The following is a 90695-nucleotide window of genomic DNA, read 5'->3' as shown; positions in this document are numbered from 1 at the left end:
GGTAGAAATTTGTGGGCGGTACGCGGTCACTCAACCGAAAACTGTTGAATAACTGCTCTTGATATACTTTTTTGCCTTGCATATCATGAAATTAATCTTTTTTAGTAAATTGTGCAACAGGCACACCATATAACAAAAATAAGGGCTAAACGACAATCCCAAAAGTAGTCGAATAAAATTTCACAACGTAATTAACTGAAAACCAAGGTACTTTAACCCCTTACTTCTGTTATACAAAACAGTTATATGGCATTTTCTATATGATGATTCGATGAAAAAAATAATTATAATTCTGACTTTAATATTTTCTATTTCTTCATTTGCTCAAGAAAATGGACAAGAAGAAATTGTTTTTTCAAGAATTGGAAATTTAACTGACGAACAAATTAATTCGAGCGGTCCAGCAAAATTATTATTTACTAAAAAGTCAGAAATAAGTAACTTAGCAAAACAAGATATAGAAAATGGAAATCCATTTTTGCTTCTACAAGGAGGAATTGCACCAGTAATAATAGCTACTGATCCACAGTTTGAGGATAAGTATAAAATATATTTTTACGAATATGGTTGTACGGGTCCTGATCAAAGTTTAATAGAAGATTACAACAAAGAAATATTCAGTTATTTGACAGATCAGTATGGCAAAAAATGGATTAAAGAAGTTAGAGATGATGTTGTAGGATTAAATGAGTGGAAAAAATTAAAGAGATAAATTAAGATGAAAAAGCCTAAAATTATCGGATTATACTTACTAAGCGTAATCTGTATTTTCACATTTTTCTACCTTCATAATTCGGATTATTTATCATCATTGATTGAAAAAGCTGACAATTTTAGAATTCAGAACGGATTTTTTATCTTCTTAATTTCAGGATTAATAGAATATGGATTACTCCTAATAGGAATATTTATAATCGCAGTCTTAACATATTTATTAGTTCAAAAAAACGCCACATAACAACGGTTCATCGCCAATAAGCGGCAGCGTTAGAAAGAAAATAATTAACTTGACCAACAAACCAAATACTAAGCCGACAGTTCCGCGTCCCCTACTCCGCCAACTGGCGATAACCGAGACCGTCAGACTGTCTCAAAACCTAAGAATTTTGTATTTTTAGGATATGGAATACCAACAAGGACAAGACCGCGAACAGCTCAGCCTTTATTCGACCTGTTTGGATGATATGATCCCAGAGGATAACAGCGTACGACTCATTGATCAATTTGTAAACTTGCTCGATTTATCAAAAATGGGCTTTCAAACCATAGCTACTCAAGGGAGGCCGCCCTATGATCCGGCTGATCTGCTCAAGCTCTTTATCTATGGCTATATGAACCAGATGCGATCTTCCCGAAGATTGGAGAAAGAGGCTTATCGTAACATTGAAGTGATCTGGCTGATTAAAAACTTAAAACCCGATCACAATACCATTGCCCGGTTTAGAAAAGAAAACCCAAAAGCCATCCGAAAGGTGTTCCGGCAAAGTGTGGCCATCGCCCGTAACTTCAACCTGATCGGGGGAACACTTATTGCCGGGGATTCTACCAAGCTAAGGGCGCAAAACAGCAAAAAAAATAACTACAACAAAAAGAAAATACAGCGGCATTTAGAGTACATCGATAAAAAGCTCGAAGAGCATAACCAAGAACTGGCCAAGGCTGATGGCGATCAGAAAAAAACCGAAGAAATTAAAGAGCAAATTAAAGGGCGCAAACAGCAAAAAAACAAATACAAAGCGATACAAAAACAATTAGACAAGGATGCTTCTTCTGAAAACCCACAACGATCGACCTCTGATCCTGATAGCAGACATCAAATTGTAAGGGGAACCGTTACCGAGGTCTGCTACACCGCGCAAACTACCGTAGATGCCAAACATAAGTTACTGATCGATTATAAACTCACCAATCAGAATGATAAAAAAGCAATGGGCTTCATGCTCAGAAGGGCCAAGTCCATTTTACGATCAAACTCCTTTACTGCACTCTATGATAAAGGCTATCATACCGGGAGCGAGTTCCATATTGCCGATAGTCTAGGTATCAATACCCTGGTGGCCATCCCAGCCATTGGCCGTAAAAGCCAGGCTCCAGATCCCAAATACAATGCTGAAAATTTTGATTACAATACTGATGATGATACTTATACCTGCCCCCAGGGAAATACTTTATACAGCAATGGCTCCTGGTACAAAGCCCGAAACTATACGTTTAAACAATACAAGACCAAGGCCTGTAAGGAATGCCCGGTACGCAGCAAGTGTACCACGGCCAAAGCTAACGGTAAGATTATACAGCGCACCCAATTTACCCAGAACATCCAAGGCAACGCCAAGCGGGTCGAACAAAGCGGAGAGCTTTATAAAAAGAGGCAGGCGCTGGTCGAGCATCCCTACGGCACTATGAAGCGGCAATGGGGCTTTGATCATATCATGACCAAAAGGGGCATCAAAGCAGCTTCTGCAGATTTTGGACTCATCGCTCTGGCTTATAATTTAAGAAGATTATTCAATAGTAAAATCGCCTTACAGCAACTCATCGTAGCCCTGTTTTTAACCTTCAAGAAGTGTATACAAGCCTCTATAAGACGGAATAAAGCTTTTACCGAATGCACAACAAAAAATACTGATCAGAGTATAAATTTTGTTTTCAATCCTAATTTCAACTATTTTTAAAACCAAATATGGTAGTTTTGAGACAGACTGCCGTTGGCAACTATAATGAAAAAAATACTACTACTAACAATAATACTTTTTTTAAATCAAATTCTATTTTCTCAAATTGAAGAGAATACCTACGAATTAAACTCATTAAATAATCTACTAACAGAAGACGTTAAAAAAATTATCAGTCCAAACATTAATGAAAAGCAAACTGTTTTTTTGGGAGAATCTGTTCATTATAGTGGTTCTGATTTTATAGCCAAAACAGAATTTATAAAATATTTAGTTAGTGAACACGGTTTTAAGGATATTATCTTTGAAAGTGATTTTTTTGCTTTGTTATTTGACCATAATAAACGGAATTTATATACAATGTGGAGTAAATCTAAACAATGCGAAGAACTTTTTGATTTTTTGGAAAAAAACAAAGTTACCATCTGGGGTTTTGATAGTAGAATTCCTACTGCTTATTCTCATAAATATTTCACTATAAAATTATCAGAGTTTTTAAAAACAAATGATATCAAACTCGATCAAGAGTTTTCAAAACATGCAAAAACAATTATAAAAGATGAATATGAGGTAATCAATATAATATCAAAAGAAGAAATTGAATATATTAATGATTATCTCGATAAACTTTTATCAAATGAATTAATCAAGAAAAATCAAAAATGGGTTCAAATTCTTGAAAGTTTCAAAAGTTCTGTAAAGCTTTACACTGTTAAAGATAACAATTCAGATAACAACAGAATAAAGATTCGAGACAAACAAATGGCTGAAAATCTTGCTTTTTTAGTGAAAAAATATCCTGATAAAAAGTTTATTATTTGGTTAGCAAACGGACACATGTCAAAATCTAACTCTGAAATAATGAATGGACAAACTATGGGTCATCAATTTAGACAGTTAAATCCAAAAACTTCTTATCATATAGCTTTTGGCTCTATTGAATTACCTCCTACCAGAACTAAAGATGAAACTGAAAGAGCTTCGAGAAAAAATAAGTCCATTTTACACTACTTACCATCAATAAAGAAAAATTATTTTGTAGATTCAAAAAAAATAATTTCAACAAATAAAGAATTGAAAAATAAGAAGTTTGATGATTTATATATATTCAATTTAACTAAAAGGAAAACAAAATTGTTAAGCCATTTTGATGCCCTTGTATTTATAGCTAACGGTGAAGAAGTTGAATATTAAGAATAAATTACAGTTGCCAACAAAGAACTGAGGTAAAAACCAACTTTTTTTTACATTAAATTTGAGACATAATTAACCTGTACTAAAATCTATACGAATAGATCTTAGCTGTAATATTTACTTCTTTTTTTTTCTATCTATCCTTTTGCTAGAACAGATACATAGTTTTCATCGTAGGGTAATCCAGATTTAGCAATGGCAAAAGCCTGTTTCAACAGCTTATTGGCCACTGCAATCAACGCCAGTTTCTTACTCCTGTCTTCCTCTCTTTCGTGCCTCATTCGTCGGAGACAAGTGGCTACAATTCGCTCATAAATTGCCCTGCAACCCTTATTGTGTTTACAAGCGTTGAAAGCGCACAAAGAAATAATAGATTCCGAAGCTTTTATTACTTTGCCTTCCTCTCGCTCATTCTTTACTCGTCGGAGGCAAGACTTATTCTACTTCTGCCTCTAACACTACTGCCTGATTCCCGTATCGTTGGCGTGATCCCTACGTAACTACACAGCTGCGAAGCCTTCTCAAACTTGGTAAATCCATCTGTTATTACCACTAAAAATAAGGCGGTTTTCATTCCGATTCCAGGAATGCTCGTTAGCAAGGTTAGTTGCTGTTGCTGTTCTTGTTTGACAAGCTCCAGTAAGCGAGCTTCAATTCCCCTGACCTCTTTGTCTAGATGTTTGAGATCACGCTTTAAAGACCTATAAACATACCTAGAGGGAATACCTAGAACTTCCTCACCGTGAAGTTTATTCTTGGTAGCCGTACGCTTCTTTAGATAACTATCCATAAGTCGAAAAAGCTGAAGGCATTCTGCCTGTACATCGTTGAGTGCATTGTACAGCGGTACTTCATTAGACAAACCATAATGGCAAATAGCCTTGGCATCGCTCTTATCGGTCTTTATTTTTGATAATGCCATCCTCTCGCTGTCCTCGTCGGTGGCAAGTGAATGAAACGCTTCACTGATAAAGGATTGACTACTGCTACGCTCACCCCTTTATTGCAAAGAAACTGTGCAAATCGATAATGGTAATAGCCTGTAGCCTCCATCAATACTAAGCTATCCTTAGGTATATAACCTAAAAAAGAGACAAACCCAGACTCATCATTGCTAAACTGGCGATGACCACTTTTACTTCCATAAACATCAAAAACATCTTTACTGATATCGATTCCAAAAGTTTCTTTATATTTATCCATAAGAACTGATTTTATGAAAGAGCATACTACCGTGATCACAACAACTTGAAAACGAGGTCTAAAGCCTCAAAGAACTGAACGTGATTAAAGTAGTTAAAGAGAGGGGATTATCAATGTTGTCGAAGTCTAACGCTTCACCGTATATCATAACCTTAATCCTCTCTTTGTTCTTTCTGATTTATTGTTTAAATTTAATAAGAATCAAACTTAAGACGTATAACAAAAATAGCGGCTGAATAGACTTGCCGCACAAAAAAGTCTAATAAATTTATTAATTTCACAACGGAAAGGAAGTTGCATAAAATCCGCTACTTCTGTTATACAAATTCGTTAGCATTAATATAAACCAACCAGCAAACTAATGGAAAATGAATTTAAGAAAGTGATGTCTGAAAGGACAGACCAAGAATTAATAAAAATAGTAACCGTAGAAAGAGAAAGATATAATCCGACCGCAATAGAAGCTGCTGACTTGGAAATTGAAAAGCGGAATATTGACACCGCTGAATTTGAAAAAATAAAGGAAAAAGCAACAGTTGACAAAGAACAAAAACAAAAAGTTGACTCAAATGTTGTTGGTTCGGGAACTAGATTTATCAACTTCTTAATAGACTTTTTTGTTTGGCTAGTTTTAGCATCTCTAATAATCTTTATAATCGGACTTTTTGTTCCAGTCATAACAGAAAATCAAGGTATTTTAACTTTGCTTGTTTACATTTTATTTTTTGGTTCATTTATAGGTTATTACGCGATTATGGAAATCAAATTCCAAAAAACCGTTGGCAAATTTGTAACTAAAACCAAAGTCGTAACAATGAACGGAGAAAAACCAGAAAATGGTGAAATTATTGCACGGACTTTTTGCAGGCTAATTCCATTTGACCGACTTTCATTCTTGGTTGTTAAAAACGGAATTCACGATTTTTTATCTAAAACTAAAGTTGTAAAAGATACAGCGGAATAAAAATACTAATGCTAATCGAGTAGACGGCTCCGCCAGTAACTGACGGAGTGCGCCTCTCACACCACCGTACATACGGGTCTCGTATACGGCGGTTCATAATCCATCTTTTCACTCGCTCTTTACACCAATTGAAACTATTTCGTACTTTATGAATAGGCTACAGATTTTCTTGGGATTCGCTCACCCAATGAATGAAAAACAATGCTCCTATTCTAATTTCCGAAAGGATTATGTTCAGTCCTTTCCCATTTGTGAGACCTATGCAGTTTGCTGCACCTCGTTCCCTATGGGTACTATGACCTCTGCTGACTTCTCCACCTAGCCATCTCGTGATATTCCCGCGCGACATGCTGGCCCGTTCGCTAAAAATGTCTACAAGACATTTTCTTTACGCTCCGTCCTCCAGGTAAGGACATCTTTTTTCCCCTGATTCCTGCCGGATCTACTACTTCGGTATTCATTTCCAAAGAAACGTTTAGGACATCACAATGATGTGCTTGCTCATCCAACCTTATAGCCTCTTATCCGGTTCCTGTTCGTCAGTACCAAGATTTGTAGTCCCGATTCCTTCACTTCCCACCTTACGATAGACAAGCTTGCAGCTTACTAATGGTGCTTTGCAACTTTATAGAATGAGAGGACTCGTACGTGTAAGGGATCACTAATCTAAAACACGTTATAGTTCTCCTCTTTTTCTATATAAAGTTATTTAATACAAACTAAAGAAACACGTTAGCAACAACTTGAAAAAATTGCAAATATCATATTTTGTACATATATTTGTACTTAAATAAATATTAAATTATGCAAATCACAACTGTTTCTGACTTTAGAAAAGATATCAAAACATATTTGGACAGAGTTATCAAAAACTTTGAAACCTTAATAATTAACCGCGGAAAAGATTCTGGAATTGTTGTTATGTCACTAGAAGAATATAATTCTTTAATGGCTACAAATCACGAATTATCTTCCCGAAAAAATGAATTACGATTAGATTCTGCTATCGATAAACTAAAAAATGGAAAATCATTTTCAAAAGACTTAATCGAAGACTAATATGAAATATACATTTGTTGACGAATCTTGGGAAGATTATTTATATTGGCAAAAAACAGATAAGAAAAAACTTAAAAAAATAAACGAAATTTTAAAGGATATATCAAGAAATCCATTTGACGGAATCGGAAAACCAGAACCTTTAAAACATAAATACGCTGGATTTTGGTCAAGAAGAATTGACAGTGAACATAGATTGATTTATCAATATAAAGAGGGGGAAATTTTAATTGCAAAATGCAGATTTCATTATGACTAAAAAAGTACAGCTGCCAACAATGGTAACCGTTGCACAAGTCTAAATTTCTAAGAAAAGAGGATTATTCTGATTTTTAGAAATAGTTAAATTTTTGATTTATAAGGGTATGGTATTATTGAAATCTACTATTAATTTAAAATTTGATTAAAAAAGAGGTTGTGCAACAAGCACAATTCGTATAGCTAATTGTGGCTAAATGCTTTATCGATATTCGATATTTTTAGCTATATTTATGTTTAACGGACAAAACCAGATTAACCAAACCACAACTAGCCATATTATAAACCGTTTTACAACATGCACCAACTTTCCTGAAATAGGTAGACTAAAAATTAAACCATTAATTATAGTCACTTATGAAACACCAAAAACAACACTGGCGAAAAAAATCCTATCAAAAAGTAACTTTAGAGACTAAACTTTTAGTCGTTGACCAAATCCTTACAGGACACATATCAAACAAACAAGCTTCAAAAAAATACGATGTCCCTAGAACAACTATTACCTATTGGTTAAGAAAATACAATACCTTAGTGCAACAAAATAATGGTATGAGTAAAAACGATGAAATTAAAAAGTTAAAAGAAAAGATTGAAGAACTGGAGTTTTAAAAAGATTTTCAACAAGACATAATCGCTGATATGGAACTGATTACAGGTGTCGATATGTCAAAAAAGTCATTACCCAAAACATTAGCAAAAGAGATAGAGTTAAAAAAGAAAAAACGTATAAAAGAAAATGGCTCTATGGATGTTTTGGGATATCTAAACAAGCCTTCTACAAAAGAATCAAAGCTCAACAAAAACAAGAAATAGACCAGCAAAAGCTTATTAAAATGGTCAAAGACTACCGTAAAAAAGTAGGATCTAAAACGGGTGGAATCAAACTCTATACGGAACTAAAACAGAATTTCATAAACGCTGATATTAAGATCGGTAGAGATAAATTCTACCGGTTCCTTAGGCTAAACAATCTTTTGATCCCTAAAACTAAAAATTACATCACAACGACAAACTCAAACCATATATACAAAAAATATAAGAACCTTGTAAAAGACCACGTACCTACCCGACCGGAACAACTATGGGTAAGTGATATTACCTACATTAAAACTGAAAACGGACACAACTATCTTGCTTTAGTTACAGATGCCTATTCTAAGCAAATTATGGGCTACAACCTCGATAACCATATGAGAACATCACTTTGTAAAAAAGCACTTGATATGGCTATTAAAAACAGAAAATATCCTCATTTAAAACTCATTCACCACTCTGATAGAGGCTTCCAGTACTGCAATCCTAAATACACGCAGTTTGCAGAAGATAATAATATTACAATGAGTATGACAGAACAATATGATCCTTACGAAAATGCAGTTGCTGAACGCATTAACAGAACACTAAAACACGAATATGGCTTAAAACAAACTATTAAAAACACTGAATTAGCTCAGAAATTAACTCAACAAGCAGTATATATCTATAATAACCTTAGAACACATTTTAGCCTTGACTTAAGAAAACCTGCAGAAGTTCATCTTAATCCGAACATCCAATACAGATCTTATCGAAAAAATAATGTAAATTTACACCAACTACATATCTAAATATTAAAATATACCTATCAAAAAAGAGTCAACCTATATCAGTATAATACAAGAAAGGTATTACTGAAAAAGAGACTTTAGATTTTATAATAATTTACTTACTGTTTTTTCTAAGTTTATTAATTATGGAGTTCTCCCAGTTCATCAGTCTCGACTTTTATCGTAACTTTTTCCTACCAAATGGTAGTTTTAGCAATGATATTCCGGCATACATTTGAACTATAAAAATTCAACAAATTCTAGGAAAGCCCAGAAGAAATGAACAGAAAAACTTTTTACAATTTAATGGCAAGCCTAAAGGTATTATCCCTATTGGGGTGCCAAAAAAATCTATAGTAATGAAAAAGAAAATTTTAATTGCCGGTGCTACCGGGATGCTTGGTGGTAAAATCGCTGACTATCTTTTACAACAAGGAGCTGAAGTCATCGCCATTGTTAGGGAGTCCAGCGATAAAGAAAAAATTACCCCTTTAAAAAATAGTGGGGTAACCGTGATACCTCTTCAAATGGATGATCGCCTGGCGCTCCAAAAGGCGTGCGAAGGAGTTTCTTGCGTAATTTCAGCTGTAGCCGGTTTACGGGAAAGCATTGTCGATTTTCAATCGCGCCTGGTAGATGCGGCCATTGCAGCTAAGGTTCCCCAGTTTATCCCTTCCGATTTTTCAACAGATTTTACGCAAATGGATAGAGGTTTCAATCGAAACTTCGATCTCAGGAAAGAATTTAAGGTCTATTTGGATAAGCAACCTATAGAGTCGACTTCTATTTTTAACGGGGCTTTTGCCTACCTCTTAAACTACAACCTGCCGTTATTCAATGTAAAGGAAGGAAAAGTACTTTTTTACGGGGAAAAACAGGATTTTTCAATCGATTTTACGACGGTAGAAGATACCGCCCAATACACCGCCAAAGTAGCTTTGGACGATAAGACTCCCCGAAACCTGCATATTGCCAGTTTTAGTCCGAGTCCGAAAGATTTTGTAGCGCTCGGAAAACAATTTTTTGATAAAAATTTTGAACTGATCAATCGCGGATCCTTAGAGGATTTCGCTGCTGTAATCCAGGAAAAGAGAAAAGCCAATCCGCAGGGCGAACAGGAACTGTATGCCGATTGGCAACAAATGCAATACCTGCACAGTATGTTTTTGGTGCATCATTTAAAACTGGACAACAACCGCTATCCAGACCTTAAATGGACATCTATAGCCCAAGTAATTAAAAAGTAAAAATCTATGGAAAATCAAGCGCAATATTCGGATAAGGAATTGGTCAAACAATTACCGGGATTTACCAGCCATCTGATCACGGTAAATAACATTCAGTTACATTATGTAGCAGGAGGTACGGGGCAACCGCTTATTTGCCTTCCCGGCTGGCCGCAAACCTGGTATTCTTTTCATAAGGTAATGCCGGAACTGGCAAAAAAATACAGGGTGATTGTAGTAGATATTCGGGGAATGGGCAGCTCAGATAAACCCTTTAATGGCTACGACAAAAAAACGATGGCCAAGGATATTTTTGAACTGATCCAAAAACTGGGGATCAAAAAAGCACACGTATTGGGACACGATATTGGTGGGATGCTGGCTTCAAGTCTTGCTTTTAATTATCCGAAGGCTGTGGATAAACTTATCCTGATGGATGGCGCCCACCCGAGCGAAGCAATACGGGAAATGCGCCTGCTCCCTATGCCGGGAACTTTTGGAGATAAAATAAATGATAAAATGCCATTTTTATGGTGGATGGCTTTTAATCAGGTAAAGGAATTACCAGAACAGCTATTGGAAGGCCGGTTTAGGTACCTATTAGATTGGCTGTTTGCTTACGTAATGTTGGATGATGCTAAAATGAGTGATTTTGACCGGGAAGTTGCCGCCTACCATTATAATCGGCCTGAAAATATTAGGGCATCTAATGCCTGGTACCAGGCTTTTGAACAGGACATCAAGGATATGAATACCTACGGCACACTGCAAATGCCCGTTTTGGGGATGGCCAGCGAAAGCAGCTACGGGTTTATGAAGCAGGGATTGCCCTATATTGCAAAAAATGTAGAGGTGATTAAGGTAGAAGGTTCTGGGCACTATTTTAATGAAGAAAATCCGCAGGCCGTCATTGATGCCGTGCTTCATTTTCTAAACTAACGTATTGAAAAGGGAGTATAAAAAATACTCCCTTCTTCTTTAGGTAAAAGGAAGCAGTGCTAAAAGTTTCTGTATGTTCCCAAGCAAACTCGATAAATGATTAGTTCCATAATTTCTTAAATGACCCTGAGTTATAAGTAAGTCTATCGGCTTTAGCGTATTTTAAACTAAACTTAGCATCACAAAAGACAATTGATTTCCCTATTTTTGAATACTAGGCAGATAAAATATCCCTCGACGTATTAAAAATGGAATAAAGCGGTTTTCACCTTATGAAATCATTTACTGAATTTATACAATCAAAAGTTTTTATTACAGAGGAAATATTACAGGAAGTACTTTCAAAATTTCAGGAAAAAGAATATGCGCCGCATCAGGTGTTGCTTAAACGGGGACAGATTGCCAATCAATATTATTTTATCATTTCCGGAGGATTACGCTTTTTTTCGGATGAAAATGAAAATGAACATACGGCCTGGGCTTTTTTTGAAGGGGAATTCATTACGGAGATTAGTAGTTTGGCTCCTAGAAAACCTACCCGTTTTACTATTGAGACGATTGATACAACCAGTTTACTAGTAATAGAGCGAGCTGATATGGAAGAACTCTATGAGCGTTTTCCTATCTGGCAAAAATTTGGTCGTAAAATGTGGGAAGATATTTGTATTCAGCAAATTGAACAAAATGTAAATTATCAGACCTTAACTGCAGAAGGTATTTATTTAAAACTAATGGAAAACAGGGAATTTATTCAAAAAATGCCGGTAAAACAACTGGCCAGTATTTTGGGGATTACCCCTAATGCATTAAGCAGGATTAGGAGGAATATTAAATAATGAAATTTCCATTTCTCCAGTATGCTAACAAAGGATAAGTAGTTAGCTCTCAAATTTACTCACTTATACATTACTTTTTTATCGAAAAAAAGACATTAGCAAAACGAGAGTATACATTTAGCTACAAAATTGCGTATATCAACTACTTTTTAGCATTTAATCATCGATAAGTTTGCAATGCATAATAAATTTATAAAGATGAAAACAGTATTTAAAACAGAAATATAATTTAAAAATTAATAACTTCATCAAGTGCATCATCCGCATCTCGATGAATAAAATTAGCTTGATAATTCAAAGTAGTTTTTAAATCACTATGCCGATAGAGCTTTTGTAACATTAAAGGATGAATGCGGACACTCGCTATATTACCGAAGCTATGCCTAGCAATGTGGTTAGATAAATTTTTTTCAATCCTACATTCTTTGGCAATTTGTTTTAGGCATTTATTAAAGACCTTAGTAACACTTTTTGTTCGTATATAGATTTGTTCAGCATCATTAGTATCAGTATTTCTAAGGAACCGAAAGACATAACCTTTATTGAGTTTTTTCTATTTTTTATAAAGTTCTAAAAAAAAATTTGCCTTGGCAGGAATTTAAAGGCTGAGTGCTTTTTCATTTTTATTCATTATATAATAAAGTCGATTATCCTTAAAATCTGACCATTTTATTTTGACAACATCAGAAATACGAATCCCAGCAAAATAAAAAGAAAATAGCCATACATTATGAGTGTGCCAAATAGAACTATTTTCCTCCAACTTCAGTTTTTCTATTTTTTCAATCTCTTCTGTGCTTAGTCCTATCTTATTACCAGAACCAATTCTAATTTTCTCCTTATCACCGGCAAAGGGATAAAATTTTCGTTCAATAATTCCTTCCTTAATAGCTAAATTGAAAAGAGTTCTAATTAAAATAAGTTGATTAGTAATAGTTCTGGTTTTTTGCCCTAAATAAGAATGACAAAATGTTTTATATTTATTAATGAAAACTTCATCAATATCCCGGAACGCTAGAGCCTTACTATTTCTAAAATAAGCAACACCATCTAACCAGCTATATTTGTTAAGTCTAGCTTCACTAATTCGGTGCAAGCGGCGCTCATTGATTGACTTAATAATGGCTGATTTATTCTTATTCCTTTTTAGATTTAAAAATTCCTCGAGGTTATAAAGAATAGATAATTCAGCTTTAGCGACGGAAAATGTTCCTCCTTCATATTTTTCTATTATACGCTCTGCGGCTAGTTCAAAAAAGGATTTCTGTCCGTAGGTTCCTTTTAACTTTTGCTTTACCTGTTTCGGGCTAACCTGATCTTTAGATTCAAAAAATATGTCATTCACTTCACTCAATTTCTTCATTAAAAAATTGTTCAGCCTTTGTGAATTTGGATGACTCCTCTTCGCCTTTCCTGCATTTTTATCCCAATCCTTCTCGAAAACATATTATCCAAGCCACTTGTAATTGGTTTTGTAATTTTCACTAATTCTTAAAGCAAGAGGAATTCTACCATCCTTTCTCATCATATTCTTCCTTAAAACAATCTTGACATTGGCCATAATCTTTCATTAAAAATCTATATAAATAATCAATTTAAAAACTAGTACAGAATAATTTGATTTTAGCACTATTTGAATAAAACCATAAAATATGTAATTAACTAATAATCATATTGTTTAATATATTTTAGTTTGTTTTATATAGCTATTTGAATAGGTTCATAACCCGGAGGTCCCGAGTTCAAATCTGGATCTCGCTACAACAAAAAACCACTCTAAAATTTAGAGTGGTTTTTGTATATAAAAGATTTTATTTTAACACCCTATTCTCACTTTCTTTTCCCTCTTGAAAATCTAGGATATTCTGAAAAGTTACCTTTGCTATTTCTTGTAATGCTTCTTTCGTTAAAAAGCCTTGATGAGCGGTAATTAGCACATTTGGAAAAGAAATGAGTCGAGCAATATGATCGTCTTGAATAATATTTTCAGATAAATCTCTAAAGAATAAATGCTCTTCTTGCTCATAAACATCAATACCCAAATAGCCCAATTTCCCTTCTTTTAAAGCCTCAATTGCATCACCAGTATGAATTAATGCTCCCCTACTCGTATTGATAAGCATACAGCCTTTTTTAATACCACGTAAACTCGCAGCATCAATTAAATATTTGGTTTCTGGCGTTAAGGGGCAATGCAACGAAATAATATCAGATTTTTCTAATAATACGTCTAAATCTACATATTTTACTCCCATATCGCTCACCTTCTCATTCTCATATTTGTCGAAAGCTAGTATAGAATCTGTAAAACCTTTCATGATTTTACAGAAAGAAGCCCCAATTCTACCCGTTCCTATAACACCTATCGTTTTATTTTGAAGATTGAAGCCCTGAAGACGATCTAACGAAAAATTACCATCTCTAACGCGATTGTAAGCTTTATGTGTTTTTCTATTTAAAGTTAAGATAAGTGCTAGCGCATGTTCTGCAACCGCTTGAGGAGAGTAAGCCGGAACCCGATATACTTTTATATCTAATTGCTCAGCAGCTTTTAAATTAACGTTATTAAAACCAGCACAACGTAAGACAACCAACCTTACTCCTATTTCTTTTAAATGCTGAAGTGTTTCTTCATCTAAATGATCATTTACAAAAACGCAAATTCCGTCATAACCACGTGCTAAAGCAGCAGTATCTTTGGTTAAGGATGCATTAAAATATTTAAAACTGACTTCTTGTTGATGATTGTAGGGTTCAAAAAAGTCTTTATCGTAAGATTTAGTACTAAAAAAAGCAATTTTCATAATTTAAAATTCAAGAGTTGAATCAAAATTATAAAAATTGCTTGATGAAATTAATGATTTATCTCAGTTTCTCTATAATTGCTTGTAAAGAAATCGTTTCTTGTTCACCACTATTCATATGCTTTATCGTATATTTTTCAGCTTCTATTTCTTCAGTTCCCGCAAGTACCACATAAGGTATATTTCTTCTATTGGCGTGCGTCATTTGTTTTTTCATCTTAGCGCTATCTGGGTAAACTTCTGCATTAATGCCAGCATCACGCAAGGCTCTTACAGATTTCATTGCATAAAGGGCTTCTTTTTGCCCAAAATTGATAAAAATAAGCTTCGTATTTTCTTCTACCGTCTCAGGGAAGAGGTTTAACTCTTCTAACACCAAATAAATTCTATCTAGACCAAACGAAATACCAATACCGCTCATGTTTTTTAACCCAAAAATTCCGGTTAAATCATCATAGCGTCCGCCCCCGCCAATAGAGCCCATTTTTACTCCTTCTGGAGCTGAAATTTCAAATATAGCGCCGGTATAATAATTAAGTCCACGAGCTAAGGTTACATCTAAATCTAAGGTTGCGGTTTTTAGAGGCATTGCTTCAACCGCTTGTTGAATAAACTCTAATTCTTCAATTCCTTTTTTCCCTATTTCTGAAGTGGAAAGAATACTTTTTAATCCTTGTATTTTTGCTGAAAAATCTCCGTTTAACTGAAAAATAGGATCTATTTTCTGAATAGCTTCATCAGAAATTCCTTTTTCTCTCATTTCTTTTACCACACCATCTTTACCAATTTTATCAAGCTTATCAAGTGCTACCGTAAAATCAATTAGTTTATCACTTTCTTCAATAACTTCAGCAAAACCAGATAAAATTTTTCGGTTATTTATTTTTATAGTTACAACGTTAAGTTTTAATGAAGTAAAAACAGCATCGTACAATTGCAGAAATTCTACTTCTTGCCAAAGGCTGTCACTCCCAACCACATCTGCATCGCACTGAAAAAATTCTCTGAACCTTCCTTTTTGCGGACGATCTGCTCGCCATACGGGCTGAATTTGATAGCGTTTAAAAGGAAATTCTATTTCATTTTGATGTTGCACCACATAACGGGCAAAAGGAACGGTTAAATCGTAACGAAGTGCCTTTTCAGAGATTTTTGAAGTGATTTTCAGACTGTCTTTTTCAGTATACAAGTCATCTTTAACTTTACTTAAAAAATCACCACTATTCAAAATTTTAAAAATAAGTCGATCCCCTTCTTCTCCATATTTCCCCATTAAGGTAGAAGAATTTTCAAAGCTTGGCGTTTCTATAGGTTGAAAGCCAAAATGCTGAAATTGCTTTTTAATGGTTGAAATTATGTAATTTCTTCTATTTACTTCTGCTGGAGAGAAATCTCGGGTTCCCTTAGGGATACTTGGTTTTTGTGCCATAACTTTTTTAAAAAATGCTAAGATAACTAAAGAAAATACAAAAATAAGAAGCTTTTGTTTTCTCTTTAAAAGCGTTTTAATTTTTTAATCTTCTACTTCAATAAGCTTTTCAAAATACTGAAATAACTCTCCTTGAGTAATACTTGCACCTTGTTGCATTAAAGCGAAAATATCTTTATTTCTATCGTCTGTAATAACTTTTGTAGAGGTATAAATTTGTACCGCTTCATTTAGCAAGTTGTCTTGAAGCCAACGATACCCATCTTTTGTTCTTATATCTATGGTTTCATTTTCTACTTTTACACCGACTAATGTCATTTTTACCTCTCCTATTTTAAATAAAAATAATTGCTGTTTAGAAAAGTGTTCTAAAAACTTTGCTTGGTTTAATACACCTTCCCAAACTAAATCACTAAAAACATCGAGTTCATCTTCGGCTACAGAAGGCTTATTTTTTTTTATGTCTTGCCATTCTTCTGCAGTAATAGATTGTGTAGCTAAAAAATTAATAAATTCTTGATGAAGTTCTTCTAATTGTTCTTTTGTTAATCTGGTGTATTTCATAATTAGGTAAATTTTGGTTATAAAAAAACCTACCCAAATTGGGTAGGTTCTATATATGATCTAGCATTGATTATGCTTCTCCTACAACATCAAAAGTAAGGCTAGCAATAACTTCTCTATGAAAACGAAGTTTTGCTTCATATTGACCTAATCTCTTAATATTACCTCCAAAAATAGAGATATATTTTTTGTCAATATCTACACCTTCTTTAGCTAGTACTTCACTTAAATTAGCAGAAGTAATACTTCCGAATAATTTATCTCCAGCACCAGATTTAGCAGTAATTTTAAGGTCTAAACCATTAATTTTCTCTGCTTGCTTTTCAGCTTCTTCGATGTGCTTCTTTTCTTTGTATGATCTTTGCTTAAGCGTTTCTTGCAACATTTTCTTTGCTGAAGGAGTCGCTAATTCTGCAAAGCCGTGAGGGATTAAATAATTTCTCCCGTAACCATTTTTTACAGTTACGACATCATCTATAAATCCTAAATTATCTACGTCTTTCTTTAATATTAATTCCATAATGTCGTTTCTTTTATTTTAATAAATCACCAACGTATGGCATTAAGGCTAAATGACGCGCACGTTTAACTGCTACAGCAACTTTTCTTTGGTATTTTAAAGAAGTTCCTGTTAATCTACGTGGCAAAATTTTACCTTGATCGTTAACGAATGCCATTAAAAAATCAGGATCTTTGTAGTCTATGTACTTAATTCCAGATCTTTTGAAACGACAATATCTTTTCTTCTTAGAAGTTTCAATATTAAGCGGAGTTAAATATCTAATTTCTCCGTCTTTTTTTCCTTTCGCTTGTTGTTCTATAGATGACATAACTTACGCTTTTTCTTTGTTTCGTTTAACTCTTTTTTCTGCCCAAGCAACCGCGTGTTTATCTAATTTCACAGTTAGGTATCTCATCATACGTTCTTCACGTCTAAATAATAACTCTAACTCATCGATAACTTCACCTTCTACTTGGAACTCAAATAAGTGATAAAATCCACTTTTTTTGTGCTGAATTGGATACGCTAATTTTTTTAAGCCCCAATTCTCTTTGTTAACCATCTTAGCCCCTTTGGAATTAAGAAAATCTTCATATTTCTTAACTGTCTCCTTTACCTGCTCATCAGATAAAACGGGATTCAAGATGAAAACAGTTTCATAATGATTCATAATGTTAATGTTTAAATTAAATTGCGTGCAAAAATAAGACTTTTTTTGTTTCTAGCAATTATTATTTTAGTTTTAAATAAACTATCTTCAGCATTAGCGAGTTTTAGTTGCAATTCATCATAATTATACGTAAGATTGTTGTTCGTTTTTTATAAAATATAATGATTCATACCAAACTTAAATGTGTTGTCGTAGACGATTCTAGTTTACAAAGGTTATCTATTACAAAATTGGTAAAAGATCATCCTTCTTTAATTTTAGTGGCCGAGCATAATAATGCTTTAGACACTAAAAGAGAATTAGAAAATACGAAGGTTGATTTAATATTTCTAGATATTGAAATGCCTATTTTATCTGGATTTGATCTATTAGACAACCTAAAAGAAAAACCTCAGATTGTCTTTGTTACCGGCAAAACTCAGTACGCTTTTCAAGCTTTTAATTACAGCGCTATAGATTATTTACAAAAGCCTGTAACTAAAGATAGATTTAATGTAGCTGTACAAAAAGCGTTAGAGTTTCATCAAGTAAATATAGACAAACAAATCCCTGTAGATGAAAATTATATTTTTATAAAAAGTAATCTTAAAAAACATAAGCTGTTTTTAAATCAGGTAAAATATGTAGAAGCTTTTGGAGATTACGTAAAAGTAATTACAGATAACGAAACCTATACCGTACTTTCTACTATGAAAGGTTTTGCTGAAGAATTACCAAAATCACAGTTTTTAAGAGTTCATAAATCCTATATCGTTAATCTTTTCCGTATTAAAAATTATAGCAGCAAGCTTGTTTTTCTTGAAGGTATAGAAATCCCTTTAAGCCGAAACAGAAAAAAAGATTTAGAAGAAAGCTTAGAAGGTATTGAAGATTAATAAGGATCTACATTTATAATCACTCTTATTTTTCTGTAATTACCTATAGAATCATAACTTTTTAGCACCCGCTCTATATATTCTTTTGTTTTTTGAATTGAGTTTTTAGGAGGAATCTTAACAATAATATTCTTATAATATTCATTTCTTATTCTAGCTACCGGAGGGAATTCTGGTCCCAATACATGAGGATGAAATGCTTGCGATAAAGCTTTAGCTAACCAAGAAGATGCTTCATTTAATACATTATAATCTTTTCCTTTTAAAGTAAGCTTTATCAATCTATAATAAGGAGGGTATTTAAAATTATAACGATCTTCCATTTGCTCTTCGTACATTGCTGTATAATTATTAGAAGAAACCTGTTGAAGAATTTGATGGTAAGGGTTATAAGTTTGTATCAACACCTTTCCTCTATCTTTGGTTCTACCTGCTCTACCGGCAACCTGCAAAAGCAACTGAAAACTTCTTTCGTGAGCTCTAAAATCTGGGAAATTTAACAAACTATCTGCATTCATCACTCCCACCAAATCTACATTTCTAAAATCTAAACCTTTCGTAAGCATCTGGGTACCTACCAAAATATCTATTTGCCGCTGCTCAAAAGCATTTATAATTTTTTCATAACCATATTTTCCTCGCGTAGTATCTAAATCCATACGGCCAATGTTATGATCAGGAAATAATGAACTCAATTCAGTTTCTACCTGCTCTGTTCCAAAACCTTTAGTAGACAAATCTGTACTACCACAAGCTAAACATTGTTTTTGCATAGCCATATGATAACCGCAATAATGACAGCGTAAAGAATTATTATGCTGATGATAGGTAAGACTCACATCACAATTAGGACATTGTGGAGAATTACCACAAGTATTACACTCTAAAATAGGAGAAAACCCTCTCCTGTTCTGAAAAAGAATCACTTGTTTACCTTCGCCTAAGGTCACTCGCATTTCTTCTAATAAACGATCTGAAAAATGCCCCGTCATTTTCTTTTTCTTATGCTTATCTTTAATATCTACCAACTCTATTTCTGGCGGAAGCACATTACCATATCGTTTAGTTAACTCTACCAGCTCATATTTCTGTGAACTACTATTGTGATAACTTTCTAAACTAGGCGTAGCAGAACCTAGTAATAACTGACTTTTAAAAAAAGAGGCCAGCACTACCGCTGCATCTCTAGCTTGGTAACGAGGCGCAGGATCATATTGTTTAAACGTAGCCTCATGAGATTCATCTACAATCACTAAACCTAACTTCTGAAAAGGTAAGAAAATAGATGATCTTGCCCCAATTACAATTTTACCTTTCGTATTATTAAGCACATGGTTATAAACTTCTACTCGTTCATTTACAGAATATTTACTATGGTAAATTAAAACTTGATCTCCAAAATATTTTTGAAGCCTACCTATTAACTGAGTTGTTAGAGCTATTTCTGGCAATAAATACAACACTTGTTTATTTTGGGCTATACATTCTTGAATAAGTTTAATATAAATTTCTGTTTTACCAGAAGAAGTAATTCCATGTAAAAGTGTAACTTTATTATTTTTGAAATGAGAAGTTATCTCTTGATAAGCTTGCTGTTGTGATTGATTAAGTTCTATATTAAAATCTTTAACTTCTCCCTCAAAATTCACTCGGTCTTTTTGAAGATGATAACTCTTCAAAACACCTTTATCTAATAACGATTTTACCGTTGAAGCCGATGCAGAACTTTCTTTTGCTAATAGCTTTTTCTCTATTGGTTTCTTAAGCTTAGCTTCTAAAGAAAATAAGGTAAAAACAACCTCTCGTTGTTTAGGTGCGTTTTTAAGTTCTTCTAATAATTCATTTAATTTCGCTTCTTCTTTAAATTCTGAAGTTAATTTTACATACGTAATTAATTTAGGTTTATACTGTTTGTATAATTCTTGATTAACAACAATAGCCTGCTTCTTCACTAACCTATTAATAACTGGCAAGACGGCTTTCTTCTCTAAAATCTGCATTACCTCCTGAATTTTTAGCAAACTCTGATTTTGTAACGCTTCAACAATCAAAAACTCTTCATCATCTAATGTATGCTCATCAATAGATGAAGACTTGTCTAACTCAATAACAGTTTCACTTTCCAACAAAAAAGCACTCGGCAAAGCTGCTTTTAACACTTCACCTTCTGCACACATATAATAAGAAGCGATCCATGACCAAAATTTTAATTGATAAGAAGTTACTAACAGACTTTGATCTAACACTTCTTCAATTAATTTAGCTTCATATTGGGTAGGACGTTCTTCATGAATCTTCGCCACCACTCCTGTATAAACTTTAGATTTCCCAAAAGGCACCGCAACTCTCATTCCTACTTCAAGTACAGACACATCTTTATCTTCTACTTGATAAGTAAAATGTTTTGGTAAAGGAAGAGGTAAAATTACATTAGCAAATTTATGCATAAATAGAAGTAAAATATTTCTTATTGAACATAGAAAACAAATGTAAAATTTAATTTGTAAGCTTAGCCTATGGTTAAGATTTTTATAATAATTCTTTACCCTAATATATCTTTCTTAGCTTTAAATAAAAAATTATGATTAGAAAAGCAACAGCGGTTTGGAAAGGAAACCTAAAAGAAGGTAAAGGAAATTTATCTACAGAAAGTGGAATTTTAGATAAGACTCAATATTCTTATAAAACAAGATTTGAAAATGGTAAAGGAACAAATCCTGAAGAATTAATAGGTGCAGCTCATTCAGGATGTTTCACCATGCAACTTTCTGCTTTTTTAGCTGAACAAAATTTTCCGGCAGATCTATTAGAAACTAAAGCTGAAGTTACTTTTGAAGATGGTGCGGTAAGCAAATCTCATTTAATTTTAGTAGCCGAAGTACCTCATATTACTGAAGAAAAGTTTAATGAAATTGCAAACAAAGCCAAAGAGAGTTGCCCAATTTCAAAATTATTAAACACAGAAATTACATTAGACAGTACGTTAAAGTAAATCTTAAACAAAAAAAAGCGCTTGAATATTCAAGCGCTTTTTTTGTTATAATCGTTGCCATTGCATGGTTTTGTAGAAGAAACTTATATAGCCCCTCACATTTAAAAGATCTGGATTATCTTCATCTAACCAAATTTTAGATTTATAAACCTTACCATCGTCTGGATTGGTGATAGTACCATCTACATAACGATCACCATCTTTATGAAAATGTTTCATCAAAACAAGTCCATGAATTTTCATGTCTTTATCTTCTCCCTCGCATTTCACGCAAAGCCTATCGCGCTTATCTTCGTTAACAATCTTAATTACCTTACCATAGACTAATCCATCTTCAGCTTCGTAAATTTTTACAATAGAGCGAGTCTCCCCCGTTTCTTCATTTATAATTTTCCAATCATCTAAAATACTTTGACTTAAAAGTATGGTTGGAAATAATAAAAATAGCAGTAAAGTTTTTAAGTTTTTCATAAATATTAATCTAGACCTAACATTGCTTCTTTTAAGTCGTCATCTGCAGGTTTGTTAGAAAGCCAAATACCAAATAAGGCTTTTTTAAATTCCATTCCTTCAATAGTTCCTTTTTCCTTTCCGTTTTTATAAGATACTACTCCCTTTTCTGGTTGATATGTAATATCAAAAACATCTCCTTTATTGATTTCTTCCTTAAAAAAAGTAATAAATTTTTCAATCTTACTTTTTAAGGGAGCAGTATTTCCATTGGTAGAGTTTTCAAACCCCTCTTCTACCGCATCAATCATCTTTTTACTACTAATAAGGTTAGAAACAATATGTAATTTTACAGCCATTGCTTCTTCTGAATTTAATATTTTATTAGCATCAGATGATGCTGAAGAAAGGTATAATGCTCCTGCATATAAATCTATCCATAACTTTTCTCTTACTCCAGCTCCATTTAACGTTAAGTTATATTCACCAAAATTCTCTTGAACTGGAATCGTAATTCCTGCTACTTCTTTTTGTGCCTGCGTAAAACCGATTACACAAAATACCATTAAAACTAACAATACCTTTTTCATATTTCTAATTTTTAGACCTTTAAATTATTAAAAATTTTGTTTTAAACGGTTAATTGATGCATTTAATTCAAAACCAAGTAATAAGATATTTGCATTTAACCAGATGTAAACCATCATAATAAGCAAAGCACCTATCGATCCATAAAGCTTATTATAAGTGCTAAAATTTTCAATATAAATTGAAAACAAGAACGTAGTAAGCATTATTAAAAGAGTGGTAAAAAGTGCACCAACAGAAAAATACCTTGAATTTCTGCCTTCTTTGGTACCAAAATAATAAAGCGTTGCAACTGCATTATATATTAAAAGTATAAAAACTGTATACCTTCCCATCTTTGCCCAATATAAGTTATCAGAAAATATGCCAATCGCCTTTAAGTCTTCAATAATATATGTTAAATATACCAGAGAGATCACTGCAATAAGCAACATTAATGCTACAATTATAGAAGTCCCTAAGGCTACAATATATTGTTTAATAATAGATCTATTGATAGTGGTATGATAAGAAAACTCAAACCCTGTAAAAATAGCATTAATACCATTAGTCATTAAAAAAATAGACAGTAAAAATGTGAACGAAAGTAAACCAGCACGCGGTGTGTTTACAATATCTGCAAAAACTTCATTAAAAAAACTAGAAGTTTGTGGAGGCAAAAGCGTATCCATAAAAGCTAAAACCTCTAATTGAAAATCATCAATAAACCAGATGTATGGAATTAAATTTAGAGTGAAAAGCAAAAAAGGGAAAATAGCCATAAAAAAACTAAAAGCTATAGAACTTGCCCGTGTAGAAAATGTGCCTTTAATAATCCCAACCGAGTAAATTTCCCACAGATCATAAAGAGACAACCCCTCCAAACCCGGTAAAATAATTGCCTTTGCTTTTTTTACTAACCAGCCAACACCTGGAATTTTTTTTAATTTTTTCTCTACTTCTTCAGACATTTATATTGCCTTTAAACTCAAATCTAAATTATAAACCGAATGTGTTAATGCGCCACTAGATATAAAATCTACTCCGCATTCTGCGTATTTTCGAGCAGTTTCTAAGGTTATACCACCACTAGACTCGGTCTGACATTGCTCTCCAATCATGTGTACTGCTTTTTTGGTGTCTTCATAATTAAAGTTATCAATTAAAATACGATGCACCCCTGTGTTCTTTAAAATTTCTTGAATTTCTGTAAGGTTTCGCGCTTCTACAATAATTTTAAGATCAAGATTATTTTCTTTTAAATAAAGTTTTGTTTTATCAATAGCTTTGGTAATTCCGCCAGCAAAATCTATATGATTATCTTTTAGCATAATCATATCATACAAGGCAAACCTATGATTTTCTCCTCCTCCAATTTTCACAGCCCATTTTTCTAAAGCTCTTAAACCTGGTGTGGTTTTACGCGTATCTAAAATTTTTGTATTAGTACCTTTTAAGAGTTTTGCAAATTCATGCGTTTTTGTAGCGATAGCACTCATACGCTGCATAGCATTTAAAACCAAACGCTCTGCTTTTAAAATAGATTGACTATTACCTGATACATAAAATGCGATGTCTCCATTTACAATCTGCTCTCCATCATCAATTAATTTTTCAACTATTAAATTTTTATCTACATATTGAAAAACTTGATATGCAAAATTCACACCTGCTAAAATTCCGTTATCTTTTACTAGCAGTTTTGCTTTTCCTTTGGCGTATCCCGGAATGCAGGCTAATGAACTATGATCGCCATCACCTACGTCTTCTCGAATAGCATTTTTTATAATTAAATCTACTTCTTTTTGAAATTGTTCTTGACTAATCATAATATCAGGTTATTTTTGCTAATGTAACAAAGTAATTCCTAACTTAAAAAATGACTATAAAATTACTCGCTGTAGGAAAAACAGATCACAAAGATTTACAAAAACTTATAGACCAATACATTAAGCGACTCAAACACTATTGTAAGTTTGAAATTGAGATAATTCCTGATATAAAAAAAGTTAAAAATATGGATGAGAACCTTCAAAAACAAAAAGAAGGTGAACTCATTTTAGCTAAAACCCAAACTTCAGACCTGTTAGTTTTATTAGATGAAAACGGCAAAAATTTTTCTTCCCTAGACTTCTCTAATTGGTTACAAAAACAAATGAATACCGGTATGAAACAACTCATTTTTGTAATTGGCGGTCCTTATGGCTTTTCTGAAGAGGTTTATAAACGAGCAAATCAAAAAATTGCCTTATCTAAAATGACATTTTCTCACCAAATGGTACGTTTATTTTTTACAGAACAATTATACCGCGGATTCACAATTTTAAAAAACGAACCCTATCACCATCAATAAATCTAACCTATACACAAAACTATGCGACTCGTATTTGCTACTCATAATAAAAATAAATTTAAAGAAATTAAGAGCTTACTCCCTAATTTTATAGAACTACTATCCTTAGATGATATTGGTTGCACAGAAGATATAGAAGAAACCGGAAAAACTATAGATGAAAATGCCATCATCAAAGCAAAATATGTAAAAGAAAAATATAAATACAATTGCTTTGCAGATGATACCGGATTAGAAGTAGATGAATTAGGCGGAGAGCCAGGTGTTTATTCGGCTAGGTATGCAGGAGAACAAAAAGACGATCAAGCCAATATAAATAAATTATTAACTCAGCTCGAAGGAAAACAAAATCGAAAAGCAAGGTTTAAAACCGTTATAGCTTTAACCTTAAATAACAAAGAAACATTATTCACTGGAAATTGTGAAGGAGAAATTTTAAAAGATAAAAAAGGAGATCAAGGTTTTGGTTACGACCCTATTTTTAAACCTAAAGGTTATGAAAAAACTTTTGCTGAGATGAATTTAACAGAGAAAAGTACTATTAGTCACCGTGCTAAAGCATTTAACCAATTAAAAAATTACCTTTCAGAATAAATTATATTTAATAGTTAACTAATTATAGCATAAGCTGTAAAGGATTGATTACCTTTGCCCCTTATTTTATTTTTTATATGAACAAATTTGAACAATTAGGGCTTAATGCCGAAATCGTGAATGCTATAAATGATATGGGGTTTGAATCTCCTAGTGGCGTACAAGAGCAAGCGATACCAATTTTACTAGAAAAAGAAACCGATTTGGTGGCTTTAGCACAAACCGGTACAGGAAAAACCGCAGCATTTGGTTTTCCATTAATTCAAAAAATTAATGCAGTCAGTAAAAAAACACAAGGATTAATCTTATCTCCAACAAGAGAATTGTGTTTACAAATTACCAATGAGTTAAAAAACTATTCAAAATATATTCCTCAATTAAATACGGTTGCTATTTATGGAGGCTCTAGCATCACAGATCAAGAGCGTCAAATAAAAAGAGGGGCTCAAATTATTGTAGCTACTCCAGGCCGTATGAAAGATATGGTAGGACGAGGAATGATAGACATCTCTGAGATTAGCTACTGTGTTTTAGATGAAGCTGATGAGATGCTTAATATGGGATTCTTTGAAGATATTACTGCTATTTTATCTCACACTCCACAAGAGAAAAAAACTTGGCTTTTTAGCGCGACCATGCCAAAAGAGGTTGCCGTTATCGCTAAAAAATTCATGAAAAACCCTGAAGAGATTACTGTAGGGTCTAAAAATGAAGGTACTAAAAACGTTTCACACGAATATTATGTAAGTCCGGGTAGAGATCGCTACCAAGCTTTAAAACGTTTAGCCGATGCTAATCCAGATATTTTTTCTGTAATTTTCTGTAGAACAAAACGTGATACACAAAAAGTTGCTGAAAAATTAATAGAAGATGGGTATAGCGCAGGAGCAATCCACGGAGATTTAAGTCAAAACCAACGTGACTTAGTCATGAAAAGTTTTAGAGCTCGTCAAATACAAATGTTAGTTGCTACAGATGTAGCCGCACGTGGTATAGATGTAGATGATATTACTCACGTTATCAATTACCAATTACCAGATGAAATTGAAACTTATACTCACCGAAGCGGTCGTACAGGTCGTGCAGGAAAAAGTGGAGTTTCAATGGTGATTGTTAGTAAAAGTGAAGTTCGAAAAATTAAAAGTATCGAACGTATCATAAAACAATCTTTTGAACAAAAAGATATTCCTAGCGGAGAAGAAATTTGCCAAGTGCAGCTTTTTCACTTAGCTAACGACATTAAAGATACAAAGATCAATCATGAGATTGATCCATTTCTTCCGCAGTTAGAAGAAATACTTAAAGACTTTACCAAAGAAGAGTTAATTCAAAAATTCTTTTCTGTTGAATTTACACGTTTCTTTAATTATTATAAAAATGCTTCAGATTTAAACTCTAAAGTACAAAATGATAACTATAGTGATAACGGAGATTCTACAAGATTCTTTATTAACGTTGGAGCTAAAGATGGTTTTGATTGGATGTCTTTAAAAGATTTCTTAAAAGAACATTTAGACTTAGGCAGAGATGGCGTTTCTCGCGTAGATGTTAAAGATAGTTTCTCTTTCTTTAATACAGATACCGTAGAAAAAGATAAAGTAATCGCTGCTTTCGAAAATTACCAACACGAAGGTAGATCTGTTAACGTTGAAATTACCAAAGGTAATTCTGGCGGTGGCGGCGGAAGAAACCGTGGAGGCAGAAAAGGCGGCGGTGGTCGTGGAAGGAGAAATGATGATTTCTCAAGCAAAAATTCTGGTGGCGGAAGAAGGTCTTCTTCTAGAAGAAGCGGTTCTGACGGCAACAAAGGTGGCGGCGCTAGAAAATCTAATATCAAAAGTTCTATTAGTAGACGAAAAAATAAAAAATCTTAAGATTGATGTAATTTTTGATAAAATTGTTAGTCTATTGATTAAATTATTTTATTTTTCTTCTCAAGAAACAAACGATGCAAAAATTTTTCTTCCTTTTTTTATTTACTCTCTTTAGTTTCGTTACTGTAGCTCAAGAAACAGATTCTACCTTATATGTTAAAGGTAGAGTTTTAAATGCCGCAGACGACACTTCTATCGAAGATGTTAATATCGTTAATTTAAATGAAGTTATCGGTACGTCTACCAATGAGAAAGGAGAGTTTAAAATTAAAGCAAGCATTAATGATACCTTATTTTTCTCTTACCTCGGTTATAAATCTATCGAGGTAAGAGTTACTAATGACTGGAAAAAGTTTGGTGAAGTAAAAATTAAAATGACTGAAATAGGTATAGCCTTAGAAGAGGTCACTTTAAAACCATTAAAGCTTACCGGTTACCTAGAAATAGATGCCAAAAACATTCCTATCTACGAGAATCACAGGTACAGTATTTCTGGTTTAAATTATGGTTATGAAGCTGGTGATAGTCAACCTGGCGCATTTACCAGAGCTATGGAATCTATTTTCAACCCAGTAGATTTTCTCTATAATATTTTCGGAAAAAAACCGCGACAAATGAAAAAGTTGCGAAAGATGAAAGAAGATGATGAAATTAGAAACCTTCTAGCTAAAAAATTCAACAGAGAAACTCTTAGCGCATTACTTCAAGTTACTCGTGTAGATATCGATGAGATTTTACGTAATTGCAATTACTCAGATAGTTTTATAAAATCTGCTAACGACCTACAAATCTTAGACGCTATAAGCAACTGTTACGAAGAATACAAAGTACTTAAAAGAAAATAAAAAAACCTACTCCCTTCTATTTCATTTCCATTTTAAGAAACTTTATCAATAACTTATCATTATTTTCTTTGGTAAAACTTCTCTTTTTGTTTTTTTTGATAAAAAAAATGTCATGAAAAAGATAGTTTTTCTTCTATTTATTTGCGGAAGTATTGCATTTGCGCAAAAAAATCAACTTAAAGAAATAAAACACCTCTCCAAAAAACTTACCGAAATTAGTGGTATTGAAACCTTAAAGGGTTCTCCACTCATTTGGGGCATCAACGACTCTAGCAATCCAAACATCGTGTACGGATTTACACAAAAAGGAGAAATAAAAAGAGAGATTGAAATTGAAAACGCTGAAAATGTAGATTGGGAAGACCTTGCTAAAGATAACAAGGGAAATTTATATATTGGAGACACCGGTAATAATGATAACGACCGTGAAGATTTAGCGATTTATATTGTTGAAGATTTTATCAATCAGCACAAAAAAGCAACAGCTAAAAAAATTGAATTTTCATTTGAAGATCAAACCGATTTTCCCGCAGATGATGACAATATGAATTTTGGTTCTGAAGCGCTCATTTACAAAAATGGTAATTTATATATGTTTACTAAAAATAGAAGCGAGACCCCTGACGGAACAGTTAATGTCTATAAAATTCCTGCAGTTCCAGGAAAATACAAAGCAAAAAAAATAGGTTCTTATCAAACTTGTGAAGGTAAAAGAGAATGTTGGATCACCGCAGCAAGTATTAATGATGAAGAAAATGAAGTTATTCTTTTAAGCGAAGAACATGTTTGGAAACTCAATAATTTTGAAGAAGACGATTTCTTCGGAGGAAAAATCAAGCAATACGATATATCAGGTAAACGTACTCAAAAAGAAAGCATTTGCTATAAAAACCAAAATACTGTGTTTATAGCAGATGAAAAAGAAAGCAAAAAAAAGGGAAGATATCTTTATGAATTTTCTTTATAATAACGTTCTATAATTTCTTTACTACTTTTTATGCAACTAGTTGCCCAATGCATTCTAATATCATATTGTTCCTCTTGGCTTAGCTGCCAACCCACCTCACTTCGTTTTAACCGAGAAGTTAAATTTTGAAGAATAATAGCCGCAGAAACTGAAATATTTAAGCTTTCAGTAAAACCAGACATTGGTATTTTTAAAAAACCATCTGCTTTTTGCATAAGTTCTTCACTCAAGCCATCTTTTTCTGTACCAAAAAATATAGCCGAAGGTTTTTCTATATCAAAATCATCTAACACACAAGCATTGTTATGAGGAGTAGTAGCTATTATTTGATATCCTTTTCCTTTTAGTTTATCTACCGCATCTTTAACCGTATGGTAACGATTTACATCTACCCATTTTTGTGCTCCCATCGCAATTTCTCTATCAATCTTGCGCACATTTTTTTCTTCAGTAATGTGAACATTTTGCACCCCAAAAACATCACAGCTTCTAATCACAGCACTCGTATTATGCAATTGGTAAACATCTTCTGTAGCGACTGTAAAGTGATTGGTACGTTGAGCGATAACCTTATCGAACAATCCTTTTCTTCTAGGCGTTAAATAAGATTCTAAATAATCTAAAAGCTTCTGGTCTCTCATAATGCGAAAGTAGAATTTTTTAGTTAAAAAATTAAGTTTTAAATTAGTCATTCATCACAAAAATAAAGTTGAAATGAAAAATGTAGCGGTATTAACTGGAGCTGGAATAAGTGCAGAAAGTGGTATTAAAACTTTTCGTGATGATAACGGTTTATGGGAAGGCCATAATGTGATGGAAGTAGCTTCACCACAAGGTTGGAGAAATAATCAAGAACTTGTTTTAGATTTTTACAATAAACGAAGAAGACAATTAAAACAAGTAAAACCTAATGCTGCTCATTTAGCATTATGCAAATTAGAAAAAAAATACAATGTAAATATTATCACTCAAAACGTAGATGACTTACACGAACGTGCCGGAAGCGCTCAAGTTACGCACTTACACGGCGAACTTTTTAAAGTAAGAAGCACTTTTGATGAAAATTTAATCTTAGACTGGAAAGACGATTTAAAAACTGGCGATTTTTGTGAGCTTAATCATCAATTACGACCACATATTGTTTGGTTTGGAGAGCAAGTACCTATGTTAGATGTTGCTTTGGAGATTGTTGAAAAGGCAGACATTCTCATCATCATTGGTACATCAATGCAAGTCTATCCTGCAGCCAGTTTAATGCATTATGCACCAGAAAATACCCCTGTTTATTTTATAGATCCCAATCCGTCTATAAGTTCTTCAGAATGTATTGAAGTCATTGCAAAAAATGCTTCTATAGGTGTTCCCATACTGGTAGAAAAACTACTCAAAAATAAATAATACGTCAAATTACCTACATCTTAAACCACTTTTCTATTTCTGTATCTAATTCTTTTACAGGTATAGCTCCCAATCCGTTGATATAAGTATGCTCCCGTTGTCTTTTTTCTAAAACGATAAGTTTACCCACCAATTCATCGATTGTAAAGTGATCAGGAAAATTTTGCAATTCCTTTTCTAAAACTTTTTTACTAATCATGGCATTATTTTAAAGTTACACCAATATACATATTTTACATATCAATCTTATATTCCATATAAAGATTTAATTGTTGAAATAAGTTCTGCATTCTGTTTTATAGGTGGCGCTTAAGCTTTATCTTTATCGCTTTAATTTTTTAACGTAAACCCTATGAATCCGCTTCAGGCCATTTCACCCATAGACGGCAGATATGCTTCTAAAACTAAAAATTTAATACCCTATTTTAGTGAAGAAGCATTAATTAAATACCGTGTAAAAGTAGAAATAGAATATTTTATTGCACTTTGTGAGCTACCTTTACCGCAACTACAAAAAGTAGACGCATCTTATTTCCCAAAACTTCGAAAAATTTATGAAGATTTTTCTACCGAAGATGCACAAGCCGTGAAAGAGATAGAGTCTGTCACCAATCACGATGTGAAAGCGGTTGAATACTTTATCAAAAAAGAAATGGACAATTTAGGTTTAAATGAATCTAAAGAATTTATACATTTTGGGCTTACTTCTCAAGATATTAATAACACTTCTGTTCCGTTAAGTTTAAAAGACGCTATTGAGCAGGTTTATTACCCACTATTAAACGAGGTTTTAGATAAATTGAAAGAAATGGCTGAAGATTGGAAAGAAATTCCGCTTTTAGCCAGAACTCACGGGCAACCCGCATCCCCTACCCGTTTAGGAAAAGAAATAGATGTGTTTGTAACTCGTATTGAAGAACAAATTAAAACCTTAGTACAAACACCAACAGCAGCAAAATTTGGTGGCGCAACCGGAAATTACAATGCGCACAAAGTTGCTTACCCATCGATTGATTGGAAAGCTTTTGGAACTGATTTTGTAGAAGGTTTAGGAATGAAACATTCTTTCCCAACCACACAAATCGAGCATTACGATTATATGGCAGCGACTTTTGACGCCTTAAAACGCATCAATACCATTTTAATTGACTTAGACCGCGATGTATGGACCTATGTTTCTATGGATTATTTCAAGCAAAAAATAAAGAAAGGCGAAGTTGGTTCTTCTGCAATGCCACATAAAGTAAACCCGATTGACTTTGAAAATAGTGAAGGAAATTTAGGAGTTGCCAATGCATTATTTGAGCATTTAGCAGCAAAACTCCCGTTAAGCCGTCTACAGCGTGATTTAACTGATAGCACGGTTTTAAGAACGATTGGAATGCCAATGGGTCATACTTTAATTGCATTACAATCTACTTTAAAAGGATTGAATAAATTATTGCTAAATGAATACAAGCTGAATGAAGATCTAGAGAATAACTGGGCTGTTGTTGCTGAAGCGATACAAACTATTCTTCGTCGTGAAGCTTACCCAAATCCTTATGAAGCCCTAAAAGGTTTAACCAGAACTAACGAGAAAATCACCGCAAAAAGTATTGCAGATTTTATTGAAACACTTGATGTTTCCTCAGAAATTAAAAAGGAACTAAAAGTGATTACTCCACAAAATTATACTGGAATATAGTTTATAATCTTAAAGGCTTATTTGAAATGCTTTATCAATCATCTAGCTGAGTTAAGTTCAGCATGATGTTCTAAGCTTTTCAAATAGCCTTTTTTATTTTTAATGATGAAATATTACCAAGACGAAACTTTTAAAAATGTAGATTTTAAACTTCAACAAGAAATTGCTGAATTTGACAACTGTATTTTTAAGAACTGTCAGTTTCAAAATTTAAAACTTTCAGGGTTTAATTTTACAGATTGCGAGTTTTATAGTTGTGATTTTAGCTCAGCCAACCTCAACAATTGTAGTTTAAACGAATGTACCTTTGAAGAATGTAAACTTTTAGGTTTACGATTTGATGCTTGCAACCAATTTTTACTGGGAGTGAATTTTCATTATTGTCAGCTTAACTTTTCGTCTTTTTTTCAATGCAAACTAAAGAAAACCAGTTTTGATCACTGCAGTTTAAAAGAGGTAGATTTTACAGAAACTGATTTGGAAGCGAGTAGCTTTGACCATAGCATTTTAAACGGAGCTGTTTTTGACAGAAGTAATTTAACAAAATGTAATTTTATGACCGCTCAAAACTTCAGTATTAATCCAGAAGTAAATAATATAAAAGCAGCGCACTTTAGTAAAGATAACCTTAGCGGACTGCTTTTACATTATGGTATTAAAATTAAATAATTTGGATATTATTTTAACCTCTTCTAAATTTAGAGGTTTCTTCAAAAACGTGTTCTAAAATTGCTCTGTCTTCTTCAGAAAAATCGATTTCACGTCTTGACATTACTTTTTCTGCAACTTCAAAAGCTTTATTGGTTTTGTAAGTCGTAGTTCCACTACTGCCGCCCCAACTAAAACTAGGGACAAAATTTCTTGGGAAACCAGCACCAAAAATGTTAGCACTTACCCCTACTACCGTTCCAGTATTAAACATGGTATTAATTCCGCATTTAGAATGATCACCCATCATTAAACCACAAAACTGCAATCCGGTTTTGGCAAAACCTTCAGTTTCGTAGCACCACAGTCTTACTTCAGCATAATTATTTTTTAAATTCGAGTTATTGGTATCTGCCCCTAAATTACACCATTCGCCTAAAACAGAATTTCCTAAAAAGCCATCGTGCCCTTTATTAGAATATCCCATAAGAATAGAGTTACTTACTTCTCCACCAACTTTACTGTAAGGTCCCACGGTGGTTGGTCCATAAATTTTAGCCCCCATTTTTAAAGTAGCGTGTTCACAAAGAGCAAAAGGTCCGCGAATGCTACAAGATTCCATCACCTCAGCATCTTTACCGATATAAATTGGACCATTCGCTGCATTTAAACTCGCCATAGTTAACTTTGCACCTTCTTCTACAAAAATTCGTTCTTTATTCACGCAAAATACAGAACCTGGAATTTCTTTAGAAGTTTTATCTTTTGTCAACCAATAAAAATCACGCTCAATTGCTTCTCCGTTTTTAGAGAAAATATCCCAAGTGTTTTCTATATAAAGTGGTTCTTCTTCAAGATCAATAGCTTCAAAACTTTCTAAATCTATTTCTTCATCTTCTGCAGCTTTAAAAGCTACATAAGTATCTTGATGAACAAGCACCTGATTAGCTTGTAAATTTTCTAATTGATGTAATAAGCTTTCCGAAGGAAAATAAGCACCGTTAATCATTACATTTTCTTCCATCTCGACCATTGGCCATTTTTCAGAAAGGTAAGCTTCTGTAATTGTAGTGGTGGTCGTTTCTAATAAAAGCTCCCATTTTTCACGAATGGTTAATATTCCGACTCGAATATCGGCGACCGGACGTGTATAAGTAAAGGGTAATAATTTATTTCTAGCATCTCCATCAAAGAGTATGTAATTCATAATAGTAAGTTTTAATGACGAATTTAAAAAGTATAAAGAAAGTTTAGTACTTACAAGCCTGTTTTTTTCGAGTATCAAAAAGAGAAATAATTTTCCACCCTTTTTGGGTATATATTAACTGAAAAATATTCACCCCGCAGTGGCTTAACTCTTCATTTAAATAAAACTCATAAGGCACCCACACACTTGCCAAATAACCATCCGTTTTTATTTCAACTATTCCTAAACGTTCTTCAAAATTAACTTCTCGAGGAATATTTACAATATTGCTTATAAAATTATCATAAGTATCGGTATGGACAACCATTTTACCTTGATCATTTTTCACAATAGACTTAAGCTCTACCTCCTCGAATGCAAATGATTTTAACTTCACACTATCTTGTTGATTAAAAGCTTTAAAAAACTCTTTCACCATAGTGTTTGCACTTTCTTCTTTAGTCTGAGAAAATCCCGTAAAGGCAAAAGAAAACATTATAAAAAAGTATAAAAATCGCATGACGTTAATATTTTGATGTTCGCGTACGAATTTAGTACTTTTACTTCAACAAAAAACAAGAAAATGTCAGTTGCAAAAAAACAATATAAAAGAGTTACCGTAAAGTCATTGGTAGAAATGAAAGCCAACAACGAAAAAATCTCTATGCTTACGGCTTATGATTATACGATGGCAAGCATTGTAGATGGTGCTGGGATTGATACTATCTTAGTTGGAGATTCTGCTGCTAACACTATGGCAGGATATGAAACTACTTTACCCATGACATTAGACCATATGATTTACCATGCGTCGTCTGTAGTAAGAGCTATTAAAAGAGCTTTGGTTGTGGTAGATTTACCTTTTGGCACTTACCAAAGTGATCCTAAAGAAGCCTTACGTTCTGCCATAAGAATTATGAAAGAAAGTGGCGCTCACGCTTTAAAATTAGAAGGTGGTAAAGAAATAAAAGAATCGATTAAGCGTATTTTAAATGCAGGTATTCCTGTGATGGGACATTTAGGACTTACGCCGCAATCTATTTATAAATTTGGAACATACACGGTAAGAGCTAAAGAAGAAGAAGAAGCAGAAAAATTAAAAGCCGATGCTAAGATGCTTGAGAAAATAGGCTGCTTTGCGGTAGTTTTAGAAAAAGTTCCAGCAAAATTAGCAAAAGAAGTGGCAGAAAGCATTTCTATTCCTGTTATTGGAATTGGCGCAGGTAACGGCGTAGATGGTCAGGTACTTGTTGTTCATGATATGTTAGGAATGACTCATGAGTTTAATCCTCGTTTTTTAAGACGTTATCTCGATTTACATACCGAAATGACCAGCGCCTTTCAAGCTTATCATAAAGATGTAAAAGCAGGAGAATTTCCTAATGAAAACGAGCAATACTAAGACTATGAAAAATAACCTAACAAATATGATGGGGCTAGACTTCTATCTATCTTCAATTTCTGTAAAAAAATATAAAGAGGTAAAAGAACAAATTGAACCCTCTTCCATTAAAACCACACCGTTACTAAGTTGGGATATTTTTAGTGAGTCTGCTTCAGAACAAATCATAAAAATTAGAAAAGAAAGAGAATACCAATCTTTCTTAGCTTTTACAGAAAAGTATAGCTTTCAAAATAATTTTAATGAGATTTTCTCTGCTCACGATTTTGAAGCTTTAGTAATGACTAATTTAGAAAAACAAATTGTTTGGGTTTCTAAAGGTTTTAAAGAGATGACAGGTTACCATCAAAAATTTGCAACCACGCAAACACCTGCATTCTTACAAGGAAAGAAAACATCTGCTGCTGCAAAATCAAGAATAAGAAAGCGTATCTTGGCTAGACAAGCTTTTTCTGAAACGGTTATTAATTATAAAAAAGACAACACCCCATATACGTGTGAAATTCACGTTTATCCGTTATTTAATGAAACTACAACACATTTCTTAGCGCTTGAAAAACAAATTGCATGAATAAAGAAAAACGAATAGAAGATTCTAAAACCACCATTTTTAAAGCGGTTTTCCCAAACACGACTAACCATTATGATACCTTATTTGGGGGTACAGCCATGCAACTCATGGATGAAACTGCTTTTATCACCGCTACTCGCTTTAGCAGGCAACAAATGGTAACAGTAAGCAGTGATAAAATAGATTTTAAAAAGCCTATTCCCGCAGGCACAATTATAGAACTTACTGGTAAAGTAACTCATGTAGGAAGTACAAGTTTAAAAGTAATTGTAGAAATTTTTGTAGAAGAAATGTATTCTGAAAGTAGAGAAAAAGCCGTTTCAGGAGAATTTACTTTTGTAGCTATTGATGAAAACAAAAAGCCTATTAAAATAGCTTAAGCTTAATATATCAGATAGACTTTGAGCCTGAATTAATACTTCTTAGTTTCATTTTTTTTATCATAATTATTTCATTTCTAAACCTTAAAAAGTCATTAAATTAATTTGAATAAATTGAAAGGAACACATAGCCATAAAGACAATTTAAACGTTATTTACGAAGACAATCATTTAATTGTAATTAATAAGCGTGCAGGAGATATCGTGCAAGGTGATAAAACCGGAGATAAACCTTTAAGCGAAGTTGTAAAATCTTATTTAAAAGAAAAATACAATAAACCAGGAAACGTTTATTTAGGAGTGGTTCATCGTTTAGACCGACCTACCACTGGAATTGTGATTTTTTCTAAAACCTCTAAGGCGCTACCTAGGCTTAATAAGTTATTTGCTGAAAAGAAAACCGCGAAAACCTATTGGGCGTTAGTAAAAAATGAACCTCCTCAAAAAAAAGACACGCTCGTACATTACTTAAAACGAAACCAAAAGCAAAATAAATCTTATGCTCATAAGAATGAAGTTCCCGATAGCAAAAAAGCAATTCTTCATTATCAAGTGCTTAAAAAACTAGATAATTATTTTCTTTTAGAGATAGCTCTAGAAACCGGTAGACATCATCAAATTAGAAGTCAGCTGTCTGCTATTGGCTGCCCTATTAAAGGCGATTTAAAATATGGTTTTGACAGAAGTAATAAAGATGCAAGTATTAGTTTACATGCTAGAAAACTAAATTTAATTCATCCTGTACTTAAAGAAGAAATGAATTTTGAAGCCCCAGTACCCGAAGATCCACTTTGGAAAGTTTGTGAATAGAGTTTAATTTTCTGATATTATAAAATCTGGAAGTTTTTCTAAATGCTTCTTCGTTATTTTACCATTTAAAAACGCTTCTAATTCATAAAATTTTATGCGATTATTGGTTAACACTCCAATAGCACCAAAACCTACAGAAACAATTTCTTTTTCATCAGAAAGGGTAAATTTAAGATCACTTTGCTCCCAAGTTTTTGTATCTATATGGTAATGATATAGGTTTAAATTTCCTTTATTTATAATACCAATAGAAGAAATACCTAAAGGATCAAGCATTAATGTGATAATTTTTTCGTGAGGCGGAAGTTTAAAAGTAGTTATTTTGTCTTTTATTAATTGCCAATTACCATCACGCTCTCCGTAAAAATTAATGGTTCCGTCGTTAACAACACCTATAGTTCCTAAACTTAACGAAACCAACTGCTGGTACGCAGGTAATTCAAAATCTGGATATTTCAATTTTCCCCAACCCTGCTCTTTATCATAAGAATAAAATTGAATAACCTCTTTATTAATCACTCCAATACTTCCTAGTCCTATCGGAAGTAATCCCTCATTTTTAGGGATCTCAAACTCTGTTATAGAAATAGATTTCCATTGTTGATCTTTAATCTCGTAAAAATTAATTTCATTTTGATCAATGACACCTAACGTTCCCCATCTCAAACTCATTATTTTTTTTGACGAAGCAGAAGGTGGTAAAGATTTACATCCTGAGAAAGTAACAGAAAGTACCAAAATGGTTGTAATCAATTTTATAGACATAAACACTATTGATTTTTTTACAGATTTCAAATTAAGTCGTTTTTAATACTATAAAATATCAAATTGTAAAAAATTAATTTGCAGAAAGTTTTTCTATTTCTGCATTTACAAGTGGCTCCATCACTAAATATCCTTCTCGGTTAGGATGAACACCATCATTCGCATAAACAGGATTAATAGCTTTATCTTTCATCACCATGGCTTCATAATAATTTACGTAAGGTAAATTATGTGTTTCTGCATAAGTAGAAATTAAATTATTGAGCTGAATAATTTTTTCAATAGGATTAATAGTAGATTCCCAAGGAAATTTTGATGCTGGTAAAACTGAACATAAAATCACCTGAATATCATTTGCCTGAGCCAATTCTACCATAGATACAATATTTCCGAAGATATTTTCTACCGTGATTGGTCCTGTATTTTGAGCAATATCATTAATACCTGCTAAAATCACCACTGCTTTAGGCTTCAAATCGATCACATCTCTACGAAAACGCAATAACATTTGCGAAGAAGTTTGTCCACTAATTCCTCGATCGACATATAGATTATCTTTAAAAAATTCTGGATGCTTATCTTTCCAAAATTGTGTGATTGAATTACCCATAAAAACCACGTGATCCCGCATAGGTAGTTGATCTTTTAATGCTGAATTTTGGTCGTGATAAAATTTAAAATTAGCCAAGTCTTTCTTCTGTGCATTTGCCATAGTACAAATAACTACTAAAATGAATAAAATTTTATTTTTCATAAGGTTTTATTTGAAATTGAATAGCATCCCCTTGTTTTTTTTGAGCCAAAAGATTTATACTTTCTTCGGTTAATTGAAAAATTCTTGGATAGCCGCCTGTTGTTTGTGCATCTCGCATTAAGATCATAAGATTGCCTGCAGGAGTAAATTGAACCGTACCTGGCAACACAGGCTGTGTTACTATTGACTGAAGGTTATTTTGAATCTTTTCTTGTAATTGATAAGCCATTCGGCTATAATTTTTAGATATGCTAAACCTCTTCTCCTGAAGTTCTTTTTTCAATTCATCTGATAATAAATCATATTCTGGACCTGGGTAAACTTTTAGGAATACCGTATCATATTTTTCAGCTTCATAATTAATATGCGCAAAATCTTGCTGTTTAGTTTTGTTATACTCAGCAATATTAAGATGATCTCCTTGTTGCAACTGACTGTTTTTTGTAATTGGAAAATACATACTTCGACTTCCTAATTTCAATTCAGACTGAAAACCGCCATTTATAGCCAAATACAACCTTATTCCTTTTGTTATTTGCTTAATCTGAAGTATATCTCCAACACTAACTTCAAAAGGCCTTAAAAGCGATTTTTTTTGGGTATTTAAAATAGCAACTGCACCCAACCCCACTAAAACGACTAACATTTCTTTCTCAAAAATTATGGTAGGCCCTAACATTGTAATTTCCATCACCGCTTCATACTCGGTGTTTCCTACTAACAAATTAGCTATTTTAGCAGAATAACGATCCATCACGCCACTTTCTGGTACTCCATAACCTGCAACACCAATTCGTCCAAAATCTTGAATACTGGTAAATAATCCCGCTTGTACTATTTTAATACTCATAAACTTCTTTTTTAAGCAAAAAATTACCTCGTTTAATTTCTTGCTTAATGGTGTTATATTTTTCTAAACTTACCGCTTCAAATTTTAATTTATCGCCAGGTTGAAACGGAGATGGTTTTTCATTTTCAACATCAAAAATTGGGACTGGACAATTGCCAATAATTTGCCAACCTCCAGCAGAATTTTGAGGATAAACTCCAGTCTGTTTTTCACCGATTCCCACCGCACCTTTTTCAACCTTTAATCGGGGAGATTCTTTTCTAGAAATATATAGCTTTTCATCAAGTCCGCCCAAGTATAAAAATCCGGGTAAAAAACCAGTAAAATAAATGGTGTAATTAGATTGAGTATGTAACTGAATTATTTCTGAAATACTACGTTTATTTTGCTTGCTTACAATTGCTAGATCTAGTCCAAATTCTTCATCATAACATACTGGAAGAGTATATTGTTGTAAGTGTAATTTCTGCCCTTTAAAATTAGCTGAAACGATGGTTTCAAGTACTGAAAATTCACTATAGATATTATTTATATAAGATATATATTTAATTAATAATGAATTATATGTATTAATTACTTCAACCTTTACTTTAGTATAATAATTTTGAATTTCTTTCTTCAGATAAAGTAAAAAATACAGTAGATCTTCATCTATTTTTTCTTCCCAAGACAACAAAATTGCCTGTTCGCCTAAAGCTTGAATTTTAGGTTTTTTATACTCCATTAACTATGCTATTTTTATATTTTTTCTTTCTAAATTTTCTCGCAAATACCTTAATATTTCGACAGAATTTTGGGTGTCGCTATGTACACAAATAGTGTCAAATTTTGCTTCTAAAAACTTCTTATTTTGAAGCTGAATTTTACCTTCTGAAACCATTAAAAAAACATGATTAAAAACGCTGCTTTTATCGTGTAAAATAGCATTATTTTTTAACCTAGACACTAAACTAAAATCGGCTTCATAATTTCGGTCTGCGAAGCCTTCTTTCCAAGTGTTTAGTTTAGCTTTTGCTAAGCTTTCTACCGCTGAGTTTGGGGGTACAAATAGAATAAGTTCTTCATCTATTTCTTTAACCATTTTAATCACCAAGTTTGCCTTTTCTACATCTTTAACTATTTCATTGTAAAGAGCGCCATGGGGTTTTACATGATGTAACTTCCCTCCTAGCCTTTCAGTAATAGATTTAACTTGTAGAATTTGATCCCTAAGTGTATTTTCTAGCGCTTCTAAAGAGATGTTCATTGTTTTTCTACCAAAATTCTCTTGATCTAGATAAGAAGGATGAGCGCCAATATTAACTTTATTCTCAAGGGCGAGTTCAACTGCTTTTGTGATCGTTGCTTTAGTTCCAAAATGACCACCGCAAGCAATATTACATGAAGAAATTAATGGCATAAGAGCAGCATCAAAAGCTCCGCCCTCAGCCAAGTCACAATTTAAATCTATTCTATTCATAAATAATTAGTTATCTACGCTGACTTAATGCATAAATTGAAAAGGTTCCTAACCAATGTCCGCCCTCATAAGAATCTTCAAAAAGGTTTTTAATAGAATGAGAAACGTGCTGATTTCCTATGTTTTTTAAGTGCTTAAAATCATCTGGATATTTATTAGCAAGGTGATAAAAAACCCAAGCACGACTATAATTTAACCCATCTAAATGCACCAATTTACCATCGGTTCTATCAGAAACTTCTCCAGGTGTTAATTCAAAATTTTTATTTAAAAGCTGAGGCATAAAATCTTTTAGCCACAGTTTAAAAGTTTGTTCTGCCAAAACGCGTTGCATTAAATCTACTTCTGCTAAACAAGGAGATAAAAAATCAAAACCACTTGGTTCCCACCCCATCGGGCAATTATCATCACCTAAATAAAAATCTTTAGCACGAGAGGTGATTAAATTTTGTAGTTTTTCATGATTGGTAGTCTTAGCATAATCATAAGCAAAAGACATCCCAAAAGCCGTATTTTCATGCTCTCCAACACGAATTGGGTAATTGAGCTTTGGAAGAAACTCTATATAATTTACTACTATCTGGTTGGTTAAAGGTTGAAGGTTTTGTTCTAATGGCTTAGCCAATGAATCATCCCAAGTATGAAGCTCCTCTGAAAGTTTTAATAACCAAGCCCAGCCATAAGTACGCTCGAAAGACTTGTTTTCTTTCTTCTTAAAATATTTTAATTCTTGTTGAATATTTTCTTTAGAAAGGTGTGCTGTGAGTTGTTTTTTTATTTCTTCAGCTTTTTTTAAGTCAGGAAATCTTTTTAGTAAACTCACTAACGACCAATGTGCGTGCACAGAAGAATGCCAGTCAAAACAACCGTAAAACGCAGGGTGAAACTCTTGTGGTTCTTTTAAATCTTTTTTTGAAGTAAGTGTTTGTCCAGATTTATAGGGATATTTCACACTAATACATGCTAAGGGCAAGTCTACTAATTTATTAGCTTGACTCAAAGTTAATTCTAAATTCTCCATAGGAACCAACTCAGCCTTTATCTCTTCAACAATACTGGTATCTTCTTCATGAAGTTCATTTACAGGTTCAACATGACTCTCTTGCTTATTTTTACATGAAAATAAGGCGATCCCTAAACTTAAAAGTATAATTTTTTTCATAATTTTTCTATCCTAACCAGCCCTCACGATCTAAACTGCGATATTGAATGGCTTCACTGATGTGTTTTCCTGTTATTTGTTCAGAATTTTCTAAATCTGCAATCGTTCTAGAAACCTTTAGAATACGGTCATAAGCTCTTGCAGAAAGGTTTAAACGCTCCATTGCTGTTTTAAGTAATTTTTTTGAATTTTCATCAAGTTTACAAAATTCTCGTATTTGTTTAACACCCATCTGAGCATTATAATGTACATTTTTAAAATCGTTAAATCTTTGAGTCTGTAGCTGCCTAGCTTGAGTCACACGCTTTCTAATTACTACACTACTTTCTCCTTTTCGCTCTTCACTTAACTTATCAAAAGGTACTGGGGTAACCTCTATATGAATATCGATACGATCTAATAAGGGTCCGCTAATTTTGCTTAAATAACGTTGCATTTCTGCTGGAGAAGAAGTTACCGGTGCATCGGGATCATTAAAATAACCACCCGGACTAGGATTCATACTTGCCACCAACATAAAACTTGACGGATAAGTTACCGTAAACCTTGCTCTAGAAATAGTAACTTCTCGATCTTCTAAAGGTTGTCGCATCACTTCTAGTACAGAACGTTTAAATTCAGGAAGTTCATCTAAGAATAATACTCCGTTATGAGATAAAGAGATTTCTCCTGGTTGCGGATATTGACCTCCACCTACTAAAGCCACATCTGAAATGGTATGGTGCGGACTTCTAAATGGTCGTTCTGCCATTAAACCTCCCAAGTTAGAAGTTCTTCCTACGACACTATGTATTTTTGTAGTCTCTAAAGCTTCGTATAAAGTCATCGGTGGCAAAATACTTGGTAATCGTTTAGCAAGCATGGTTTTACCAGATCCTGGAGGACCTACAAGTATAATATTATGCCCTCCAGCAGCGGCAATTTCCATACAGCGTTTTATGGATTCTTGACCTTTAACATCGGCAAAATCAAATTCTGGATGTTCTAAGTTTTCATAAAACTGTTTACGAGTATCAATTACTGTAGGTGTTAAAGCTTCATCTTTATCGAAAAAATTAATAACTTCTGTAATATTTTCTACTCCATAAATCTCCAAACCTTTAACGATAGCAGCTTCTGTAGCATTTTGCTTAGGCAAGATAAATCCTTTATAACCTTCTTCTTGCGCTTTAATAGCAATTGGCAAAGCCCCTTTAATAGGCTGTAAGCTTCCGTCAAGAGATAGCTCCCCCATAATTAAATAGTCACCAATATTTTCAGCTTTAATTTGAGAAGATGCACTTAAAATACCCAGTGCTAAGGTTAAATCATAAGCAGAACCTTCTTTTCGTAAATCTGCTGGAGCCATGTTAATGGTAATTTTTTTACCTGGTAACTTAAATCCGTTATTCTGTAAAGCTGCAGCAATACGGTAACTACTTTCTCGAATAGCATTATCGGGTAAACCCACCAAGTGATAACCAATACCTTTATCGATATTGACTTCTACTGTGATGGTGGTGGCTTCTACCCCAAAAACCGCACTACCAAAAACCTTTACAAGCATTAAATTTGTTATTTTATTAAAAATAGAAATTTATTCTTTATCATTTAACTTCTTATAAAAGTATTATGAAAATTCATTTAAATTTAGCTGAATTAAATAGATCTATAACTATTATTTAAAATGACTAAAACTGCCTATAATTAGTAAAATTACAATTCATTAGTAACTCTTAAATTTAAGTCAAATTTAGAGTAATATGATATCCCATCAACTCACATTAATTAACTTTAATCGAAAAGGAAAATGACTTCTCAACAACATCCTGAAAAATACGATCTTATTTGTGTAGGTGGTGGTATTATGAGCGCAACGCTTTCATTAATGCTAAAATTAATTGATCCTTCCCTAAAAATTGGGATATTTGAACGCTTAGATAAAGTAGCTCAAGAAAGCTCTGAAGCTTGGAATAATAGCGGTACGGGGCATTCAGCATTCTGTGAGCTTAATTATACTCCTGAAAATAAAAATGGTGCTATAGATATTTCTAAAGCAATTCAAATTTTTGATCAATTTGAAAAATCTAAACAATTTTGGGCATATTTAATTGAAGAAAACTTACTTAAAAAACAAAAAGACTTCATACATAAAACACCACACCATAGTTGGGTAACTGGAAAAGAGAATGTAGAATTTCTCAAAAAACGTTACCAAGCCATGAGTAAAGAATTTGCTTTTCAAGAAATGGAATTTTCAGAAGATAATTCTACTTTAGAAAATTGGTTTCCGTTAATTATGAAAAATCGAGAACAACAAAAAGAGCCTATGGCGGCTACTCAAATGAAATTAGGAACAGAAGTGAATTTTGGAAATATTACAGAACAGTTCTTTACTATTTTAGAAGAAAAGTTTGATACTCCCGTTCACCGTAACCACGAAGTTTTAGATATAGATCCTGATCATCAAGACTGGCTCGTCGAAATAAAAGACACAGAAAAAAATATAAAAAAATATTATGATGCAGATCATGTATTTATTGGTGCCGGTGGAGGAGCCCTACCCTTATTACAAAAAGTTGAAATTGAAGAAAAAAAAGGTTACGGAGGTTTTCCAGTAAGTGGTCAATGGTTAGTTTGTAAAAACCCAGAAGTGATTAAACAACATCACGCAAAAGTGTACAGTAAAGCAGGACCAGATACACCACCAATGTCTACTCCGCATTTAGATACGCGTTTTATCAACGGAAAACAAGAACTAATGTTTGGACCTTTTGCTGGTTTTAATACAAAATTTTTAAAAGAAGGAAGCTATACCGATTTAATAAAATCTATTAAGCTAGATAATATTCCTTCAATGTTAGGCGCTTTTTGGCACAATTTACCGCTAACTGAATATTTGATTACGCAGGTAAGCAAAAGTCACGAAGACCGTATGGATGATTTGAGAACATTTGTAAAAGATGCAAAATCTGAAGATTGGAAATTAAAAGTAGCTGGACAACGTGTACAAATTATTAAAAAAGATGAAAAACAAGGGGGTACTTTAGAGTTTGGTACCGATGTGGTTCATGATAAAGGAGGAAGTATTACCGCGCTTTTAGGAGCTTCTCCCGGTGCTTCTACCGCAGTTCATATTATGATCGATGTCATAAAGTTAGCCTTTCCCGAATTACTTGAAGATGAAGAAAAAGTAAAAACACTTTCTAAAATGATTCCGTTTTGGAATAAAGATATTACGAAAAACCAACAAGAATTTAAAGAAGTTCAGACACATTGTATGAAAATTTTGAAAGTAGACTAAATTTCAAAATTTAATAAAAAATTAAAATGAAACCTTTATAAAAACAAATACATTTACATCGTTTACGATTTAATCTTAAAAGATTTATTATGACTTTATCAACTTCAACAACACAAAAAGTATTTAGAATAATTTTAGGTGGTTTTATGATTATGGCCAGTATTGGGCATTTAACTTTTCAACGCGAAGAATTTCAGGCTCAAGTACCAGATTGGATTCCAATTACCAAAGATATTATAGTAATAGGTTCTGGTATTTTAGAATTTGCTTTAGGGGCAGCTATGATTTTTCTGAAAAAATTTAGAATAGAAACAGGAATAGCTTTAGCCATATTTTATGTTTTGATCTTTCCTGGAAATATCGCTCAGTATGTAAATGAAATTAATGCTTTTGGATTAGATACAGACCGAAAAAGATTAATTCGGTTATTTTTTCAACCTATTTTAATTTTATGGGCACTTTGGTCTACAGGAGCTTTAAAATATTTGCTTAAAAAGAATAAATAAGTTTATAAAACAAAAAAAGCCAAGTTTAAGAACTTGGCTTTTTTTAAAAATAAATCTTCTCTAAATTTAAGAAAGATATGCTTTTAATAAACTTTTGGTGGAAGCATCTTGATCTTTAGAAAAATCTTTAGTTTCGATTTGTTCTAAAATACCGTTAGCTAATTGTTTACCAAGCTCTACCCCCCATTGATCGTAGCTAAAAATATTCCAAATAACACCTTGAACAAATAGTTTATGCTCATAAAGTGCTACTAAACTACCTAAACTTTCAGGCGTTAACTGGTCGATTAATAACGTATTTGTAGGTTTATTTCCTTCAAATACTTTAAATGGTTTTAAGGTTGAAGCTTTTTCGGCATCTGTTCCTTTTATCTCTTCTTCTACTTGCTCAAGCGTTTTCCCTTTTAGTAAAGCTTCGGTTTGAGCGAAAAAATTAGCCATTAATTTATCTTGGTGTTCTTGATTACCGTGTAATGATTTTTTAAACCCAATAAAATCACAAGGAATTAATTTTGTACCCTGGTGTATGAGCTGAAAAAATGCATGTTGAGAGTTGGTACCAGGTTCACCCCAAACAATTGTTCCTGTTTGGTAAGGTATTTTATTCCCATCGCGAGAAACACTTTTTCCGTTACTTTCCATAATACCTTGTTGTAAATAAGGTACTAATTTTTGCAAATACTGAGAATAAGGAATAATCGCTTCTGTTTCGGCATCAAAAAAGTTATTATACCAAATGCTTAAAAGTGCTAGTGTTACAGGAATATTGTCTTTAAAATCTGTTGTTTTAAAGTGCTCATCCATTTTTCCTGCTCCGTCTAATAAGCCTTGATAATTATCAAAACCTACGGCGCAAGCTATAGATAGGCCTACAGCACTCCAAAGTGAAAAACGACCACCAACCCAATTCCACATAGGAAAAATGTTTTGATCTGCAATTCCAAAGTCTTTTACACTTTCTAAGTTGGTAGAAACTGCTACGAAGTGTTTTGCAACCTCTTCTCTTGGAGCAGATTTCAAAAACCAATCTCTTATTGTGTTTGCATTTGTAATGGTTTCTTGAGTAGTAAAACTTTTAGAAACAATAATAAAAAGTGTGGTTTCTGGATCTAGATCTTTAATAGTTTCCATCACGTGATCTCCATCTATGTTAGAGATGAAGTGAACCCCTAAATGATTTCTGTAGTATTTTAATGAATCTACAATCATTTGTGGCCCTAAGTCACTACCACCAATCCCTATGTTTACCACATCGGTAATGGCTTTTCCGGTATAACCTTTCCACTCTCCTGAAATAACTTCTTGAGAGAATTTTTCAATTTTATGAAGGGTTTCTTTTACTTCTACTGGTTTTTCTTGACCACGAAGTGCTGTGTGTAGTACAGCTCGACCTTCAGTTTGATTAATTTTATCTCCGTTGAATTGCTTATCAATTGCATCTTTCAATTCAACTTCGTTTGCCAATTCTAGCAATAAATCTTTGGTTGTACTAGTGATTCTATTTTTAGAATAGTCTACGAAAAAGTTATTCCATTTCAATTGAAATTTTTCTGATCTAGACGCATCTTCGGCAAAAAGATGAACCATTTTCTGGTCTTTAATTTCCTGATAATGTTTTGCTAACTTTTCCCAGGCTTTAGTAGCGGTTGGATTTATTGTTTTAAGAGGCATTGTTTATTAATTTTTTTCTATAATGTTCTATTAAACCATCGATTGGTCTTCTTACAATGTTCCCCAGTTCTAAGCTGTAAGGTTTCATTGCGTCTGCAATAATTTCTGAAGAAAAATGCGCTATAGATCCTACAAAGTGAATAGGTACATTTTGAGATTCTCTAAAGCATAAGATACGATTTTCTATAAACTTTTTCATCCCTTCAGAGATCAATTTATAAAAATAGCCGTTTACTTCTTTACTTGTAAAGATAAATTCTGCAAAATGAGCAAGATAAGTATTAGGGTTATCTTCTTTATATAGGTTACGCTTAATCTCGTCTGCATCTAAGTTGAAACGCTCTTCAAATTCTTTAGCAAGTGCTATAGGCATGCGCTTATAGTAATAGTCTCTAATTAAGCGTTTTCCAAAGTAGTTTCCGCTAGCTTCATCCATAAGTACATAGCCTAAAGAATCTACCGCCATTCTTACACTTTCATCACCATCAAAAAAACAACTGTTAGAACCTGTACCTAAAATACAAACAATACCAGGTTCTGAGGTAACTGCGTAAGAAGCAGCAACCATATCTTCACGAACATCTACTTTAGCATTGGTAAAGTATTCACCAATTATTCTCGATAAGTTTTCTGTAGGTCGCTTAGTACCACAACCGGCACCATAAAAACCTACAAGGGTAACTTCATCTTTTACTCGGGCAAGATCATCATTATCCCGAAGTCGGCTTTCAAGAACTTCTGTCTTGAAAACCGCCGGGTTTAGTCCTTGTGTACGTGTTTTAAATACTTGTTCGCCGTTATCGTCTAAAAGTATCCAATCACATTTAGTTGAACCGCCATCTGCTATTAATAACATAGACGACTTATTTAAGTGAATTCACGTGTAAAGCTAAATCAACTAACTTAGTTGAATAACCATACTCGTTATCATACCAAGATACAAGTTTAAAAAAGTTATCGTTAAGAGCGATACTAGAACCTGCATCAAATACGCTAGTTTGGCCTTCACCAACGAAGTCTTGAGAAACTACATCTTCTTCTGTGTAACCTAAAATTCCTTTTAAATCACCTTCTGATGCTGCTTTTAATGCTTTCTTAACTTCAGCTAAAGAAGCACTTTTTTCTGTTCTTACGGTTAAATCTACTACAGATACATCTGGAGTTGGAACTCTAAAAGCCATTCCTGTAAGTTTTCCGTCTAATGCTGGAATTACTACACCTACTGCTTTTGCTGCTCCTGTAGAAGCTGGTATAATGTTAGAAATCGCACTACGTCCTAATCTAAAGTCTTTCTTGGATGGAGAATCTACTGTGAATTGAGTTGACGTACTTGCGTGAACAGTAGTCATTAAACCTTCTACAATACCAAATTCATCATCAATAACTTTAGCTAAAGGAGCTAAACAGTTAGTAGTACAAGATGCATTAGATACAATTTTATCTGCTGCAGTTGCTTTTGTATGGTTTACGCCCATTACAAACATTGGTACATCTTCTTTTGTTGGTGCAGAAATTACTACTTTCTTAGCTCCAGCATCTAAATGTCCTTTTGCAGTATCTTGAGTTTTGAAAATACCTGTACATTCTAAAACTACATCTACATTTAAAGCATCCCACTTAAGATCTGCAGGATTTTTTTCAGCAGAAACACGTATTTCATTTCCGTTTACCACAAGACTTCCGTCTTTAACTTCCACTTCACCGTTAAATTTACCGTGAGTTGAATCATATTTTAACATGTAAGCTAAGTGATCTACTTCTAATAAATCGTTAATACCTACAATATTAATATTAGGATTTTCGCTTGCTATTCTAAAAGCAATTCTACCAATACGTCCAAAACCATTGATAGCTACATTTACTTTACTCATAATATATTATTATTTAAATTGAAGTTATATCTGCTACCCTTCTTAAATCGATATCAATTTCATTTTCTCCTGAAATTGCTAAATCGAAAGGCACAAATGTTAATTTTTTATGTTTTATTCCTACCATCAAATCGCGCTTACCTTCTAGTAAAGCATCTACTGCTCCAATACCTAATCTACTGGCAAGCACACGATCGTAACAACTTGGAGAACCTCCTCGTTGAATATGACCTAAAACGGTAACTCTTACTTCGTAATCTTCTAAGTTGGTCTCAATAAATTCTGCCAACTCAAAAATATTTTTACCAATTTGGTCACCTTCAGCGACCACAATGATACTTGAAGTTTTTCCTGACTTTTTACTTCTTTTTAAAGATTCTAAAAGTCGATCAGTCCCTAAGTTTTCTTCTGGTATTAAAATCTCTTCTGCTCCTGCACCAATACCTGCATTTAATGCGATATCACCTGCATCTCTCCCCATGACTTCAACTAAAAATAATCGATTATGAGAATTGGCAGTATCTCTAATTTTATCGATAGCTTCTACTACCGTATTTAGTGCGGTATCGTAACCGATTGTGTAATCTGTACCACGAATATCATTATCGATAGTTCCTGGAATCCCCACTACTGGAAAATTATGTTCTTTGTTAAAAATAGAAGCTCCAGTAAAAGTACCATCACCGCCTATAACGACTAAAGCATCGATATCTTCTGATATTAAATTTTCGTATGCAGCAGTTCTACCTTCTGCGGTCATAAATTTTCTTGACCTTGCTGATTTTAAAAAAGTACCACCCCTGTTAATGATATTTCTTACAGACCTGGCGTTTAACTCTTCAAAGTCTTTTTCTATTAAACCTTGATAGCCTCTATAAATACCAGTACACTTTATCTTATGGTAGGCACAAGCACGAACTACGGCGCGTATCCCAGCGTTCATCCCCGGAGCATCACCTCCTGAAGTAAGAACACCAATATTCTTAATTTTCTGTTCCATATTCATCAAAAATATTTGAATTTTATCATAAAACCTAATAAACGATTCTTCTAAAACGTTTTCTGTTGATAACTACATTAAAAAAGCTCCAACAAATGGAGCTTTTTTTGTTAAATCATAATTTAACTTATTTTAAAATATGATATTCCCAAGGTTGCATGGTTATTTTTTCCTTTTTCTTAACTGTAAAGTTTTTGTTATTATTCATATAGTCTCTAAATTCGCCGTTAAAGTCAAAACTTACGTTTATCTGTTGATTGGTTACATTTGCGATATAAATAATAGATTGGTCGTCTTTTACTCTCTTAAACGCAATAGCTTTTTTAGGTAAAGAGTTTTGCAACAATTGATAATTTGCGGGATTTTTACCCCCACTTAATGCTAGATTTTTAGATTTAAGTTTTCCTAGTTTTTTATATACTGAAAACATTTTATTTGATTTCTGCTTAATAGTGTCTTTAGTAAAAAAACGAAGGCGTTTATTCATATCATATTCTTGACCTGAATAGATTAGTGGTATTCCTGGAGCTAAAAAACTCAACGCAGCAAAAGTTTCGACCCCTCCTTCTAACCTTTCTTTAACAGACCCATTCCAAGAATTTTCATCATGGTTAGAAGTAAAATTCATTAAAATATGATGGTCCTTATATTTATTTTGAACTTCTTCTATTTCCTCTTCCCAAGCTTCTGCCGTTAACTCTTTTTGAGCAATCTTATTCATGGTGTGATGCAAGTCCCATCCATAAACCATATCGAATAAATTATTATTCATTAATTCTGGCTCCCAAGCTTCTGCTAACATAAAAATGTTTTTCTCTTCTCTTAATTGAGGTATCGCTTGCTCCCAGAAGTTAATAGGTACATTATTGGCTACATCACAACGAAAACCATCTATATTTTCTTCTCTAATCCAGTATAGCATGTCGGCAATCATTTCTTTACGCATTTCTTGATTATCATAATTAAGATCGGCTACATCATCCCAACCCCAAGATTCTCCGGTTTCTGGATTAATGGGATCTATAACTTCTCCCTTTTCATTTTTCGTATAATAATCCGGATTTTCTTTTATCCAGACATGATCCCAACCTGTATGATTAGGTACCCAATCTAAAATCACATAAATATCATTTTCATGAGCGGTTTTCACTAATTCTCGAAAATCTTCTTTGCTACCAAATTCTGGGTTTACTTTTGTATAATCTGAAATGGCATAATAACTTCCTAAAATTTTTTCGCGTTCTTTTGGGTCTTCAATGTCTTCTGCAAACTTACCATTAGCAGATTTCTTTTTAACTTGAGAAATAGGATATATAGGCATTAACCATAGAATCTTAACTCCCATTTCTTTTAATTTAGGAATGTCTTTTGTAAACGCTTTAAAACTACCTTTGGGTGAATACTGGCGAATATTGGCTTCGTATATAACTGCATTATCTAGTATTTTATCTTGAAATGGTGAAATGCTATCTTTAGCCTCTGTTGTTTTTACTGCTGAATTTTCTTCAGGTGAAGCTTCTTTTTTATTGTCTTTACAGCTTATTAATAACGCCAACGTGCATACTAGGATAAAATATTTTTTCATTTAACTTTTAGTTTTTTATACTTTTAAGATTCTTGAAACCTTGCGGGAAATAGGTTACTTTCAATATCATCAAATGATTAGGTTGATGAGATGCTGAATTAAATTCAGCATGACGTTTTTATAATTGAATTACCATGGGTTTTTTACCGGCAATGCTTAGTTTTTCTTCTAGCTGAAGCTGTTTTCCGCTCAAGATGTCTTTTCCATTTGAAATTCTGCCTAGATTTTCTTGAAAACGGTTTAAGTCTAAAGTTTGCTCTTTTTCATTGTTATTTAATATCACCATTACTTTTTCATTTTCAAATTCACGGAAATAGACATACACATTATTTTCTGGTAAGTAATGTGTTAATTCCCCTTGATGAATGGCTTTAGAATTTTTTCTGAAATTCAAAAGTTTTTTTGTGAAGCTATGGAAGTTTTCTTGCAATTTGGTACGTTCTGATTTTTCAAAAGCATTTTGATTATCGCCTTCCCAACCACCGGGAAAATCTTGACGAATGTCGCCATCACCTTTACCTTTATCTCCTCGCATTCCAATTTCTGAACCGTAATATAATTGTGGTATCCCTCGAGTGGTTGCCATTAAAGTTAAGCCTAGTTGATAGCTGTTAAAATCTTGATTATAAATTTCATTAAATCTACCGGTATCGTGATTTTCTAGAAAAACTAATAGATTATTGGTATTTGGGTAAAGAAAATCGTTTACAAAATTACCATAGGCTTTTTGCATACCACTCCCCCAGCCTGCTGCTTCCTTAAACATACTACCAAGAGCGTCATGTAAAGTAAAATCCATCACGGAAGGACAATAGGAATTAAAATCTTGTAACGCCCCGATCTCGCTATCTTTTTGCCAGTATGAAATTTGTGCTTGATTATGCAACCAAACTTCACCTACGATATTAAAATTAGGATATTCATCCATAATGGCTTTGGTCCATTTAGAGATTCCTGCTTTATCATTATAACTATAAGTATCTACACGAAAACCATCTAAATCTGCAAACTCAATCCACCAGATGGCATTTTGGATTAAATAATTAAGTACTAATGGGTTACTTTGGTTTAAATCTGGCATAGTTTTTACAAACCAACCTTCTACACAATATTTTGTATCTATTGCTGAAGCGTGAGGATCGTATTGAGTTTCCATTCGATAATTAGAATTGGCATAACCTGGAAATTGATGAATCCAATCGTAAGTAGGTAAATCTTTGATCATCCAATGTTCGGCTCCCCAATGATTGGTCACATAATCCATAATTAATTTAAGATCACGATCGTGCATTTCTTTAGCTAAACGCTTATAATCTTCGTTACTCCCATAACGCGGATCGATTTTATATACATCACTCTGCGCGTAAGTATGGTAAGAATAAGCTTTGTCATTATCTTCTAATAATGGCGTACTCCAAATGGAGGTCGCGCCTAAATCTTTGATATAATCTAAATGATCGATAATTCCTTGAATATCACCACCGTGTCTTCCTCCGCTTTCACTTCGATTTAATTTATCCATTAAACCATCTACCGAATCATTATCTGGATTTCCATTAGCAAAACGATCGGGCATTAATAAATACATCACATCTGCACTAGAAAAACCTTCTCTTAAAGCTGAATTTTCTTTGCGTTCTTTCAACTCATATTCCTGCGTGAATTTTACACGTTTCTTTTTTGAAAAGTTGAAATGTAAAGTTTGCGGTTGAAGATTTTTGGTTTCAATTGTTATAAACAGATAATTAGGATTCTCGGTTTTTAAAACTCCGTTAATAACTACATCTTCTTCTGTTGAAACATTATATTCCGCAATATCTTTTCCGTAAAAAAGAATTTCAATTTCTGAAGTTTCCATACCTGCCCACCAAAATGGCGGCTCTATACGTTCTATTTGCGCATAAACTTCCGCAGAAAAAATATTCAGCAATAAGAATAAACTGAACACAACAGGAGCTTTTTGAAAAAATGAATTGGTTTTCATGAATTAGTTTTCATTATGGTTATAATTTTAGTCACAACCTCTGTAAATTATTAAATTGATGAGATGCAGAAACAAGTTCAGGATAACGTTGATCGTATAATTACTATTGTCACTTGGAGCGGAGTCGAGAGTTTTTCAATGAAATTAAAAATTTCTCAAATCCGCTCAAACTGACTTTAATATAGAAAAAATTATCTATTTCTTCTCGATAATGCTTATGGCAAAACCACCGCCAGGAGCAGAATCTAATTTTAATTTGGTTCTTCTGGTTACCGTTTTGGTAGTAATTTTATAAGCCTGCGGATTCGTTTTGTAATGCGCATCTTCTGCATCTGCATAAATTGTCGCCGTATATTTTTTTCCTTTTTCTAAGAAATCTAACTTGATTTTTGTAGTTCTCGGTGTTGTTCCATTTACATTTCCTACAAACCAATTATTGGTTCCTTTAGCTTTACGAGCTACAGTAATGTACTGACCCGGTTCTGCCTCTAGGTATTTACTTTCTTCCCAATCTATAGCTACATCTTTAATAAACTGAAATGCATCTGGGAATCTTTTGTAGTTTTCAATTAAATCTGCAGCCATTTGTAACGGACTGTACATCGTCACATATAAAGCTAATTGATTAGCTATTGTTGAATTTACATGTGAATTATTATCTGGATTCAATTTACTAATATCCATTTCGAAAATACCAGGCGTATAATCCATAGGACCACCTATTAAACGTGTAAAGGGTAAAATAGTAACGTGATTTGGTTTGTTACCTCCAAATGCCTGAAACTCGGTTCCTCTAGCAGATTCATTTGCTATTAAATTAGGATAAGTTCTTCTTAATCCTGTAGGTCGTACAGCTTCGTGTGCGTTTACCATCACTTTATAATCTGCCGCTTTTTTTACCGCATATAAAAAATGATTGATGGCCCACTGACCATAATGATGCTCTCCTCTTGGAATAATATTACCAACATAACCACTTTTCACTGCTGGATAATCATATTTATTCATAAATGCATAAGCACTATCCATATGGCGTTCGTAATTACGAATAGCTCCCGATGTTTCATGATGCATAATCATCTTCACATTTTTTGAGGCTGCGTAATCGTGAATTTCTTCCACATCAAAATCTGGATAAGGAGTAACGAAATCGAATACAAAATCTTTAGAATGGCCGTACCAATCTTCCCAACCTTGATTCCAACCTTCTACTAGAACTCCGTCAAAACCATGTTCTGAAGCAAAATCGATGTATTCTTTTACGTGTTCGGTGTTTGCGGCGTGTCTTCCGTTGGGTTTAGCTTTTGTGAAATCTGTTTCACCAACTTTAACTGAAGGAAGATCGTCTGTATAATTCCAAGCGCTTTTTCCTGTTATCATTTCCCACCAGACGCCTACATATTTCATTGGTTTAATGAAGGAAGTATCTTCTATGACATTGGGTTCATTTAAATTCAGCGTCATATTAGAAGCTAAAATATCGGTCGCATCGTCACTTACCATAATCGTTCTCCAAGGAGAAGTATTCGGAGCTTGCAAGAAACCTTTATTTCCTAGAACATCTGGAGTTAGCCAAGATTCAAAAACAAAGTTTTTTTCATTCAGATTTAAATTCATCAATGAATATTCCTTTAATGCTGCTTCGTGAAGATTGATAAATAAACCATCTTCAGTTTTCATCATTAAAGAAGTTTGCACTCCTGTTTTAGAAAATTGCTCTTGAGACTCGTTATGTGAAAGTGCTCCGTCAAATTTTGAGCTTATTTCAGATAATTTAGAAGTTGTATAATCGTATTCTTGAGAATCGTAATCTCCTGGAATCCAAAATGCGGTATGATCTCCTGTCATTGCAAATTGTGTATGTTCTTCTTTAATCACAAAATACACCAAGTTTTTTTGTTCTGGAAATTCATACCTAAATCCTAAACCTTCATTAAACATTCTAAAACGAATGATTATTTTACGGTCTTTTTCTGGCTGATTTAGAGTTACAGCTAATTCATTATAATGATTTCTAATTTCAGCTTGTTCTCCCCAAACTGGCTCCCAAGTATTATCGTAAGTAGAGGTGTTAGTATCTACAATTTTAAAACTATTCATTAAAGATAAATCATCATCTTTTAATTCTAAACCTAACTTACTCGGCTTAATAACTTCTTCGTTCTTGTAATATAATTGGTAAACTGGCGTTCCGTTTTCATCTAAAGAGAATTTCATTTTTAAATCTTGGTTGGGAGAGATTAACTCCTGAGCAAGTCCTGAAAAACTTAATAACCAGATCCCAATAAGGGCAAATGTATATTTCATGTTTTTGGTTTTTATTGAATTATATTTTTACTGCTGAATTAACTTCAACTTCTTTATCGTTTAAAGTTACCGTCATCGATCCATCGCCATCTAAAGTAAACTTGGTTTCTTCTTGGGTAACTTCGACTTTTAAAATTTGATTTCTAAAATTGATTTTGAAGGAATAGCCTTTCCATTCTTTTGGAAGCTGTGGTGTAAAAGAAAGTTTATCTTCGTGAACACGCATCCCTGCAAAACCTTCTACAATACTCATCCACGTTCCCGCCATACTAGTAATATGACAACCTTCTTCAACCTCTTTATTATAATCGTCTAAATCTAAACGAGAAGTTCTTAGATAGAATTGGTAAGCCTGCTCCATTCTTCCCAATTTAGCAGCCTGAATACTATGAACACATGGCGAAAGCGAAGACTCATGAACAGTAAATGGCTCATAAAAATCGAAATGCTTCTCTAATTCTTCTTTGCTGAAATCTTCTTCGAAAAAATAGAAACCTTGTAATGTATCAGCTTGCTTAATAAATGGCGATCTTAAAATTCGATCCCAACTCCAATACTGGTTAATAGGTCGTAATTGCTGATCTAAATCTGAAACTTTAGTTTGCTCTTTATCTAAGAAACCATCTTGTTGAAGATAAACTCCATGTTCTTCAGAATATGGAAAATACATATTGTCGGCAACCGCTTTCCATTTTTCTAATTCTTCTGAAGTAATATTTGTTTTAGCTGAAATACGTTCGTAATCAGAAGAAAATTCAGCTTTTATTTTTTCAATATTTTCTAAAGCATAATCAATACACCATTTAGCGATATAATTGGTATACCAGTTATTATTGACGTTATTTTCGTATTCATTAGGTCCAGTTACGCCAAGAATTACATATTTGCTTTTTTGAGTTGAAAAAGTCACTCTTTGTTGCCAAAAACGAGCGATAGCTATTAATACTTCTAAACCTTTCTCTGGAATGTACGAATAATCGCCAGTGAAACGATGGTAGTTATAAATGGCGTAAGCGATAGCTCCGTTACGGTGAATCTCTTCAAAAGTAATTTCCCATTCGTTGTGACTTTCTTCTCCGTTCATGGTTACCATTGGATAAAGCGCTGCACCATTAGTGAATCCTAATTTTTCTGCATTTTCTATAGCTTTATCTAATTGATTATAGCGATAAGCCAGTAAATTTTTAGCAATTCCTTGATCTTTGGTTGCCATATAAAAAGGAAGACAATATGCCTCGGTATCCCAATAAGTACTTCCTCCGTATTTTTCACCAGTAAATCCTTTTGGACCAATATTTAGTCGGGCATCTTTACCTGAATACGTCTGATTAAGCTGAAAAATATTGAAACGGATTCCTTGCTGGGCTTTTACATCGCCATCGATCGTAATGTCTGACATGTTCCAAACCTCTGCCCAAGCATTGGCTTGTTGTTGCAATAATTCTTCCACTGAAAATGTTTCTACTTCATTTAAAAGATTATGAGTAGCTTCTACGAGATTTTCATTAGAATGATTCATTCCCTTAACGTAACCTCCTAATTTTTTCAGCGTTACTTTTTCTTCTTTACTTACTGAAAAGTTGTAAGTAAACGTTAATTTCTGCGCTTCTTTTTCCGTAGAAAAATCTACATTTTGCAATTCATTATTCAGCAATAACTCGGTATGCATAAAAGTACATACGTGAAATTCTGTTTTTAATGTTTTTGAAGTGATAAAACCACGATTTTTTTCTGCTTGTACTTCTAAAGTTTCCCAAAATTGATCTTCCCAGTTGGTATCTTCATTGGTGATCCCGCTATCTAAATATGGAGAAAACTCTACCTCAACATCTGCATTTAATGGTTTAACCTCATAATTAATAACTCCTAATTCATCTTTTACTAAACTAAGAAAACGCGTAGCTTTTACTTCAACTTGAATATCATTAGGCATTGTTGCCACAAAAGAACGTTGATACCAACCTTCTTTCATATTAAGTTCCCGCTGAAAATTTTCTACTTTATTACACGTAAAAAGATCGAGTTGTTCTCCGTTAATTTTCACATCAATACCAATCCAATTTGGCGAGTTTAATACTTTTGCAAAATATTCTGGATACCCGTTTTTCCACCAGCCTACACGAGTTTTATCGGGATAATAAACACCGCCAATATAACTTCCTTGAAAGGTTGGACCAGAATAATATTCTTCAAAGTTATTACGTTGCCCCATGGCCCCGTTTCCTAAACTAAAAAGACTTTCTGAAGATTTAACACGGTCGATATCGAAACCTTTCTCAATAATAGACCAGTCTGCAGGTTGTATATAATCTTGATTCATTTGTTTAAATTCTTGCTAACTTGATTAAAAATTCGTCGCTTATCTCTGTGAAATCTTGAAAGGTATGATTGGCTTCGTGTAAAACCGTTTTTTCACCAATACCAATACTCGTCATTTGTGCATGATTAGCCGCTTGAATACCTGCAATCGAGTCTTCAAACACCACACAATCTTTTGGTTTTGCTCCTAGTTTTTCGGCCCCGACCAAGAAAACTTCTGGGTTTGGTTTGGCTTTGGTCACATTGGTACCATCGACTATCTCGTCGAAAAACGGAGTTAAATTTATTTTATCTAAAATCCTACGTGCATTTTTACTAGCAGAACCCAGCGCGATAGGAATATTATTATCTTTTAATAATTGTAATTTTTCTTTTACCTGCGGAAGAATTTCAGATTCATCCATTGCATCTACATAGGTGAGGTAATCTTTATTCTTTTTATCCATTAGTTGAACAAATTTTTTTTCTGAAACAGAAGTATTACCCCACTCTAGTATCTTTTTTAGGGAATTCACTCTACTTACTCCTTTTAATTGCTCGTTTTGTTCGTGATTAAAATCAATTCCAAGATCATTTGCTAAACGTTTCCAGGCTTGAAAATGAAATTTAGCCGTGTCTACAATCACACCATCCAAATCGAAAATAAATGCTTTAGTGTTAATTTTCATCAATTATAAGTTTTTGTTTTGTTTTTACTCTTAGAGTGAGTAATCCTGATAAGATCATTACAAAGCCACCAACAATTAATGCATATACAGGTTCGTTATTAAATAATTCTTTTACAATAAAGCCTAAGATCGTAGCAGCTACAATTTGTGGGAGCACAACAAAGAAATTAAAAACGCCCATATAATATCCCATTTTGGATGCTGGCAAGCTGTTAGAAAGCATAGCATAAGGAATAGACAAAATACTTGCCCAAGCCACTCCTACTCCTATCATTGCAAATAAAAGTTGAATTTTACTCGTTAAGAAATAAATAGAAATCAAGCTTATCCCTCCCACAAACAAGGCTAACATGTGTGTTATTTTATTGCTTGTTTTTTTCGCTATTAAAGGAAGTAAAAAGGCTACTGCAGCGGCAACACCATTATAAACGGTAAACATTACAGGAACCCAATCTGCTGCATCATTATATAATTTAGAAGTGGTATCTGTGGTATTAAAAATGTGACCTGTCACGGCTTGAGTAGTATAAATCCACATACTGAAAAGAGCAAACCAAGAAAAGAATTGAACCCAAGCCAATTGTTTCATTGCTTGAGGCATGTTTAACATATCGGTAACAATAATGGTATAACCGTTTCTAAAGTTTCTCTTTCTTAATAAGGCGACTGATATAAATAATAAACCAACTATGATTAACCCAATAAACAAAATATATAATTCTTTTGTTAGCTCATTAACATAAATGATATAAGAAATAATAGCCCCTACTAGAAACATGATAAAACCAACTCTTAATTGTTTGGCAATATTTTTAGATTTATCAACAACTTCTATCCTTTCTGGCTGCTTTTCTTTATCTCTAGCTTCTATGGCTGCAAGCTCTTCTGGAGAATATTCTTTTGAATTAAAAACCGTCCATAATACTGCCGAGATAAAAACAACGCCACCAACATAAAATGACCATTTTACAGAATCTGGAATGATACCTTCTGGTGCTGTATTTGAAATGCCAAAAACATTAGCAAATAAATAGGGCAATAAAGAACCTAAAACAGCTCCTAAACCTATAAAAAAACTTTGCATAGCAAAGCCTTGTGTGCGCTGCTCTTCGTCTAAATTGTCTCCAACAAAGGCTCGAAAAGGCTCCATAGAAATATTAATGGAAGCATCCATAATCCATAGTGTACCTGCTGCAATCCAAAGTGTAGGAGAATTGGGCATTAAAAATAGACAGATAGATGAAAGAATAGCTCCAATTAAAAAAAAAGGTTTCCTTCTTCCTAGTTTAGTCCATGTTTTATCAGAAAAATAACCAATAATAGGTTGTATTACTAACCCCGTAACTGGCGCAGCAATCCATAATATAGGTATGTTTTCTACACTCGCTCCAAGTGTTTCAAAAATTCTTGAGGTATTGGCATTTTGAAGTGCGAACCCAAATTGTATTCCTAAGAAACCGAAACTCATGTTCCAAATTTCCCAGAAACTTAGCTTGCGCTTTTGCATATCGTAACTTATTTATTAATAATACGATAAGCACTATGACTTATCATTACTTTAGGTGGAAAGTGAAAATATAAGTAATGATAATTATCGTACAAATATATAGAATATATATTAAATACAGAATGTAAATTTCTAAAACTTAAATTATCGATTTACAATGAATCTGTTTTTCTCTTCACTGAATCTCGAATAATTAAACTTGTATTTAATACAGTAGTTTGAAAGCTTTGCTCGTGAACTTTATCTTCTAATCTGTCAATTAGCAAACTAGCAGCCTTAGCCCCCATTTCTTCTCCGTGTTGGTTAACAGTAGAGAGACTTGGAATAAAACTTTTTGACACTACTCCGTCGGTAAAACCGATCACAGAAATATCATCTGGAATTTTTTTACCCAATTTAGTAAGTGCTTTAATAGCATTAACTGCAAACTTTTCATTTACCGCAAAAACAGCATCTATATCTTTATCACTAAAAAAAGCTTCAATTCTTTCTTCTGAATGATCTACATCCTCGATTTTTAAAATTAATTCTGGATTTATTGGTATATCGTTGGTTATTAACGCCTCTTGGTAACCTTCTGTTCTTAACTTACCAACACTCACATAGTCTACGGTAGAAATTAATGCTATTTTTTTACAAGATTGATCTATTAAATACTGAACAGCCTCAAACGCTCCATGCTTGTCACTTATAATAACTTTATCACAAATCACTTCATCAATCACACGATCAAACATAACCACAGGCATGCCTTGGCTAATCACTTCATTTATATGGTGATAATCCTCTTTTTGTTGTGTTTCTTTAGCCACAGACAAAATAAAACCATCTGTGCTCCCATTAGCTAGAAACTCTAAATTCAAAACCTCTTTATCAAAAGAATTATTAGATAAACATATTATAACATTGTAACCTTTTTCATTAGCTACGTGCTCAATCCCTTGAATTACGGTAGTGAAAAAATAATGCACAATTTCTGGAATAATAATACCTATTGTTTTTGTTTTTCTGTTTTTTAAGCTTAATGCAATATTATTAGGTTTATAATTATACAATTTAGCAAATGCTTTGACTTTATCTTTTGTATCAATACTAATCTCACGACTATCTTTTAAAGCTTTAGAAACAGTTGATACAGAGACATCTAACTCCTTTGCAATTTGCTTTAAGGTAATTTTCCTTTTCATAATTTATTAATATATACTCATTTTAATAGTTTAAAAATCTAATATTCTTAAAAATTAAATAGATTTTTTTTTAATATGTTAAATTTTAAGAAGTTTTCAACACGAAAACGTTAGAGTTGGTGTTTATTAAATTTCACTCCCTAGTTATCACATTAAATTTACATATTTTTAACATTGGAAAATGAAAATATAAGTTACAAACACAAATTTAAAACTATTATTCAATAATCTATGAGAACATTATACAAAGGGTTACTTTTATTACTATTTGCTGTTCCTGCAAACGTTTTAGCTCAGGATTCAGTTAGTGGTACTGTAACTGAAACTACTGGAATGCCTATTCCTGGTGTAAATATTATTATTAAAAACACCAATAAAGGTGCTGTAACAGATTTTGATGGGAATTATACAATTGAAAAGCTTCAAAAAAATGATACGCTTGTTTATTCCTATATTGGCTTTTCTACAAAAGAAATCGTTTTCGTAAATCAAGAAGTAATCGATGTTTCTCTAGAAACAGATTCATCAACTCTTGACGAAGTTGTTGTTGTCGGTTATGGATCTGCAGCTAAAAAAGATTTAACTGGAGCAGTTAATCAAATTACCACTGAAGATTTTAATAAAGGCCAAATGAATACCGCTAGCCAATTAATTACAGGTAAAGTTGCTGGTGTAAATGTAACCTCTGGAGGAGGTGCTCCAGGAGAAGGGAGCAGCATTACTATTAGAGGTTTGGGGTCTTTAAGCTTACAAAATAGTCCGCTATATGTAATTGATGGTCTTCCTATTTCAAACGATGCTGTGGGAGGTTCTAGAAATCCATTAGACTTTATTAACCCTAACGATATTGAAAGTATGACCGTGTTAAAAGACGCTTCTGCTACAGCTATCTATGGGTCTAGAGCTGCTAATGGTGTGATTATAATTACTACCAAAAAAGGAAAAGGTTTAGATTTTAAGTTTAATTATTCAACCGCTACCACTTTATATTCTCCATCTAATTATGTAGATGTTTTAAATGGAGATCAGTTTAGAACTTTAGTAAATGAAGTAGGAAATGAAGATGCTATATCTAGACTTGGATCTGCTAATACTAACTGGCAAGATTTAATATATAGAGACGCATTTGGGAAAGAACACAATTTTAGTACTACTGGAAATATTGGTGGTTTTATGCCCGTGAGAGCTTCTTTAGGTTACACAGATCAAGACGGTATATTACAAAATGATAATTTTACAAGAACAACGGGGTCGTTAAACTTAAAACCTAGTTTTTTTGAAGGTCATCTAAAGGTAGAATTAAACGGAAGAGGTATGTATACAGAAAATACTTTTGGCAATCGTGATGCTATTGGTAGCGCTGTAGACTTTGATCCTACACAAGCTGTCTATGCCCCTTCTTCTCCATACTCAAGATACTATACTTGGCTAACTTATAGCGAATCAGAAGATCGATATTCTCAATACAATTTAGCACCTACCAACCCAGTAGCTTTATTACAGGAAAAAGATGATACTGCTGAAGTAAGAAGATTTATTGGAAATGCTAAAGTTGATTATAAATTACATTTTTTTCCTGCTATCACAGCTACTATTAATGTTGGTTTAGATAAAACAAATAGCCACGGAAGAACATTTGTATCACAAGATATGCCATCATCCCAATTAGACTGGAATGGCTCTAACTCTAATTTCATTAATAGATCTACCAATAAACTTTTTGATTCTTATTTAACGTATACTAAAGATATTGAAGAGCACTCAATCACAGCAGTAGCGGGTTATTCTTATCAAAGTTTTGAAAATGATAATTATAGCTATGATAGTGAAGCTAAGAAAGAAGGAAACGAATATGAATTTATAGATAAATGGAAAAGTGTGTTGCTTTCTTACTTTGGTCGTTTAAACTATAATTTTGATGATCGTTATTTAGTAACGGCTTCTTTAAGAGCAGATGCTTCTTCTAAATTGAACCCAGATGATCAGTGGGGGTATTTCCCTTCAGCTGCTTTAGCTTGGAATATTAATAATGAAGATTTTTTTAAATCAGAAACCATTGATCAACTTAAATTAAGAGTTGGTTATGGTCAAATTGGTAACGTAAATGGGCTTACCGATTATAATTTCTTAACTCGCTATCAAAGAAGTAGAACTAACGCTAATTATCAATTTGGAAATACATTTTACCAAACTTATAGACCAGAGGGTATTAATGAGAATTTAAAATGGGAAATTGGTAAAACTTTAAATGTAGGCTTAGATTATGCACTATTTAATAATAGAATTTCCGGATCGGTTAACGCATATTTAAATAAAACAGAAGACTTAATTAGCTTCGTTACTGTATCACCGTTCACAAACTTCGCAAGTTCTATAAATAAGAATATTGGAGATATGGAAAACAAAGGAATAGAGTTTGAATTAAATTTAATTCCTATACAAACAGAGAATTTCACTTGGAGGGTAGGCTATAACGTTGCTTTTAACGATAATGAAATTACTAATTTACCAAGTGACATACCTGTGGGTGGTATTTCTGGAGGTACTGGTAACAATATTCAATTGCATAGAGAAGGAGAGTCTCCTTTTAGTTACTATGTCTATGAGCAAATCTATGATGAAGCCGGTAAACCAATTGAAGGAGCTTATGTTGATAGAAACGCCGATGGTGTAATTAATGATGATGATAAATATTTAGATGAAAATCCATACCCAGACATTACTATGGGTCTTAACACTAACCTTAACTATAAAAATTGGGATTTAGCAATTGTTTCTAGAGCGAGTTTAGGTAATTATAACTATAGTAATATGGCTTCTGCAAAATCATATCAAATCAAAGCTACAGAAAATGGTATTTTAAGTAACCTTCATGCAGATACTTTCAATTCAGGTTTTCAGAATATTACCAATACTAACCTAAAAAGTGACTACTATGTACAAGATGCTTCTTTCTTTAAATTAGACAATATCACTTTAGGTTATACTATCTCTAAAATTTTTAGTGAAGACAGTAACTTAAGAGTTTATGGTTCAGCTCAAAATATAGTAACTATTACAGATTATGATGGTCTTGATCCTGAAATTAACCAAGGTATAGATAATAACTTCTACCCTAGACCAAGATTATATACAATTGGATTTAACTTAAACTTTTAAAAAATGAAAATGAACTATATCAATAAACTAATATTAATTATACCGGCATTATTACTTATTTCATGCCACGATGATTTAGATCAAAAACCAATAGATCCAGATAGTTTTACAGAAACTGATGTTTTTGTAAATGCTACAGAAGCAAAAGGAGCGTTAGCCAAACTTTATGCTAGTTTAGCACTTACTGGACAACAGGGAGCTACAGGGCAACCCGATATAACAGGCATAGATGAAGGTACTTCTCAATATTCTAGAATGTTATTTAATTTAAATGAGTTAACTACAGATAATGCAGTAGTAGGATGGGGAGATCCTGGATTACCTAATCTTCATGCTCTAAGTTGGGGAGCTTCAAATGATTTTATAACAGCTATGTATTTTCGTTTAGGTCAAGAAGTTTCATTTTGTAACTCATTTATAGAAAATTCACAATCATTAACTGATGCTGAAGTTGAATTTTATATAGCAGAGGCTAGATTTTTAAGAGCTTTCACCTATTATAACCTAATTGATTTTTATGCAAATGTTCCACTTTCAACAAAAGTTTCTACTTCGCTTCCAGAACAAAGTACAAGAACAGAGTTGTTTAATTTTGTAGAAAGTGAACTTCTAGAAATTCAAGAAAGATTAAAAGAAAGCGGCACTAATGAATATGGCCGTGTAGATCGTGTAGCTGCTTGGGCATTGTTATCAAAATTATATCTCAACGCAGAAGTATGGACTGGAGAAAATCGTTATACCGATGCTGTAACGTATGCCAAAAAAACTATTAATTCAACCTATTCCATACATACTACAGATGCTAATGGTAACGGAAATGCTTATGATGATTTATTCTTAGCAGATAACGATGCAAACGGAGCGCAAGAAGAATTTATTTTTACCCTAAATTTTGATGGAAATAGTTCCAGAACCTACGGAGGAACTTCTTTTTTAATTCACGCTGCGATTGGTGGTTCTATGGACCCTTCTTTATATGGTATTAATGGCGGATGGGAAGGTTTAAGAACAACCAAGGCATTGGTTAATAAATTTGATTATGCTATAAGCAATTCAGAAAATGGAGATCCTATTGCTTGGGAAGATAATCGAGCTATGTTTTATACTCAAGATCAAAACTTAGAAATCAACACCATAGCTAATACATTTTCTGACGGTTATGCAGTTACCAAATTCACTAATATAGATTCTAATGGTGATGCCGGTAGTGATCAAGGTGGTGATTTTGCAGATACAGATTTACCCATAATTAGATTAGCAGAAATCTATCTAAATTATGCTGAAGCGGTATTAAGAGGAGGATCTGGCGGCGATCTACAAACGGCTACAGCTTACATCAACGAATTAAGAGAAAGAGCTTTTGGTGGTTCATCTAACGGAAATATAAGTAGTAGCGATTTAACATTAGATTTTATTATCGATGAAAGAGCCAGAGAACTCTACTGGGAAGGTCAACGAAGAACAGACTTAATAAGATACCAACTATTTACCACCAATACCTATCTATGGCCTTTTAAAGGAGATATTCAAAGTGGTACAGGCGTAGAAGCTTATAAAACTATTTTCCCTATCCCAAGTAATATCATTTTAACTAATGAAAACCTTACACAAAACACAGGTTATTAATTAACCAAAAAATTGAAGATCATGAAAAATTTTTATATCTATTTATTAATTAGCTGTCTGGGTTTTGTTTCTTGCTCAGATGATGATATTACAATTATCGATACTCAAGCAGAAAGTTTTGGTATTACAACTCCATCAGAAGATACATCTTTAATTTTATTACAAGAAAACGCTGAAGATGAGGCTCTAAATCTAGAATGGGAAGAAGCAAATTTTAAGGTAAACACTCCAATTAATTATCAAGTAGAACTCTCTACTGAATCAAATAACTTTTCAGAAGTTATTAAATTAGCAGAAGAACTAAAGAATACATCATTTCAATTAACTACAAGTGATTTTAACACTAAGCTAGCTGAAGTTGGTTTAGCACAAAACACTACAGAGACAATCTTAATTAGAATAAAATCTTATTTAGGAAGCTCTAATACAAATGCTGTTAAATTCTCTACTCCTGTTAGGTTAACAGTAACTACTTATGAACCATTTATAGACTTAAGTACTACTTGGGGAATCGTAGGTTCTGCTGCACCTAATGGTTGGGATGGTCCAGATGCTTCTTTTTGGAAAACCAATCAAAATGGTGTAGACAATCAAGAATACGTAGCCTATACAACATTAACAGACGGAGAAATTAAATTTAGAGAAAATAATGATTGGGCTAATAACTACGGAGGTAGTGATGGTCAATTAGTTGCTGGTGGAGATAATATTGCAGTTTCTGCAGGCACTTACAAGATTAATATTAATTTAAATGAATTAACCTATAACTTAGAAGAATATTCTTGGGGTATTGTAGGTTCTGCAACTCCAAACGGTTGGGATGGTCCAGATATTCAATTAAAATATGATGGTGTTAATAAAGTCTGGAGAGTTGAAAACATTAACCTTACAGATGGTGAAATTAAATTTAGATTTAACAATACTTGGGGTGGCGATTTTGGTGGCACAAATGGTGAACTTATTGAAGGTGGAGATAATATTACTGTTTCTGCGGGCACTTACACCATTATTGTAGACTTTAATAACAATACCTATTCTATTGAATAATTTCAAGTTAAGGCAAATAAATTAATACCCTTAACTATTTTATAAAACCCTGAATACACAAAATTGTTCTCATACAGTTATTCCTGCGTATTCAGGGTTTTTTACATTAAAAAACTTCTCATTATACTATCGATGAGGTAAACCAATAGCTAAACTTAAATACCTTTATTATGAAAAAATTCTTCATATTTGTTTTCATACTATTTTCTAATCTCTGCATTGCACAGCAACAAAATGTAAATTTTACAATTAATCCAACTCATTTCAACCCAGATGATCAAGTAACCCTTACTGTTACTAACATCGATTTATCCCAATGGGGCGTTTCAGATTTATACCTGTGGACTTGGTTTTACGATCTAAACGACCAAAATACACAAGACTCTCCAACTAACGGAACTTGGGGAAACTCTAACGATGCCCAGAAATTTACCGACAATGGTGACGGGACTTACTCATTCACGTTTATTCCACAAGATCTATATGGCAATTCTAACATCGGAAGTATAGGAATGTTAGCCAAAGCTAAAGATGGTTCAGGAGATAAGAAAACACAAGACCATATTACTGAAGTTGGTATTTTTCAATTCAATCTAAATAGTCCAACCAATAATGTGAGTATTTTAAATAGCGGAAGTACATTAACAATAGATGCTTCAACAGCAGTAAATGCTAATTTTGAGTTATTTGCAAATGGTACAAGTATACACACAAAACAATCAGCAATTGTATACCTATAATTATACACTAAATCAAGATACTAATTTTGAATTAATTGCCACAGACCCTTCTACATCGACTACCTTAACAGCAACTTTTCAAGCAATTATTACTCCAACCCCAACTCAAATTGCCATTCCTGCCGGGATGGAAGATGGGATAAATTTCAACCCTAATACTCCCAATACAGCAACTTTAGTATTATACGCTCCCAATAAAGATTTTGTACATGTGATAGGAAACTTTAATAATTGGAATATCGATAACGATTATTTAATGAATTACGATCCTGCTCAAGAAAAATATTGGATTACTATAAATAATTTAAACCAAACTGAAGACGATATTTTATTTCAATATTTAATCGATGCGCAAATTAATGTTGCAGACCCCTACTCTACTTTAATTTTATCTCCTTATGACGATACTTTTATAACAGACGATACTTTTGCTAATATTCCGTCATATCCAACAGGAATGACTACCGAAGCTATTTCTTGGATTAGAAAAAGTGCTCCATCATATATTTGGCAAAACACCAGTTTTACACCACCAGCAAAAGAAGATTTGATAATTTATGAATTACTAATTCGTGATTTTGATGATGTTCAAAACTTCAATGCAGTAAAAAACAAATTAGATTATCTTGAAAACCTAGGGATTAATGCTATCGAGTTGATGCCTGTTTCAGAATTTGATGGAAACTTAAGTTGGGGTTATAATCCTTCTTTTCATATGGCTTTAGATAAATATTATGGAAGCCCAGAAATGTTTAAAGAATTTATAGATGAATGTCATGCACGTGGTATCGCGGTAATTTTAGATGTAGTTTATAATCACGCCACAGGACAAAGTCCGCTTTACAGAATGTATAACAATTGCGATGGTTGTACTTCAGGTATAGTTGCTGCAGATAGCCCCTATTTTAATGTATCAGCTACTCATAGTTATGATGTATTTAATGATTTTAACCATCAATCTATAGCTACCCAAAACTACGTAAATAAAACTGCCAAATATTGGATTGAAGAATTTCATATTGATGGTTACCGTTGGGATTTAACTAAAGGTTTCACTCAAAATTGTAATGGTGATGAGGCATGTACCAATAGTTATCAAGCAGATCGTGTGCAAGTTTTAAAAGACTACGCCGATGTACAATGGGCTGTAGACTCAGATTTCATCATTATTTTTGAACATTTAGGAAATGGTACTTCTAGAAATGAAGAAATTGAATGGGCAAACTACCGTTTAGATGAAGGCAAAGGTATTATGTTCTGGAACATACAAAACTCTCCATATAACGAAGCCACCATGGGGTGGAACGCTAACTCAAATTTTGCAGACATTTCTTATGAAAATATCGGGCTTTCAACACCAAGAAACGTAGGCTTTATGGAAAGTCATGACGAAGAGCGTTTAATGTTTAAAAACTTAACTTACGGAAATGCCAATGGTTCTTACGATGCTACCAATCTTTCTACTGCTTTAGATCGTATGGAAACTGCTGGTGCTTTTTTCTTTACCGTTCCAGGTCCTAAAATGATCTGGCAGTTTGGAGAATTAGGCTATGACACTAGTATTTTTACTTGTACAGATGGTACCATTCCTAACGACGAAAGTTGTAAACTTTCTGAAAAACCAAGCGGTTGGAATTTTTTAAACGAAATAGATCGTACCGATTTATATGATGCCTATGCACAAATGATTGCCATAAAAAAAGCACATGAAATCTTTGCAACCGGAAGTATTGAAATGAGTGTTAACAATAATAACGGACTAAAATCCATTCACTTAGAAAATTCTAATGCTACTGGAAACGAAATTAAATATGTAACAATTACTGGTAATTTTGGAGTGACTACACAAACTATTAATCCAGAATTTCAAGAAACAGGAACTTGGTATAACTTAATGAATAATAATACTTACCAAGTGACTGATGTGAACGCTACTATTTCATTAGCTCCAGGTGAATATTTTATTTACGGTAATGAAGAAGCTAATTTAAATAATGAGATATTAAAAACTTCCAACCTTATTCTCTACCCTAACCCAACTAGCGAAAACATTTATTTATCTGAACAAGTAGAAAAAATAAAAATTTATGATCTTACTGGAAAGCAAATTCTGATAAAAAAGAACATTCGTCCTAACCAAGCGATTAATGTCTCACGTTTAACTCAAGGAATATATCTTCTTCAATTAGAACAAAACGGAAATAGAGTTCAAAAGAGATTAATAGTAAACTAAGTGCTAATGTTAATCAATAAAAAAGCTTCTCCCTTAATTTACTCTAATTTTTAGCTTTTAAAACTAAATTATTATGAACAAATTTTTATTAATAGGACTGCTTGTTGTTTATGTAAGTTGTAGTACTAATGCTTTTGAAAATTCATCAGTAAAAGAAAAAAATCAATCCCAAGCAACAGATTTATCATTGACTATAAACACAGGTTCTAAAGTTATGATGCAAGCTTTTTATTGGGATGTTCCTGCTGGCGGTACTTGGTGGAATACCATATCTACTAAATTAGAGTACTGGAGTAATGCCGGGATTGATGCTATTTGGTTACCACCTATATCGAAAGCTCAAAATGGTCCTTTTTCTATGAGTTATGACCCCTTCGATTATTTTGATTTTGGAGACTATGATCAAATGGGATCTACCGAGACCAGATTTGGAGCGAGACAAGAATTAGAATCCCTCATAAAAAATGCACATAACCATAATGTAGCTGTTATTGCTGATATTGTGATTAATCATAATAGTGGTGGCGATTTAGAAAGCAATATTTATACAGGTACAGATACTTATACAGATTTTAATCCCGCTTCAGGATTATTTCAGCGCTCTTCAACAGACTTTCATCCTAATGATAACCACTCTAACGATTCGGGTGTATTTGGTGGTTATCCAGATTTATGTCACGATAAAAGTTACGTACAAGATTGGTTATGGAAACAGCCTTATTCTGTCGCTAAGTATTATAAAAACACCTTAGGAGTTGATGGGTGGCGTTTCGATTATGTAAAAGGTTATAAACCTTGGGTAGTCAATGCCTGGATAGATGAAGTTAGTGGGTTTGCTGTTGGAGAATACTGGGATGCTAATGTAAACCTATTAGAGAACTGGACTCATAAAGCACAAGCTTCCGCTTTTGATTTTGCATGTTATTATAAAATGAAAGATGCTTTTGATGGAAATGATCTTACATATTTACAGGACGACATGTTATGGAAAAGAAATCCGATGCGAGCAGTAACTTTTGTGAGTAATCACGATACCAACGAAATTTTAGCTGGCAAAATACTTGCCTATGCTTACATTTTAACTCACGAAGGTTATCCTTGTATATTCTATCAAGATTATGAAGAATGGTTAGACAAAGATAAATTGAATAATTTAATATGGATACATAACAAAAAAGCTAGCGGGACGACCGATATTCTACATGTAGATCAAGATGAATATATTGCTCGAAGAAATGGTTCTCCAGGTTTAATAGTTTACCTTAACAATAGTAATAATTGGAAAGAACGTTGGGTCCAAACCAATTGGAACGGAACCCTAATCAAAGATTATACAGGAAATTCTAATTGGGAGCCATATACACAACCTAATGGTTGGATTAAAGTTCAAGCTCCTCCAAATTCTTATAGTATTTGGTCTCCTAAATAAAATTTATAATTTATAAAAAAAGAGAAGCTTATTATAATAAGCTTCTCTTTTTTATTTGTAATACTCAAAAAATTAAAAAGTATCAGCTTTCTTACGTTCGATATAATCTTCTATTAAAGTTTCTAATATATTTAAAGGTAATACACCATTGGTTAAAACAACTTCATGAAATTCTCGAATATCAAAATCTTCTCCTAAAGCTTTTTTAGCTTTAGCTCGTAAATTTAAAATTTTAATCATCCCGATTTTGTAAGAAGTGGCCTGTCCAGGCAATACAATATGCCTATCTACCATTTTAATACAATCACTTTCGGCATTTGGTGTATTGTCTTTATAGTATTGAATAGCTCGCTCTCGTGTCCATTTTTTAGCATGAATGCCCGTATCTACTACTAAACGGCAAGCTCTCCATAATTCTGCAGTTAACCGACCAAAATCTGAATAAGGGTCTTTATAGTATCCTATTTCTTTAGGTAAAAGCTCACTATACAACCCCCAACCTTCAATATAGGCTCCATAAAATAAATGTTTTCTAAACTCAGGAATACTATCTAATTCTTGGGCAATCGCAATTTGCATATGATGCCCAGGAATCCCCTCGTGATAAGCTAAAGCTTCCATTTGATATTTAGAAGCGGCTTTCATATCATATAAATTCACATAATAAGTACCTGGTCGAGAACCGTCTAGTGCTGGTCGTTGATAAAATGCTAAGCCCGTACTTTTCTCTCGAAATGCTTCTACGGGTTTTACCACCAATTTAGCGGTAGGTTTTGTAATAAAAAGTTCATCTAAATGAGAACGCATCTCATCAATAATTGATGTTGCTTTATTCAAATAAGCAGCTTTTCCTTCTTCATTTTGTTCGTAGTAAAACTGGGGATTTTCTTGCATAAATTTAAAAAAATCTTTTAAAGATCCTTTAAAATTAACCTGCTGCATAATCGCTTTCATTTCGTTATGAATGCGAGCGACTTCTTCTAACCCAATAGCATGTATTTTGTCTGCTGAATAGTTGGTCGTGGTATATCGATTTAAGCGATTTTGATAGTATTCTTTTCCTTTAGGAAACTTCCAAACTCCATGATCTGAAGTAGCTCGTTGATCTTCATCTTCTAAGGTGTTGATTAAATTTTGGTAAGCAGGTTTTACCTTTTCAAGCAAGACTAATTTTGCTTGAACTAATAATTCTTGCTTTCTTTTTTTAGGAATTGATAATTCTTCAATTTTATCTGAAAAATCTTGCAACAAGACGCTATTTTCTTTAGAATTACTAAAAGGTTTTCCAGTAATTACATTTTTAGCATCTTCTAAGACTTTCGTAAATACAAATTTTGGAGGTAAAATTCCGTTTTTCTCTCGTATTTGCATCGTATTAATCACATCTTCAAAAACTTTTTTTAATCCGTTTAATCTTTCAATATAAGCAATGGCATCAATTACAGAATCTACTTGGTGCTGATTAATAAGAAAAGCTGGCAAACTTGTATGGTAACCTCCCATCTGATTAATTGGGTAGTTATAAAATCTATACTGATAATCATCTATTTGATGCTGGAGTTCTCCTTTCATCAATTGATAGCTTAGTTGATCTGCAGCTGAAAGCGCATTGGTATTAATACTATCATTCATGTAAGCTAACCTTATTTTTGCTTTTTCTAAATCTTTAGGGTATTTAGTGTGTGAAAAATCATCCCATTTTCCATAATTAGTTTTTAAGCCTATTTGCGTTTGCATCATAGGAGAATCTGCTAAATCTTCTTCGTAGGTCTTTTTAAAAAATGTATGTAGCTGTTCGGCTTCTTGTTCTATTTCAGCTTTATTCATTTCACTTTTCTTAGGCTTATCTTTACAAGAAAGAAGAAGCCCAAAAACAGCTAAAATCAATATATCTTTCAACTTTAATTTCATCTAGTTTTATTTTTCTAACATCATAAATTCTATAGAAGAATCACCATAAACAGTATGTGTTTGCTTTTTATAATCTGTTTTTTCAGCTTCAAATATATTGGGCACAAAAGTTTGTGGATTTAAATTGATTAAAGGGAACCAAGTACTCTGCACCTGAATTTGAATTTTATGTCCTTTTTTAAAGGTATGATAAATGCCTTGTAATGTAAAATCGATAGCTGTTTTCTGATTAGGAATACTAGCTTCAGCTTTCTCAAAACTATTTCTAAATCTTGCTGGTAAAACTTCACTTCTCACCATCATGTGGTAATTAGACATTTTTAAATGATCTTGTACTTCTTCGGTATCTTGAGCATCTGCAGGATAAACATCGATCACTTTCACCACCCAATCGGCATCGGTTCCGGTGGTGGCAACATTTAATTTCGCTTCAATTTCTCCTGCCATCGTCATATCGTTTTCTAAAACTTCTGTTTCATAAACCAATACATCGGGTCTTCTTGCTGCAAAACGTTGATCGTCGGTCATGTATTTTCTAGGGGTAAATACAATTTTTATATCTTCTGAATACGGAACCGGTTTCTGAGGATCACTTATAAATTTATTTTCGTAAGCTTTATTAGGTAACGATTTTAGCTGTTGATGATCGCCTAAGTAATAAGTTTTCTTTTTTACTGCCTTCGGTGGCCATGCCTCAAAAGAAGTCCACTCGTGGCTTCCGGTATCAAACATCATCGCTTCTGATAATGGTGAATTCTTAGGTTTTCCTTCTTCTTTCAAAAAATAATTAAAGAACTTGGTCTCCACATCACGCTGATAATTTTCTGAAATATCGTCTCCAAAATAAACATTTCCTACCGCTTGACGTTTTTTACTTCCTGCCCAGTCTCCGTGACTCCAAGGCCCATAGACTATGGTATTGTAATTATTGCTATTTTCTTCAATAGCTTTGTAGCTCTGGAATGGACCGTATAAATCTTCAGCATCAAAAAAACCACCTACATACATCACGGCTGTTTTAATATTCGTTTCTTTTAAATGCTGAATGAGTCCGCGGTCTTGCCAAAACTTATCGTAACTAGGATGATCACTCAACTGATCCCAGAAAAAATTATCGAGATAGTATTCATCTAATTGGTTAATTGGTGTATGATCTAAAAAAAATTGGTATTGATCTTTACTAGGAAGTTTAGGAAAAGTATACCAAGACTCTGTGGTTGGTGCTTGGGTTTGATTTCCAAATAAGGCGGTTGCCATAAAGTAACTCAATAAATAAGCGCCATTATGATGAAAATCATCGAAAAAGAAATCAGAAATACTAGCTTGTGGTGAAGCTGCTTTTAAGGCAGGATGTCCCGATAATAACGAATAAGAAGTGTAAAAACCAGGATAAGAAATTCCCCAAGTACCTACATTACCGTTATTGTTTTCGACATTATTAATTAACCATTCGATGGTATCGTAAGTATCGCTGGCTTCGTCGATCTCTTTTCCTTTTTTATTTGGTATATAAGGTCGCATATTATCGTAATCGCCTTCACTCATCCAACGTCCACGAACATCTTGGTAAACGATAATATTACCTTCTTTCATTAAAAATTGATTAGGACCTATTTTAGAGCGAAACTCTTCTTTACCGTAAGGTTTAGAACTATATGGTGTTCTCTGCATTAATATAGGATATTTTTTCGAGGTGTCTTTTGGTGAGTATATGGTCGTATGTAATTTAATACCGTCACGCATTTCTATATCTACCGCTTGCTTGGTATAATGTTCTTTAACTTTATAATCGCTTTGCGCAACAATTTGAAGTGAAAAAAATGTGATTATTAGTAGGATTAAATTTTTTAAGTGGATGTTCATTCAATTTATTTTTAAAAATCGCTTAAATATAGTACAAATTCAATTCAGAAAAAATCTTCAGAATTACCAATAAATCAATAAAAAACTATATATCAACTATTTAAAAATAAATTTTAGTCCTTAATTTTTATAAAATATTAATTACTTTAGAAGTGTTTAAATCATTAATCAAAAAATACTATGAAAAAACATTTTTCACTTTACGCTATTCTATTTTTAATTTCTATTACTGTAATAAGTTGTGGTCAAAAAGTTACTCGTGTGAGTGAAGATACCGTAACCGATCTTAGTGGTAGATGGAACGATACCGATTCTCGATTAACTGCGGAAGAAATCACTAGCGAAATGATGGCTCACCCTTGGCATAATTCTTTTATCTCGCAAAATGGCGGTGAAGCTCCCGTACTTATTGTTGGCATGATTACTAATAAATCTCACGAACATATCGCTACAGAAACCTTTTCAAAAGATATTGAAAAAGCCATTATCAATAGTAGTAAAATGCGTCTAGTACAAGCCGGACCTATGCGTGAAGAGATTAGAGCGGAACGTGCAGACCAACAAAACTATTCTTCTGCTTCAAGTATGAAAAAATTTGGATTAGAGCAGGGAGCAGATTTTATGCTGCAAGGAACTGTTAATTCAATTGTAGATCAATACAAAAAAGACAAAGCTATTTATTACCAAGTAGATTTAGAGTTAACCAATTTAGAAACCAACGAGAAAGTTTGGATTGGTGATAAAAAAATTAAAAAGCTGGTTAACTAAGTAAATTCATTTATGCCTATACCAACCAAATTTTGGTTAAAAAGTATTTCCGTAGGAGTTTTTGTATGCTTACTAAATTCTTGCGGAATTACTTATAATGATCGCTCTCTTGAATTTCAGAATGAAGTTTACCATAGAAATTTCACTAAAGCCGTCACCTTAATAGAAGACAATAAATTTCTTTCTAAAAAAAGAAACCACCTGCTCTACCTCATGGAAAAAGGTAAAGTAGAACATATGAATGGTAAATTTAAAGAAAGTAATCAGCTCTTCGAGCAGGCCTATGTTTTAATCGATGATAATATTAAAACAAATGCTGGTCAAGCGATTGCCGCAAAACTCACCAATCCCATGGCGGCACCTTACAAAGGTGAAGATTTTGAGAAGGTGATGATTCATTATTATATGGCGCTCAATTATTTTCAATTGGGAATGCCTAACGAAGCTTTAGTTGAAGCTAAACGTATAAATATTAAGCTGCAACAACTTAACCAAAAATACAAAAAGAATAAAAATAAATACACTGAAGACGCTTTTGCACAAATCTTACAAGGACTTTTATATGAAGCTACTGGTGATGTTAACAATGCATTTATTGCTTACCGAAATGCCGAAGAACTGTATGCGGCAAATAACAATTCATATTATGGAGTTTCATTACCGCTTCAACTGCAAAAAGACCTCGTAAGAACTTCTAAACAATTAGGGTTTACGCAAGAATACAAATCTTATACAAAGCAATTTAATTTAACGGATGCTGATATTCAACCTCATCCTGCAGAAGCTATTATTTTCTGGGAAAATGGTTTAGGGCCGGCAAAAGATCAAACGCAAATCACGGCTGTTGACGGAGCTTTTATTGCTGTAGACGATCCAGATTTCCCTATTTTTATTCCTATTCCACCAGGGACAAATTTGGGTATTACATCTATTGCTATTCCTAAATACGTTCAGCGCGAAAGCTTTTACAAAGGCGCGCATATAACATTTAACAATCAGCAAAAATCTTTTGAATTGGTAGAAGATTTTTATCCTATTGCCAGACAAACCCTTCACGATAGAATGTTGCGTGAAGCTGTAGATATTGCTTTAAGAGTTGGAGCTAAAAAGGCAACGAGTGCAGGTTTGGGAGCAATTGCCAAACAATTATTGGGTGATGATGCCGAAGAACTTATAAAAGCAAGTGCAGATATTGCAGGTGCTGCTACCGAAAAAGCTGATACTCGAAACTGGCAAACGTTACCAGCCACTATTAGCTATGTCAGGGTTCCTCTTAAAGAACAAACTAAAAATACGTTTATTATTGAAAAATATGGAAATGCTACCGATAGAGATACCATTAGTATTCCGTATAAAAAAGGCTTGCAACTGCAAAGTTATTATGATGTAGGAAGAGCTACCTCTAATTATGTTAAGCCTCAATTTAAGATTCAACAAGATGAACTAGAAAAGAAAGCTTCTTCATCAAAAGATTCTATTTCTACACTAAACGACAAGTAACTATTAAAATAATATTACGTGATTTTACAAGGTCTAGCGTCGTATTATTTTTAGGTTTTTTAGCATATTCTTCCAATAATAATAAGATTCCGCAGCAATGGTAATCTACCAAATGTGATCATAAAATACGATACAGAATTGATTCAATACATAAAAAAGGAAAGTGGTATTGTTGAAAACTTCACTTGAAGAGTGCTTACAACCCATTGGTAATTTTTAACTATGCGGTCACCGAAAATAAAAAAGATTACTTAACTAACTATCATAAAACATTACAGGCTCACCAAACGAGTGAACCTGTAGAAATATTTATACCGACAGTAAGCAATTCTATATGTAGATGAGCTAAGTTTTGAAATTAACAGTCAATCTACTTAACCTTGCGATCACCTGTAAATTATTCTTTATAATTGGTGATTCCTTTTTGCAACCAAGCCGAGTACGCTTCAACGTCTGGCGTATAGCCTACCGGCTCGTTTAAACGTTCCTCCTCATTATTCAACATAATATAATAAGGTTGTGCATTGGCTCCATATTTTCGTATTTGAAAATCACTCCATTTATTACCAACGGTGCGTATTCGTTTTCCGGTGGTTTCGCTAGTATACTGTTCATTTTCTGGTAAGTTCTTTTTTGAATCTACATAAAGAGAGATTAATACCATTTCATTTTTCAGTTTACTTAATACTTGTGGTTCACTCCACACACGCTCTTCCATTTTCCTACAATTAATACAAGCATAACCTGTAAAATCTAATAAAACCGGAAGGTTTTTTGCTTTGGCATAAGCCATACCTTGGTCGTAATCTTCAAAAGTAATAATATCTTGTGCGCCCAGTTTTGCGTGTTCTGGGAAATCTTTCATAGAAGTAGTAGCACCTCCACTAGCTTTAGAGTAACCCACACCGTAAGGAGCTTCACTATAATTCATAGGCGGTGCAAAACCACTAATAATTTTTAAAGGTGCTCCCCAAAGTCCCGGAATTAAATAAATAGTAAAAATTAATATCACCAAACCTAGACTTAATCTCCCAACAGAAATATGTGGAAGCTCAGAATCATGAGGTAATTTAATTTTTCCGAAGAGATAAAAAGCAAGAGTTCCGAATATTGCAATCCAAATGGCTAAGAAAATTTCACGCTCTAATACGTGAGCTTGTAGTACTAAATCTGCATTCGATAAAAATTTGAAAGCTAAGGCTAATTCTAAAAATCCTAAAAATACTTTCACGGTATTTAACCAACCTCCTGAACGTGGTAAGGTATTCATCCAAGCAGGAAACAAAGCGAATAACCCAAACGGTATTGCTATCGCTAAAGAAAAACCAAACATCCCGATAATAGGTGCTATTCCTCCTTTAGAAGCCGCCTGTACCAATAGCGTACCCACAATTGGTCCTGTACAGCTAAATGAAACAATAGCTAAAGCTAACGCCATAAAGAAAATACCCACAATACCACCACGATCTGCCTGTCGATCTACTTTGTTAGCCCATGAATTTGGTAACATTATTTCGAATGCTCCTAAAAAAGAGGCAGCAAAAATGATTAATAAAATAAAAAAGATGATATTAAAAGTGACATTGGTAGAAAGTGCATTTAAAGCGTCGGCTCCAAAAATTCCTACGACTAGCGTCCCTAACAACACATAAATTACGACAATAAAAAAACCATACAATAGCGCATTTTTAATTCCTTTACTTCTGGTTTTACTTTGTTTGGTAAAAAAACCTACAGTCATTGGAATCATAGGAAAAACACAAGGCGTAAGTAAAGCTAAGAAACCTGAGAAAAATGCTAAAAAGAAAATCGTTAAGGTACTTTTATCTTCATCATCATCAATATTGGTAACTATTGCTTCACCAGACTGTTTTACTTGACTCATATCTGATACTCCTTCTTCTGTTGAAGATTTAGCTGAAGTATTCCCATAGGCTTGAAATTCATCATAATTTTGAAGAAACTTTACTTTATCTTTTTTGAGATCAAAAACAACGTAGTATTCTTCACCAATACAGCTTTCTTTACAAACCTGATATTTTAGCTCCATTTTTACCACAGCAACATTATCATTGGTAAGCTTTATTTCTTGTGTAAAATTCGCTTTGTTTTCAAAATAGACTTCATTTACGCCAAAAATCTCACTAAATTGTGTTTCAGATTCACTTTCAACAGTTTTTCCTACGAGCTCATAGTCTTTCCCTGCATCTAAATAATTAAACCATAAAGGTAGCGGTCCGCCTTCTGGGGTATCTTGAGAATATACGTGCCAATGCTCTTCAATTTCTGCTTCTAATAAAAGTTGGTAGGTATTAGCTGAAGTTTCCTTAATGCTACCACTCCACTCTACGGGATTAATCACTTCTTGTGAAGTTCCAAATTGAGCATTTACAGAAGTAATAAATAAGGTAAGAAATAGGAATAATAAATTATTTCTCATGAGTAATATTTAGTTTAAGTATCGTTGTTGTATGGGGTTCTACTTTAAAGCGTTGATCGATTCTATAACCTACAACCCAGGCTATTTTTTCATCTGAAATTAACACCCAAGTATTTTCTTTTTCAAGAGGTGAAAGCTTTTCATCTTTTAGAAAGTCGCTTAACTTCTTGGTTCCTTTCATTCCAAAAGGAATAAAACGATCTCCTGCTTGCCATTTTCTTAAGGTTAAAGGGTATTTTATTTTTTGCGCAGAAAGATAAGCAATGTTTTGACCAAAGCCATTCATTTGAGATACATTTTCTATAGAAATTTGCTTGTGATCCCACTGAATATGAGCTTGTTCGTTTTCAATCGTTATGATTTGATCTTTAGTTTTTTCAATCGCACTCAAAATCAATACTTCACGATCTTTCACCAATTGATGAGTTTTTGAAAACACTTTTTTACCGGTTTGAGCAGCTAGTAAATCGTAAACATCATTCCACTCCGTAAATCCAAAAGACTGTAGCAATTGAAACAAAACGGCTTTGGTATGCGGAGTTTCTTTTACATCTTTCACATTTAAAAAATACTTGCCATTAATTTCTTTCACTAAGCGGCTAAATAAAATCGTCGTATAATCTTCTAATAAACTGGCAGTGTCTTTTAGATATTGTTGAGTTTGCTGAAAACTTTGCAAGAATTTTGGATTTTCTTCAGTTAATTGCGGAATTACATGATGTCTTATCTTATTGCGTACATATTTATCTGAAGCGTTTGAGCTATCTTCTCTCCAAGAAATCTCATTTTGCTTGGCAAATGCTTCAATCTGATTTCGACTAAAAACTAATAACGGACGCACAATTTTATCATTCCGCTCAGGAATACCGGTGAGACCATTTATTCCTGTCCCTCTAATCGTATTTATCAAATAGGTTTCTAAACTATCATTGGCGTGGTGAGCGGTTAAAATATAATCGAAATTATTTACTGCTGCCAGCTCATAAAACCACGAATAGCGCAGTTCTCTTGCCGCTAGTTGGGTAGAAAGCTGATGATCTTTCGCGTAAGCTTCGGTTTGAAAGGCTTGTGTAAAAACTTCTACTTCTAATTGTTTAGCTAAATTTTTAACAAAAACTTCATCTTGATTACTTTCTTCACCACGAAGATGAAAATTACAATGCGCCAAGCTAAAGTTAATCCCTATTTGTTTACATAAATGGGCTAAAACCACACTATCAATCCCGCCACTAATGGTAAGCAAAGATTTTCCATGGGTTATATCTGGAAATTTAAGATTGATATGTTGTTGAAATTCTTGAAGCATAGAAGTACCAAATATAGCAAGTTCTTAGCGATAATTGGTTAAACTTAATTAGAGGTATATAAATTGAATTGTCCTGAAAGTATGTTGCCATTTCATGACAATTTAATTTTACAATACCCGATGCATAGCTGCAGCTTTCGTAAGGCATTCTTCGTATTCTTTTTCAGGATCAGATTGAGCGGTAATCGCACTACCTACAGAAAAAGAAAGATATTTATTACTTGAATTATACAAAATACTACGAATAATGACATTAAAATCGAAATCGCCTTGCGGACTAAAATAGCCGACGCAACCACTGTATAAACCTCGTTTGGTCACTTCAAGCTCCTCGATAATTTTCATGGCAGAAATTTTTGGGGCTCCAGTCATACTTCCCATAGGAAAAGTAGAACGAATCACTTCTACTGGTGATATTCCATTAGCTATTTCCGCAGAAATCGTTGATATTAATTGATGTACCTGCTCAAAGCTATATAACTGACAAAGTTCTTCTACTTGAACACTTCCTTTTTTTGCCGTTTTTGATAAATCGTTTCGCACCAAATCGACAATCATTATATTTTCTGAAATTTCTTTGGGATCATTCCGTAATTTTTGTTTCAACGCTTCATCTTCTTCTACATTCGGTAAGCGTTTTGCGGTGCCTTTAATGGGTTGCGAGATCACTTTGCTCCCTGTTTTTTTTAAATAACGTTCAGGGCTGGCAGAAAGCAAATAAAAATCTTCTAACTTTAAAAAAGCCGCAAAAGGAGCTTTAGAAATTTTATTTAATTCGAAATAAGTCTCTAGCGGCAGCAGTGCGTAATTTTCAGCATAAAATTCTTGGCAAAAATTAGCTTCATAAATATCGCCTCGATGAAGGTAAGCTAACATTTTCTCTACGCGATTTACGTATTCTTCTTGGGTTAATCGTGACTGTACAGAAGCTGAATTTTGTACTGATTGCTCATTAACTTCATTAGAGGAAACCTTTAAAATCTCATCCCAATCGGTTTCTATTTCATCATCGACCATATCGAGGTAATGCATTTCTACCTCCTCATTTTTCAACAAGAATATTTTTTTAGGCTGAAAAAAATAAAGATCAGAAAAGGCTAGACCGTCATCATTTTTAGAACTTAATGGCTCTACATCATTTTTTAAATCATAACTTAAATAGCCAAAAATCCAGTCTTTTGTTTTCTGTTGGTATTCAGCTAATTGATCAAAGGCTTGAGAATAATCGGTTTTTAAAGCCGTAAACGCTTCCACAGCTAAAACAGCCTCATATTCAACGCTAGAAAATTCATAACTATTAGAATCTAACCAAACTACTTCTTCAAACTGGTTTGCCCAAGAAAGCAGTTGTTTTTTTAAATCTGTATTTACTGAAAATGAGATTTTTTTACAAGTTCGCATAAATAGGGTTTGATTGTGGTTAGCAGTTAGCAGTTAGCAGTTAGCAGTTAGCAGTTAGCAGTTAGCAGTTAGCAAAAAAAGGTTATTTTTTAATGACAAAATAAATTAGTTAAAAATTATTCTGTATTTCAATCTTCTAATTCTTGTTCAAAATTAGAAAGCACATCATTTAAGCCCAACAGTAAAATTTCATCGGTAATTTTTTGTTGTTCCACATCAAAATTTTGAGGAAATGATGGCAAGCTAAAACTCTCGACCACCTCAGCTCCAAACCTAGGAAGCACTTCTTTGTAATAGGCCAAAGCGGAAGCTCCTCCTCTACCTCCAGGAGCTGTACTCATAAGCAATACTTTTTTTCCTGCTAAAAATTTGAGTTCAACGCGTGACAGCCAGTCGGTGATATTTTTAAAGAAAACAGATGGTCCGCTATTGTGTTCATTTACAGAAATCACCAGCGCATCTACTTCACTAATCAACATGTTAACTACTTGCACATCGGCTGGAATGCCTTTTTCATGCTCATAGTCTGAACCATAGATGGGAAAATTGTAATTGGTAAGTTCTAGAAATTTAACTTCGTGGTTTTCAATTCTACTAATCACATAATGCAATAGCATTTTATTGATTGATTTTTTACCGTTAGAACCGGCAAGTGCAAGTATCTTTTTCATAGAAGTTTAAAATTAAAAACCCCACGAATGTATGATATCGTGAGGTTTATAAGCATATAATTTTTTAATTTATTAGATATGTAAAGCTCTATCTTCTGTAGCGGCTAAAGCGGCTTCTTTAACAGCTTCAGAATAAGTTGGATGTGCGTGACTCATACGAGCAATATCTTCTGCACTGGCTCTAAATTCCATTGCAGTTACCGCTTCAGAAATTAAATCTGCTGCACGTGCTCCTACGATGTGTACACCAAGTACCTCATCGGTTTCTTTATCTGATAAGATTTTCACAAAACCATCGGTATCTCCACTTGCACGAGAACGACCTAAAGCTCTCATCGGGAATTGCCCGCTCTTATATTCAACTTTATCTTCTTTTAATTGCTCTTCGGTTTTTCCAACAGAGGCAACTTCTGGCCAAGTATAAACCACCCCTGGAATTAGGTTGTAATCGATATGTGGTTTTTGACCGGCAATCGTTTCTGCAACAAACACCCCTTCTTCTTCCGCTTTATGGGCTAACATTGCTCCTTTAACCACATCACCAATTGCATAGATATTATCGGCAGAAGTTTTTAAATGTTTATCAACTTCTATTTGACCTCTATCATTCATTTTCACTCCAGCAGCATCGGTATTCAAACCTTTTGTAAATGGTCTTCTCCCGACAGAAACCAAACAGTAATCTCCTTTAAATTCTATTTCTTTATCCTTCTTGTCGGTTGCTTTAATCACCACTTCGTCACCAGTATTTTCTACAGAAGTAACTTTATGAGAAACGGCAAATTTAACTTTTTGCTTTTTCATCACTTTAGTTAATTCTTTACTTTGGGCTTTATCCATCGTTGGGATAATACGGTCCATATATTCGACTACGGTCACTTCAGCGCCTAATCTTTTATAAACTTGGCCAAGCTCTAAACCAATCACTCCACCACCAATAATCACTAAGTGTTTAGGGACTTCTTTAAGTTTTAAAGCTTCTGTTGAAGTGATAATTCTTTCTTTATCTATATCGATAAATGGAAGACTTGCAGGTTTACTACCCGTAGCTATTATGGTATGTTTAGCTTCGATAGTTGTATTGTCTTTACCTTCTATTTTAATGTGGGTGTTATCTTCAAATGATCCTACACCTTCGTAAGTATCAATTTTATTTTTATCCATTAAAAAATCAATCCCTTTGGTGGTTTGATCGACCACAGAAGCTTTACGCTCCATCATTTTTTCTAGGTTCAATTTTACATCACCAGTAAGTTCGATACCGTGTTCTTCAAAATGCTTAATGGCATCTTCATAATGATGAGAAGAGTCTAATAAAGCTTTTGATGGGATACAGCCTACATTAAGACATGTACCTCCTTTGGTAGAATATTTTTCTATGATTGCGGTTTTCATCCCTAGTTGCGCGCAACGAATAGCGGCTACGTAACCTCCGGGACCAGAACCAATGACTGCAACGTCGTAAGTGCTCATAATTTAGTTTTATTGATTTTTAAAACGATAACAAAAATACGATAAGTAATTCAATCAACAAGATTTAGAGCATAAAAACCTATTTAGTATTTATAGAAGTCTTGCGTAGTTTCTTTTTAACCTTACTTAATTCACTTTTATTATTTTGAAGTTTTAGCTATACTTTTCTTGCGCTTCACTATTAAAAATTGTAAAATTACGAATTGAACCAATTTATTACAGCAATATATAGCCTATGGATAGCCAATCTACAGATCCAAATAATCAAAAAGTTATTGAGAATAACATTACTATTATTCAAGCCTTAATACCGGTTTTTGCATTGGTAGGAATGTTAGCCTATAATGTATACGTATTTGGAGATACGGCACTCGATGGTTCTAATCAATTTATTTTAATTATCGGAGCGGCAATTGCAGCAATTGTAGGTCATTTTAATAAAATTACTTACGCTTCTATGGTAGAAGAGGTTGCCCAGAACATCAAATCTACGAGTGGACCTATTTTAATCTTGTTAATGGTAGGGGCGCTAGCAGGAACTTGGCTAGTGAGTGGTATTATCCCAACCATGATTTACTATGGACTACAAATTTTAAATCCAACAATATTTTTAGCGGCTTGTGTGGTAATATGCTCGGTTATCTCTATTGCTACCGGAAGTAGTTGGACCACCTCGGCAACCGTAGGGATTGCGCTTATAGGTATTGCTAACGCTTTAGGAATTCCGTTAGGGATGACGGCAGGTGCCATCTTATCTGGTGCTTATTTTGGCGATAAACTCTCGCCACTAAGCGACACGACCAACCTTGCTCCAGCAATGGCAGGAACTGATTTATTTACACATATTAGATACATGCTTTACACCACCGTGCCTACTATTATTGTCACTATTGTGGTGTTTATTATTATTGGTTTAAATATTGAAACTACAGGAGCTGCAGATACCGATACCATTTTAAAATCTATAGAAGATTCTTTTTACATTACCCCATGGTTGTTTACAGTACCAGTTATCGTTATCTTTTTAATTATTAGAAAAACTCCACCTTTAATTGCACTTCTATTAGGTACACTTTTAGGAGCTATATTTGCTTTAATTTTTCAACCCGAAATTATTGCCGCATTGGGTGACAGCACCCAACTTTCTTTTTATTCTGGCTATAAAGGAATTTTAAACGCTATTACGGTAGATACGGCCATAGAAACAACTAACGAATCTTTAAACGATTTGTTCTCTTCTGGCGGGATGAGCGGAATGCTAGGAACCATTTGGTTAATTATCTGTGCGATGGTTTTTGGAGGAATTATGGATGCCATTGGTGCCTTATCTAGAATTAGCAAGGCCTTATTAAATCTATTTCATTCTACCTTCGGATTGTTTAGCAGTACAGTGATTAGCTGTTTGGCATTAAATGCTACGGCATCAGATCAATATTTAGCCATTGTAGTACCTGGTAAAATGTTTGCCAAAGCATATCAAGATAAAGGCTTGGCTCCTGAAAATTTAAGTAGAACCCTAGAAGATTCTGGTACAGTAACTTCTGTATTAATTCCTTGGAACACTTGTGGCGCCTATCATAGTGGAGTTTTAGGCGTTCCTGTGGCTAGCTATTTTATGTATGCCATCTTTAATTATTTGAGTCCGTTTACCACTTTATTATTTGCCGCATTTCATATCAAAATTAGACAGTTAACTCAAAAACAACCTAAAGCTGCTCAACTTTAAGATATCAATAAGAAACATATCATGTTGGTTTCATTTCTAGTTTATATCTTTGCGATTGAGATAAAATAATAGAAATGAAATTAGATATACTTGCCATTGGCGCTCATCCCGATGATGTAGAATTGAGTTGCGGTGGCACCCTAGCCAAAGAAATTGCCAACGGGAAAAAAGTAGGAATTTTAGACTTAACCCGCGGTGAATTAGGAACACGTGGTTCTGCAGAGATTAGAGATCAAGAAGCACAAGAGGCTGCAGTTATTTTAGGCGTAGCCATGCGAAAGAATTTAGCTTTTAGTGATGCTTTTTTTATTAATAATACCGCCCATCAATTAGAGATCATTAAAGTGATTAGAAAATACCGCCCAGAAATAGTATTCTGCAATGCTATTGATGATCGGCACATCGATCACCCAAAAGGAAGTAAACTGGCAAGTGATGCCTGCTTTTTAAGCGGATTAAGAAAAATTGAAACGTACTGTGATGAAAATAAACAATATGCTTGGCGACCTAAACTGGTTTATCACTACATTCAATGGAAAGAAATACAACCGGATATCTCTGTCGATATAACCGGATTTATGGATAAGAAAATAGAGGCAGTGAATGCTTATCGTTCTCAGTTTTTTGATCCTGATAGTAAAGAGCCTACTACTCCTATCGCTAGCGTTAATTTTTTAGATAGTGTTACCTATCGCGCTCGCAATTTAGGAAGGCTAATTAATAAAGATTACGCCGAAGGCTTTACCGTAGAACGTTGTGCTGCAGTAGATTCTATATTTGATTTAATTTAATTGAAAAAATATTTTGCAGAATTGAAGATTTACATTAAATTTGCATCCGCAATTGCTAGACATTTGTTTAGTAATTGTTTTAAAACAAATGGTGGTTGTAGCTCAGCTGGTTAGAGCGCCTGATTGTGGTTCAGGAGGTCGTCGGTTCGAAACCGATCTTCCACCCTTTTTCAAGTCCTTACTTTATGGTAAGGACTTTTTTTTTGCTTTTATCTTTTTTACCACTGAAGCTAAATTCTAAATCTTTTTTACTTAATAATTAGCCTTTCTCTTTTTTTGTGAGGTCTAAATTGTTGAATTTTTCGACCAGGGATAGCAGTGAAAATCCCACAATGCAGCGCTAGCGAAATGAGGAATTGTAACGAATAGTCCGATATTATAAAAAAAGCAGCTCTTTCAAGCTGCTTTTTTTATAATAGGACGCCAACTACTATTAATTAACTTTATCAATGACTAAACGTTCATCACGGTTAGCAACTTCCCATGCGGTATAAAAAATAAGTTGTGCCCGACGTGCCATTAAATCGTATTCAATTTTATCTGGAGTATCTGTAATTTGATGATAATCTGAGTGTGTACCATTAAAATAAAAAATGACTGGAATATTATGTTTAGCAAAATTGTAATGATCACTGCGGTAATAAAAACGGTTAGGGTCATTCTCATCATTATAGGTATAATCTAAATCAAATTGCGTGTATTTGCTATTCATTTCTTCTGAAAGTTCGTGTAAATCTGTACTGAGTTTATCGCTACCGATTAAATAAATATAATTAGGGTCATCTTCGTGTTTGGGATCTATACGACCAATCATATCTGTATTTAGATCGGTTACCGTATTTTTTAGCGGAAAAATAGGATTCTTAGTATAGTAGTCTGAGCCTAATAAGCCTTTTTCTTCTCCCGTCACGTGCAAGAACAAAATAGAGCGTCTAGGTTGGTAGCCATCTTTTTGCGCTTCTTTAAAAGCTTCAGCTATTTCTAAAACGGCAACGGTACCAGAACCATCATCATCTGCGCCATTAAACACATTTCCTTCGGCATCTATTCCTACATGATCGTAATGTGCAGAAACTACCACAACTTCATCTGGAAACTCGCTACCTTCAATATAAGCGACCACATTTTCTGAATCGTTATATTTATTATGAAAAAAACTAGAAGGAATGTGCTGAAAATAATTAGCTCCGCCTAAGGGTGAAGCGATCTCCATTTCTATATAATTATTTTTTAAGTAATTGGCGGCTTTTTTTTGACCAGGTTTCCCAGTATCTCTTCCTTGAAAATCATCAGATGCAAAAGTGTATAAATGATCTTTTAATTCAGAAGCGGTAATTGTACTAGCATATTCTTCTGGATTGACTTCTTTAATTGATTTTTTTGGGGTTTTACATGAAATAGCTATCGTTAAAACCGATAGACATAAAATTTTTTTAATCATTTTTTAGGGCTTAATTATTTGGTTGCCAAGTTATCAAAAAATGTGGAGACCACAGGAAAGGAAAATGAGAAAAAAAATCTTAAAATTTATTTTTGAGAATTGAAAAAAGGTCTTATATTTGCCACCGCATTCGGGCAATACCCGAAGACACTCAGGAGAAATGGCAGAGTGGTCGAATGCGGCAGTCTTGAAAACTGTTGAGGGTCACACCTCCGGGGGTTCGAATCCCTCTTTCTCCGCTAAAAAGCCCTGTATCGCAATGATAACGGGGCTTTTCGTTTTTAGGAAAATAGTAAGAAGTAAGTAAAGCTATTTTATGGATCATCCCTCAAAAGTTAGGGTTTAGGCAAAAATTCTAAGCAATTGCTTCACGATAGATTCTACCTTTGTTTCTACTATAATGGCAACGAGAGCAGCTTTCTTCCCCTTAACTTATTCTTTTTCTACATTATTTCTCTTCTTTGACCTGCTTTTTTAATGTTTTCTTCAAATTTTCAGGATAGTGTATACTATCAAAATCATCTTCAAGTACGGTCATTATTTGTTGAAATTTATAGTTATCACCATCAGGCATTAATTCAATCACCATCTCTAAGACCAAACGTATGCTCTCATCCCTACTTTTATTACTCAGCATTTTGGTGTAGAAATCTCGGATCAAGTCTAAAATCTGGGTTTTTACGATTTTAAGAATATAATGGATCAAGTCTAAAATCTGGGTTTTTACGATTTTAAGAATATAATTTAATCAATCGATATAAGAAGTATTCGGTATTCCTCA

General features: G+C 33.4%; 81 protein-coding genes, 2 tRNA genes and 2 pseudogenes. 40 read left to right on the top strand and 45 right to left on the bottom strand.

The genetic code is table 11. From position 1 onward, the window contains the following. Nucleotides 1-271 precede the first annotated feature (271 nt). The 3 genes from KW502_RS12145 (at nucleotide 272) to KW502_RS12135 (ending at nucleotide 3869) form a co-directional block, all read left to right on the top strand. A complete protein-coding gene (locus KW502_RS12145) occupies nucleotides 272-712 on the top strand; it encodes an FEKKY domain-containing protein (protein ID WP_219040825.1) in 441 nt (146 codons plus the stop codon). Nucleotides 713-1121: 409 nt separating this feature from the next. After that, a complete protein-coding gene (locus KW502_RS12140; RefSeq protein ID WP_219040824.1) occupies nucleotides 1122-2675 on the top strand; it encodes an IS1182 family transposase in 1554 nt (517 codons plus the stop codon). 45 nt (nucleotides 2676-2720) lie between these two features. Beyond that, nucleotides 2721-3869, top strand: coding sequence for an erythromycin esterase family protein (locus KW502_RS12135; RefSeq protein ID WP_219040823.1), 1149 nt, complete (start codon nucleotides 2721-2723; stop codon nucleotides 3867-3869). Between the two features lie 137 nt (nucleotides 3870-4006). On the opposite strand, the pseudogene KW502_RS12130 reads toward KW502_RS12135, so the two are convergent. Continuing rightward, a pseudogene (locus KW502_RS12130) lies at nucleotides 4007-5072 on the bottom strand (IS110 family RNA-guided transposase). 361 nt (nucleotides 5073-5433) lie between these two features. Between KW502_RS12130 and KW502_RS12125 the strand changes: the two are divergent. The 9 genes from KW502_RS12125 to KW502_RS12090 all read left to right on the top strand — a co-directional run bounded on the left by KW502_RS12125 (nucleotide 5434) and on the right by KW502_RS12090 (nucleotide 11943). Then, nucleotides 5434-6036: an RDD family protein gene (locus KW502_RS12125; protein WP_219040822.1), complete on the top strand. Its 603-nt coding sequence runs from the start codon at nucleotides 5434-5436 to the stop codon at nucleotides 6034-6036. Nucleotides 6037-6840: 804 nt separating this feature from the next. Then, a complete protein-coding gene (locus KW502_RS12120; protein WP_219040821.1) occupies nucleotides 6841-7095 on the top strand; it encodes a type II toxin-antitoxin system Phd/YefM family antitoxin in 255 nt (84 codons plus the stop codon). 1 nt (nucleotide 7096) lies between these two features. Continuing rightward, nucleotides 7097-7354, top strand: coding sequence for a Txe/YoeB family addiction module toxin (locus tag KW502_RS12115; RefSeq protein WP_219040820.1), 258 nt, complete (start codon nucleotides 7097-7099; stop codon nucleotides 7352-7354). 356 nt (nucleotides 7355-7710) lie between these two features. Beyond that, nucleotides 7711-7965, top strand: a complete 255-nt coding sequence (locus KW502_RS12110; protein WP_255554229.1) for a helix-turn-helix domain-containing protein — start codon at nucleotides 7711-7713, stop codon at nucleotides 7963-7965. A 30-nt stretch (nucleotides 7966-7995) separates the two neighbouring features. Further along, the gene (locus KW502_RS15425; RefSeq protein ID WP_255554228.1) at nucleotides 7996-8169 is read left to right on the top strand and encodes a hypothetical protein; all 174 of its coding nucleotides are present in this window, start codon (nucleotides 7996-7998) and stop codon (nucleotides 8167-8169) included. Then, nucleotides 8115-8963, top strand: coding sequence for an IS3 family transposase (locus tag KW502_RS12105; protein ID WP_369412531.1), 849 nt, complete (start codon nucleotides 8115-8117; stop codon nucleotides 8961-8963). Before KW502_RS15425 ends, KW502_RS12105 begins: the two co-directional genes overlap by 55 nt. A gap of 338 nt (nucleotides 8964-9301) precedes the next feature. Next, nucleotides 9302-10189, top strand: a complete 888-nt coding sequence (locus KW502_RS12100) for an NmrA family NAD(P)-binding protein (RefSeq protein ID WP_219040819.1) — start codon at nucleotides 9302-9304, stop codon at nucleotides 10187-10189. 6 nt (nucleotides 10190-10195) lie between these two features. Then, complete coding sequence (locus tag KW502_RS12095) at nucleotides 10196-11107, top strand: alpha/beta fold hydrolase (protein ID WP_219040818.1); 912 nt, start codon at nucleotides 10196-10198, stop codon at nucleotides 11105-11107. Between the two features lie 272 nt (nucleotides 11108-11379). Then, nucleotides 11380-11943, top strand: a complete 564-nt coding sequence (locus KW502_RS12090; protein WP_219040817.1) for a Crp/Fnr family transcriptional regulator — start codon at nucleotides 11380-11382, stop codon at nucleotides 11941-11943. 598 nt (nucleotides 11944-12541) lie between these two features. Here KW502_RS12090 and KW502_RS15420 read toward each other — a convergent pair. From KW502_RS15420 to rpsF, 8 genes and pseudogenes are all read right to left on the bottom strand, one after another. Then, entirely contained in the window at nucleotides 12542-13288 is a 747-nt protein-coding gene (locus tag KW502_RS15420; protein WP_369412530.1) for a phage integrase SAM-like domain-containing protein, read from the bottom strand. Next, a pseudogene (locus KW502_RS15750) lies at nucleotides 13262-13504 on the bottom strand (Arm DNA-binding domain-containing protein); the annotation flags it as partial. The gene KW502_RS15420 and the pseudogene KW502_RS15750, both read right to left, overlap by 27 nt. A gap of 250 nt (nucleotides 13505-13754) precedes the next feature. After that, nucleotides 13755-14747 carry a 2-hydroxyacid dehydrogenase gene (locus KW502_RS12080; RefSeq protein WP_219040816.1) on the bottom strand — a complete coding sequence of 331 codons (993 nt, stop codon included), beginning with the start codon at nucleotides 14745-14747 and terminating at the stop codon, nucleotides 13755-13757. A gap of 58 nt (nucleotides 14748-14805) precedes the next feature. Continuing rightward, on the bottom strand, nucleotides 14806-16176 hold the full coding sequence (hisS, locus tag KW502_RS12075) for a histidine--tRNA ligase (RefSeq protein ID WP_219040815.1): 1371 nt from the start codon (nucleotides 16174-16176) through the stop codon (nucleotides 14806-14808). Between the two features lie 84 nt (nucleotides 16177-16260). Next, on the bottom strand, nucleotides 16261-16740 hold the full coding sequence (locus KW502_RS12070; protein ID WP_219040814.1) for a DUF6495 family protein: 480 nt from the start codon (nucleotides 16738-16740) through the stop codon (nucleotides 16261-16263). A 70-nt stretch (nucleotides 16741-16810) separates the two neighbouring features. Then, nucleotides 16811-17260, bottom strand: coding sequence for a 50S ribosomal protein L9 (rplI, locus tag KW502_RS12065; RefSeq protein ID WP_219040813.1), 450 nt, complete (start codon nucleotides 17258-17260; stop codon nucleotides 16811-16813). A gap of 13 nt (nucleotides 17261-17273) precedes the next feature. Next, nucleotides 17274-17570 carry a 30S ribosomal protein S18 gene (gene rpsR, locus KW502_RS12060; RefSeq protein ID WP_219040812.1) on the bottom strand — a complete coding sequence of 99 codons (297 nt, stop codon included), beginning with the start codon at nucleotides 17568-17570 and terminating at the stop codon, nucleotides 17274-17276. Between the two features lie 3 nt (nucleotides 17571-17573). Next, nucleotides 17574-17912 carry a 30S ribosomal protein S6 gene (rpsF, locus tag KW502_RS12055; RefSeq protein ID WP_219040811.1) on the bottom strand — a complete coding sequence of 113 codons (339 nt, stop codon included), beginning with the start codon at nucleotides 17910-17912 and terminating at the stop codon, nucleotides 17574-17576. Between the two features lie 161 nt (nucleotides 17913-18073). Between rpsF and KW502_RS12050 the strand changes: the two genes are divergently transcribed. After that, on the top strand, nucleotides 18074-18787 hold the full coding sequence (locus KW502_RS12050; RefSeq protein ID WP_219040810.1) for a LytR/AlgR family response regulator transcription factor: 714 nt from the start codon (nucleotides 18074-18076) through the stop codon (nucleotides 18785-18787). Here KW502_RS12050 and priA read toward each other — a convergent pair. Beyond that, on the bottom strand, nucleotides 18784-21234 hold the full coding sequence (priA, locus tag KW502_RS12045; protein WP_219040809.1) for a replication restart helicase PriA: 2451 nt from the start codon (nucleotides 21232-21234) through the stop codon (nucleotides 18784-18786). The two genes, KW502_RS12050 and priA, sit on opposite strands and share 4 nt — an antisense overlap. A 134-nt stretch (nucleotides 21235-21368) precedes the next feature. Here priA and KW502_RS12040 point away from each other — a divergent pair, with 134 nt between their 5' ends. Further along, nucleotides 21369-21779, top strand: coding sequence for an OsmC family protein (locus KW502_RS12040; RefSeq protein WP_219040808.1), 411 nt, complete (start codon nucleotides 21369-21371; stop codon nucleotides 21777-21779). A 45-nt stretch (nucleotides 21780-21824) separates the two neighbouring features. Here the strand turns inward: KW502_RS12040 and KW502_RS12035 are convergent, their stop codons facing one another. The 4 genes from KW502_RS12035 to nadC are packed head-to-tail and all read right to left on the bottom strand — an operon-like array spanning nucleotide 21825 to nucleotide 24625. Continuing rightward, the gene (locus KW502_RS12035; RefSeq protein ID WP_219040807.1) at nucleotides 21825-22250 is read right to left on the bottom strand and encodes a DUF2147 domain-containing protein; all 426 of its coding nucleotides are present in this window, start codon (nucleotides 22248-22250) and stop codon (nucleotides 21825-21827) included. Between the two features lie 5 nt (nucleotides 22251-22255). After that, complete coding sequence (locus tag KW502_RS12030) at nucleotides 22256-22819, bottom strand: chalcone isomerase family protein (protein WP_219040806.1); 564 nt, start codon at nucleotides 22817-22819, stop codon at nucleotides 22256-22258. 27 nt (nucleotides 22820-22846) lie between these two features. Continuing rightward, nucleotides 22847-23767: a YihY/virulence factor BrkB family protein gene (locus KW502_RS12025; protein WP_219040805.1), complete on the bottom strand. Its 921-nt coding sequence runs from the start codon at nucleotides 23765-23767 to the stop codon at nucleotides 22847-22849. Beyond that, complete coding sequence (nadC, locus tag KW502_RS12020) at nucleotides 23768-24625, bottom strand: carboxylating nicotinate-nucleotide diphosphorylase (protein ID WP_219040804.1); 858 nt, start codon at nucleotides 24623-24625, stop codon at nucleotides 23768-23770. 50 nt (nucleotides 24626-24675) lie between these two features. Between nadC and rlmH the strand changes: the two genes are divergently transcribed. The 5 genes from rlmH to KW502_RS11995 all read left to right on the top strand — a co-directional run bounded on the left by rlmH (nucleotide 24676) and on the right by KW502_RS11995 (nucleotide 29429). Further along, entirely contained in the window at nucleotides 24676-25149 is a 474-nt protein-coding gene (rlmH, locus tag KW502_RS12015) for a 23S rRNA (pseudouridine(1915)-N(3))-methyltransferase RlmH (RefSeq protein ID WP_219040803.1), read from the top strand. Nucleotides 25150-25170: 21 nt separating this feature from the next. After that, the gene (locus tag KW502_RS12010) at nucleotides 25171-25743 is read left to right on the top strand and encodes a non-canonical purine NTP diphosphatase (protein WP_219040802.1); all 573 of its coding nucleotides are present in this window, start codon (nucleotides 25171-25173) and stop codon (nucleotides 25741-25743) included. A 77-nt stretch (nucleotides 25744-25820) separates the two neighbouring features. Continuing rightward, the gene (locus KW502_RS12005; RefSeq protein WP_219040801.1) at nucleotides 25821-27617 is read left to right on the top strand and encodes a DEAD/DEAH box helicase; all 1797 of its coding nucleotides are present in this window, start codon (nucleotides 25821-25823) and stop codon (nucleotides 27615-27617) included. 74 nt (nucleotides 27618-27691) lie between these two features. Beyond that, on the top strand, nucleotides 27692-28462 hold the full coding sequence (locus tag KW502_RS12000) for a carboxypeptidase-like regulatory domain-containing protein (protein WP_219040800.1): 771 nt from the start codon (nucleotides 27692-27694) through the stop codon (nucleotides 28460-28462). A 112-nt stretch (nucleotides 28463-28574) separates the two neighbouring features. Further along, a complete protein-coding gene (locus tag KW502_RS11995; protein ID WP_219040799.1) occupies nucleotides 28575-29429 on the top strand; it encodes a hypothetical protein in 855 nt (284 codons plus the stop codon). On the opposite strand, the gene KW502_RS11990 is transcribed toward KW502_RS11995, so the two are convergent. Next, nucleotides 29411-30070, bottom strand: a complete 660-nt coding sequence (locus KW502_RS11990) for a TrmH family RNA methyltransferase (protein WP_219040798.1) — start codon at nucleotides 30068-30070, stop codon at nucleotides 29411-29413. The genes KW502_RS11995 and KW502_RS11990 overlap by 19 nt on opposite strands. 73 nt (nucleotides 30071-30143) lie before the next feature. On the opposite strand from KW502_RS11990, the gene KW502_RS11985 reads away from it, so the two are divergent. Then, the gene (locus tag KW502_RS11985) at nucleotides 30144-30827 is read left to right on the top strand and encodes an SIR2 family NAD-dependent protein deacylase (RefSeq protein ID WP_219040797.1); all 684 of its coding nucleotides are present in this window, start codon (nucleotides 30144-30146) and stop codon (nucleotides 30825-30827) included. A 13-nt stretch (nucleotides 30828-30840) separates the two neighbouring features. Here the strand turns inward: KW502_RS11985 and KW502_RS11980 are convergent, their stop codons facing one another. Then, complete coding sequence (locus KW502_RS11980) at nucleotides 30841-31026, bottom strand: hypothetical protein (RefSeq protein WP_219040796.1); 186 nt, start codon at nucleotides 31024-31026, stop codon at nucleotides 30841-30843. Between the two features lie 153 nt (nucleotides 31027-31179). Here KW502_RS11980 and purB point away from each other — a divergent pair, with 153 nt between their 5' ends. Together purB and KW502_RS11970 are read left to right on the top strand one after the other, a co-directional pair. Continuing rightward, complete coding sequence (gene purB / locus KW502_RS11975) at nucleotides 31180-32514, top strand: adenylosuccinate lyase (RefSeq protein WP_219040795.1); 1335 nt, start codon at nucleotides 31180-31182, stop codon at nucleotides 32512-32514. Nucleotides 32515-32616: 102 nt separating this feature from the next. Beyond that, nucleotides 32617-33183, top strand: coding sequence for a pentapeptide repeat-containing protein (locus KW502_RS11970; RefSeq protein WP_219040794.1), 567 nt, complete (start codon nucleotides 32617-32619; stop codon nucleotides 33181-33183). 13 nt (nucleotides 33184-33196) lie between these two features. Here the strand turns inward: KW502_RS11970 and KW502_RS11965 are convergent, their stop codons facing one another. Then, nucleotides 33197-34369, bottom strand: a complete 1173-nt coding sequence (locus tag KW502_RS11965) for a GlmU family protein (protein WP_219040793.1) — start codon at nucleotides 34367-34369, stop codon at nucleotides 33197-33199. Nucleotides 34370-34412: 43 nt separating this feature from the next. After that, the gene (locus KW502_RS11960) at nucleotides 34413-34868 is read right to left on the bottom strand and encodes a nuclear transport factor 2 family protein (RefSeq protein WP_219040792.1); all 456 of its coding nucleotides are present in this window, start codon (nucleotides 34866-34868) and stop codon (nucleotides 34413-34415) included. Nucleotides 34869-34931: 63 nt separating this feature from the next. On the opposite strand from KW502_RS11960, the gene panB reads away from it, so the two are divergent. From panB to KW502_RS11940, 4 genes are all read left to right on the top strand, one after another. Next, on the top strand, nucleotides 34932-35750 hold the full coding sequence (gene panB / locus KW502_RS11955) for a 3-methyl-2-oxobutanoate hydroxymethyltransferase (protein ID WP_219040791.1): 819 nt from the start codon (nucleotides 34932-34934) through the stop codon (nucleotides 35748-35750). A gap of 4 nt (nucleotides 35751-35754) precedes the next feature. Further along, complete coding sequence (locus tag KW502_RS11950; RefSeq protein ID WP_219040790.1) at nucleotides 35755-36321, top strand: PAS domain-containing protein; 567 nt, start codon at nucleotides 35755-35757, stop codon at nucleotides 36319-36321. After that, on the top strand, nucleotides 36318-36701 hold the full coding sequence (locus tag KW502_RS11945) for an acyl-CoA thioesterase (RefSeq protein ID WP_219040789.1): 384 nt from the start codon (nucleotides 36318-36320) through the stop codon (nucleotides 36699-36701). The genes KW502_RS11950 and KW502_RS11945 overlap by 4 nt, the downstream gene beginning before the upstream one ends. Nucleotides 36702-36806: 105 nt before the next feature. Then, nucleotides 36807-37511, top strand: coding sequence for an RluA family pseudouridine synthase (locus tag KW502_RS11940; RefSeq protein ID WP_255554225.1), 705 nt, complete (start codon nucleotides 36807-36809; stop codon nucleotides 37509-37511). Nucleotides 37512-37514: 3 nt separating this feature from the next. Here the strand turns inward: KW502_RS11940 and KW502_RS11935 are convergent, their stop codons facing one another. The 7 genes from KW502_RS11935 to KW502_RS11905 all read right to left on the bottom strand — a co-directional run bounded on the left by KW502_RS11935 (nucleotide 37515) and on the right by KW502_RS11905 (nucleotide 44047). After that, nucleotides 37515-38276, bottom strand: coding sequence for a hypothetical protein (locus KW502_RS11935; RefSeq protein ID WP_219040788.1), 762 nt, complete (start codon nucleotides 38274-38276; stop codon nucleotides 37515-37517). 73 nt (nucleotides 38277-38349) lie between these two features. Continuing rightward, nucleotides 38350-39030, bottom strand: coding sequence for a GDSL-type esterase/lipase family protein (locus KW502_RS11930; protein WP_219040787.1), 681 nt, complete (start codon nucleotides 39028-39030; stop codon nucleotides 38350-38352). Beyond that, on the bottom strand, nucleotides 39020-39880 hold the full coding sequence (locus tag KW502_RS11925) for a 5-oxoprolinase subunit C family protein (RefSeq protein ID WP_219040786.1): 861 nt from the start codon (nucleotides 39878-39880) through the stop codon (nucleotides 39020-39022). Before KW502_RS11925 ends, KW502_RS11930 begins: the two co-directional genes overlap by 11 nt. Beyond that, nucleotides 39870-40604 (bottom strand): 5-oxoprolinase subunit PxpB, encoded by a 735-nt coding sequence (gene pxpB / locus KW502_RS11920; RefSeq protein WP_219040785.1) that lies wholly within the window; start codon nucleotides 40602-40604, stop codon nucleotides 39870-39872. The genes KW502_RS11925 and pxpB overlap by 11 nt, the downstream gene beginning before the upstream one ends. Nucleotides 40605-40607: 3 nt before the next feature. Further along, a complete protein-coding gene (gene pxpA / locus KW502_RS11915; RefSeq protein WP_219040784.1) occupies nucleotides 40608-41339 on the bottom strand; it encodes a 5-oxoprolinase subunit PxpA in 732 nt (243 codons plus the stop codon). 10 nt (nucleotides 41340-41349) lie between these two features. Then, nucleotides 41350-42501, bottom strand: a complete 1152-nt coding sequence (locus tag KW502_RS11910; protein ID WP_219040783.1) for a DUF2891 domain-containing protein — start codon at nucleotides 42499-42501, stop codon at nucleotides 41350-41352. A gap of 7 nt (nucleotides 42502-42508) precedes the next feature. Next, nucleotides 42509-44047: a YifB family Mg chelatase-like AAA ATPase gene (locus KW502_RS11905; RefSeq protein WP_219040782.1), complete on the bottom strand. Its 1539-nt coding sequence runs from the start codon at nucleotides 44045-44047 to the stop codon at nucleotides 42509-42511. Nucleotides 44048-44290: 243 nt separating this feature from the next. Here KW502_RS11905 and mqo point away from each other — a divergent pair, with 243 nt between their 5' ends. Both mqo and KW502_RS11895 read left to right on the top strand, forming a co-directional pair. Further along, nucleotides 44291-45784, top strand: a complete 1494-nt coding sequence (mqo, locus tag KW502_RS11900) for a malate dehydrogenase (quinone) (protein WP_219040781.1) — start codon at nucleotides 44291-44293, stop codon at nucleotides 45782-45784. Between the two features lie 89 nt (nucleotides 45785-45873). Next, nucleotides 45874-46290 carry a DoxX family protein gene (locus tag KW502_RS11895; RefSeq protein WP_219040780.1) on the top strand — a complete coding sequence of 139 codons (417 nt, stop codon included), beginning with the start codon at nucleotides 45874-45876 and terminating at the stop codon, nucleotides 46288-46290. A gap of 66 nt (nucleotides 46291-46356) precedes the next feature. Here KW502_RS11895 and pgi read toward each other — a convergent pair whose 3' ends face one another. The 11 genes from pgi to KW502_RS11840 all read right to left on the bottom strand — a co-directional run bounded on the left by pgi (nucleotide 46357) and on the right by KW502_RS11840 (nucleotide 62389). After that, nucleotides 46357-47961, bottom strand: coding sequence for a glucose-6-phosphate isomerase (pgi, locus tag KW502_RS11890; RefSeq protein ID WP_219040779.1), 1605 nt, complete (start codon nucleotides 47959-47961; stop codon nucleotides 46357-46359). Next, nucleotides 47951-48817 carry an N-acetylglucosamine kinase gene (locus KW502_RS11885; RefSeq protein ID WP_219040778.1) on the bottom strand — a complete coding sequence of 289 codons (867 nt, stop codon included), beginning with the start codon at nucleotides 48815-48817 and terminating at the stop codon, nucleotides 47951-47953. Before KW502_RS11885 ends, pgi begins: the two co-directional genes overlap by 11 nt. Nucleotides 48818-48824: 7 nt before the next feature. After that, entirely contained in the window at nucleotides 48825-49832 is a 1008-nt protein-coding gene (gap, locus tag KW502_RS11880) for a type I glyceraldehyde-3-phosphate dehydrogenase (protein ID WP_219040777.1), read from the bottom strand. A gap of 13 nt (nucleotides 49833-49845) precedes the next feature. Continuing rightward, on the bottom strand, nucleotides 49846-50832 hold the full coding sequence (pfkA, locus tag KW502_RS11875; RefSeq protein WP_219040776.1) for a 6-phosphofructokinase: 987 nt from the start codon (nucleotides 50830-50832) through the stop codon (nucleotides 49846-49848). Between the two features lie 127 nt (nucleotides 50833-50959). After that, complete coding sequence (locus KW502_RS11870) at nucleotides 50960-52417, bottom strand: alpha-amylase family glycosyl hydrolase (protein WP_219040775.1); 1458 nt, start codon at nucleotides 52415-52417, stop codon at nucleotides 50960-50962. Between the two features lie 118 nt (nucleotides 52418-52535). Further along, nucleotides 52536-54401, bottom strand: coding sequence for a glycoside hydrolase family 13 protein (locus KW502_RS11865; RefSeq protein WP_219040774.1), 1866 nt, complete (start codon nucleotides 54399-54401; stop codon nucleotides 52536-52538). A gap of 195 nt (nucleotides 54402-54596) precedes the next feature. After that, complete coding sequence (locus KW502_RS11860) at nucleotides 54597-56708, bottom strand: glycoside hydrolase family 97 protein (RefSeq protein ID WP_219040773.1); 2112 nt, start codon at nucleotides 56706-56708, stop codon at nucleotides 54597-54599. A 19-nt stretch (nucleotides 56709-56727) separates the two neighbouring features. Further along, nucleotides 56728-59028, bottom strand: coding sequence for a glycoside hydrolase family 65 protein (locus KW502_RS11855; protein WP_219040772.1), 2301 nt, complete (start codon nucleotides 59026-59028; stop codon nucleotides 56728-56730). A 4-nt stretch (nucleotides 59029-59032) separates the two neighbouring features. Further along, complete coding sequence (pgmB, locus tag KW502_RS11850; protein WP_219040826.1) at nucleotides 59033-59689, bottom strand: beta-phosphoglucomutase; 657 nt, start codon at nucleotides 59687-59689, stop codon at nucleotides 59033-59035. Beyond that, nucleotides 59685-61202, bottom strand: coding sequence for an MFS transporter (locus KW502_RS11845; RefSeq protein ID WP_219040771.1), 1518 nt, complete (start codon nucleotides 61200-61202; stop codon nucleotides 59685-59687). The genes pgmB and KW502_RS11845 overlap by 5 nt, the downstream gene beginning before the upstream one ends. Before the next feature lie 152 nt (nucleotides 61203-61354). Beyond that, complete coding sequence (locus KW502_RS11840) at nucleotides 61355-62389, bottom strand: LacI family DNA-binding transcriptional regulator (RefSeq protein WP_219040770.1); 1035 nt, start codon at nucleotides 62387-62389, stop codon at nucleotides 61355-61357. A gap of 231 nt (nucleotides 62390-62620) precedes the next feature. Between KW502_RS11840 and KW502_RS11835 the strand changes: the two genes are divergently transcribed. The 6 genes from KW502_RS11835 to KW502_RS11815 all read left to right on the top strand — a co-directional run bounded on the left by KW502_RS11835 (nucleotide 62621) and on the right by KW502_RS11815 (nucleotide 72623). Further along, nucleotides 62621-65548 (top strand): SusC/RagA family TonB-linked outer membrane protein, encoded by a 2928-nt coding sequence (locus KW502_RS11835; protein WP_219040769.1) that lies wholly within the window; start codon nucleotides 62621-62623, stop codon nucleotides 65546-65548. A gap of 3 nt (nucleotides 65549-65551) precedes the next feature. Then, nucleotides 65552-67174, top strand: coding sequence for a RagB/SusD family nutrient uptake outer membrane protein (locus KW502_RS11830; RefSeq protein WP_219040768.1), 1623 nt, complete (start codon nucleotides 65552-65554; stop codon nucleotides 67172-67174). Between the two features lie 21 nt (nucleotides 67175-67195). Then, entirely contained in the window at nucleotides 67196-68221 is a 1026-nt protein-coding gene (locus KW502_RS11825) for a SusE domain-containing protein (RefSeq protein ID WP_219040767.1), read from the top strand. Between the two features lie 170 nt (nucleotides 68222-68391). Beyond that, entirely contained in the window at nucleotides 68392-68961 is a 570-nt protein-coding gene (locus KW502_RS15415) for a fimbrial biogenesis chaperone (protein WP_255554221.1), read from the top strand. Beyond that, complete coding sequence (locus tag KW502_RS11820; protein WP_255554220.1) at nucleotides 68915-71194, top strand: alpha-amylase family glycosyl hydrolase; 2280 nt, start codon at nucleotides 68915-68917, stop codon at nucleotides 71192-71194. The genes KW502_RS15415 and KW502_RS11820 overlap by 47 nt, the downstream gene beginning before the upstream one ends. A 73-nt stretch (nucleotides 71195-71267) precedes the next feature. Beyond that, nucleotides 71268-72623: an alpha-amylase gene (locus KW502_RS11815; protein WP_219040766.1), complete on the top strand. Its 1356-nt coding sequence runs from the start codon at nucleotides 71268-71270 to the stop codon at nucleotides 72621-72623. Between the two features lie 72 nt (nucleotides 72624-72695). Here KW502_RS11815 and KW502_RS11810 read toward each other — a convergent pair whose 3' ends face one another. Further along, the gene (locus KW502_RS11810) at nucleotides 72696-74534 is read right to left on the bottom strand and encodes a DUF885 domain-containing protein (RefSeq protein WP_219040765.1); all 1839 of its coding nucleotides are present in this window, start codon (nucleotides 74532-74534) and stop codon (nucleotides 72696-72698) included. Nucleotides 74535-74540: 6 nt separating this feature from the next. After that, nucleotides 74541-76397, bottom strand: a complete 1857-nt coding sequence (locus KW502_RS11805; protein ID WP_219040764.1) for a CocE/NonD family hydrolase — start codon at nucleotides 76395-76397, stop codon at nucleotides 74541-74543. A gap of 180 nt (nucleotides 76398-76577) precedes the next feature. Between KW502_RS11805 and KW502_RS11800 the strand changes: the two genes are divergently transcribed. Together KW502_RS11800 and KW502_RS11795 are read left to right on the top strand one after the other, a co-directional pair. Next, nucleotides 76578-77165 carry a penicillin-binding protein activator LpoB gene (locus KW502_RS11800; RefSeq protein ID WP_219040763.1) on the top strand — a complete coding sequence of 196 codons (588 nt, stop codon included), beginning with the start codon at nucleotides 76578-76580 and terminating at the stop codon, nucleotides 77163-77165. 12 nt (nucleotides 77166-77177) lie between these two features. Next, nucleotides 77178-78665, top strand: coding sequence for a COG3014 family protein (locus KW502_RS11795; protein ID WP_219040762.1), 1488 nt, complete (start codon nucleotides 77178-77180; stop codon nucleotides 78663-78665). Nucleotides 78666-79062: 397 nt separating this feature from the next. On the opposite strand, the gene KW502_RS11790 is transcribed toward KW502_RS11795, so the two are convergent. The 5 genes from KW502_RS11790 to lpdA all read right to left on the bottom strand — a co-directional run bounded on the left by KW502_RS11790 (nucleotide 79063) and on the right by lpdA (nucleotide 85956). Next, a complete protein-coding gene (locus KW502_RS11790; protein WP_219040761.1) occupies nucleotides 79063-81105 on the bottom strand; it encodes a protein-disulfide reductase DsbD family protein in 2043 nt (680 codons plus the stop codon). Then, complete coding sequence (tilS, locus tag KW502_RS11785; RefSeq protein ID WP_219040760.1) at nucleotides 81095-82411, bottom strand: tRNA lysidine(34) synthetase TilS; 1317 nt, start codon at nucleotides 82409-82411, stop codon at nucleotides 81095-81097. The genes KW502_RS11790 and tilS overlap by 11 nt, the downstream gene beginning before the upstream one ends. A 108-nt stretch (nucleotides 82412-82519) precedes the next feature. After that, nucleotides 82520-83812, bottom strand: a complete 1293-nt coding sequence (gene pabB / locus KW502_RS11780; RefSeq protein ID WP_219040759.1) for an aminodeoxychorismate synthase component I — start codon at nucleotides 83810-83812, stop codon at nucleotides 82520-82522. A 128-nt stretch (nucleotides 83813-83940) separates the two neighbouring features. After that, nucleotides 83941-84483, bottom strand: a complete 543-nt coding sequence (locus KW502_RS11775) for an NADPH-dependent FMN reductase (RefSeq protein ID WP_219040758.1) — start codon at nucleotides 84481-84483, stop codon at nucleotides 83941-83943. A 72-nt stretch (nucleotides 84484-84555) separates the two neighbouring features. Continuing rightward, entirely contained in the window at nucleotides 84556-85956 is a 1401-nt protein-coding gene (lpdA, locus tag KW502_RS11770; RefSeq protein WP_219040757.1) for a dihydrolipoyl dehydrogenase, read from the bottom strand. 235 nt (nucleotides 85957-86191) lie between these two features. Between lpdA and nhaC the strand changes: the two genes are divergently transcribed. The 3 genes from nhaC (at nucleotide 86192) to KW502_RS11755 (ending at nucleotide 88639) form a co-directional block, all read left to right on the top strand. Continuing rightward, the gene (gene nhaC / locus KW502_RS11765) at nucleotides 86192-87682 is read left to right on the top strand and encodes a Na+/H+ antiporter NhaC (protein ID WP_219040756.1); all 1491 of its coding nucleotides are present in this window, start codon (nucleotides 86192-86194) and stop codon (nucleotides 87680-87682) included. Nucleotides 87683-87756: 74 nt separating this feature from the next. Continuing rightward, on the top strand, nucleotides 87757-88473 hold the full coding sequence (gene bshB1, locus KW502_RS11760; protein ID WP_219040755.1) for a bacillithiol biosynthesis deacetylase BshB1: 717 nt from the start codon (nucleotides 87757-87759) through the stop codon (nucleotides 88471-88473). Nucleotides 88474-88563: 90 nt separating this feature from the next. Then, a tRNA-His gene (locus KW502_RS11755) sits at nucleotides 88564-88639 on the top strand. 267 nt (nucleotides 88640-88906) lie between these two features. Here KW502_RS11755 and KW502_RS11750 read toward each other — a convergent pair. Beyond that, the gene (locus tag KW502_RS11750) at nucleotides 88907-89911 is read right to left on the bottom strand and encodes a M28 family metallopeptidase (protein WP_439651407.1); all 1005 of its coding nucleotides are present in this window, start codon (nucleotides 89909-89911) and stop codon (nucleotides 88907-88909) included. A 157-nt stretch (nucleotides 89912-90068) separates the two neighbouring features. On the opposite strand from KW502_RS11750, the gene KW502_RS11745 reads away from it, so the two are divergent. Continuing rightward, nucleotides 90069-90153, top strand: a tRNA-Ser gene (locus KW502_RS11745). Nucleotides 90154-90362: 209 nt separating this feature from the next. Here KW502_RS11745 and KW502_RS11740 read toward each other — a convergent pair. Beyond that, the gene (locus KW502_RS11740; RefSeq protein ID WP_219040753.1) at nucleotides 90363-90620 is read right to left on the bottom strand and encodes a hypothetical protein; all 258 of its coding nucleotides are present in this window, start codon (nucleotides 90618-90620) and stop codon (nucleotides 90363-90365) included. Nucleotides 90621-90695 lie beyond the last annotated feature (75 nt).

The sequence above is a fragment of the Mesonia aestuariivivens genome (assembly GCF_019311235.1).
Lineage (GTDB): Bacteria > Bacteroidota > Bacteroidia > Flavobacteriales > Flavobacteriaceae > Mesonia > Mesonia aestuariivivens.
This window is presented reverse-complemented; position numbering and strand designations above follow the sequence as displayed.

Coding starts and splice junctions, on each gene's coding strand:
- rpsR (WP_219040812.1), bottom strand. CDS start 17,570: ATGTCATCTATAGAACAACAAGCGAAAGGAAAAAAAGACGGAGAAATT.
- KW502_RS11990 (WP_219040798.1), bottom strand. CDS start 30,070: ATGAGAGACCAGAAGCTTTTAGATTATTTAGAATCTTATTTAACGCCT.
- KW502_RS12035 (WP_219040807.1), bottom strand. CDS start 22,250: ATGAAAAACTTAAAAACTTTACTGCTATTTTTATTATTTCCAACCATA.
- KW502_RS11925 (WP_219040786.1), bottom strand. CDS start 39,880: ATGAGTATTAAAATAGTACAAGCGGGATTATTTACCAGTATTCAAGAT.
- KW502_RS11795 (WP_219040762.1), top strand. CDS start 77,178: ATGCCTATACCAACCAAATTTTGGTTAAAAAGTATTTCCGTAGGAGTT.
- KW502_RS11910 (WP_219040783.1), bottom strand. CDS start 42,501: ATGAAAAAAATTATACTTTTAAGTTTAGGGATCGCCTTATTTTCATGT.
- purB (WP_219040795.1), top strand. CDS start 31,180: ATGAATCCGCTTCAGGCCATTTCACCCATAGACGGCAGATATGCTTCT.
- KW502_RS11935 (WP_219040788.1), bottom strand. CDS start 38,276: ATGTCTATAAAATTGATTACAACCATTTTGGTACTTTCTGTTACTTTC.
- lpdA (WP_219040757.1), bottom strand. CDS start 85,956: ATGAGCACTTACGACGTTGCAGTCATTGGTTCTGGTCCCGGAGGTTAC.
- KW502_RS11775 (WP_219040758.1), bottom strand. CDS start 84,483: ATGAAAAAGATACTTGCACTTGCCGGTTCTAACGGTAAAAAATCAATC.
- KW502_RS11815 (WP_219040766.1), top strand. CDS start 71,268: ATGAACAAATTTTTATTAATAGGACTGCTTGTTGTTTATGTAAGTTGT.
- KW502_RS12040 (WP_219040808.1), top strand. CDS start 21,369: ATGATTAGAAAAGCAACAGCGGTTTGGAAAGGAAACCTAAAAGAAGGT.
- KW502_RS12090 (WP_219040817.1), top strand. CDS start 11,380: ATGAAATCATTTACTGAATTTATACAATCAAAAGTTTTTATTACAGAG.
- bshB1 (WP_219040755.1), top strand. CDS start 87,757: ATGAAATTAGATATACTTGCCATTGGCGCTCATCCCGATGATGTAGAA.
- KW502_RS11930 (WP_219040787.1), bottom strand. CDS start 39,030: ATGAAAAATAAAATTTTATTCATTTTAGTAGTTATTTGTACTATGGCA.
- KW502_RS11870 (WP_219040775.1), bottom strand. CDS start 52,417: ATGAAAAAATATTTTATCCTAGTATGCACGTTGGCGTTATTAATAAGC.
- pgi (WP_219040779.1), bottom strand. CDS start 47,961: ATGCCTCTTAAAACAATAAATCCAACCGCTACTAAAGCCTGGGAAAAG.
- KW502_RS11885 (WP_219040778.1), bottom strand. CDS start 48,817: ATGTTATTAATAGCAGATGGCGGTTCAACTAAATGTGATTGGATACTT.
- KW502_RS11860 (WP_219040773.1), bottom strand. CDS start 56,708: ATGAAATATACATTTGCCCTTATTGGGATCTGGTTATTAAGTTTTTCA.
- tilS (WP_219040760.1), bottom strand. CDS start 82,411: ATGCTTCAAGAATTTCAACAACATATCAATCTTAAATTTCCAGATATA.
- KW502_RS12145 (WP_219040825.1), top strand. CDS start 272: ATGAAAAAAATAATTATAATTCTGACTTTAATATTTTCTATTTCTTCA.
- KW502_RS11995 (WP_219040799.1), top strand. CDS start 28,575: ATGAAAAAGATAGTTTTTCTTCTATTTATTTGCGGAAGTATTGCATTT.
- priA (WP_219040809.1), bottom strand. CDS start 21,234: ATGCATAAATTTGCTAATGTAATTTTACCTCTTCCTTTACCAAAACAT.
- KW502_RS11800 (WP_219040763.1), top strand. CDS start 76,578: ATGAAAAAACATTTTTCACTTTACGCTATTCTATTTTTAATTTCTATT.
- KW502_RS12115 (WP_219040820.1), top strand. CDS start 7,097: ATGAAATATACATTTGTTGACGAATCTTGGGAAGATTATTTATATTGG.
- panB (WP_219040791.1), top strand. CDS start 34,932: ATGTCAGTTGCAAAAAAACAATATAAAAGAGTTACCGTAAAGTCATTG.
- rplI (WP_219040813.1), bottom strand. CDS start 17,260: ATGGAATTAATATTAAAGAAAGACGTAGATAATTTAGGATTTATAGAT.
- KW502_RS12100 (WP_219040819.1), top strand. CDS start 9,302: ATGAAAAAGAAAATTTTAATTGCCGGTGCTACCGGGATGCTTGGTGGT.
- KW502_RS11865 (WP_219040774.1), bottom strand. CDS start 54,401: ATGAAAACCAATTCATTTTTTCAAAAAGCTCCTGTTGTGTTCAGTTTA.
- KW502_RS12010 (WP_219040802.1), top strand. CDS start 25,171: ATGCGACTCGTATTTGCTACTCATAATAAAAATAAATTTAAAGAAATT.
- KW502_RS11805 (WP_219040764.1), bottom strand. CDS start 76,397: ATGAACATCCACTTAAAAAATTTAATCCTACTAATAATCACATTTTTT.
- KW502_RS12120 (WP_219040821.1), top strand. CDS start 6,841: ATGCAAATCACAACTGTTTCTGACTTTAGAAAAGATATCAAAACATAT.
- nhaC (WP_219040756.1), top strand. CDS start 86,192: ATGGATAGCCAATCTACAGATCCAAATAATCAAAAAGTTATTGAGAAT.
- KW502_RS11845 (WP_219040771.1), bottom strand. CDS start 61,202: ATGCAAAAGCGCAAGCTAAGTTTCTGGGAAATTTGGAACATGAGTTTC.
- hisS (WP_219040815.1), bottom strand. CDS start 16,176: ATGGCACAAAAACCAAGTATCCCTAAGGGAACCCGAGATTTCTCTCCA.
- KW502_RS11810 (WP_219040765.1), bottom strand. CDS start 74,534: ATGAAATTAAAGTTGAAAGATATATTGATTTTAGCTGTTTTTGGGCTT.
- rpsF (WP_219040811.1), bottom strand. CDS start 17,912: ATGAATCATTATGAAACTGTTTTCATCTTGAATCCCGTTTTATCTGAT.
- pxpA (WP_219040784.1), bottom strand. CDS start 41,339: ATGAATAGAATAGATTTAAATTGTGACTTGGCTGAGGGCGGAGCTTTT.
- gap (WP_219040777.1), bottom strand. CDS start 49,832: ATGAGTAAAGTAAATGTAGCTATCAATGGTTTTGGACGTATTGGTAGA.
- KW502_RS11980 (WP_219040796.1), bottom strand. CDS start 31,026: ATGATTAGTAAAAAAGTTTTAGAAAAGGAATTGCAAAATTTTCCTGAT.
- KW502_RS11855 (WP_219040772.1), bottom strand. CDS start 59,028: ATGAATCAAGATTATATACAACCTGCAGACTGGTCTATTATTGAGAAA.
- KW502_RS12125 (WP_219040822.1), top strand. CDS start 5,434: ATGGAAAATGAATTTAAGAAAGTGATGTCTGAAAGGACAGACCAAGAA.
- KW502_RS11825 (WP_219040767.1), top strand. CDS start 67,196: ATGAAAAATTTTTATATCTATTTATTAATTAGCTGTCTGGGTTTTGTT.
- nadC (WP_219040804.1), bottom strand. CDS start 24,625: ATGATTAGTCAAGAACAATTTCAAAAAGAAGTAGATTTAATTATAAAA.
- KW502_RS12050 (WP_219040810.1), top strand. CDS start 18,074: ATGATTCATACCAAACTTAAATGTGTTGTCGTAGACGATTCTAGTTTA.
- KW502_RS11905 (WP_219040782.1), bottom strand. CDS start 44,047: ATGCTTGTAAAGGTTTTTGGTAGTGCGGTTTTTGGGGTAGAAGCCACC.
- KW502_RS11830 (WP_219040768.1), top strand. CDS start 65,552: ATGAAAATGAACTATATCAATAAACTAATATTAATTATACCGGCATTA.
- KW502_RS12025 (WP_219040805.1), bottom strand. CDS start 23,767: ATGTCTGAAGAAGTAGAGAAAAAATTAAAAAAAATTCCAGGTGTTGGC.
- KW502_RS12005 (WP_219040801.1), top strand. CDS start 25,821: ATGAACAAATTTGAACAATTAGGGCTTAATGCCGAAATCGTGAATGCT.
- KW502_RS11840 (WP_219040770.1), bottom strand. CDS start 62,389: ATGAAAAGGAAAATTACCTTAAAGCAAATTGCAAAGGAGTTAGATGTC.
- KW502_RS12140 (WP_219040824.1), top strand. CDS start 1,122: ATGGAATACCAACAAGGACAAGACCGCGAACAGCTCAGCCTTTATTCG.
- pfkA (WP_219040776.1), bottom strand. CDS start 50,832: ATGGAACAGAAAATTAAGAATATTGGTGTTCTTACTTCAGGAGGTGAT.
- KW502_RS11835 (WP_219040769.1), top strand. CDS start 62,621: ATGAGAACATTATACAAAGGGTTACTTTTATTACTATTTGCTGTTCCT.
- KW502_RS12080 (WP_219040816.1), bottom strand. CDS start 14,747: ATGAAAATTGCTTTTTTTAGTACTAAATCTTACGATAAAGACTTTTTT.
- KW502_RS11820 (WP_255554220.1), top strand. CDS start 68,915: ATGGTACAAGTATACACACAAAACAATCAGCAATTGTATACCTATAAT.
- KW502_RS12030 (WP_219040806.1), bottom strand. CDS start 22,819: ATGAAAAAGGTATTGTTAGTTTTAATGGTATTTTGTGTAATCGGTTTT.
- KW502_RS11895 (WP_219040780.1), top strand. CDS start 45,874: ATGACTTTATCAACTTCAACAACACAAAAAGTATTTAGAATAATTTTA.
- KW502_RS12000 (WP_219040800.1), top strand. CDS start 27,692: ATGCAAAAATTTTTCTTCCTTTTTTTATTTACTCTCTTTAGTTTCGTT.
- KW502_RS15425 (WP_255554228.1), top strand. CDS start 7,996: ATGGAACTGATTACAGGTGTCGATATGTCAAAAAAGTCATTACCCAAA.
- KW502_RS12070 (WP_219040814.1), bottom strand. CDS start 16,740: ATGAAATACACCAGATTAACAAAAGAACAATTAGAAGAACTTCATCAA.
- pabB (WP_219040759.1), bottom strand. CDS start 83,812: ATGCGAACTTGTAAAAAAATCTCATTTTCAGTAAATACAGATTTAAAA.
- KW502_RS12110 (WP_255554229.1), top strand. CDS start 7,711: ATGAAACACCAAAAACAACACTGGCGAAAAAAATCCTATCAAAAAGTA.
- rlmH (WP_219040803.1), top strand. CDS start 24,676: ATGACTATAAAATTACTCGCTGTAGGAAAAACAGATCACAAAGATTTA.
- mqo (WP_219040781.1), top strand. CDS start 44,291: ATGACTTCTCAACAACATCCTGAAAAATACGATCTTATTTGTGTAGGT.
- KW502_RS11945 (WP_219040789.1), top strand. CDS start 36,318: ATGAATAAAGAAAAACGAATAGAAGATTCTAAAACCACCATTTTTAAA.
- pxpB (WP_219040785.1), bottom strand. CDS start 40,604: ATGGAGTATAAAAAACCTAAAATTCAAGCTTTAGGCGAACAGGCAATT.
- KW502_RS11960 (WP_219040792.1), bottom strand. CDS start 34,868: ATGCGATTTTTATACTTTTTTATAATGTTTTCTTTTGCCTTTACGGGA.
- KW502_RS11790 (WP_219040761.1), bottom strand. CDS start 81,105: ATGAGAAATAATTTATTATTCCTATTTCTTACCTTATTTATTACTTCT.
- KW502_RS12095 (WP_219040818.1), top strand. CDS start 10,196: ATGGAAAATCAAGCGCAATATTCGGATAAGGAATTGGTCAAACAATTA.
- KW502_RS11985 (WP_219040797.1), top strand. CDS start 30,144: ATGAAAAATGTAGCGGTATTAACTGGAGCTGGAATAAGTGCAGAAAGT.
- KW502_RS11970 (WP_219040794.1), top strand. CDS start 32,617: ATGATGAAATATTACCAAGACGAAACTTTTAAAAATGTAGATTTTAAA.
- KW502_RS15415 (WP_255554221.1), top strand. CDS start 68,392: ATGAAAAAATTCTTCATATTTGTTTTCATACTATTTTCTAATCTCTGC.
- KW502_RS11950 (WP_219040790.1), top strand. CDS start 35,755: ATGAAAAATAACCTAACAAATATGATGGGGCTAGACTTCTATCTATCT.
- KW502_RS12135 (WP_219040823.1), top strand. CDS start 2,721: ATGAAAAAAATACTACTACTAACAATAATACTTTTTTTAAATCAAATT.
- KW502_RS11965 (WP_219040793.1), bottom strand. CDS start 34,369: ATGAATTACATACTCTTTGATGGAGATGCTAGAAATAAATTATTACCC.